Here is a 94905-nt window from a genome sequence, read left to right as displayed (position 1 = left end):
GTGCTCGCCGATACAACCCAGCGATCGCAGCCTTCTCCAAGAGACTGACCGAACAAGGCAAGCCTCCAAAGGTCGTTATTGCCGCATGCATGCGCAAAATCCTCATCACACTCAACACAACGGTCAAAACAAATACAACATGGGAAAATCCACAAAACGCTTGACATCTAACACAGCCGCTCCCGCTTGCGGGAGAGTCGGCCGGTTTGCGGTGGTATCGCGCTTGTGAATGTGCCGATTTGCAAGGCGGCGGCATTGGTTGTCTCAAGGCCGGCCGGGGAGGGTTTCGCTGTGGCTGGTTGGCAGTTGGCGTTGCCAACCACTTCAGTCACGGTAGGAACGGCCGTTTCCGGCCGCCCCCCGCACAGATCCGTACTTGAGTGTTGTCTCATACGGCTCCTGCCTTGATTCGGGCGCGAAATCGTTGATCTGGATACGGGTGGCGTACCTTGGCGTGAGGGAGGTAGGTCAGCAGCAACCGTTTCATGCGAGGCCAAGGCCAGCGATGCCGTTGGCTGCGACGACAAAGCGTACGCAACCATAGACGGCTAACCTCGTCTCGAAATCGACGTAGGCGGCTCACATTACCTGGGACGGCATAGTAGGCCAGCCAGCCGCGGACCACACTACCCAGCCACCGACCTTGTTGGCCGACTGACTGGTGTCGCCGACGACGAAGCTCCGCCTTGATTGCCGAGAGGGTACGAGCCATCCGGCTCGCGATCGTCTCGCGGCGAATCATGAACCACCCCGTCTTTGGGCTGGTATCACAGCGGTGCGTGAAACCGAGAAAATCGAACGTCTCCGGTCGACCGTCTCCTCGCTCAGATCGGCGCTCGATCGCATAACGACCAAACTCGAGCAAGCGAGTCTTTTCGGGATGAAGCTCAAGGCCGAACTTACCGAAACGTTCCCGGAGTGCTTCCAGGCACATTTCAGCATCAGCTTTGCTCTCAAACCCAATCACAAAATCGTCGACGTACCGAACCACAACGACGTCCTTGCGGCCGCGCTGTCTTCGCCAGTGGTCGATCCACAAGTCCAACACATAGTGAAGATAGATGTTCGCAAGCAGCGGCGAGATCACCGCTCCTTGCGGAGTCCCCACCGTCGTCTTGGACCACTCACCGTCTTCGCTGACACCGGCTCGAAGCCATTTTCCGATCAGACGGAGAATCCGTTTGTCGCTAATGCGATGCTCGATGAACTTCATGAGCCATTGGTGGTCCACGTTGTCAAAGAAGCCTTTCACATCGGCGTCCAGAATCCAGTTCACCTTTTTGCTGCTCACGCCGACACACAACGCATCGAGTGCATCGTGAGCGCCGCGACCAGGACGGCCACCATAACTGAATCCGAGAAAATCCTGTTCGTAGATGCACTGCATGACCCACCCGGTTGCCTTTTGGACAATCTTGTCCTCCAGGGCCGTGATGCCGATCGGACGTTGCCGGCCATCGGCTTTGGGAATGTAGATTCTCTTGGAGGGCTTCGCTCGGTAGGCACCCCGGTGAATACGACCGTGTAGAGCCTCAATCGAGGCTTCTCGGTCTTGCTCGTACTGCTGCCAAGTCACCTCGTCGATGCCCGCTGCGGCAGATTTCTTCAAATCATCGAAGGCCTCGTGCAGCAGGGGAACGTTGATGTGATGCAACAGGTTCTCGAACTTCAACGCAGGACAGTCCCGCGCTGTTTCGCGCACACCCAGCAGCCCGCGAGAACGACGCTTGGTCCGACTCGAAGTTCGGGGTCGATCGTGCTGCGAGGTGCTCATCTTGGCTGAGTCCCTTTCCTCGACAGACTCCGCGGCCGGTTCAGTTCCGGCGTTGTTCGCCTGTGTCGGCAGTACTATGGACTCATCCGACTTCCGATCAGCGTTCATGGCAGCCTTTCCCGCTGGACGGTTCGCTGCCCGCACTGGATACTTGCCAGTGGCCGATCGGATCTCCCGGTTCTCGCGATTGAGATTTCCACGCATGCGCAGGTTCTCGTGACTCCGCCGTGTCCGATGGGTTCTCGCCTAATGACGAACCCATCGGTGTTGCCTTCCCCATAGAGGGACCGGGTCGGCACACGGAAGTTCAGATTTCGGAGCTCAATAGCTGGCCTGCGTTTCCCCCCTTGTCGGACGCTCAGCACAGATCGGTTACCCTCTCTGCACCTCCGATGGAGGCCATAGCAGTTGGCTAGACTTTCTACGTAGGACACTTTCATTCCCTATCTCAATCCGGTTTTATCCCGGCACTCCCCTCACCTCGCTGACGCTCGACTCTCCCGCAAGCGGGAGTGTTCAGTCAACGGCGCTATCAACAACATCCTCCCGCTTGCGGGAGCACGGCACCCTACTGTTTTGCCATCAGCGGTTTTGGCTTTCGAACCGTGGCTGGCTTTCCGAATCAAACGTGAACTTCAACGCTGAGCGATTCACTGTTGCTGTAACGCTGGCGAATCGGTTTGACTTGATCTTCGATGAAGTCATCGACCTGCTCGGGAGCTCGGCCGACGAAATCGAGCGGATTGATCTCCGTCTCAAACTCGACCGCTGAGAAGGCCGAATCATTCTTCAATCGCTCAATCATGTCATTGGGTTTGCCTTCTGCATTGACACGTTGAGCAACCTCGCGGCTGTGAACTCGAATCCGTTCGTGCAGGTCTTGGCGGTCGCCGCCAGCCTCCACCGCTCGCATCATGATGTTTTCCGTTTCCATGTACGGCAGTTCTTTTGCCAAGTTATGTTCAACGGTTTTTGGATAAACAACAAAACCACTTGCGATGTTTTGCATCAAGACCAGTGAAGCATCAATCGCCAGGAACGCCTGGGGAATCACCAAGCGTCGGTTGGCGCTATCATCCAATGTCCGCTCCATCCACTGCGTCGCCGCGGTCATTGCGGGACTGGACTGCAAACTGATCACGAACCGTGTCAGGGCGCAGATCCGCTCACTACGCATTGGATTGCGTTTGTAAGGCATGGCACTGGACCCGATTTGATTCTTTTCAATGGGCTCTTCGATTTCTTTGCGATTGGCCAGCAAACGGACGTCTGTGGCAATCTTGTGCAACGACTGCCCCACACCACTTAACGCATCCAGCAGCATTGCGTCGACTTTCCGAGGATACGTTTGCCCGGTGACGGCATAGGTTTTGTCAAAGCCCATCTTTTCGGCGATGCGACGTTCCAGTTGACGCACCTTGTCATGGTCGCCCGCGAAGAGCTGAAGAAAACTCGCCTGCGTCCCCGTTGTTCCTTTAGCACTGCGTGCCGACAACGTGGCCAAGCGATGCTCGACCTCTTGCAGATCTAAAATCAGATCATAGGCCCACAGACAACAACGCTTGCCGACGGTGGTCGGTTGAGCCGGTTGCAGGTGAGTGAAGCCAAGGCAAGGCAGGTCACGATACTGCTGAGCGAAGGTGGCCATCGCATCAATGGTGGCTGCCAATCGCTGGGCGACTAACTGCAAGGCGTCACGGATCAAAATGACATCAGCGTTATCGGTAATGAAGCAACTGGTGGCCCCCAGGTGAATAATCTTTTTCGCTTCGGGGCACTGGTCGCCATAGGCCTCGACATGGGCCATGACGTCGTGGCGACGAATGCGTTCGTATTCCTTGGCCACATCAAGATTCAAATTGTTCTGGAACGCTCGCAATTGCTCCAGCTGCTGATCGGTGATCTCGATTCCCAATTCCTGCTCGGTCTCAGCCAGTGCAACCCACAACTGCCGCCACGTTTGAAAACGTCTTGTGGTGCCCCACAGTGTTGCCATCTCATTGGAGGCGTAACGCTGGATCAAAGGGTTCTGGTACTTAGATTCCGCACTGTTGGAGTTGTTTTCGGTCATGGCTGGTTTTTAGAGAGGTCATTGACGCTGGTGCTAAAGCCGTAGATTCTGGCAGGGATGCGTGTGAGTGACAGGCCATTGCGGCCAAATTTAACGGTCATTTTTGCTGTCGCTGATCGCTGGCCAGAGACCCGGCAGGGCGGCAGAGACCCGGCAGGGCGGCAGAGGCCCGGCAGGCCGCCCGAGGCCGTTCAACGACCGCTGGGACTGCCAACGGGGCAGCAAGGGACCTAACTGGTCGATGCTGAGCCCGACGCGGACCTCTCGCCAAAGGATGGCAGGCGAATGAGAGATTGCCGAAAGCAGCGATTGGGAATGCAAGCTAACCCAGCTACTATAGGGTGATTCGAGGAATCGTTACATTCCCTGGGACCGCCTGTCGGTTTACGCTTGTCATGGCCCTGCGATGGCTGCTGATGACTGGCAAGCTGGTATGTTTGCATAAGATTTTACGACCGCCGCTTTTCCTAGCGATGCCCCCAAACTTGACGGAGCTTTCCTGCTAAATATGCTGGTAAGCGCTGACTAAGTGGTCACTGTTGGGCGGTCGATACTGCAGGTAATGGGGTGCCTTAAATAGGCTTAATCGATGAATCTGAGGGTTTTTCAGAAGATACCGACGGTCAGCGGACTCTGGCTGCCGAAAACAACCGCTATGAGAATCAGGCAACTTTTCCATCGTGCCACCGATCTGACGTTTGGCAACCGGCAACGAGCTGGACATCGCCTCGTCCGGTTGGCGTTGGCCACGATGCTTTTCGTACTGACCGCCGGCCTTGGCGTTGCCGGGCCACTGTCAAGCACTGCGGATGCACAGCAGGAACAACCTGCCGTGCTCTCAATAGACGCTGCGCAGGAATCAGACGAAACCAAAGCCCAAGAGCCCCTCTCGGCCTCTAAGGAGCAAGTTCCGGCAGTCGAACCCGAGCCCGCAGAGGCCGGTTACCTGTCTGGACTCGATCTGCTGCCGACATCGGTTGTGTGCATGGCTCAGATCAGCGATCTGCCACAGTTCTGTCAGCAATGGCGACAAACCGATCTTGGCCAACTGCTGAAAAGCGACAAGATGCAGCCCTTCATCGACGCACAGCGTCAACGGGCCTCCGATTTCCTGGCCTCGGTTGGCAAGAAAATTGGCGTCAAGCCGATGGACCTGTACGAGCTTGGCAGCGGCGAAATCGTCGTCGCGTGGATGTCGTTCAATCAAGATCATCGGCCCTATGCAATCAGCCTGATCGCTGACATTCGCGGCAACAAAGTCAAAGCGGATCAGCAGTACAAGGAAATCGACGCCAACCTGGTTGAAGGCGGCGCGAAAAAGAAAGAAGTCACTTATGGCGATGAGACCATCATCGTTTACGAGTACGAGCGCAAACCGGGGCAATTGACCATCGATGAACTGGCCATTTGCTACAACGACGAGCGACTGATTGTGTCAGATCGCGAGACCGTCATCCAGGACTTGCTGGATGTGATCGCAGGTAAGACCGAATCGGGCCGCTTCGCTGGCACCGCAAGCTACCAAGAGCTGTTCGCCAAGCTCAAGACCGTCAACCAAGCCGAGCCTCTGGACGGTGCTGATGAAGCCATGCGTTGGTACGCCAACCCGTTTGAAGTTGGCAAGATCATTCGCCAGATGGTCAAAGTCGAACGAGTGGATGAGTTAGACATCATCGCTTTGCTACAACGCAACGGTTTTGACTTCATCAAGGCCATCGGCGGAGTCGGCTCGTTGGCCGGCGATCGATACGACGTGCTGCACCAGGGCGTCATCCTTGCGCCTGGCAAACTGGAAAAGGGTGCCAAAATCCTGCAATCCTTCAACGGCCCCGACACCGGTGTCCCAGGCTGGATTAGCAACCAAGCCGGTTCATTCGCTCACCTGTACTGGCGCATCGAAACCGCCTTCTGGGCTGCTGAACCGGTGATCAATGACGCCTTGGCCGAAGACATCTTCCGCCCCGTCTTGGAAGGAATCCGTGACGACCCACAGGGCCCAATGATCGACTTGGCAAAAGACTTCCTGCCACACTTGGGCGACGAAATCGTCTTACTAAGCGAAAGCGATCAAACCGACCAGGGACCGTCCGGCGGCTTTGCCATCGCCATTGAAGTCACCGATGCCGAAAAGATCAACACCGTGGTTGGCAAGGCAATGAAGGCCGAACCGTCAGCCAAACCGCTGGAGGTTGACACCTTCGAAGCGTGGCAAATCCAAAACACCGAAGAGCTTGAAGAGGATCTGGACGACGACCTGAAGGACCTGTTTGGAGACGGCGGTGAATTCGGAGACGAATCAGAAGAAGCCAACGAAGAACCACTGTTCGATCACATCGCCCTCGGTGTGATCACCAGTCAAGACGAAGAGCAGAAAGACTACCTGGTCTTCGCGAACAGCGCTGAACTGCTGCTTCAAGTTGGCAACAACATCCATCAAGGAGCCGGTGAAAACGCGTTGTCCAAAACGACGGATACAAAAACCGTGATGACGGAACTTCAACGACTCTGCGGACCCGATCAAAGCTACGCAGCCTTCGGTGTTGTCCGGCCGTCTGTTTCACTTCGGGCACGCTATGAACTGTTCCGTCAAGGAAAGCTCAAACAGGGCGACTCGTTCTGGGCTCGACTGCTACGCCGCGTCGTGCAGCCCCAGGGCGACAAAGAACGCCAACCCATTGATGGATCGACCCTACCACCGTTTTCAGAGATTCAAGATTCTCTCAACAGTGGCGGTGGCTTTTGGGTTCGCACGGACTTCGGCTGGGCCTTTGCTGGATTCATCTTGAATCAGCCAGCCGACGAGTAACCAATCTGCGTCCTTGCTGGACTGACACCAAGGCCGATCAGCGCCAATGTAGCCGACGGAAAAGTACGCTGAAGACAGGCGTGCTCGCGGGACCGCCAACCTGTTACGCTGGCGTAGGAAACTGCAACACTGCCAGCGAAACAATCGCCAGGGCCATCGTGAACAAAGTGCCCGTGATGAACAGGCACCAACGCGGCCAGCGCTGATGGTATCCCAACCAGCGGACATAGGTTTCGACCAGAGGACCGGCGAAGTAACACAGATTGGCAAACACACCTCCGCCAATCACCAGCCAAAACACTTCGACTTGGAAAAGGGCCTCCCCTGTTAGCAACAAGGTAAACGGCACCAACACGGCCAGATAAACAAGCCGCAGTTTCTCCCATGCTAAGAACGTTTGCTTAGCAATCAACAACAGCGATGCCTGCTGGGACTCCAGAGGTAAAGACGTTTCAACGGTCGGCGCGTACGGATTATCACTCATGGCAAGATCGCGTTTCAGCTAGAGCCACTGACAGGGCGAAAGGTTTGCCGACGACTGGACTGAGCGATCGACGAGAGCTCGACTTCCTGTCGATACAGCTCGTACTGCACTCGATAGGCGGCGTCCTTGGGAGTGGGCACTTTCTCATAACGGCCATCTGCCTGCATCCGCCAGGCATTGACGTTGTCTTTGAAGTAAGCGTTCAAGACATCTCGCAACCGGCTACTGCAAGTCGGATCACTGACGGGGACCATTAACTCAACCCGACGATCTAAGTTGCGAGGCATCCAGTCAGCACTGCTAATGTAGACCTTCTCATTGCCGTTTTGATGAAAACAAAAGATCCTCGCATGCTCTAGGAATCGATCGACAATGGACACCACTTCAATCGACTCGCTCAGACCTTTGACACCTGGTCGCAAACAACATTGGCCACGAATGTTCAATTTAATTTTGACGCCAGCCTGACTGGCTCGATACAGCGCATCGATCACTTCGGTATCGACCAGCGCGTTTAGCTTGGCGATGATCCTGCCATGCCCTGACTGCATGCAACGCTGGGTTTCCCCTTCGATCAAGTTCAAGACACGCTGCCGGAGTTGCAGTGGTGCCGCGGCCAGCTCTTCCATTTCCACCGGCTGGCTGGCCCCCGTGACGGCATTGAAGAAATTCGTTGCATCGCGACCGAGCACTTCATCACAGGTCAGCAGCGAAACATCGCTATAGATGCGTGCGGTGACTTCGTTATAGTTGCCGGTGCCAAAATGCATGTAGCGGCGAATGCCATTGGACTGACGGCGGACAATGATGCAGATCTTGGCATGTGTCTTCAGCCCATGAATGCCGTAAATCACCTGCACGCCGCTGCGTTCCATCTCACGCGCCCATTCAATGTTACGCGCTTCGTCGAAACGCGCTTTCAGTTCGACAATCGCGGTCACATACTTGCCGCGTTCTGCCGCACGTTCCAGGGCTGCGATGACAGGACTGTTTTTACTGGTTCGATACAGCACCTGCTTGATCGCCAACACGTCAGGATCCACTGCCGCCTCTTCGATCAAACGCACCACCGAGTCAAACTGCTGATAGGGATGCACCAGCAATAAGTCACCACCTTCGATGGTACTGAACATGCTTTGATCAGGATCAATCTTGGGGTGAGGAGTCGCTGGCCAAACCTCATCTCGCAGTTTTTCAAAGCCATCAACGGAATGCAAGCTAAACAAGAACGAAAGATCCAAAGGTCCCTGAATGGGATAAAGATCCTGGGGATCCAAGTCGTGCACCTGACGCAGGAATTCAACAGCATGTTCGCTGGCGGTCGCGCAGTACTCCAATCGCACCGCTCGCGCAAAGCGTCGGCTTTCAAGCACTTCCTCCATGCCGCCCAGCAAATCAGACGCTTCGTCCTCTCGTAACTCGATATCAGCATTGCGTGTGATTCGGAACGGAGTGCACTCAAGCACTTTCCGACCGGGGAAAAACTCAGCAACAAAATGCCGCACCAGCTGTTCCAAAAGCACATAGCCCATGCGATGGTTGCTGGCACTCGGCATCAACCGCGGCAAGGTGCGGCCCATCGGTAGCAACGCCCACTCAAAACGCTGCTGACCGTCCTCGTCAGCAGAATCAGCGAGCACCCCCAAACGTGTCTCGGCGTCGATTTCCAAACGCACCAGCAAATGCATGCCCAAACCGCGGACCATCGGAAACGCATCCGCAGTCACAGCCTGTGGTGAAAGGACAGGGAAGATGTCTTGCTGAAAACGTTCGGTTGCTAAACGCAGTTCGGTGCCTTCGGATTCACTCAGATTGATCTCAACGATCCCCGAGGTTGCCAACTGGGGCCCGACCTGCTGACGCCAGAGCTCGTATTGACGTTCAACAAATCGATGCGTTCGTTCGGCGACAGCTTGCAACTGCTCGCTAGCCAGCATGCCGGCGGGATCTTGTTTGGATGGATTGCGTTGGCGGAGAATTTTCAATCCGCCCACTCGCACCATCATGAACTCATCCAAATTGGATCCAGTGATGGCCAGAAACTTAGCCCGTTCCAGAATGGGCAGCGTGGGCTCGGCCGCTTGAGCAAGAACGCGCTCGTTGAACCCTAACCAGCTGAGCTCACGATTGAGAAAGCGATCTGGAAAATCCTGCTTCAGCTTTTTTCGAGAGCTCTTGACCAAACCATGAGCCGCTGCACTTGCCGCCACGCCATTGCTGGCCTGAGACTGCTCTGATGGATTTTTTTTTGCTCGCTTGGCCACGGCAACTCCCCCCCTGGAACGTCTGATTCCTGATACACCACCAATGAGTTGGTCATTGTAACGTGCAATCGACGACGATGAAGAGGCCAAGACTGGCCAGGTGACGGGTTCCGGGCAGCGAAACGAGAAAGTGACCCTGCCAACCAATGGGCATGATCACTTCAGAGGAGCGGGCGGAGGATTCAGAGAATCACTCGGTCTCGTCAGTCGCTGGCTCGTCAGTCGCTGGCTCGTCAGTCGCTGGCTCGTCACTGTCAGCAGCCTCACTGCTCGTGTCCGTGGTTGCCTCAGCAGTTTCTTCCGCTGCAGGTTCTTCCGTAGCAGGTTCTTCCGTAGCAGGTTCTTCCGTAGCAGGTTCTTCCGTAGCAGGTTCTTCCGCTGCAGGTTCTTCCGCTGCAGGTTCTTCCGCTGCAGGTTCTTCCGCTGCAGGTTCTTCCGCTGCCGCAGTTTCCTCGGCTGGCTCTTCAGCAGGTCCCAAGATCAATTCAAAGGCCTTGGTGTACATTGCCTTGCCATAGACGAGTTCGCCACCCTGGTGACCGACCAAGCCAACCAGGCCAGCCAACACCAACAAGCCCAGTTTCCAAACTTTGTGCAGTGACGGCTTTTTGCCGGTGACTGCTTTGAAGGCCACTAGTGAAAAGATCACCGACAGCACACTGACAATGATTCCACTCCAGCGGTGCCAGAAAATCTCACTATCCATGTCAACCTTCGACCACGAACCATAGCCATGCTCGGCTGCAAAGGCCCAGCCCATCGCGGCGGCGACCACCGATGTCAACGCACCAAACCAGAGGCATGCCAAAGGGATCTGCATTCCGAGTGAAGGCCTGACCACGCCGACGACGACAAAGAACGCGCCGAACAGGAACAGAGCAATGGGAAAGTGCACCGTCGCCGGGTGAAAATAGCCCTGAAAGGCCCAGACGCGTGACAGGAAGGATCGCGCCTCTTCTTCTGCAGCAGGCTCGGCGGCAGGCTGATCACCGGCGTCTTCTTCGCCAGCCGCTTTGATGATCAAGCCTTCGGGCCAATTCGCGCCTTCCAAGATCCAAACCTTGATCAGAGACAACTCCTGCGCCGTCAGCGGGCCACCTTCGGAGACCGGTGGCATCATCGTGTCCTCGTCGTCGGTGACCAGGAAGTCGGCCCACAACGTACATGCATCAACGTCGTCAGTATCGTCGATGTAACTCAGCGCATACTCGGGGTCATCAATTTGAAAGTCCCCTTTGGCGTTGTCGACGTTGTGACACTGGAGGCATCGCTTCTGGAAAATCGGCAAAATGTCACGTTCAAAATTCACCACACGACCTTCGTCATCAACGGCCGGACCTTGGCTATGTGCAGTGGACGTGAAGCTTGGCGACAAGCACAACAACACGCACAACAGCGCGAAGCAGGTTGGCATCAGGTTGAGACGGTGAAATGGCAACTTCATGAGGTGTTTTCTCCCAGACATCCTCGAAAACGGAGCAAGCAATGCAGATCAAACTCAATCATGATCGGCATCGACCTGAATCCGTAGACCAGTGATGTGAAGTAATGCAAAGTATTTTGCGAATCGACAATAATGTGGCGTCTTGGCAACCATCCGCCTGCCCGGGCGAACTCCTGCGCGTTTCGTCGAGCCGATCTTGCAACCGGCTCCCAAACACGCCCACAGTCGCTAGCGTTTCGTTCAAACATAGCAGCTGTCCACGAGCTCCAGGCGACAGCCATTTTAACGGGAACTCAAACAGGGGATTTCATGCACACAGCGTTCGTTGTTTTCCGACGCGCTGGGACAAACAAGTGCTCAGCAGATCAACAAACAACCAAAGCAGCCAGAACCACTGATAACAAATCAGCGCCGATAGGAATTGTCAGCAAAATGGAGGTGGGATAGGGGGTGGGGACAACGGGCTGGCATCGAATGAACGCATCTTCAACCCATTGCGTCCCTCTATTATGTCACAAGCCGCGTGAATTTCCAAATCAATCTGCAGCGATAGCGGTCAGAGGCCCGGTTGCTGTGGCATTGCGAACAGGCAGTGCCCAATGGCTCCGCTTTTTCCAGTGAGTGGGAAGCCTGTCCTCGACAAGCCAGTGACTTTCTGTGTCATCACGTCACAGTGGGACACCGTCATAGTAAGTTTCGAGCTGCAGGAAGGCGATTTCAGCGTGCACTGCACCGACATCGGGATTCTGCAACGTTTCGGCGACCTCATCGGCCAAGAATTGTGCAAACAGCATGCGTGCCTCAGCCAGCAATGGCACAACTCGGCCGACCGGCACCTCAATCTGGGTCTTTTCAGCCACACGGCGAATCAAATCGGCAGTGGGCAGATCACCCTCGTGTTCAGTGATCCAGAGCAGCTCGAACAGAGGCCGGGAAAGATCCTGGTGTTCCAGTCGCTCCAGTGCTCGCCACGCACGTTGCAGCAAGCAGTCTCGCCACAAGCCTCTCCATCGGTCCGAATCATTTCCGACACTGGCCAGCTGATGTTGCACGGCTTCTGGCAGTGGCGTTTTCGATTCGGCAAAGTGTGATTTGACACAGGAGCGAATCGCCATGGCAACAAACTGCCGCAGGTTTCCATTGTGTTTTTGACCAAAGCCCGCGGAGACCAAGTGCGTCAGCAACCGCTTGAGCGCTCGGTCAGTGTCCGCTTCCGCCGGCAGGATTTCCATCAACAGCGACTTCATTGGCGACAGATATCGCAAAATGAACCCTGCAGCGCTTTCCGCCTGCGTCCAACTGCGCGAAGAACGCGCCAGGTTGACGCTGGTCGGCGAGGTATCCGTCGAAAAGGGAGACGAGTCAGACATGGCCCCCAGTATAGCGACAGTTGCCCCAAACCAAAGCTTTTCTGTCGCAAAGCAGCCCTGCGGGGGAGCATTTCTGTGCCAACGTGCCCTTTTCACTCGGAGGAGTTTTCCCAGAATTAGCTTCCTGCGGGGTCGCCAATCCTTTAGCAATACGGTTCAATTGACTGACCGATAGAACCATCGTCGGCAGGATTGAGGGTAACTGGACCGGTCTTGGAACAGCCTTCGGTTCCCGTGCATGGGTCTGCCTACATTTTTGACTCGGAAAACCGTCCAACAGCCGCACGAGATGCCATTTCTCCCGGCGCGGTTTTCCATCGCCATGGCTTGAACGATCAACCGCATGACTAGCACTTCCCCCAATCCCACTTCGGCTATGGATCAATCAAACAACGGCGCCGGTGCAAGTCAGCTCTCCAAGCCTCGCAAACCGATCAACCAGCTGGCCGATGCGATGAGCATTGACCAGGTCTTTGTCCTCGGCGACAAACAACAGCGTACCAACCGCCAAGGCAGCCAGTACCTGCTGCTGAAATTGACCGATCGCACTGGCACAATTGTGGCCATGCTGTGGAATGCGGACAACGACACCTATGATCAGCTAGAACGTGGTGGCTATGTTCAGTGCGCCGGACGAACGCAGATCCACCAAGGGGCACTGCAAATCATTCTTTCCAGCATCGCTGTGGCAGACCCGCCAACGGTCAATCCCGCCGACTTCGATCGCTTTGATGCCGACGCGGCCGACGAGGCTGAAACCACGCTGATCGAAATCCTGACGGGACTGACCAACCCACCGTTAAAGCAACTGGCAAGCTGTTATTTGAATGACGAATCGTTCATGAAACGCTTTCGGCGAGCGACAGCAGCCGTCTCCAATCATCATGCCTATCCCGGTGGCCTGCTCCGACACACGGTGGACTTGATGGAAATCTGTCAATTCATGGGGCCGCGCTACCAACGGGTGAACACCGACCTGCTGACCTTTGGTGCCTTCTTGCATGACCTGGGAAAGATCGAAGAGATTCTCTGTGAGGGCGAACTGACCTATAGCGATCGCGGCCAATTCGTGGGGCATATTGTGATTGGCATCCAAATGCTTGGCGAAAAAATTGCCCAGTACGAAACCGAAACCGAGCAAGCTTTTCCAGCAGAGTTGCGTTTGCACCTGGAGCACCTGATCGTTTCACACCATGGACAAAGGGAATACGGCAGTCCTTGCCTCCCAGCAACCATGGAAGCGATTGCGTTGCACCATATCGACAACCTGGACGCCAAAGTGACCTCGTTTGACAGCCTGATTGAATCCAGCATGGGAAACCAAGATCACTGGACGCCCTACCTGCCATCAATCTCTCGCAAGCTCTGGAAGAAACCTGACGTCCCCAACGCGTAGGAAAAGTTGATGAATTCCCAGCCCACTGCATCCAGTCCCGCAGCCAACGACGCGGCGAATCCCGCAGCGATCGTGCTCTTGTCCGGTGGCCTGGACAGCACGACCTGTCTTGCGATCGCACAACAGCAAGGCTATCGGGTGCACTGTTTGAGTTTTCGTTATGGGCAGCGACACCAATACGAACTTCAACGCGCCGAAAACATTGCTCGCCAATTCCAAGTGGCAAGCCATCAAGTGGTTGACATTGACCTCGCTCAATTTGGCGGTTCCGCTTTGACCGATCAAAACCTGATCGTTCCCAAGCATGACACCGCAGATGAAATCGGCGCTGAGATCCCAATCACTTACGTCCCGGCACGGAACACGGTATTTCTTTCGTTAGCGCTGGCGATGGCGGAAACACATGCCGCAAACGATGTCTTCATTGGAGTCAACGCACTGGATTACAGTGGCTATCCAGACTGTCGCAGCGAATACATTCAAGCCTTTCAAACGATGGCCAATCTGGCGACTAAGCAAGGCGTCCAAGGTGAGAAACTGACCATCCACACTCCCTTGATTGATCTAACCAAAGCAGAAATCATCGCCAAAGGCCTCTCGCTGGGCGTGGACTATGCCATGACGCTGTCCTGTTACGACCCCTTGCCACCCGGCGTCCCCTGCGGTCACTGTGACGCTTGTTTACTGCGAAATCGAGGCTTTGCTGAAAACTCGATCCACGACCCATCCGTGCAGTGACTCACTGGACCCTGCGCTGAAGAGCTTCGGGTTAGCCAGGCAAGGTGCCGTGCTTGCACGCATCAATGAAATGGCAGCGCACCGTTGGGCCGCAATCATGTCGATTTTCCGCATCCGCACCACCGGTGCTTGAAGATGTTCAAACCAGTGCGTGCAAGCACACAACCGACGAATGAAGCATTGGTGCGTGCAAGCACACAACCGACGAACGGTTCAGACCAACTGAAAACGGCCATTGCAAATCGCAATGGCCGTGTCCAGTGAATCAGTTCAATCGTGAGCAGGCTTTATAGACGGAAGTACCAAACCACAAAGTTGTTCCACCCAGTTAAGCTGGAATCCTCTTCAACCAAGCCTTCACGGATGCTACCAGCAATGTCGTAAGCCTCCTGAATGTCAGCTTGGGTGTATCGGCCTCGGTAGACTTCAATATTCAATCGGCGTTGGAAGGCTGCCAGACTCACGACAGCATAAGTCGTTTGGCCAGCTTCCAAACGTCGTTCAATCACGTTCACCCAGCGATTCAACAGATACTTACTTGATGCATCAGGCATCGTCTCAACAGCGGCAATCAAGTCGCTCATTTCAGCAGTTGCTGTTTCCACCATCAAGTTAATCGTTGCCGTACTGCGAGCACCTCGTTCGTCAGCAATGGTGTACTCAAAGCTATCACTGCCCAGGTACCCAGCGGTGGGAACATACATGATCGTCCCGTCTTCATTGACGGTGACGGTTCCGTTGAGAGGCTGGGTGGCAGAGAGCACCTCCAGCAGGTCATTGTCTGGATCGGTGTCATTGGCCAGCACGTCCAACAAGTCTCCATATTGCTCGGCCACGCTGAACACATCATCAACCGCCTGCGGCTTCGCGTTGTCTGCATAGATCGCTGGATGATTAAAGGTCACCGCTGGCGGACCTACAGGCCGAACACCAACTCGAGAGAACGGAACCGAAAAATCAGTCGTTCCCCGATACAGCATGTTGGGATTGCGAGTACTGTAAACCAAGTCACCATCTGCATTCAGGTTGATTTTGGTGACACCTTCGACGTCGTTTAATGGAAAATATTGCGCCGGATCGCTAAAGTCACTTCCGTCGGAGAAGTCATTTGCATCAAACCTGAGCAACCCACTGCCATCGAATCCCATCACGATTGTTCCATCATGGTCGACAGTAAAACTGGTGACTCGAGACTGAACCCAATACGGAATCTGATAGAATTCATTGTACAAACGCGGCGTGCGTGTCTCGATCAGCTCCAGAGTTTCGGGATCATAAACATCGACTTCGAACGTTACATCTAAGTAACCAACATTGTCGATCAGCACTCCCTCGACCACTTGCTCTTTGCCAGCAGCATACAACAGACCATCCAAGCCAACGCACAGCGACGTATAGTCTTTACCTTGGGAAAAGTGCTGAGTCGTTCCTGTTTCAATGTCGTACTGTACGATCCCTGCCGTTCCAGGATCAGCGGTGTGAGCCCCTGGGGCATACTCCAGGGGATCCAAGTTATCAAGGATAAACAAACTGCGCCCATAGATCGCTAAGTCAGTCGGGACCGTCGTGAATGCATTCATCGTGAATCCACTGAAGACATGCCGCTGCACGAATTCTGCGGATTCTAATCCATCACTCCGTGTGACTTGAAACAGCCTCGGGGATGCCGAACGAGTCAAGATCCATAAGTCACCATTCGCATCAACGACGCTGTCTGACCAAGACTCAGGACCGGTGTCGTCGAAGCGATGAACACCGTTGATCACAAGCGTCTCGACTATCTCGCCAGTGGGCGACGTCAAATCAACCACGGGTCCATCGTAAATGTCACCGTGAGTGACTAGCAGCTCAGTGTCCGCCGCCAACATCTGCCGATCTTCCAATCGCTGCCAGCCAAATAACTTTCTGTGACCTCGCCTCCTAGGGGCCTGCTTGTTTTGGCGACGCTTACCTTTCAACATGATCAACTCCAATGGGTGGTAAATGGCGAATCCAAACGCCAAAAAATCAAAACAATGAATGCAACCAAAATAACTAGATTGACCATCCCATGCCAGACATCCGGACCATCCAGAACCACCCTAAGGAACTATCCCTACGCAGCCCCACAGAAACACAGCTGCGCAAATCAACGCAAATTGCAGCCTATCGGCTGCCAAAACCACCAAAATGAAAGCTCGATGAATCCTAAATTGTGGTAACTCACAACAAAATGAGTGCCTTTACCAGCGCTACTTACCACGTGGCGCCGCCGGAGCGGGCGGAACTGCCGGAGCGGGTTCCGCTTGCACAGGATCCTGCGTTTCAAAATCACGCGGTTGCTTCATCGGTTGCCAGAACAAACTCGCCTCACCACCCTGAACCAACTCTGCCGACTGTTGCAACTCCTGCAACTCTCTGGGCAAGCCTGGATTGCCAAAGCAGATGCATCGAATGTCTTTCAGAGGCAAACTGCCTTGGCCAAAGAGTCGATGCGTTAGCTGCAATCGTTGCTGGTGCACGGTCGCAGCTTGTACCTGAACCAGATCGTCGTCTGCGGTCCAAACCGTGATTCCCTTGAAAGCCTTCGGCTTGGGATCATCGAACTCATTGCGAGTCAAATCGGCGGCGGGAATCTGAACGAAGATCAACCGAGACAGAAACTTCCGCGACAAGGACCTTCTCTGTCCCCGAATCCCAACAATCACCTCGGTTTGGTCAAGCCAAGAGACGCTGCCACGCAAGAGATCTCCGTTCGCCGACGCCAACAGATGGGCTGGTGGATCCTGCCGCTGATTACGAGGCAAACTGATGGCCAGATTCCAGGCTGCAGGATCAAGCGGATCAGCGGGCAGGAAATCAATCCAGCCCACGGCAGCTGGAGGGAGGCTGCGTGTACCAAATAAAGAATCATCAAGTTGCAATCCCGACGGCTGCAAATGGGCCACTTTGCCTTTGATTCGCTGTCCATCCCGCAGATGAATCGTTTCCGCAGCGTTGGAAGCCGACTCTGGCTGAGGAGACAGAAAATCGATCCGCCACTCGCTATCATTGGACAAACGCACCGGTTCGGCGGCGATCGCTGGCTGGAATTGAAAACCAACTTGGCCTGGTAGGTCATCATGCAAGCGTCCCAGCAACGCCAGGTCGCTGGCGATCAATCGTGCGGTTGTTTTTTCCTGAACGCCAGGATTATCACTGCCCTGTGGGCTGGTGATCTGTTGAGGACGCCCCGACCACTGGATCACATCACCGACGGTGAACTTGCGCGGCGTTGTCATGTTGGTTTGAACCACAAACCGCTCTTGATCAACACCAATCAGAGTCCCCGTCACCCGACAGCCATCCTTGAGCGTCCAGGTTGCCCCTGAGGGGATGCGGCCAAATGGTTCCACTTGGTCAGCTGGAAAGTTAACCTGCCAAATCTGATTCCATTGGATGGTTTGTTCTTGGATTTGCAAACTGCCCTGACCGGTTAGCCTGATCGAGCCATAAAGCCGGTGTCCATCACGGGTCAGGACACATGGCTGGGTGAGCGATTGCTTGTCACCCGGAGACTGCTTCCAAAGGGGGGCAGTTGGCAATCGTTCACCATCCCAGTGACTTAGCAAGCAGCCTTTGACGACTAATGTGTCGCCGTGATTGAGCAGTGTCAGTTCTTGGCGGCGCACAGGTTCTTGATCTTGCAACTCCGCTGCAGCGACCTGTTTGCCGTTCACAGCAGCGATCAGTGTTCCTTTGACTTGATCGACATAGAGGTCGACGTCCAGGTTCTGGCCTGAGGCGTCCTGCAGTGCCTGCACCGGAATTGCCGCTGCATCCGAGACGCTGGCATTGGATCGCACCAAGGACACACTGCCCTGGCAGACCTGAACACTGGTCATCTGCTGTTGCTGGGGCGACCGAGGCACCGAGCCCACCTGCACCGTTCCAGACAGGTTTTCGACCGGCAGAGACCAGTCACCGAGCAGCAATTCCCAATCCGAATCGGCACTTGCACTGACTTGCAAACGCAAGCGAAATCGATCAGGCAAATCAAATCGCATCCGAGCCCAGGTCTGCGGCTGATGAAGCACCAATCCCTGCTGCGTGAATCCGCATTGCGGCGAACGATCAACACGATGCTTAGCCGAGCGCAATTGGTAAATGTCCTTGACCAGTCGACTCACGGGGTAGATCTGCGCCACCTCTTGCTGCGGCAGTTCGACAACGCCTACGGACTGAGTGCGAATCGTCAACCGTCCCTCTTTCCCGGACTGAATGGTGCCCACATAGCGATTGCCGGCCTGCGTGACAACAACCCCGATCTGATTGCCCTGTGCCGCAGGGACTTCGTAGTTGGAGGCATGCTGCTGTAGAACGGCTTCCAATAACGCGTTGCGATCAACCTTCAAGGATTCAGCGAACTGTTGCTGATGAAGCTTCAACAGGCCTTGCTTGACGTCGGCTGCATCTTGGGAAACCAGCCGGCCGAGAAAGTGGCTTTGATCGTCAAACACAAACTTCAGCTCAGGAGCTTGCCCGCGGGCTGCCCCCAGCGTCCCACCGAGCAGCCAAATGATTGACAGCCAAACACGAGAAATCCTTGGTCGCAACATCGTCCTATCGCTCATAGATGGGTAAGAAACGAAAGTTCAATGCCAAGGCCAATAAAGACATGGAGGTGCTATTGGTGACACCCACCTCTCCAGGAAAACTGCCATCGGGTCGTTGCAGTTTCAAGGACTTTGCAATCAGTGTGCGGTTCCATTGGCTCCATTGCTTGGGAGCACTTTGAAACAACGCCTGTGCTTGATAGTAACGAGCATACTCGGGCCAACTCGGCTCGGTTTCCAAGTTCGCCAACAGATAATCAAGAGTCGCCTGATAGGCGGCAAGATCACTCCGTTTTGCCAGTGCCAAGACCAGGTGAGTGAGACTGCTACGAGCGATCGACTCTCCACCACTGGCGCCGGATTCAACGTACCCTACAGTGCCATCTTCGGCGGTCATCGATACAAAGTATTGCAGCGCTTGATCAATGTTTTGATCGGGCACTTCGACGCCGGCATTCCTGGCCGCCAACAGTCCCATCATCACGGCGCCAGAGACCGAGGTATCGGCGTCATTGGCTCCTGGTGAATAACGCCAAGCCCGATGTCGATTGCGTTTCTGAGCCGTCAGCGCTGCCCGCACCGCGAGCTCAACCGTTTGCGCCAACGAACGTTTTTCTTGCGGATCGTCAGCATCAAACACCAGCGTGTCATCGACGCTGCCCATCGCTTCACACAATGCCAGCAGTGCAAAGCCGTGATGGTACATGCTTGGACCGATGTACCCGGTCACCAGTGACTGCACGTCAATCAGGTGCCGCAGCCCTTTGCGAATCACTTGTCGAAAGGGACCAAAATTAGGGTCCACTCCGGATGCTAGACAAGCCAACAGGGCCAGACCGGTCGTGCCCGCCCCCGCACCTTCACCAGCTGGCCAAGTGCCACGCGCATCTTGTGTCGCTTGCAGGAAAGCCAAGCCCTTTTTGTACATTTGCTGAACGTCGCGCGACACCGCACTGCCAATGTAACCTCGATCCGTCAAGGGCGCATCACCGGTAGGCGGCTGAGCCTGAACGGATGACAGCCCTGCCAGCGGTGTGCCAGCGAGCAGCGCCAACGCATTTCGACGTGAGATCATTGCGACGCCTCCTGATTGGACGGCGACGAAGGCTCCGGACGCCGGCGCTGATCAAGCCGCTGATAGTACTCTTGCAGCCCGAACTGAATCACTTGCGGCACGCGATGATTCTGCCCGCCCGTTGACAGCAGTGTCTCCGAATCACGTTGCATGGCTTTCTCGTTCAAGCCTTCAGCTAACAAGGTCAATGCAGCCTGATCGGTCGTTCCACCTTGACTGCCCTGGCGACTGTTGCCACTGGTGTCCGGATTGACTTTATTGCTTCGCAACAAGAGTTCAATGGCCTCGGTTTGCGCGGCGATAGCGGGCGGCCCAGTTTCTGGCTGTACCAACGTCTTTGTCGCGTCAACCATCGCGTCCGAAGCAAACCCCAGCAGATCGATTTCGCCGCGAAAATGTACTTGACCTTCAGGGACGGCGATCAAGGTATCGATGACGACGTCCATTCGATCTCGCAACAAGTCTTGCGTTTCGCTTAACCGTATCGCCTCAGCCATGTAATCGTTGGGCTCCATGGCTTGCTTGCCTTGCTGGGCGATGCGAGTCTGAGTCCGCAAGTTGACTTCGGATTCTAAGATTCGCATCAGTTCCAAGAGGATCTTTGGCGAGAGCGACTTGGGATTCTTGAGGGTGCTGTTGGACGGCTCTTGTTGCTCGCCAGGCAGCACCAGATCATCGGCCCAGCGATCGAGGGTATCCGCCCAGTATTCGGCTGCACTGAATGCCAGTCCAGGACGATCAACCACGTCCTTTTCTAACTGAGATAACTTTTGCGTCACCAATGATGCTTTCATTTCAGCCAACACATGGGCGAAATGAGGCACGTCGCGACGTTCACAAAAAGCATCCAGATCATCCATCACCAAACCGACTTTCCTAGACGCTTCAGCAACCTGCTGAACCAACGGCTCCACCTCTGCATCGCTCTGGTCAGCTGGCTGGGCGAAGCGCCGTTCCATCTGATGACTTAGCTGAACCGACAAGCGATTCTGCATTCGACTGACGGACTTTAAACGTTTAACCAGCGTGCTGTCTTCCAGATTGCCCAACAAGGCCTTCAACTGATCAGCGACCTCGTCGAACTGTGCGACCAGTTCCGTGTGCCGCTCGATCGCTTCGGCCAAGGCCTGGTCCACTTGCTGCTGCCCCTCCGCCTTGCTTGGGGCGGTCGGTTTGACTTTGCGTCCGGAGGTGTCAACGACGTTGGTGCTTAGCAGCCCTAAACGAGGCTTGGAACCGTCGCTAGACGAAGCGGTTGCATTGGTCTCTGCATTTGCATTTGTCTCTGCACTGCCCTGCCCCGGCTTGAGATCACCTTGGGTGGTTTCCGTGTCCGCAGCAGCTTGAAACGGCGACTCGTTATCCGTGTCTCCCGGTTTCGTGCGGTCTTTGGCAATGTCAGCGTCCGCAGACGGGTCGGCTGCGGGCAACATCGCCGCTGCCAGACTCGCATCGGCAAGGTCCGCAGCCTGTTTCAACAGTTTGCTCACCTCGGGCATTTGCTGATTGGCCATCTTGCTCAATGCACTCACGCTGGTCGCCAACGTCTCAAGTTCCTGAACCTCAACACGTTGATTGCGAGCCGCCATCTGCAGCAAACGTTTTCCTTCGGCAGCGACCTGTCGCAATTGGCGCGCATTGATGGTTTCTTCGCGAGCCTGGCGAAAAACCTGTTCTGCCCAATCTGCATCACGCCGATCGGCTGGCTGACTGTATAAGGTTTGATTCCGTTGAAACAACTGTAGCTCTTGATCACGCAAATCTAACGCCGACTGCTGCCAACGTTCAAGCTGGTTGGAAAGCCAGATCGCATGATCGTTTGCCGACAACACCTGCAACTCAATCGGTTGACTGAAGACCGGGTGATGTTCCGGATGGTCATCAGCGATCGAAAACTGCAATTCCACCAGCCCGTTGGGTGCATGCATTGCTGAAGCTTGAAAGACCGCCTGAAGAGGCAATCGGACAGGCTGGTCATTGGATAAAGAAGTCACCGTCAAACGCTGCGCGGGACCAAGCACGCGCTGTCCTTTCTGGTCGGCACTGCGCCAGTGCAAGGTGACTTCACGCACACGAAAATCGTCTTCCGCCAGCAACCGAAACTCCAAGGGCTGAGAATCCAGCACGCGCTGGTCGATAGGATCGTGTGTGACCTGTAATGCAGGCAAGCGATCATCGAACCGGTCCACCGTGATCAACAACGGCTCAGCAACAGCGATTCCCAGCTCATCGACCCAATCCACCAAGATCTCATCCTGCCCGTCGACGGGGATCTCCAGCCGATCCCCCGTCACTGCAATGGTTTTTCCATTGACAGTGGCATGCGAGAGAGGCTTCGAAAAGGTCGCCAGCACACTGGCACTGGCCCCTTTAACCAACGCAAACACCCCATCATCGATCGTGGTTTTCAGGCAAGGATCTTGATCGGCCAACTGCAGATAGTTTGGCAAGCAGACCTCCGCGTCCAGCGACTTCAAAACAGGCCGAGACGCAGGGGAAAAACGCTGCGTGATCTGCAGGTCACCGACCCGAACGGTTAACTCACTGGGCTGCTGAAGACCGGGGATTTCAAATGGATAACGCCCTGCAAGCTGTTCATCGCCACCAGTTACAAGCTCCGCTGATTGGCTCCAATCTTCCCCGGCCAGGGTTGCCGTGGCGGGAATCCAGCGTCCGCCGCTGGGCAATTGCAATGACCAAGAACTTGTTTCACCGACTGGCACATGCACAATCGCAGGCAAAGATGGCTTGGCGACAAACGTGTATCGTTCAATGGAGTGCCACGGCAGCAACACTCGCTGCGTCGTGTTCCAACAAGCCGCTGGCATCGCAGCAATGCAGAGCAAGCTGCCCAGCAAAAACGCCACCAGACCTCGGCGCCAGATCGACGGGCTGGAATCATCAAACAGCCGGTCATCGAGTGGCCCCGCTTGTTGATCTAACCGATGCAGCGAAGCCTGGCAGAGGTCTTTCGATCGTGCGAGTTCACGTGGATTCTGCGAAAGTTCAATCGCGCCGAAAAGTCGATCAGCAAAATCGGCGTGCTGGCTGTCGTGTTGGTCCTGAGCGAACCGACTGGCCAACGCCATCAAACCACGATGCCGTAGTGGCCAGATCAAAATCTGCAGCAACTGAAACAGGGCCACACACACGATGCCGATCAGGATCACTGCGCGAACCAGCGCAGGGATCGCCTGCAAACGCTCCACCACACAGCACGCCATAAAGACAGCCCAGATGAGAAGGACTCCCATCGCCAAGCGTCGCTTGATCAGACCGCGCCATTGCGCACGACCGAATCGGCTCAGCAATTCCGCTAAGCGTTCCGGGATCTCAATCGATTCGATGCGTTGTGGATTCATCAGGTCAAATGGCTCCCGCCCATTTCCGGCCAACCCAAAACAAGGAGAGGCCGGCGATCAAGGTTAACATCACAGCCGGGTGATTCCACCACTGGATGCGTTTGATCTGCTGATCACTGGCCAGAGCTTGATTTGCCGTGGCAACCAGACCGGCAGCGTCCGTGATTTCAAAACTCTGCCCGCCACCGACCCGTGCGATCTCGTTCATGATATCGCGCCGGGCGGGTTCACCGATTCCGTCAGCGGCCAGTTCATTGACCACAATCTCTGTTTCCAGCGGTTTGGCTGCTGGAGGCTGCCCGGGGGGCGTTTGTAATCGGACCGTCCAGCGTCCGGCTTTCGGAAAGGCAAAGTCTCCATTGTAAACGCCCCAACCTTGGTCGGCTGATTGCAACTGAAACCGCAGCTCGCCGCCGTCGCTTGACTGAGCAATCAGCTCGACGGTCGGTTCTTGCAGCGGTTGCCCGTCGACCGTCATGATGCTGGCTCGAAAAGCGACGGGGACTCCCGCATCTGGCTCCTCCGGTTGATACGATAACCTCATCCGTTGTCCAACGACCATGTTTCGCTGATAGGCCATCCAGCGAATTACCTGTCCCCAAAATCGATAATGGTACTTGTCTTCCACCCCCATCCGCCATCGCCAGGCCGAATCGGTTCCCATGTAGAGCACCTTACCCGCGCCTGCCGACCGAGTCGCCAGCAAAGGCACCCTGCCGAACGAATTCACCTTATCTGCATGCACCGCCAGCACCTGACTGCCGGGCTTGGCTCTCAGTGCAGCGGCATGCCAGTAGAACCCTGGCAAGGACTCCCAAACGGACCAATTGTCTTTTGGATCAGCGGACAACTGAGTCAACAGACTCTCCCGACCGGCTCGCGACAAGACGAATGCCCCTGGTTGTTCAGCACCGCTGCCTTTGGGACGCGCGACATCCATTTCAACAGGAAAGAGCGCTGCCAACGCCGATCCCTGCAACGACTGCTGCAACCCGCGCGGTCCCGGCATCAAAACCAGACCACAAGCTTGTTGTCGAACCAAATCAGCGAGCTGTTCGGCCTGTTTGACGCTCAGGCCTTTCTGTCCATCGGCAGACGTCTGCAGTGGCACGTCTCCCACGAAGATCACATCAAAGCCAGCCAGCTGCTCGGCGACCTGTGGAAACTGTTCGATATAGTCTTTGCCGCCACCACCCTGCCCTTTTAGATCCGGCTGATACAACAGACACTGAACATCGATGCCTGGATCACGAATCAAAGCATTGCGAAGATACCGAAACTCCCAGCGTGGGCGACTCTCGATCACCAATACCTTTAACGCCTCCGGCCGCACAACAACCTGTCGGCTGAACTGGTTGTTATTGGGATCACTTTCACCGGGCAACTCTGGAACATCAACCGTCAATTGATAGGTCCCCGCTTGGGAAGATTGCCACTGCAGGCGACCATCGTAGCGACCATTGGCAGACACTTGAACCGCTTGCGTCGCCACTTCCGTCACACCGCCTTGTTCGTCTTCAGCCAATAACCGCACGCTGATTGACTGCGTTGTTGAGAAGCGATTGCGCAGGGAGATCGGGATCCCAATCGAACGATCGACGACTGCAAAGGCTGGGATCTGAGTTTGCATCAACTGAATGTCTGGCAAGCGCTGCTCACTTCCAACGCTGACGGTGTGCATCTGCCACGCATCAGCGAACTGCAGCGAGTCCTGCAGCACTTGATCAATGGGTGACCGTCCCCGATTCCACTGCCCATCGGAAACCATGACCATGGCCAGCGAATCTGGATGATCAGCGCATGCCTGCCGCATTGCCAACGCTAAATCAGAGCGTCCGCCGTCCTGGTCTCCAAACGGAATGACCCTTCGCCTGATGCGCGAATCCAGATCATCCCAGGCTGCAGATTCCATCAGCGCATTCGCTGCGGACAAGCGGGACAGTCGTTCGCGTTGTTGGTTGCCTAGGGCATCGGATGTTTGCATGCTGTCCGTTTGATCGACCAAAATGACCAGGTCGCGCTGCTGGTTTTGCCTCACGGGAACCAGCGACTCTGGCTGCCACGCAAAAAACAACACCACCGCGACAATCAAGACGCGTGCGGCCTCGACAATCGCCACCCGTCGACGGCGGCCACTGCGCTGCCAAATGGTGACAGACAATAGGATGACCGCTCCCATCGCCACGATGCTCAACAAAGCCATCATGAACGGCCTCCTTGATCCACTGGAGTCGTCCGGGAACTCAATGCCATCGCTTTGGGCTTTGCCATGCCACCCTGCAATGACAAACAGGCCTCGACGATGAGTCCCACGATCACCAACATCCAAATGGCTGACCAGACCTCCTGCAGAAGCCCCGATCCTGGACCGACACTGGATTGAATCGTGTTTCGATTCCAATCCCAATCTGGAAAGGCTTTTGTAAAATCACTGTCCCCGTAGTCCTTTGCCAGTGCATCAGCAGCGGGCCGATTGACGGCAACCCACTCATCTGAGTCGGCTGATTCAAGCTCCACTTGATACACCCCTGCATGATCGCCAAAGGCGCGACTGGCAAACTGAGAATCACCGCACAACTGGGTCACGAAAGACGCATCCATGTCTCCAGAGAGTCCACGAACCTTTCCAGCGGTTTGCTGTCGCGTTTGATTGGGCATCTCTGTCGCGGCGCGAGTGACTTGATGCAACAGATAAAACAACGCGGCTCCTTGATTGACCCACTGGCTATTGCGATCGGTCACGTCGGCGCCGCAGAACCAGGCCTTGCCACGTCCCACCTGCCGACTGCCGATCAGGGCTTCTCCGGTCGCTTCATCGACGGCTTCGGCAACCAATTCCCCCGCGATGGAGCAGTTTGAGCGATAGGCAAACTCCAGCGGCCCCCACTGCCCTGACCGCTCTTGGTCTCGCTGCCAAGCGTTCCATCGCACCGATTGAAACTCGTTCGTTTGTGTTGCCGTTTGCAACGTCGCAGGCGGGAAGAAAACAACCTGACCGCCACGTTGTAAAAACGCGTCGATCTGCCGCTGATCATCCACACCTGGCAAGTCTCCCTGCCACAACAGAACTCCCAAGTCTGCCAACGCTTCATCATCCAGTTCATCACTTTCAAATGCCACCGTGCCTAAAACATCGGCGGCACCCCAAAGCGCATCACTGCTGGCCTGCATCACCAAGCCCAACCTGATCGCATCGGCAGGTGTGCTGACAAAATACCACCGATTGTCTGCTGGGTTGGAATCAGGCGGCAAAGCCACCCAACCGAACCGCTGCTGATCATCGTCGCCCAAGGGAACTCGCACATTCGTTTGTTGGTTGACAACACCTTGAATCGGCACTTGAACCAAATGCGTGACTTCGCCGACGTTGACCTGAACCTCAACGGACTCTGACTGACTTTGATCTGGAGGCTGATCCTGAATGACTCGCAGCGACATGACGAGCTGATTTTTTGAGGTCGCTTGTTCATGCGCGGCAGGCAGACTGACTTGGCGCAATGACTGGACTTCAATGGAACGATTCACACCGGGATCAAGTGCGGAATCATCAACGACAAACTGTTCGACTTTCAGGTCAGCGGTCGATGCTTGAACGCTTTCCTTGATCGCTTGCCAGGCAGGCGAATCAAGCTGCCACGCCGCTTGGCTGTTATCGCTGCAAATCCATAACTCGGCCTGTGAAAGCTCGTTGGTTGAAATGTATTGAAGCGCCCGCGAGACCAGATCCGGCAGTGTTGCCGCGGAGTCGCTGGGATCGTTCAGCGGCGACCGCAACAGTGTTGCGTCGACGGACATTTCAAGGGGTTCGGCCAAACCGCTGCCAATCACCACACGACGCGCTGGCTGGACGATCTGCAGTGTTTCATCAACTTGCTGTAACAGCAGCGTTTGCAGTGAAACGCCGGACGCCGTTTTGCGCTGCATGGACGCCGATCGATCGAGCAATAGAATCACGGTGCGCTGATTGCCAAATTGCCCGGCCAGGTTCCCCAGCCTGCCGCCCAGCATCGGCCGTAACAGTGACAGGACAATCGCCGCAACAACCACCACTCGGGCAGCCAAGATCAGCCAGCGTTTCAATCGAGCACGCCCGCGGCGATTCTCGCCCGGTTGCTGAAGAAACATGGTTGCCGCCCAAGGCAGCTCGCGATGCCGCCGACGATGGATCAAATGAATCACGATTGGCAACAACACCAATGGCATCAACCACCAGTATTGCGGATGCAAGAAGTTCATCAAAACTCCTTGCCGCGATCGGCGGGACCACTGGCGGGACCACTGGCGGGACCAGCGGGCCCGACGCTGGCGCCGCCTGCCGAGGCTCGCTTGGCCAACAAGGTCGACAGCAATTCTTCCAACGACTGATCTTGGACCATCAACTGGTAATCTATCCCGGTGTCTGCAGCGATGTCGCGGAGCTGTTGCAGATGATGATCGTAAGCTTGCCGGTAATCGTGAGCGACTTGATCTGGATCGACAGAATAGGTCTGATCATTCTCCATATCCAGCAGGCGGACCGGTCGATTCCAACGGGGCTGCAGCTCTTCAGGATCCGCTAACTGCAAGAGCACCACATCATGCTTGGAATGCCCAAGATGCTCCAGCGCTGGACGCATTGCCTGTGGGGGGAACAACAAGTCGCTAATGATCACCACCATTGCTCGCTGGCGGACGGTCTGAGCCAAATGATGCAGCGCGGCGGGAACATTCGATTCACCACTGGGCTTCAATTGAGCCAGACGGTCAAACAGAATCGAAACTTGATCAGCAGCCCGGCGCGGCGGCAGGAAATTAAAGCCCTGCATGCTGTCCGCAGCCGGCGACTCGGTTCGCGTTTGCTGACGGGGCTGGTTGGTCGTCAAAAGCCCCGCCGCGTCACCTTGAGCGACGGCCATGAACGCCAGCGTCGACGCGATCTGCTGGGTTAACAACAATCGATTGGAATAGCCCATCGAACCGCTGCTATCGACCACCAACACTAAACGCAAGTTTGTATCCGCATCAAACTCCTTGACGTAATATCGCTCGCTGCGACCGTAGGCACGCCAATCCAAACGCCTCAGGTCGTCGCCAGGTTGGTAACGTCGATACTGCGCAAACTCGACACTTGAGCCACGATGGGGGCTTTGATGGCGTCCCGAGACGGTTCCCAATTTACTGCCACGAGCGACCAACGGGGTTACCGCCAATCGCTGTGCGACTTCGGGATCAAAGAAAGGATGTTCGGCCACAGGGAATTCCGATTGCTTAACTGGCCAAACGCTGAACGACGATCGCAAACATCAGTCCGATCCTTGCACCAAGCGATCAATGATCCGCCGCGCTGTCATGCGTTCTGCCTGGGCAGCGAAGGTCAAGACGATCCGGTGTGAAAGCACAGACGGCGCCATCGCCTGGATGTCACACTTGCGAACTTGATAACTGCCATGCAACGCAGCTCGGCTCTTGGCTCCCAGAACCAGACTTTGCACCGCTCGTGGCCCTGCTCCCCAGCTGACCAGCGGCAGTAACCAATCCGGCGCGGTGCCTTCACCTGGACGTGTCTTGCGGACCAACTGAGCCGCGTAACGATACAGATGCTCGGGCACCGGTATGCGACGGACCAAGTCTTGGAAACCAACAATCTGCTCGAGGCTCAACAGCGCCTCCAGATTTGGCTGTTCCGCTCCGGTGGTAAGCCGAGCGATCTCAACTTCCTCGTCTTCGCTGGGGTAACCCAATTCAATGATCGACATGAAGCGATCCAACTGCGCCTCTGGCAGCGGATAGGTGCCCTCTTGTTCCACGGGGTTTTGCGTTGCCAAGACCATGAACGGCGCTGGCAAACGATACTCTTTGCCTAAAACAGTGACATTACCTTCTTGCATCGCCTCCAGCAAAGCCGCCTGAGTCTTGGGCGGAGCGCGGTTGATCTCGTCAGCCAAAACGATGTTTGCAAAGATCGGTCCAGCCATGAAATGAAATTCCCGGCGACCCTCCGCATTTTCTTGCAAGATATCCGTTCCCGTGATGTCCATGGGCATCAAGTCCGGAGTGAACTGAACGCGACTGAACGACAACGAGAGCGTTTCGGCAAACTTGCCCACCAGCAACGTCTTGGCCAGACCAGGCACACCCACCAGCAATGCGTTTCGCTTGGCAAAGAAACAGATCGCGAGCTCTTCAATTGCGGACGCCTGACCCACGATCACTCGCGATAGCTCTTCACGCAATTGCGCATACGTCGCATGCAAACGATCCACTGCGGCGGCATCATCGGCGTCGCCTTTCGGAATCGGTTCGGAAGAATGTATCGTTGGTGACTCAGTCATCAGAATATCGGGCAAGCAGTCAAAACTATCAATCAGAAACGGGCGCCGTCGCGTTTACAGTGGCTGGACACTCAGGTTCAGCTTGACATCTCCGGTTCCCAGCGCGGTCACGGTCACCGGGTGCACTCCCTGCTGGAGGTTGATTTCAGTGCTATACGTCTGACCAGGCTTGAACTGATAATCTGCATCGATCAGCTGTGCATCATGAATCCTGGCAAAGGCGGGGCTTGGAGTGGTCAACGTCACCTTGTATCGTCCGGTCTTAGGCGCCTTCAAGTGTCCCCGAAACGTCACTGCCCCGGGCACATCCCGAGCCACCAAGCCTTTGCTAGCGCCACTGTCTTTGACGGCCACCGAACCGGGCTGTGGAACATAGGGAAATTTGCCTGCATAGGTTTCATAGTTCCATCCCGCTGAAGCAACCCCTTCGAGTGCAGGAATCGGCTGATCATCATAAGGACGCTTGGCCGTTTCGTTGGGTCGACGCATTTGCAGAACACGATCCTTCATGCGTTCATTGAGCCGCTTCATCGCTGGCGACGCACTGGCCAGGTTGTGAAGCTCTTTGGGATCTTTGTTCACATCGTAAATTTCGAAGTCCTGATCGGCGCTGGTGATGTTGGTGCGAACACCTTTGTAGCCATCGAGCATGATGACTTGCATCTGCTTACGTTTCTTGTTGCGTTTGACAGGCTGAAAGTCTTCGTAGCGTGGTGTGCTACCACCGTTGAAGTATTCGACGTAAACCTGACCAGCACGTTGCTTGCCTTGGCCGGTCAGCGATGGAATCAACGAGACACCGTCGGCCCGCGCCGGTGCGGGCGAACCAGCAGCGTCGGCAAACGTTACCATCCAGTCATGGAATTGCGAAGGCGACTCGTTGATCGATCCCGTTTTGATTTTCCCCGGCCACCAAGCCAAGGTGCCAACACGAATACCACCTTCCCAGACATCTCGCTTGGTGCCATCGAAGGGACCATACGACTGGAAGGACTGTGGCGAGTACTGGTGGACGAACCCTTTTCGCGGCATCAAGTAAGATTCATGGTGTGGTCCATTATCACAACTGATCACAACCAACGTGTTGTCATCAATCTTCAGGTCACGCAGTGTCTGCAACAAGTCGCCAACGGTCAAATCAATCCGGCGAACCATGCTGGCAAAACGTTCTTCGACATCGTTCCAGCCTTTGCCAACCGTCTCGGGATGACGATAGCCATCGACGGTGCCCTTGGCAGTGTTGATCATTTCACCCGGCTTGCCATTCCACTGCAGACCGCCTTTGACTCCTTGTCCTTCAGGATAGGGACAGGGCGCAACTTGTAGCGCGGCGTGCGGGGTATCATAGGCGAGATACAAAAAGAACGGCTGCTCGCTGCCTGCTTCAACATGCTTGATGATCCAATCTTTACTGCGGGCAGCAAACAGGTCGGTGGTGTAACACTTGGCCAAGTCTTTGCTGACTTCTTTGTCGTTGTACCACACTTGCTTGGGTTCGCGATGCGATGCTGAACCACCGATGTCCCAAGGTTCCGCTGGATAGTGCAAGTGACCATCGCGGTGACGAACGTATCCATAAAAGCGATCGAAGCCACGCTTGGTTGGATAAGCCGGCCACATCGCAGGCGTGTAGTCATCGTCTTGTCCGTTGACCGCGCCTTGCAGGCCATACTTGCCAACCAACCAAGTTTGATAGCCAGCTGCCTTCATCACGGTGGCAAGTGTGTGGTTGTCTTCCAGAGCTTTGTCGAACTGGTTGTCGCGGACCACGGCATGACCTTGATGAACACCGGTCAGCAGTGAGGAACGACTGGGAGCACAGACCGGCGCCGGGCAATAATGCTGTCGCAACTGCATGCCCTCGGCAGCCATCTGATCCAACATGGGCGTGCGATTCTTGCGCACGTGCTTGGATTGGTTTTGATGCAGCACACCAAAATCGCCCCAGCCCATGTCATCCAACAAAATGAAAATCACATTGGGTCGTGAACCGGCAGCGGGTTCAGCGGCATTGGCGACGGAGCCAAACAGGAGCAGCAAGACAACCAAACAAGAGGGGGCTTTCATGGAGAACACTAAAGTGCGTGGAAAACAAGGTGGGCGGGGCCCCGTATTATAGCTGGAATCATCGATTCTGCGAACCAATTCAGGCGTCGGGATCGCAAGTCGATCAGGCAGATTGCCTTGTGCAGCACTCTGCAGGACGCCGCTTCGACGGGCTTAGGACCACATCTGAAAATCGCCGGTTGCCTCGAAAGCATTTTCGATGTGCTGAACGTGCGCTGGACCGGCCGAGTCATCAGGCCACCAAACGGCGACCACATCAAAACGACAAGCGTGCCCCAACAAACCGCGCCGCTTCAGGAATCGTAGCGCAGCCTGAGTGATTCGGCGCTGCTTGTGCCCATCGACTCGATCCGCCGGATGATCCTGATTGGAGCCCGTCGACGATGGATCACCGACCACAGAAGCCGGTGGCTGGCGACGCAGCGTTTTGACTTCGATAAAGATGATGGTGCGCGTTTTGCGATCGATGGCAATCAAATCGATTTCGCCTGCGTGATCCGATTCATTGACCACGATGATCCGCAGGCCTTTGCGACGCAGATAGATCGCGGCTGCTTGTTCGCCCCGTTGTCCGATCGGGGCAGAGAGATCAATGGAACCGAAACGCATTTGGTCGAGCCAATGGACCACACGCCGAATCGGAACAAGCTTTTCAAATCGGCCCACCACCCAGACCTCTTCGCCGGTTGCTGCCTACGGATCGATGCGTGCAAAGGCTCCCATGCCCGGCAATTCGCAGGGCACTTCAGTGCATACTTGGCGACACTCTGGCAGTTTGTTTCTGCTGCACAGAATCGCTGGTGGTGAGAGAGCAAAGGCGATGGCTGCGAGGCAGCCAGGCTTTAGCTGCGGCGACGTTCTTTCAAGCGAACGGCTTTACCAACGCGTTGACGCAGGAAGTAAAGCTTGGCGCGACGCACAACAGCGCTGCGTTTGACTTCGACTTTCTCGATGCGTGGGCTGTGCACGGGGAACTTGCGTTCAACACCTTCACCGGCAACGATACGGCGAACGATGAACATTTCCTTCGATCCGCTTCCGCTACGACCGATCACGGTTCCGCTGAACACCTGGATCCGCTCTTTGTTGCCTTCCAGAATTCTCAGGTGCACATCGACGGTGTCACCGATATCGAATTGAGGTGGGTTCTCTTTGAGGGCAGTCTTTTCGACCTTTTCAAGAATTGCTTGGCTCATAACTTCTCTCTTGGTATATCCAACCGTGTATTTCCAACCGTCGACTCATCGGCCGGACGACTGATCAACAATTTGTGTTTTTCAAACCATCAGCGGTCACGACAACCGCTGGCGACCTCGTTGGTCATTGACCGAGATCGTCTGTTTGTGATGCTGGCAAGTCAGTTTGCTTTTCCAGCAGGTCACTTCGACGCTGCTGGGTTCGCAACTGACTTTGCTCACTTCGCCACTTGGCGATTGCCTGGTGATTACCGCCCAACAGGACTTCGGGGACCTGATGACCGCGATACTCTCTAGGCCGAGTGTATTGTGGAAACTCCAGCAATCGATTGCCGCTACTGAAGGAATCGTCAATGTTACTGTTTTCGTCGCCCAGCACTCCCGGCAAGAGCCGGACGACGCTGTCGACGATGGTCATTGCAGCGACTTCGCCTCCATTGAGGATAAAGTCACCGATACTGACTTCGGTTGGTTGCAAGATATCAGTGACGCGTTGATCGAAGCCTTCGTACCGGCCGCACATCAGCACCAGACGGTCGCACAAGGCGAACTCTTCTGCCATCTGCTGATCAAAGCGTTTCCCTTGCGGGGTCAACATGATCACTTTGCCTGGTGAGGGGCCCATTTTCTGGACGTCTTCCACACACGGCACGGTGACATCAACTTGCAACAACATTCCAGGACCACCGCCGAAGGGTCGATCATCGACTTTTCGGTGTGGCGCTTTACCTGCCCAATCACGCATGTCGTGACGCTGGATATCGACCAAACCTTTCTTGATCGCTTTTTCCAGCAGGCTTTGCGTCAGGTAACCATCGAAGATCGCCGGAAAGAGCGTGATAACATCGAATCGCACTCCATCAATCCTCGCAATTGAAACCCGCATGCAACGCCAGGCAGCGACCGGGATGTCGCCAACCATCGCTCACCAAGGGCTGCTTACTCGGCAGCAGCTTCGGTGGTTTCTTCAGCAGCAGCTTCTTCAGCGGGTGCCTCTTCAGCAGGCGCTTCTTCAGCGACTGGAGCAGGAGCAGGCTTGGGAGGTGCTGGGGTGTACTCTTTGCGTTTACCCAATCGCTCGAGCGCTTCTTTTTGAGCGTCCAGGTGAGTGCCATCGGTGCCGTACTTTTTGATCAGAACCGCGACCTTTTCGGTGGGCTGAGCACCGACGCTTAGCCAGTGATCAATGCGCTCGCCTTTCAGCTGGGCACGTGCGTCGGTTTCAGGGACCATGGGGTCGTAAAAGCCCAACTCTTCAATCACCCGGCCGTCGCGCGGAGAACGTTGGTCCATAGCGCAGACGCGGAAGAAAGGTCGGTGGGTGCGACCCATCTTTTTCAGACGGATTCGAACAGCCATTTCAAACTCACAAAAGGGAAAACGTTTAATCTGTAAACTGGCGCGGTTGTCGCAGCCAAAAAAATCTAGTCTTGTCTCAGCGTCCCGGCCAGGGAAACTGAATCACTTGCCTTGTCGCTTTTTACGACGCTTTAGCTTTTCGCGTTCTTTACGCATCTTTGCCCGCTCGGCATTGCTCAGTCGCTTGCCAGTGGACCCTTTGGTTCGCAAGCCATCGAGGCTTCCATTACCTTGACTCATGGCGCCCTGCAGTTGCGACATCATCTTGGCTCGGTCCATCACCGAGCCACCAGCCATCGCTTGCATCATGGGCTTCATGAATTCAAACTGCTTGATCAGCTGACTGATCACAGGCGTTTGGACTCCAGCACCTTTCGCGATCCGAGATCGACGTGCAGAGTCAATGACCTTTGGATTGCGACGTTCTTCGGCGGTCATACTATTGATGGCACCGATGGTCTGACGAATCCCGCCAGCCGCTTCATCGCTCTCCAACGCATCCTTGAACTGGCCCATGCCTGGCATTAGGCCCATCATTCGGCCCATCAAGCCTGGCTTGCTGACCTTTTCCATCATGTTTTTGAAATCATCGAGCGTGAAATCGCCCGAAGCCATCTTGGCTTCTAGCTCTTCGCGTTCACGATCATCGACGATTCGGTGAGCTTCGTGCGCCGCAGCGACGATGTCACCCATTTGCAAGATTCGACTTGCCATGCCTTCGGGCCGAAACGGCTCCAAGGCATCAAAATGTTCTCCAGTACCGATGAACTTAATCGGCACCCCGGTGACGTGCTTGACGGACAACAACGCTCCACCACGAGCGTCACCATCAAGCTTGGTCATCACCACGCCATCAAGTTCCAAGGCCTTATTGAAGGCATCAGCACTGTTGACGGCATCCTGGCCGGTCATGCCGTCAACGACCAAGTAAACCTGATCGGGGCTGACCTTCTTGTCAATCTTTGCCAATTCAGCCATCAACTCTTCGTCGATGGCCAATCGTCCGGCGGTGTCGAGAATCACGACCCGCGAACCGAGCTCTTTCGCTCGAGCGACCCCATTGTTGCAAACTTCAACGGGGTTTTTATTGTCTGGTTCGGCGTAGACCGGCACGTCCAACTGCTGGCCGATCACTTTTAGCTGCTCGATCGCCGCCGGACGCTGCAAGTCAGCAGCGACCAACAAAGGCGTGACCTTTTGTTCTTTGAGCAACTGAGAAAGCTTACCGCAGGTCGTGGTTTTACCACTCCCCTGCAAACCACACATCATGATGATGGTGGGGCCTTCCGTCTTGAGGTGCAGCGATGAATCAACGGGGCCCAAAATGGCCGTCAATTCACTTTGAACAATCCCGACCAGCTCTTCCTCGGGTCGCAGACTCAGCAGGACCTTTTTGCCCAATGCACGTTCACTGACATGCTGCATGAAGTCCTGGACGACCGGGTAGCTGACGTCGGCCTCAAGCAACGAACGCTGAACAATGTCCAAACCCTCGCGCATATTGCCCTCGGTAAGCTTGCCTTTGCCGCGCAAGCTCTTAAACGCCGATTGCAATCCTTCTGAGAGGGAATCAAACACTGCCAGTATCTTTCGTTAAACGAGCACCAAGAATAAAGCCCGGTAGTTTAGAAAGCATTCGGGCCGGTTGTAAATGGACAATGGGCGTAGTTTGGCAGGTCTTTTTTGCTCCGGCACAGCCCAAACGTCGATTTACCGCCTGAAAACCCCTCTCCAAGACAAAAACAGCCCACATTAGGGGGCGAAGTCCCGCCAATTGCCAAACTTCGCCTCCCTCTCACTGACGAACTAGACCGCGCCGCTTGCCAACTCGATCGCTCATTTCAAGCTCCAGAACAGCGACCCAGCCGCTAGGCCATCAGAACCCCACAACCTGGCCAGCGCCCCAACCCCTCTAGCGGACTCGCACATCCACCCAGTCCATGCTGGCCGCATCGGCCGCCTGAAAGCCCAGCGGAGAATCCTCGAACACGACGCAGCGGTCAGGCTGCACTCCCAAACGCTCAGCCGCCAACAGGAACACATCCGGGTGAGGCTTGTGGCGCTCGGTGTGCTCGGCGGTGACCAGAGCGTCAAACCAGTCGATAATGCCCAGGTGAGTCAACTGACGGTTGACCGCCTGCAAGTCGCTGCCACTGGCGACCGCCATCGGCTTTTGCCCTCGAAAGCTTTCCGCCACCGCAACCACGCTGTCGAGCGGTTGAACCGTTTCAATCAGCGAGTGAAAGTGATCTTCTTTCTGCTTGGCCACCGCATCCGAATCGGCCTGCACCCCCTGTTGCTCGCTAAGCACCTGCACGATCCGAGCACTGGGCATGCCACCCATGGCGTAGAACGTGTCCTCAGGAAATTCGATCCCATGCTTCAGTAAGGTCTCGCGCCAGGCGACGTAGTGCACCGGCATCGAATCGGCAAGCGTGCCATCGCAATCAAAGATCAAGCCGTCGTAGGATTCGAAATCAGTTGGATTCATGAAACAGCCGCGTGGTGAAGACGAACAAAATAACGCGGGCAATATCCGCCAACCTGCCGCCAGCAGCAAGACTGAACTGTCGTGAATTCAAACAAGGGCCACTGAAAGGCCGAATGCCTGTCTGCACGCCAGATTCGAACCCCGAACCTGTCAGCGAAGTGCGCGCAAGCAAGACGCTGCCAAAAGGGGACACCAACTACTTGCCGGCGTAGATGGCAGCTTGTTCAAGCGACACGATTCCATGAAAGGCCTTGCTGAGCGCACTGACGCGTAGCGTTTTCATGCCGTCCTTGATCGCTTGCTTGCGCAGATCATTGACGGATGCATTTTCGAAGATCAGATCACGAATCGCTTCGGTGATCTCCAACATCTCATAGATTGCCACTCGACCACGCATGCCCGAACCGTTGCATTTCTGGCAACCTCGCCCGGTGTGAAAACTCGCCTTGGCAGCCTGCTCTTCGCTGATCCCCAGAGCTTTTAACTGGGACGGAGTCGCTTGAGTGGGCGTGCGACAACTCTGACACAGCCGTCGCAACAATCGCTGAGCCACAATGATGTTCAGCGCCGAGGTGATCAAGAATGGCTCAATTTCCATGTCACGCAAGCGCGAGATCGCCGAAACCGTGTCATTGGTGTGCAAGGTTGACAACACCATGTGACCGGTCAAGGCAGCCTGAAACGAAGTTCGCGCTGTTTCGGTATCGCGAATCTCACCGACCAGAACAACATCCGGGTCTTGCCGCAATGTCAGCCGCAAAATCTGAGCAAAGTCCATGTCCAGTTCACGCTGCACACTGATCTGCGTGATGCCAAAGACGTTGTACTCCACCGGATCTTCAATCGTGGTGATATTCCGCTGCATCTCATTGAGCCGATTGAGCGCCGAGTACAGCGTGGTGGTTTTGCCGCTCCCGGTCGGCCCGGTGACCAAGCACATTCCGTACGGCTGGCCGGTTGCCTGGGCCATCAACTGAGCCTCACGCGCCGTCATCCCCAATTGGGTCATATCTGATTTCAAACCGGTCGCGTCGACGACTCGCAAAACAATCTTTTCACCAAACCGAGTGGGCACACAACTGACACGATAGTCCACGCTGCGGCCATCGATGACCAAGTTCAATCGGCCTTCCTGTGGTCGACGACGTTCGGCGATGTCCAGGTCCGATAAAATCTTCACGCGTGAAGAGACTTGTGCATAGTCCGCCGCCGGACCGGCTGCAATCTGACTCAACACACCATCGACTCGCATCCGCACACGAAACGCCTGCTGATACGGCTCGAAGTGCAAGTCGGACGCGCTGGCATGAAAGGCCTTGGCAAAAATCGAATCGCAAAATGCAACGTTTTCCTGGCCCGTCTTGGAACCCTGTTGGTCTCGCGAGGATACGGGGCCCGCGTTGGATTGCCCTGCTTTGATTTCCGGAGGTTGATTCATCGTGGTCGACCAGGCGAACGGAACAGAAGAAACTTGCTGCACCAGTTTAACAGAAGCCTGCTCGCCGGTCGCGGGCCACAGACAAGGCCCCGCCAGTGAACGCCGTGGCAGCTAAACCACTGACTCAATTCGTTTCAAACTGAATTCGCGTCTGACTCGGCCTCAGGACGCCGCTTCCTGTTGCGCCAGCGTTCGACGATCAGTGTGTCGGCGAAGAGCTGCAGAACATGATAGATCAGCATGGGCAAGACGCTGACGCCGCAATCGATGGCAATCTGCAACCCAACCATCAGTGTCTTCTGACTACCCGAGATACCGACGGCGATCTGCTGGTCGCGCGGCAAACCCATTAACTTGGCGGACCCAACACCGAAACCTAACGCAATCAAATGAACGGCCAATGCAGCGATCGCCACCAGCGGCAATGAACCCAATAAGGCTTCCTCAGATTGCTCGCTGAAGATGCGGCCCTTGATGGCCCCAAAAAACACCATCACCAAAATGCCCAACTGAGCCGCCGTCGAGATTCGCTTTTTGTTGCGGTCGGCCCATTCGCCTAAGCCTCTACCGGTCAGACCGCTGCCGGTCAAACCGCCGCGCCGCATCACCTGAGCAAGCACCATCGGCAACACGACAAACAACGCCAGCTTTTTCATCTGTGCCAGCAACGGCACCTCAGCGTCAACCGCCAACGCAATCCAAACTCCCACCGGAACCACCACCACACAAGCCAGATTCGTGACCGTGGTGGCCACCATCGACACCGAATCATCACCCTCTGCTTTTCGAGTCCAGACCGAGGCCGAAGCCAGCGTACAGGGCACCAACGAGGCGACCATCAACCCGCCAAACATCGGATCCGACAAAAACAGCTGCGTCGGAAAACAAAGCATCGGAACCAAGAACATGTTGGTCATCACGGCCAAAACACTGGCCGTCGGCTGCTTTAAGCTCCGGCGAATCGCATCCGGCTTTAAGGTCACCCCCATCGCCCACATCACCGCAAACACCAACGCACTGCGCAGCCACACCTGATCGGCGACAGCCTGCATCGCAAAGGCCCCAAAGTGCCCAATTGCATAGCTCACAGCTAATGCTAGCAAAAACCAATTGCTGCGAATCCAAGCTGGCATGGGAAACGGTCTACCGTTAAACAGGGTGAACGACATAGAATCGGCAACGATCTTTGCTGACTGCGACGGATCGCAGCCAGATCGGTGAGCTTAATCGTAGCTCATAAGCGCGTCAGGTTTAACGCCAGACCGGATGAACCTCTGCCCAGGGGTCACCCAATGAGCGTCGTTTCACCCACTTCGATAGGTGCATGGATGCATGAACGAACAGAGCGAGCCGTGGCTCGGATTTTGTTCGTTTTCTGCTGCGCCCTGCCGACGTTTTTGATTCTGTCGGCAATTTTGTACCGCAGCACGCCGTGGCATCAAAATGCGGTGCTGGCCAAGTTTTCGCAGCAACTCGGTCGCGAACTGGGGCTGATTGTGAAAATGCAGCAATGCCAGCAAGTGGCCCCGGGCAAGTACATCCTGCACTCGGTCAAGCTGATCGACCCGGAAACCGAATCGCACTTGGGCAGCATTCGTCGCATCGATTATTTGCAACAAGACGACCATCTGGGAATCGTGTTGCATCAACCAGAACTGCAGTCCGCAGGCCTCCAGCGGACCTGGCACCTGATCCACGATCGGCTGATTAGCTCAGCCCAGCACACCGTGGTGCCGATCTACGTCACGGCTCAAGACCTGACGATTCGCAGCAAGCTAGGCGCGTTGCCGCTGGCTGAAGTGACTGCCAAGATCACGCCCGAGGAAAACGGCATTCGCTTGGTTGCCAGTGCCGGTCACCCAGACAAATCCGGCGAACCACTGATCCAAGCTGAATTGTTCCGCGACCGCAGCGACGACCAACCACGAACTGAGCTGACCTTGTCCACCGTTGGCACCGCCCTGCCCTGTGCCGCCATCGCCGACCACGCCAACTGGGTTCACAAGCTGGGACCGGACGCCGAGTTCTTGGGCACCCTTCGCTGCAAGCAAACCGACGATGCCTGGAAGATTGATCTCAGCGGTGCCAGAATCCAGAACATGCACCTCAGCTACCTGACCGACGAACTAGCACATCGTGTCACAGGCACTGCCACGCTTGAACTGCATCAGTTCACGCTCTTGCCGGGCCAATCGATCGACGCCAGCGGCATCATCCATGCTTCGGGAGTTCGTTTCGAGGCTCCCCTAGCACACTCCCTGGATCAATTACTGGGGCTGCAGATCGATGCCAGTCGCTGGGAACAGAATCCGGGCGGGATCGAATGCCGCTTGGCCGCAATGCATTTTGAAATCGCCGATGAACGCTTGCAACTGACAGGCATCTGCGACCGCTTTCGCGAAGGCCTGCAACCGAATGTGATCCTATTCGGGGCCGGAACAGCGTTGGCCATGACCCCAGAGAGTTCCATTCGCAGCGATCGCGTCACCGCGGTGCTGTCACCACCAAGCCGCATGCTGAACCGGTGGAACCAAGTGCTGCTACCGACCGCGCCACGAGTGCAGCTTTCGACGGCGCCAAGTGCAAGCATTCGCGGCGTACGTCCCCGTTAATCACCAGCCAGCGACAGCGTGAAACCGTCGACATCGTTACCAACGCTGCAAGCAGGCTGGCAGCGAGACTGTTGATCGATCAGGCAAGCGGTTCGACTGGCTTGGTGCTTTGGTTGGGTTTCTGCTTGGTTGCAAGCGCGTAAACCACGCCGATTCCCATCACCAGCAATTGGCTGGCCCAGAAGATACACAACCAGCGCAACATGCCTTCGCGGAATCCATACGCGTGGAATCCTAGGCCCAGTTCGTTGGTCCCAAAGAAACTCCACGCCGTGATCACGTTGCCAAAGATTGCCAGGACGGAATAGCCCAGCCCTTTGACCAGCGCTCCCCAACGAGCGTGCAGCAGCAAGGCGTTCCAAATCACGATCAGCAGTGCTCCGTTCTCTTTCGGGTCCCAGCCCCAGAAGCGTCCCCAACTATCGTCGGCCCACAGGCCACCGAGGATCGTTCCGATCGTGCTGAACAAGATGCCAAAACAAGTCGCCGCATACATGATCCGATAGATCGTTCGCGTGACTTTCTCGGGTCGGTTGAACAGCGTTGCAAAGATGTAAAAGATCCCCAGGAATCCGGCAACAAAGGTGGCAAAGTAACCGGCCGTCACAGTCACCACGTGAGTGGCCAGCCAAAACTGAGTGTCAAGCACAGCCTGCAGGACCGGCATCGTATCCCCGTCGGCCAGGCCGTAAGCCACTTGCAAGGACAGCAAGCCAGAGACCGATGCCAAGGTAATGCCGATCCCAAGTTTAAAGATCCGGTCAGCCGCCAAGCCGAAGATCACCGACAACCAACCAATGAACAACGCTGCGGAATACAGGTTGATGACCGGGGCGCGTCCGGTGATGTAAATTCGGCAGCCCAGTTCCAAGGTCTGGACCGCACAGGCGACAACCAGTATCCCAAAGACGACGTTGCGACTCGCTCGGGAACCAGTTGCCAAAAAGCCCAACGCACCGGCCAGAGCCATCGCGAACAAAGCAATCGCACAGCGGCTGGGATGTTTGTATTCCTGCCAACGTTCCAAGCTGATCTTAGAGAGATTCACGCCGGGGATGTCATACGATTGCGTCAGGGCCAACTGCTGATCAACAGCCGCATTGAAGTCAGCGTACGACGGTTCCTCTGCAAAGTAGGCTTCAACCATTTTGGTGTAGGGATTACTCCGCGACTCTTCTGGCTTCTGGCCTCCCTGCATTTCCTGGAACAGGTCCATCAAGTGCATATTGGCGTACACCTCCCAATCCAATTCCGATCCACTCTCGGCGGCGACTTTGGCATCCTTCTCGCTGGGCGGAACAATCCGAGCGACGTCGGCCACATTGTTCCGGCCCATCCTTTGTTGCAGCAAACGCAATCCGGTTGGTCCTTGCATCGCTTCGATCGGCAGCACCTGAAAGGCATTGGTCAGAGTTTCGAACTGACCGACTCGGGAGGCCAGCTCAAGTAACTTGGCTTCTTTGAAGGAGCGTTCGCCTTTGTCTTTTTGCACTGCGGCGTTGATGAGTTCCTGAACCTTTTCGCCGTTCCTGGTAATTTCGTTCAGCGAATACAACTTGCTTTTGCGCCGCTCAACGCCGATCTCCGCCTTGACTTCGTCAGCATCGATGCGGAACATTCGCAGGTCACGGATCTCCTTGGTATTTCGGCTTGATTCCAACAGCCACTGGATGGCCGACATTCTGGTTGCCCCGTTCAATCGTTCCTTCATCTCAAGCGGCGGTTCATCAAGTTTCAGCGAAGACTTATTGCTGATGGTGGTCAGAGCCATTTTGGCAAACGCATCCAACGGCATGATGCGGCCCTTGTACTGTGCTGGAACCTTGCCCGCACTGTAATAATCGAAGGACTGATCGCGTTTAGACGGCACCATCGCCTGCCAGGGCACCAGCATGTACAGCGCAATCAGCGCGGCAACACCTGCTCCGGCAACGACAGATCGAATCGGATAAACCTGCGGCTCTTCCTCACGACGCGTCTCTCTTTCGCGGCGAGAAATGAATCGCTGCAAGGTGCCAAGAAAATGGAACAGCATGCCGACAGCAATCACGCTGCAGGCGACATAGGGAATCAACCAGCCCTTGTTTTGAACCACTTGCAAGCTGGTCCACTCTTTGCCGCTAGGGAGCTTTTGGTAACTGCTTTGATAAAAGGTTTCACCACGATAACGCAAAGGATTGTTCATCCAGATTTCATCACGTCGCTCGATCTCGTTTTCCAAATCGACAATTTTGATCGTTGATCGATAGTCGCGTGGCGTTTCGGTCCCGGCATAGTTTTCCCGCTTCACGTCGTAGAGGTGAATCCAAAACGGTTTGACCTCACGACCGAATCGCAAGCCGACATCGTAAGTTTGCTGGCCCACAGTGATCGATTCAAAGAGCTCCTCTTCGACTTCACGAAGCGTCAATTCGCTCCGTTCAGTGAACTCAACGCTAAACAAGAACGTTCCTAGCGAGGACTCATCTTCCTTGTTCAACAGTTCAACGTAGGCGGCTGGAAAATTCATCTCGCTGTTCGCCCCACCACTGGTCGGACGATCCACGGCCTGACGGAACATGCCATTGCCAACGGTTGCCAGGTTTTCCTCTGGATCCGCCTTGGAGGTCACCGAGTTAGGAAAGAACTTCAGCACGCGCAGGTTGACGGGCAAGGAATCATCAACGATCGTTGTCTCGTTTTTCAGGCTATCGATCAGCCGGCTCGCTGGGACAAAGATGACATCCTCTTCGGTGTCCGAAGATTGAATGAAGGCCAAGCCGACTCGGCCTGTATCAACGGTCACGTTGGTGGATTCGCCCTCCACCAGCGAAACGCGTCGCTCTGCTTGCTGGTCTCCAAAAGCAAATTGTCCGACCATCAAGACAGCGACACCGATGTGCAACAACAAGTTGCCGCCCTGTTGTCCAAACAGAAGATGACATCCGACCATCAGAATCAAGCCGACTCCGACCCCTTTGCTGAGCTGCCAAACAATCCGCAACCCTGAATCACCGATGGCCCAATCGCCAACTAACGTCATCAGCAGCGTCGCCCCTAGAATCGCCGCGCAGGCATAGCCGATGTAGCGCATCGCACGGTGCTTGGAGGGATGCGAGACCGCCGCGATTCCAACGGCACTGATCCCCAGCGCAACCTGGCACAGCACCCAAAACTTCCCATAACTAATGGGCGGTGCACCTTGCAGGCCGGCTGCATCGTTGCCGCTTTTAACAACCAGGAATCCAACCACGAAGCCGACAATCAAAAACAAAATGCCAGCGGCCAGTTTGCCACCTTGCGCTTTGACCTTAAAACTGGTGACCTTCGCTGCAGCCAAGTTGATCAATAGCATCAGCCCAATCAAAGAACCGCCCGGAAACGGAATCCAGGTCCAGGCGCGATCACCGATCTCAAGACCGATCTTGCCGGAGTGCGGGAAGAACGATTGTGGAGCCCAATCATCAAAGTGCAACTGGGCAATCCAGGACACAAAGTAACGCTGCTTGACCTCCTCCATGTTCATTTCATCTTGGGCCAGTGTCCCGACCAAGACCAGCACCAAGGAACAGGCGAACAATGCCACCGTCCATTTCAGTGACGCCAACGCGGGAAGCCATCCCTTGACAAACCAAGCTTGCGAATCAACCGTTGCTGGTTGGGTCTCGCCAAATTCTTTTGTTGCGGTAGCCATATCGTTTACTGTCTGATGAACCAGTGAAATGTATTGTTAGCAAGCACCTGATCGCTGCGGAATCGGCTAGCGATGAGTGCCTAGAGCGGCGAGGTTGACGCGTTAGAACTTGAGCGACTTCAAGAACGCAGCAGTATTCTCTTGCTGCTCTTTGATGGTTTCCGGTGGCCCGGTCGCCTTGATGAATTTGCTTTGGCCTGTTCCCAATGGGACGATCGTTCCATCGATGGCGATTTCGGCAGACTCAGGTCCGAAAATGATAAACCGAAACGCCTCGCGACCTGAAACGGTCAATGTTTCCTTGGCGTCCAGGATGGCCTTCAATTCTTCCTCACTAGGCGCTTTCCCGAAGACTTGGCCGACCCAGCGGGAGACATTGGCCTCGAAACCGCCGCCGAGTGTCATGACCGTCAGCTCCGCCTTTCGTTCAGCAGGCCCAAACTCGAAGGCCGCTTCTCGCATACTGCGCATTTCCCCCGGCCGCCAAGAGTCGGGCTGCTCAAAGCCCAAGCTGGGATCAGGTGCACCTGAGGACGCAGGCCCAGGGGACATCGCACCTTGGCCGGAACCGGAACCCATCATCCCCTGCATAAACGGAGGCATGCTGGACGGGCCGGAACCCTCCGGAGGCGTGCCGGTAAAGTCAGCCCACACAGACTTCTGATCCTCTGCTGCTGGCGCCGCCGCAACAGCGGTCATCTCAACACCGCCAGCCCAGGGCTCTTCACCGTTTTCTAAACCGACCTGCTTGCGCCAACGATCGACGTTCAATTTAACGTACGCATCCCAATCCTCTTCGGGAGCTCCCAGAGTCGAGATCGAGAAGTCGAGTTGCTTGTCTTCAGTGTTAATATTGATGGTGGCGAATCGCATCATGCCCGGCGCGGTGCGTTTCCAGCCCTCGGGCAGCTGCTCCAACACTGGCTCTCCCGCGTCCGTAAACTTCACTTCACTGACAAAATCCTTGACCTGATCAGCAACCGTCTGCACGGCATCCTCTGGCCCCACGATTTTAAAGAACCACACTTTGTCGCCATGTGGCACCATCGCGGCAATCAGACGCTGATCACCCGGCAACAGAGCGTCGGGGAGCTGCTTGGGAATCTTCATCACGTCAATCGGCTCTGGTCCTTGATCGCATCCGCTGACCATGATCAGCAGTGGGAAGACCGCGAGAATCCCAGCAATGGCACGGAGTCGAATCGTCCACCGTGAGGGCAGACGGCGGCGCATAGAATCACTCATTGAAGAGTATCCAGAGTTATTCGAGGTGGGAGGGGAGGCGGGTTGGCCGAATCTTGTCGGCAATAGTATAGACGCGCGATAAGGTTTCCTCGTACCCACCCAGCAGGACGTAATTGTCGCACTCGTTCCCTTAAGTGGCTGTCTTCGGGCATTTGACACCGCCCAAGAAACCGTTGGGCAAGTCCTCCAGACGGGACTTCTAAGCTGGCATCTCACCGGAGCGTGCCGACAACTTGGCCAGAACTTGCCAAATCACCGGGGCTCGCCAACTCTGCGGTCACTTTGAACGCAGGCCAAGAACGCAGGCACAGAACGCCAGCACGAACAGGCTGGCATCCAACCACCCACAGACTGCCCACAGGAATCGCGAGGCAAATAAAAAACGCGGCAGATTGCCGCGTTTGAGGGTGCTTGATCGCGGCAGGGTGCCGCATGCATTGATGAAACTACTGATTCCAGTTCATCAAATCGATCAACGCCTGTGTCAGCTGATTGACTGGCTGACTGCTGCCTTCGTACATCCACATGTTTCGCAGCAAGTCGGTCATCAGCATGCCGCAGATGCACAGTGGGATCAGAGTCAACAAGAGACCGCAAACTTCCCAGGTTGAAAACGGAACTTCAAAACTTGCCGGAGCACCAACGGCCGCCGGTTCACCGACCGGGCCTGCACCATCACCGAACGAGTCCGTCGCAAAGGCTTCCTGTGGTTGCTCCTGAACAGGCTCAGCAGCGAAAGCGTCCGCTGTCACTTCTTGCGGCTGACCGAAATCCGCCATGGCAGCACCTGCAGCGGCGACACCCGCCCCGCCAAAGTCGCCACCGAAGTCAGCGTCGCCAAAAGCGTCTTCGACATCGACGATCTCGGAGTCTTCCACTTCGATGATCTGTGAACTGTCGTCATCCATATCGAAGTTCATCTCAGATGGCGAAAGCTGGAACTCTTCGTCCGCTGCGCTCCCACCATCATCCATTCCTTTGATGCTGGAACCTTTGGCGACGTTGCTGCCGTCAGAGAGTTCCGCTCCCAGGTCAAGCGCCGAGAGGCTGCTACCGGCCAAGTCCAAAGGCTCACTTTCAAGAGACAAACCGCTGTCGCTGGGGCTCATCAGGTTGATGCCACTATCACCGGCAACGGAGATATCTCCGACGCTATCAAGCATGATTTCAGCGTCATCATCGGCGATGACCAAATCATCATCGTCGGCCAGGGCGTCGTCGTTCACGTTGGGGCTCACGCCGCCTAGGCTGTCGAGTCCCGATGAGTTGAGCAAACTCTTGCTATCGCCACTGATCAAACCGCTTCCAGCTGCCTGCTCTTCGCCCAGCAAATCCAGCTCGCTCAGCACGTCTTCGCCCGAAGAGCCTTTGATAGGAGCGTCGGTTTGCCCGCTATCAAGTTGTTTCATTAATTCCAGGCTGCTGGCACCTGGAGCCGTACCGACTTCTTCACCAGAGAAGGATGCCAAGTCGAGGCTTTCCGAGTCATCGCCGATCATCAGTTCATCGCTGTCGGCGTCGGCCAGTCCCAAGTCATCATCGTTGGCTAAATTCAACGAATCCATTTCGCTGGCGACTTCCGCTTTGGCAACCGGTCCCGTGCTGCCTTCTTTGGGATCAATGGCAAGGTCAACCGAATCGTCGCTGCCAAACAAGGCAGGATCGTCTAGCGAGAGCTCTGCGGAGTCAATTTCCTTCAGCGGTTCGCTATCCAGACCGGTCAGTTGCAAATCTAAATCGTCGTTTCCACCGGCACCGCTATCGGCGATTTCATCGGCAAGGCGATCCAGATCGGCCGGGGCGAATTTCCAGCTTGATCCATCACGGAATCCACGAACAAGTCCTTGACTTCGATACTCTACCAGCTGTTCGGAGCTAATCCCTAGCTTTGCTGCGGCTTCTTCAAGAGACAGATAAGACATTGGCGCGACGCTTTGAAAAGTACAAAAGAAGGTAGCGATTGGGTCAATCGGACAATGTTGACACAGATTTGTGAGGGAAACCCCACTCTCTACCCTTTAGCTCGGCCATAGCGAACCGTTACTTAACCTCTGTCGCCATTTGGCGAATTTCCTGGGGAAGTGGCGCGGTTGCGTTGAACGTGAGGGCAAAATCTGCATCAATAGGCCGGCTCGATTTCAACTGAATCTTGCCTGACCCGTCGATATGATACACAGCGATTTGCATTTTTCTGGTGTGAATTACCGTAATTGTGTGACTTCCTGATGAACTGACTCCACTAAAAACGATCAGATCACCCGCGGAGCCCACATGAGGCGTCGAATCCTCAGTGCTTTGGGGGGTATTTGGCGGTGTTTGGCCAAAAAACGCTGGGTTCTGGGCGACCGGAACCGAATCCGCCGACTGCTGAGGCGTGTTGAAAGAGCCCGCCTGCGCAACCGGAAAACCAGCATCACCGGGCGACTGCGGCGGCGGTTCAACGCTGGGAATCACCGGCCCCATCCTGGGCTGTGCCCGCTGAGCCACCGGCATGATGACGCGAAAATCCTGATGCGGCGGCTGCCCCGGATCAGCACCGCTTTCGTCATAGGTCGCTGTATGTTGGGTCGCTGTAGGTGGGGTCGCTTTATAGGGCAATTCCACATGGTGATTGCCTCTGATCCCAGAGAGTGCCGCCGCACGCACTCTCTGAGCACGAAAGTCTGCATCGGCACCGGAATCGGCAACCGGAGTCGCAGCGGGACTGGAGTCTGCGAATTCAGGAGCCTTGGTCACGATTCGGTCCATTGACCAACTGTCATCACCGGCGTTCCCGGCGACCATCGGCCACAACATCGCGCCCACGCAGGCTGCCAAGAACACCCCGATCGCGGGACGCTTCGAGACCTTTCCCGGCAAAGATGGTAGGGAGTCACTGCGATCACAGATTTGCGGTAAACGATTCATTCGCTGCAGGTTTCCAACGAGTCACGACATGCGAGAAAAGCACTGGCTCACGAGAGCAAGCCACGCTCGGTGTGCTACCAATTTTCCAGCGCTGATCGCAAGGCAAGAAAAGCCGTCGCCAGCCTGCGAGGTCGTCGGGCGCCGTGCTTGCACGCGCCAGTAAACTGCACTCTCCCGCTGGCGGGAGAGTCGAGCCTAAGCGAGGTGAGGGTGAAGTGGTTGGCAACGCCAACCGCCAGCCACAACAACCAAATGCTCAGCAGCCGAGCAGGTCCAGCGCGCTCTGGTGCAGCAAACCATTACTGCCCACACCATCCCCGCCGCGAACGGTGGCGTTACCTTTCCAGTCTGTGAACCGACCGCCAGCCTCCTGGACGATCGGCAGCATGGCCGCGACATCCCAGGCGTTGCAAATGGGATCCACCATGATGTCGGCGCGACCGGTGGCAACCAACAGATAACCATAACCGTCACCCCAACTGCGCGAGAGACGGCAGGCCGACTGCAAGGCTTGGTAAGCCCCTGCATCACCGCGTTCATCAAAGGAATCCACTTGGCTGGTCAAGAACACGGCTTGGTCAAGTGAATCGCGCGTGGAGACCCGAGCAGCGTTCCAATCCGCTCCGGCACTGGGTTGATACCAACATCCCTGACCAAGCGCAGCGAGCAGCATTTCGCCGAGCGCTGGGATATAAATCGCCCCCGCAACGGGTTCCCCATCACATTCCAACGCCAGCAATGTCGAGTACAACGGCACGCCACAGATGAACGATTTGGTTCCATCGATGGGATCAATCACCCAGCGATACGAAGACTCTCCAGAGTGCTCGGCAAACTCTTCCCCTTGAACCGTGTCTTTGGGAAACGCCGCCGTGATCAATTCACGCGCCAGTTTTTCAGCGCCACGATCAGCGACCGTGACCGGCGAATCATCGCTCTTGGCGTCGACATGCAAACTGGGGTCACCAAACAGTGACAAAGTCGACTGACCAGCCTGCGTCACGATTTCATGGAGCGCTGTCAGTCGCCCCTCATGCTCGCTTCCCCAGGTAGCCGGTAATTGACCATTGTTTGCTTGACCATTCATGTCTTGTCTGCTTGTAAGTGACTTAAAACGGGACAAAGCCGTGGCGATTCAGCGATCACGCCCCGGATCGATCGGCAACTGATCTTGGTGTGGTTTGCCTCTGGCAATCAATCACTCGCATCAGCCGCGACATTCTCAGCGGCGACGTCTTCAGCGGGCGTTTCGCTCGAGGACGGGTCTTCGTCAACAAGGCTTTCAAATTGTCCTGGGAAGAGACTTTGGTACAGCAACATGCCCGCGCCGACAACCAACAACGAATCAGCGATATTAAAGTTCGGCCAGGTCCATTGCTCATTGATTCGCCACAGGACCCAATCCCGGACACCGCTTTTCCATTCGGGATTCATCGTCGCATCCCACCACAATCCCAAGCGATCGTAAAGGTTGCCAATGATGCCACCGCCCACCAACCCCATGGCCCAGGTCAGCCACAGTGATCGGGCGCCGCGAAACACGAACAGCCACACGATCACGCCGATGGCGGCCAGGATCGAGATCGCTGCAAACAGAGTGCCCTTGCCTGCCCCAACTCCGAACAGTGCTCCGATGTTGACGGCCGTTTCGATTCCAAAGTAGGGCTCCCAAACCCACCAGATATCTTTTTCCCCTGGCAGGCCTCGCCAGGCGAAAATGGCCTGCTTGGTGTACAGATCCAGTCCTCCACCCAGCACCGCCAAGGACAGAAAAAGCACTCCGCGCTTGAGCAACGACGGCTCAGTCCGAGAGGAGGCGTCTTGCCTCTCCGATTTGGGGGTCATCCTGTGGTTTCTTCCTTTTTCCAGTACTGCAATGAGTCCGATCTCTGGCGCTGTGGCTCCAGCAACGACGGTGCTGCGATCCCAGGCAGTCATGATCAGCGGGCCGCAAAAGAGCTGCAAGCGGCGGAAACGACATAGACTGGGGGACCAAAGACGACGCAAATGAACCGTCTAAAGTTGTCAAGCAGCGGGAAGCAAATCAAGGTGAATCGGCTTGGTTTTTACTGTGAACGGACAATTCGCCGCCCATTTGAATCCCGCCCAGGCCCCAGTTCGCAGGGCGACAGGCCCCAGTTCGCAGGGCGACAGGCCCCAGTTCGCAGGGCGACAGACCCCAGTTCGCAGGGCGACAGCGAGTCAGCGGATGTTTTTCGGGGGAAATCACGCCCCAGCGGCTCCGCAGAACGTACTTTCTTGACTGCTGGATGGACCTGCTGAGCAAGATCCGCCAATCAGATGGCGACAAAGACCACTTAACGGCCTATCCTTATGGCAGTCTGCGCGGGCTTTGCAACCGTCAAATTCGGTGATCCCATCGGGCTTCGATGAACCTACAGGGACCGATCGCCGACTTATTGAGTACAACCCGCACAGCATTCATCGCCCCGATCATCTTTCAACGGCTTGTCTAATCATGGCGTCCATAACTCAAACCGACTCTTCGATTCGCACTGATGTCGCCTTCCAGCGTTGTATCAACCCGGTGTGTGCGGCGACCTATGACACCGACGTCATGCACGCTTCATGCCCGAGGTGTGGTTCGTTGCTGGATGTGACCTACGACTGGGACCGCGCCCACGTGCCCAGTAAGCTCAGTGACTTTGAGGCCATGTGGAGCCAGCGCACCAACCCCGTGCGTTTCTCTGGTGTCTGGCGATTCCATGAGCTGTTGCCTTTCGTTCCCCAGGACCAAATCGTCACCGTTGGCGAAGGTCAAACGCTGTTGCAACAAGCCGATGGTGTAAGCAAGTTTGTTGGCCTCAATGCTGGCAACCTGCACTTGCAATACGAAGGCATGAACCCATCGGGCAGTTTCAAAGACAACGGCATGTGTGCTGCCGTCACTCATGCCAATATGCTTGGTGCCAAGCGAGCCGCGTGTGCCAGCACAGGAAACACCTCCGCTTCGCTGGCACTGTACTGTAGTGCCACACGTTTGATGAAGGCAGTGATCTTCATTGGCAGCGGGAAAATCAGCTACGGCAAACTCAGCCAAGCGTTGGACTATGGCGCCCTGACCGTGCAGATTGCCGGCGATTTCGATGATGCCATGCTTCGCGTTCGCGAAGTGGCAGAGCAGCTGGGCATCTATCTGGTCAACAGTGTCAATCCGTTTCGCTTGGAAGGCCAAAAGACCATCATGTTGCGAGTGCTGGAAGCCTTGCGTTGGGAGGTTCCGGACTGGATTGTCGTTCCCGGTGGCAACCTTGGCAACAGCAGCTCGTTCGGCAAAGCCTTCATGGAACTCAAAGAACTGGGGCTGATTGATCGTGTGCCTCGGTTGGCGATCATCAACGCCAGCGGTGCTGACACACTTTATGAATTGCATGAACGCCGTGGACTGCGATGGAACGGCGGCAACGTCAACATGGATCCGATTCGCGAATACATGGATCACATGGATCGCCATGGCATTAAAGCAGACACGTTGGCCAGCGCGATTGAAATCAATCGCCCCGTGAACCTGAAGAAGTGCTTGCGAGCGTTGGAGTTCTGCGATGGCGTGGTTCGACAAGTCAGCGACCAGGAAATCTTGGATGCCAAAGCACAGGTCGGTGCCGGCGGCTTCGGCTGCGAACCCGCTTCGGCAGCCAGTGTCGCGGGCGCAAAGATTTTACGTCGCGAAGGCGTCATCGCACCAAGTGATCGCGTCGTCTGCGTGCTAACCGGCCATGAGCTAAAAGACCCAACCGCGACAGTGGCTTATCACAGCACGGATCAAGAACTGTTCAACAAAACCTTGGGTAGCCGAGGTGTGACCAAGGCCTCTTACGCCAACAAAGCGATCTCGGTTCCTAACGAACTGGATGACATCATCAAAGCGATTCAGTTGTACGCCTAGCGATCAACGCACCAGCCTAGCTGCCAACCCCAACTGAGACCGGTTCCTGATCTTGCCTGGGCGAATCTGCGATTGGATGCTGCTTCTGTTCAAGCTGCATCTCCCTGCAGCGGTCAACGCTTGGTACATTACCAGACCTGATTCGTGCATTCTCTCGTTTGCGTTCCACCTTCCCAAGATAGTGCTGATGTCTGAATCTCTAAAAATCGCCGTTCATGGTGCTGCTGGCAGAATGGGCCGTCGCGTCGTCGCCCTGGCTTCAGCAGATCCATCCATCGACGTGATGGGCGCAATTGAGAACGATCAGAGCGCCCTGCTGGGGCAAGACGCCGGTGATCTGGCGGCGGTCGAAACGCTTGGCGTTCCCGTGTCCAGTAAATGGCCCAATGAAGCCGACGTGGTGATCGATTTCTCGCTGCCCGAAGCAATCGATCGCTGCGTTGAAAAATGCGTGGCTTACAAAACCGCGCTGGTGGTTGCCACCACTGGCATGACCGATTTACAAGTCGAACGCTTGCAGAACGCGGCCAACACGATTCCCGTGGTCTGGGCGCCAAGCATGTCCTTGGCGGTCAACCTGTCCATGAAGCTGGCACAGCAAATCACGGAAAAACTGGTCAACGTCCCGGGTGGACTGGACGTTGAAATCATCGAACGGCACCACCGCTATAAAGCCGACGCACCAAGCGGAACAGCGCTTAAGTTTGGCGACATGATCGCAGACAAACTGGGCGACGACACCATTCATGTTCACGGACGTGAAGGCCACACCGGCCAACGCAAACGCAATGAGATCGGCTACCACGCCGTTCGAGTCGGCGATAACCCCGGCGAGCACACCATCGTTTTTGGCATGCTGGGCGAACGCATTGAACTGAACGTCGCAGCCAGCAATCGTGATTGCTATGCCGCCGGTGCCATCGCGGCAGCCAAATGGCTGATCGGTCGTCCCGCCGGCATGTATGACATGTTCGACGTTCTGGAAATGTAACTCAGCGTGCGTTGACGATCATGAAATGTGACGAAGGTTACTTCTGTGAAGTCTGTGGCAAGGATGTCAGTGCGATCATTGACAGCGACTTGTACCTTCGTTTTGTCATCGGCGAACTGGATCCGGAACAGCTCCATCTCACGCCCGAGCGACATCTGCGCTGCAATCCTGTCCTGGCACAGTTCATAGAAGACCAACGTTTTGAACCGTTGATCGTCGATGGCCCCTTGGATCGCCGCACGCTGGACGCCGCCTTCGCCAGCCAACGAACAGAATTGGTCTCGCGCGGCTATCGCCGTCTGCATGAAATCCTGCAACAGGAAACAGACCTCGACATGCGTGATTACCCGCTGGCCGACGTCAGGGCAAACTATCTCCACTGACTAGCCGCCGATCTGTCATCACCGAAAATAAACCAAGCAACCGTGGCGAACGCCAAAACAGCTGATGGAAAATTCGTTGACTGCACTCTCCGCTGGCGGGAGAGTCAAGCCTAATCGAAGTGAGGGTGAAGTGGTTGGCAACGCCAACCGCAAGCCGCCACAGCGAAACCGTCGACCATTCGTTGACTGAACTCTCCCGCTGGCGGGAGAGTCGAGCCTAGGCGAGGTGAGGGGAGTGCCGGGATAAAACCGGATTGAGATAGGGAATGAAAGTGTCCTACGTAGAAAGTCTAGCCAACTGCTATGGCCTCCATCGGAGGTGCAGAGAGGGTAACCGATCTGTGCTGAGCGTCCGACAAGGGGGGAAACGCAGGCCAGCTATTGAGCTCCGAAATCTGAACTTCCGTGTGCCGACCCGGTCCCTCTATGGGGAAGGCAACACCGATGGGTTCGTCATTAGGCGAGAACCCATCGGACACGGCGGAGTCACGAGAACCTGCGCATGCGTGGAAATCTCAATCGCGAGAACCGGGAGATCCGATCGGCCACTGGCAAGTATCCAGTGCGGGCAGCGAACCGTCCAGCGGGAAAGGCTGCCATGAACGCTGATCGGAAGTCGGATGAGTCCATAGTACTGCCGACACAGGCGAACAACGCCGGAACTGAACCGGCCGCGGAGTCTGTCGAGGAAAGGGACTCAGCCAAGATGAGCACCTCGCAGCACGATCGACCCCGAACTTCGAGTCGGACCAAGCGTCGTTCTCGCGGGCTGCTGGGTGTGCGCGAAACAGCGCGGGACTGTCCTGCGTTGAAGTTCGAGAACCTGTTGCATCACATCAACGTTCCCCTGCTGCACGAGGCCTTCGATGATTTGAAGAAATCTGCCGCAGCGGGCATCGACGAGGTGACTTGGCAGCAGTACGAGCAAGACCGAGAAGCCTCGATTGAGGCTCTACACGGTCGTATTCACCGGGGTGCCTACCGAGCGAAGCCCTCCAAGAGAATCTACATTCCCAAAGCCGATGGCCGGCAACGTCCGATCGGCATCACGGCCCTGGAGGACAAGATTGTCCAAAAGGCAACCGGGTGGGTCATGCAGTGCATCTACGAACAGGATTTTCTCGGATTCAGTTATGGTGGCCGTCCTGGTCGCGGCGCTCATGATGCACTCGATGCGTTGTGTGTCGGCGTGAGCAGCAAAAAGGTGAACTGGATTCTGGACGCCGATGTGAAAGGCTTCTTTGACAACGTGGACCACCAATGGCTCATGAAGTTCATCGAGCATCGCATTAGCGACAAACGGATTCTCCGTCTGATCGGAAAATGGCTTCGAGCCGGTGTCAGCGAAGACGGTGAGTGGTCCAAGACGACGGTGGGGACTCCGCAAGGAGCGGTGATCTCGCCGCTGCTTGCGAACATCTATCTTCACTATGTGTTGGACTTGTGGATTGACCACTGGCGAAGACAGCGCGGCCGCAAGGACGTCGTTGTGGTTCGGTACGTCGACGATTTTGTGATTGGGTTTGAGAGCAAAGCTGATGCTGAAATGTGCCTGGAAGCACTCCGGGAACGTTTCGGGAAGTTCGGCCTTGAGCTTCATCCCGAAAAGACTCGCTTGCTCGAGTTTGGTCGTTATGCGATCGAGCGTCGATCTGAGCGAGGAGACGGTCGACCGGAGACGTTCGATTTTCTCGGTTTCACGCACCGCTGTGATACCAGCCCAAAGACGGGATGGTTCATGATTCGCCGCGAGACGATCGCGAGCCGGATGGCTCGTACCCTCTCGGCAATCAAGGCGGAGCTTCGTCGTCGGCGACACCAGTCAGTCGGCCAACAAGGTCGGTGGCTGGGTAGTGTGGTCCGCGGCTGGCTGGCCTACTATGCCGTCCCAGGCAATGTGAGCCGCCTACGTCGATTTCGAGACGAGGTTAGCCGACTATGGTTGCGTACGCTTTGTCGTCGCAGCCAACGGCATCGCTGGCCTTGGCCTCGCATGAAACGGTTGCTGCTGACCTACCTCCCTCACGCCAAGGTACGCCACCCGTATCCAGATCAACGATTTCGCGCCCGAATCAAGGCAGGAGCCGTATGAGACAACACTCAAGTACGGATCTGTGCGGGGGGCGGCCGGAAACGGCCGTTCCTACCGTGACTGAAGGGGTTGGCCACGCCAACCAGCCACAGCGAAACCGTCGACCATTCGTTGACTGAACTCTCCCGCTGGCGGGACAGTCGAGCCTAGGCGAGGTGAGGGTGAAGTGGTTGGCAACGCCAACCAGCCACAGCAACACCGGACAAGCGTCTCGCGCACTAAAAACAGATCGGCAACAGGCATTCCAGCTTTCTCTTGACGCCCGAAAAAAGCAGAAAGAGTCCGCATCATGGCGCTGGCATTGGGCTCTTGTCAAAAGACCACTGCTGCTAGAATCGCCTCACGGAATCGTGCTTTGTACTCGATCTCCCGCTCGTCACAACCTCTCGGGACTGCCATGCCATCGGACAGCGACACTCAACTCGAACAAGACTCGCATCCCAATGAGGCGTCCGCCGCGGATCAATCGAGCAGCGATTTGCCAGCCAATGATGACCAGGATCACGACGGACGCTCGATTTGGCACCGTGGCTTTCAGGGACTGCTGATTGCGCAGTTCTTTGGCGCGATGAACGACAATCTTCTGAAGGTGATTCTGGTCTTCAGTCTCGTCAGCGGCCACTGGACCGGCCAGCTAGGCGTCGGCTGGGTGCAAGTCTGCTTTTCGTTGCCGTTCCTGTTGATCTCCGGCGTCGGCGGGCAAATCGCTGACCGCTTCAGCAAACGCCGAGTGACGGTCTGGGTGAAAATCGCTGAAGTCCCCATTGCGATGCTCGCCGGCCTAGGGTTCTATTTGCATAGCCTGCCACTGACAGTGATTTCTCTGGTCATGCTGACCTGCCAAAGCTCCTTCTTCGGCCCAGCCAAATACGGCATGATTCCTGAACTGGTGTCGTCGCCGAACCTGAGCCGCGCCAACGGCACGATCAACATGACCACCAACATCGCGGTGATCTTGGGAACCGTGATCGCAGGATTTGCCAGTCGACATTACAACGGAACCGATGGAACTGAGGCACTGGCCTGGCTACCGGGTGTGTTGATGGTCGGGACGGCGCTGATGGGCCTGGCCGCTAGCGCGTTGATCACCCAAACCAGAAAAGGTGACGCAGACCTTGTCATCAATCCCAATCCCTTTGGGACCTACCGGCAAACGATTAAAGAAATGGCCAGCACACGTTTGCTGATGGTGATGCTCGCGTGGTCGTACTTTTATCTGTTGGCGGCGTTGGCGTTGGTGGTCCTGCCACTGTACAAAGAGATCTTGGACGCGACCGTTGGCCAAGGGATCCAAGCCGTTGGCGACGACGAAGCCAGTTTGTTGATGGCGATTCTCGGCATCGCCGTCGGCTTGGGATGTGCCTTTGCCGGCTTTGTCTCAGGGAAACGCATTGAGCCAAGACTGATCACGATCGGTGCCCTCGGGCTAACGGTGTTCTTCTTTTTACTAGGCTTTGTTGACCCCGCTCTGAACGGGGAGCAACCTTATCTGCGTGTGGCGCTTTCCAATGTGGCCGCATTCATTTTCTGTGCAGGGTTCTTTGCAGGTTTTTACATTGTCCCGCTGCAAGCGATGCTGCAAAAGTATTCGCCTGATGGCGAGCGAGGACGTTTCCTGGGGACCGCCAACGCAGCCTCGTTTGCCTTCATGGTGGCCTCAGGGTTCCTTTACGAACTGATCTACCCACTCTTTGAAGAGGCACCGCACAAGATCTTCTACGTCTGTAGTGGCTTGATGTTGGTGGGGATGATTTACTTCCTGTACCGTCTACGAGGCACCGGCATCCTACTAGGAACTCGCCTGCTAAGCGAAGACGACATGGAGCTTCAACAGCCACAGAAATCACGCCCTCAATAAGTGGAAACCATCCAGCACTGCGGTGCCGCCCAAGCAAACGCGGCGGACAGTACACTCTAGAGCGTTTTCAGATACTCCAAGACAGCGGCCTTCTCATCTTCATTTAGCTGATTGGGGAAATCGTGACCTTGCCGGCTTTTGCCTGACTTTCGTGTGTCGAAGTAACTGCGGCGCAGCAGCGGGTCTTGGATCGCAGCTGGCACCTGGACCAGCGTTTCTACGTTCAATCCGACCTTCTGCTGATCCATGGTCTGATCGAGCGGTCGCCACACCACGGGCCGCTGTTCAGGATGCATCACGTGCCACAGAGTGGGCACGCTGCCGTTGTGAAAGTATGGCGCACTGGCCCAAACACCATCCAGTGGCGGAGCGACATAACCGCCGGGAACGATCACCGTCTCGAGCTTCGTTTCGCGTGCGGTTTCGTTGCCAGCTGGACCATCTTTGGCGGCATCGTCTTTAGCCGAGGAACGAGCAAACCAGCTGTCAGCATAACGCTGGCGTCCCTCCGGAGTCAGGGCTTTCAATCGGACTGGATCGGTACCAACTTGATCGATCGGCACACGAAGATTTGGGTAGTCAGCATTCTGGCCATACGTTCCATGGCAATCCGCACAGGATTGATTGAACACCTTTCGACCTCGGTCAGCCAAGGGTTGGTCGATCGGCCCGTCATACTTCGGTGGCTCAATCGAACTGATGTAAGCAAACACGTCGCGAAAGTCATCTTCATGACGGTGAAAGAAGTCTGGCCCATTTTCAGGCACCAGCGAGAACTGCATCAACGCTCGATGCCCCTTTGCCGCAAAGCCATCGATGTAGATCTGGGGCTTCTTGGAAAAGTGCCACCACGGCGGGGCATCCATGTCATGATGAATGAACTTGCCTGGCAACTTGGGAATGACGTTCAAGTCTGCATCACGTCCATTGAGCAGTGCCATCCCGAACACGACCGCATTGGTCGTGCCATTATTGGTTCCCAGCGGGATGAAGATCGCTCCGAGTTCCATTGTCCCCGGCAGAATCCCCAGTCTCAACTTGACCTTGCCAATGTCTTCGGTCAACGATTGCAACGCGTAGCGATTGTTGGGAGCCCCAGGCATGACTTTGCCATACACGCTGCCGCCATGACAGGCGAAACAGTTCATCGTGAACGCCCCTCGCTGATCAACAACATACTGCAGGGGATTGAGCGAATCGTCGTTCGGTCGAACGGTCAAACCATAACGATCTAAAATCATCAAACGGCGCTGCTTGGCGCCTGCTTGCTCGGCTTTCCTTCGCAACGGTTCGGGCCAGACCGTCCACAACTGATCGAAGACCTGGGCGGTAAAATCGCCTGGCAAAACGGGTTGCTCGATTAAGAACCGATAACCACGCTCTGCGGCCTGGTTCCGTCCCGCTTCCTGCTGTTTCGGTCCTTCAGGCACAGACGTTTGATCGGCGACGACATCACCCTGCCCTGCTGGCCGAATCGGTTCCCCAATCGTCTGAGCCGCCAACGGCTGAACCTGAGCCAACAGCACCACGATGCAGATCATCGCGATCCAGGTTCTCAAGGCACCGATCGACGCACTGGTGAACTGAACACAACGAACACGGCCATTCGAGGTGGAATCACGATGGATCAGATTCATAGTGTTCACCGAATGATTAAGGAAAAAAAACTGTGAATGCCTGATCGGCCGCCAGCGAAGCGGGAGTGCATGCGAGTCACTGAAAGGTCAGCTCCACCAGAATCACTCGCTTGTCTTGATGCCAAGTGCTAAGCATTTCTCGCGGCGTCTGGGAAAGAGCCAGCCGTTTTAGTTTGTCTACGTATTGTTGTACTCCGTCAACCGAGCAACGGGCTAACAACCAAATGCGTTTTGGCGGACTTTCCTGGCGATTCCAGCGACTTTTCAACCAGGATTCATGTTCATAGACATTGAACACCTCGATCGGTTCTTGCACTCTGTAAATCCCCGTCACCGGCAGCTTCAAATACTGCTCCAAAGCCTGCGGCATTGAGCTGTTTTGAGACTGCGGTTCGCGCATGAACTGCGACTCAATCAATCCACCATCGATCCAGATCACCGACCCCGAACCGGGCTGAGCAGGTGGGGCATGTTCATCGATGATGCTGACTGCTTGACGCCACGGTTCACCGCGTCGCTGTTGAGGCCAGTAGCCCTGCCGAATCTGAGCCATCAACCCCTGATCAACCAGCGTCTTACCACACAATCCGCCCACCAGCACCGCACTCAACAAGCCGAGTCGCCAGGCAGAGCGTTTGGCTTGATGGGGATCAAACACAGCGACGGTTGCGATCAATTTGATGGCCCATCCAAAGAGCGCGGCGGTGGTCCAGATGATCAACGGAAAGGCGGCGACAAAATAGCGTTTCTGCCACAACGGCACACCGTAGTCCTTGGCCGCAATCAAGATCGCTGTGATCCCAATCGCTGCCGAAACCAATGGCAAGAGGCTCACCAAGAGCGTCTGCCAGCTGACGCGATGCGCGCTCGACCGTGCCCCCAATCGCCATCCGATCGCGCCGACCAGCAAGCTGATCACCGCAGGCGTGACCACCATCGACTGCCAATGCCAAGCCTGCAACCACTGACTCCAGGAATCCGCCGACGCAAACCCACTCCAGCGTTGCCGATGGCTCCATGCCTGCTGCATCGTCGCGCCCCCAAAACAAACCACCGATGCCACCAGCACGGCGAGGGCACAAATCAGCGGTAGACGACTGGCCGCAGTCGCCTGAGCCTCGGATGCTGGATGTGTCGCCGCGAGCCGTCCGGAAATCAGTGACAGGATAAAGAACGGTCCCATGACAGGCAGGCTGGTCGGATGCAATAAAACCGCTGCGCAAACGCTGCTGACCAACCCGAACCACCACCACTGCCGCGCTGCTCGGCAGCGACATTGCAATCCACTTGACCAACACAGCAGTGCCACAGCAGCGCACAGCATCACCCACGCATAAGGTCTTAATTCGCAACCAAAAAAGATCGCGTCTTTGTCAATCGCCAGGAAACTGCCAGCCAGCAGGCCAGTTGCAAACGAGCGTGTCGTGCGGGCAACGCTGATGGCTAGCAAGACACTGGTCAAGACGCTGGCAAGAACACTGCTCAACCGCAAAGCGATTTCAGATTCGCCGAACACGTGCAACCAGGCCCACAAACCTAGAAAGTAGCTCGGTTGTTGGTTGCCGATTGCTGCTCGAGCCGTCACTTCGCTCAGCGGCCCGACAGCGACCCAGGCGGAGTGCAATTCGTCGACCCACAGACTTTCGCCGCAGGATGCCCAGCGAAAACAGAGCGTCATTACGGCGGCTAGCCCCGCCAATGACCACAGCTGCCAAGCGGTTGGCTGAGGGCCGTCAGTCGATCCCTCTTGCCCGTGAACATGACGGGCCGAGGGGACGCGGTCGGCGGAAGAATCAGTTTGATGGCTCAAGTTGCTCGGTCAGCTAGGCTGCAAATTGGGAATGTGGGGGCCGCTGTCATCGGTGGCTTGGGTCAACAGAGCCCCAAGCATCAGCAAACGTGGCATCCTGTCGCGTCGATGGATTTGACGACGCGGCAGGATGTCGCGTCGTCGGTGACCGAACCCGCTAGGTGAATTCCTGCTCTACGCAGGCAGCGGCAGTGTACCAATTTCGCTGGCCAGCCTATCATGTCTGATTCATTGACCTGGGAATTCGCTGGCGAAATTCCCCAGCCCCTTACCTCTGCCTGACGAAATGACTCAGTCCGATTGTAATCTGATCGCGTTCTTTGACGCTCGCGATGGTTCGACCGCCGCACTCGACCAACTGCGCGAGAAACTCAGTCCGCAAGGAGACGTGGTTTCCCCCCAGGGGCGAGCACTGACCGAAGCCGTCTTTGGAGCTCCGCTCAGTCCCGTTGAGGTGGTCGAGCGGATTTGCGGTGAAGTCAAATCCCAGGGCGATCAGGCGCTGCTGCACTACAGCAAGCAGCTTGACAAGGCCGACCTGACTACCGAGCAACTGCGAGTTCCAGCGGAGGATTTAGCAGCGGCCCACGCGGCGGCTGACCCGGCACTGATCGCCACCATCGGTCGGATTCGCGACAATGTGGCAACCTTTCAAAAGGCAATCCTCCATCAAGACGTCAGCATTAGCCCGAAACCGGGCGTCACACTGACCCAGCGTTATGTACCGTTGAAACGAGTGGGCGTCTGCGTTCCCGGCGGCGCGGCGGCGTATCCTTCGACAGTTCTGATGACAGTGGTGCCAGCTCAAGTGGCTGGAGTGGATGAGATTGCCGTTGTTGCACCTCCGACCCCGTTTGGAGCCTACAACCAGGACATGCTGGCGACCTGTCACGAACTGGGCGTCACCGAGGTCTACCGCATGGGAGGCGCTCATGCGGTGGCTGCGATGGCCTATGGAACCGACTCGGTTCCCGCCGTGCAAAAAATCGTCGGCCCCGGCAATCTGTTTGTTGCCTTGGCCAAGAAGCATGTTTACGGAGTGGTTGACATCGACTCCTTTGCCGGCCCCAGTGAAGTCATCGTGATTGCTGACCACAGCGCGCGAGCGGACTTCATCGCCGCGGACCTATTGGCTCAGGCCGAACACTCCCCCGGCAGTGCCATCCTGATCACCTGGGAAGCAGACGTCATCGAAGCTGTCAAAGCAGAGCTTGGCAAGCAACTGAAGTTGCTTGATCGCAGCGATTTGACGCGCGATGCCTTAGCTGCTTTTGGAGCCCTGATCTTGGTGCGTGACAGCGAACATGCCTGCCAACTGACCGACACCTTTGCCCCCGAACACCTGCATATCCAAACCGAAAACCCTGAGCAGCAAATGGACAAGCTGCGAAACAGTGGCGCTGCATTCCTGGGCCACTACACGCCTGTGGCACTGGGAGACTACGCTGCCGGACCGAGTCACGTGTTGCCAACCGGCGGAACGTGCACCTGGGCGGCTGGACTGTGTAGCAATAGTTTCTTACGTAGCGGCAGCGTCACATCATTCCAGCAAGACGCGATGATTGAAATTGCCGAAGATGTTGAACGACTGGCGGAGAAAGAAGGCTTAACCGCTCACGCTCGCAGTGTTTCCATTCGCCGATAGCCCCGTCCCATTAAATCATCATGACTAAGATCGACCTGCGTCCAGCGCTTGCCAAGATGCTGCCTTACGCTCCCGGTGAACAACCGCCACCGGGCAAGTTCATCAAGTTAAACACCAACGAAAACCCTTACCCGCCAGCGCCGGCAGTGGTCAGTGCGTTACAAGAAGCTGCGACCGGACCACTGAATCGCTATCCCGACCCGATGGCCAACGCGTTTCGCCGGGCGGCCGCTGATGCACTCGGTCTGCCCGGACCGGAGTGGGTTTTGGCAGGCAATGGCAGCGACGACATTTTAACGATTCTGGTTCGCGGCTTTGTGGGCGAACAGGAAAAGCTGCGACTGCCGTACCCTAGCTACATTCTCTATCGGACCTTGGCGGACATCCAAGCAGCCAACTGGGAACAGATTCACTTTCTTGACGGCTGGCATCTGCCCACTCACTTCACCAACGCGGATGATGATTTGCGATTGGTGTTTTTACCGAATCCCAACAGCCCCAGTGGAACGGTCGTCGCCCCGGAACAGATCAGCGAGATCGCATCCGCCCTGCCCTGCCCTTTGGTGGTCGACGAAGCCTACGCGGACTTTGCTGACAGCAACTGTTTGGACTTGGTTCAAAAGCACGACAACCTCTTGGTCACACGAACGTTCAGCAAAGCGTACGGACTGGCTGGGATTCGCTTCGGTTTCTTGGTCGCTCAGCCCGCGCTGATCAATCGTCTGGCCAGCATAAAGGACAGTTACAACTGTGACTATCTTTCGATCGTTGCCGCTACCGCAGCGATTAGCCAACAAGATTGGCTGACAGAAGTTGTCGCCAAGCTCAAGCAGACGCGGCAGCGGATGGAACAGCGTTTGACGGAAATGGACTTTCACGTCACCCCTTCGCAAGCGAACTTTGTCTGGGCGCAGCACCCCCAGGGTCAGCACCAAGAGTTGTACGATTTTCTGAAGAAGAATCAGATCCTGGTCCGCTACATGGACTTTCCCGATTGGGGAGATGGGATCCGTATTTCCGTCGGCACCGACCAACAGATTGACGCCTGCATGATGATGATAGAACGATTCTTCCAATAGTTCGGGCAGCGTGTTGCTGGCAACCGGCTGGATCACCTGGATCGGCTAGCCGCTCCGGCAATCAGGATTCAAACTTCACTGCGTTTCTCTTACATGGCTTTCCCCGCGTCTCACTTCCCAACTCGATAGGTGATCTCATGTCACGCACTGCATCCATCCATCGCGTCACCGGTGAAACCGATATTCAGCTGTCTGTAAACGTAGACGGCAGTGGCCAGGGCCAGCGAAACTCTGGGGTTGGCTTTCTGGATCACATGCTGGATCTGCTAGCCAAGCATGCGTTGATCGATTTAGAGGTTCAGGCCAAAGGCGACCTGCACGTCGATGATCACCACACCACCGAAGACATCGGCATCGCGCTTGGTCAAGCCATTCACCAAGCGCTGGGCGACCGAGCTGGCATGCGACGCTACGGTCACTTCACCTTGCCAATGGATGAGTGCCTAGTCACATCCGCGGTGGATCTTGGTGGCCGTTATGCGTTTGAATACCATGCCCCAATCAAAGCGGATAAGATCGGCAACTTTGACAGCGAACTGATTGAACACTTTTGGCAATCCTTTGCAGCCAACAGTCACAGCAATGTGCATGTGGTGCTGCACCATGGTCGCAATAGCCATCACATCGCGGAATGCGTGTTCAAGTCACTCGCACGCTCGATTCGCATGGCCGCCGAAAGCGATCCTCGCAGTGACGCGATTCCCAGCACCAAGGGTGTGCTGTAACGGCCAGCGTTTGCCGCGTCGCTGCCACAGAGACTTAGGCGGCAAGTGGCCGGCTTTGTGACCGTTGCCAGAAACAACGTCGACTAGCGCGATGTGATCGCGTCAAGCGCGAAATCGTCATTGCGATCGTAAGGATAAAACTGGCGTGAGACCCGCTTGGCGAGGATGCCAAGATACAGTTTGCGGAATCGAGTCTCAGTGGTTTCGTTCGTGTAGACGCCCGAGTTCTGTGGATAACGAAACTCTTCAATTTCGCTCTGGAACACTTCGTTGCCGGTCTCGGTGTTGTACACGGTGGTCACGACGTTAGCGTTGCCTCGATACAGCGTGGCTCCATCTCGCAGCGATAGATCACCGACCTGGACGATCAGCACTTTATCGGCTTCCAGTTCGCGGCCCATGGCAACAAAGTCCATCGTGTCCCAGCCATTGCGGTCACGCCAATCGGCAATTTTGTCTTCACGCACGAGTTCAATGTCTTTGACTTCGGTGCCCAGCCATTGCCTGACGTTGCGGCCCAAGATTCGAGCTGAAACATCGTCGCGATAAATGCTCTCTTCCGTCAAAGCGACAACAACAACACGGGACTTTTCCAGTTCCGAACAGACGGGTTTGATTCTCGATGCACCAGTGGCATTCACGAGGTTTGCAAACAATCCCAAACAGCCTGGCTGAGTGATCAACAGCAAACCACAGAGACCGAGCGAAACGATCGAGCGAACAACAATCTGTTTTCGGCGCTGAAGGTCCATTTCAGATTGGTGATTTCGAAGGCTTACCATCAGTCCAGATTCCTGTAGCGAACAATTGCGTAATGAAATGAAAAGGAAGTCTTTGCGTGTCGGTATCACAGTTGCACTGCGGAGAGCAATAGAAATGCCCCAGAAAATCGGTTTCACGAACGATGTTTCACAAATCGGTCTCTGTGGGCTGACCGAACGGCAATCACACCTGCTGCCAAGCGACTAAAGTGCTGAAAAACCAGCACCACCGTTTGATCACCGCGTTCCGACCGGGCACTGAATCATCGATTGCAATCCCCCGTTGTGGCGTCTCAAATCAGGGGGTCAGCGGACACTGCAATTGCTCATCTTCTTTGGCAATTCCTCCCCTGTCGCCGCTTGGCTGAGAGGCCGTTAGCTACAATGAGCCTGTTAATTCCCTGCCCCAATCAACCCATGAATCCAATGAACAGCTCTTTGCGACGACGACAGTTTCTAACGGCCTGTGGCGCGGCTGGACTAGCTGGACTGGCGACGGAGAAATCAGCCAGCGCCCTTCAATCGAGCTCGCTAAAAAACTGCCCCGTCTGCGTGTTCACCAAACCCTTTAATTCACTTTCGTTCGATCAGCTCGCCAAGGCGATCGCCGAACTGGGCTTTGATGGAATCGAAGCTCCGATTCGCAAGGGTGGCCATATCGAACCCGAGCAAGCACACGAAAAGCTTCATGAATTGGTCGAAGCGTTGGACAAGCATGGCCTGAAGATCACCTTGATGACTACCAATGTGAATGACCCAGATGATCCGATGACCGAGCGGATGCTGCGCACTGCCGCAACACTGGGAATCCAACGTTACCGCATGCAATACGTTCACTACGATCAAGCCACTCCGATCAAACAGCAACTGCAACGATGGCGCAATCAATTCAAAGCCTTGGCGGCAATGAATCACGACTTTGGGATCACGGGTCTGTACCAGAACCATGCTGGCGGCAAATACATGGGCGCTGCGATTTGGGATTTGGCTGAAGTACTTGATGGTCTGCCCAAATCAGATTTAGGCATGGCGTATGACATTCGCCACGCCACTGTCGAAGGCGGAACCAGCTGGCCCATCAGCTTCCGCATGATTCGCGACCACATTGACACCATTTACGTCAAAGACTTTCAGTGGAACGGTAGCCGAGTGACCAACGTTCCCCTGGGTCAGGGACTGGTGAAACCACAGTTCTACAAACTGCTGGCGGACAGCGGCTTTGATGGCCCAATCTCATTGCATGAAGAATACTTGGACCATCGCGACCCCAAACTGGTCCCCCAGCACCTGGCGGCAATGAAACAGGATCTGGCAACGCTAAAGAGCCAGTTGAAGTGATCACCGTGCCGTCGCATCAGCCGTTTTGGCGTGCGCTACGGCTTGGTTAGCCAAACCCTCACGTTTTTTTGGGGGGGCGGCCGGTTTGCGGTGGTAGCGCGCTTGTGAATGTGCTGAGTTGCAAGGCGGCGGCACCGGTTGTCTCAATGCCGGCCGGGGAGGGTTTTGTTGTAGCGGCCTGCGGTTGGCGTTGCCAACCACTTCAGTCACGGTAGGAACGGCCGTTTCCGGCCGCCCCCCGCACAGATCCGTACTTGAGTGTTGTCTCATACGGCTCCTGCCTTGATTCGGGCGCGAAATCGTTGATCTGGATACGGGTGGCGTACCTTGGCGTGAGGGAGGTAGGTCAGCAGCAACCGTTTCATGCGAGGCCAAGGCCAGCGATGCCGTTGGCTGCGACGACAAAGCGTACGCAACCATAGTCGGCTAACCTCGTCTCGAAATCGACGTAGGCGGCTCACATTGCCTGGGACGGCATAGTAGGCCAGCCAGCCGCGGACCACACTACCCAGCCACCGACCTTGTTGGCCGACTGACTGGTGTCGCCGACGACGAAGCTCCGCCTTGATTGCCGAGAGGGTACGAGCCATCCGGCTCGCGATCGTCTCGCGGCGAATCATGAACCATCCCGTCTTTGGGCTGGTATCACAGCGGTGCGTGAAACCGAGAAAATCGAACGTCTCCGGTCGACCGTCTCCTCGCTCAGATCGACGCTCGATCGCATAACGACCAAACTCGAGCAAGCGAGTCTTTTCGGGATGAAGCTCAAGGCCGAACTTCCCGAAACGTTCCCGGAGTGCTTCCAGGCACATTTCAGCATCAGCTTTGCTCTCAAACCCAATCACAAAATCGTCGACGTACCGAACCACAACGACGTCCTTGCGGCCGCGCTGTCTTCGCCAGTGGTCAATCCACAAGTCCAACACATAGTGAAGATAGATGTTCGCAAGCAGCGGCGAGATCACCGCTCCTTGCGGAGTCCCCACCGTCGTCTTGGACCACTCACCGTCTTCGCTGACACCGGCTCGAAGCCATTTTCCGATCAGACGGAGAATCCGTTTGTCGCTAATGCGATGCTCGATGAACTTCATGAGCCATTGGTGGTCCACGTTGTCAAAGAAGCCTTTCACATCGGCGTCCAGAATCCAGTTCACCTTTTTGCTGCTCACGCCGACACACAACGCATCGAGTGCATCATGAGCGCCGCGACCAGGACGGCCACCATAACTGAATCCGAGAAAATCCTGTTCGTAGATGCACTGCATGACCCACCCGGTTGCCTTTTGGACAATCTTGTCCTCCAGGGCCGTGATGCCGATCGGACGTTGCCGGCCATCGGCTTTGGGAATGTAGATTCTCTTGGAGGGCTTCGCTCGGTAGGCACCCCGGTGAATACGACCGTGTAGAGCCTCAATCGAGGCTTCTCGGTCTTGCTCGTACTGCTGCCAAGTCACCTCGTCGATGCCCGCTGCGGCAGATTTCTTCAAATCATCGAAGGCCTCGTGCAGCAGGGGAACGTTGATGTGATGCAACAGGTTCTCGAACTTCAACGCAGGACAGTCCCGCGCTGTTTCGCGCACACCCAGCAGCCCGCGAGAACGACGCTTGGTCCGACTCGAAGTTCGGGGTCGATCGTGCTGCGAGGTGCTCATCTTGGCTGAGTCCCTTTCCTCGACAGACTCCGCGGCCGGTTCAGTTCCGGCGTTGTTCGCCTGTGTCGGCAGTACTATGGACTCATCCGACTTCCGATCAGCGTTCATGGCAGCCTTTCCCGCTGGACGGTTCGCTGCCCGCACTGGATACTTGCCAGTGGCCGATCGGATCTCCCGGTTCTCGCGATTGAGATTTCCACGCATGCGCAGGTTCTCGTGACTCCGCCGTGTCCGATGGGTTCTCGCCTAATGACGAACCCATCGGTGTTGCCTTCCCCATAGAGGGACCGGGTCGGCACACGGAAGTTCAGATTTCGGAGCTCAATAGCTGGCCTGCGTTTCCCCCCTTGTCGGACGCTCAGCACAGATCGGTTACCCTCTCTGCACCTCCGATGGAGGCCATAGCAGTTGGCTAGACTTTCTACGTAGGACACTTTCATTCCCTATCTCAATCCGGTTTTATCCCGGCACTCCCCTCACCTCGCTAACGCTCGACTCTCCCGCAAGCGGGAGAGTTCAGTCAACGGTTCTTCCTCGGACACCGCGGCAAAAAACAACCGAGTCTAACGGCCTGCGGCGGGTTCTGGCCTGCCGGAACGGTGGGTTTGTTTTGGCACGAGCCAACCCACTGCGGACAACAGAATCAAGCACCAAAGCACAGAGAACAAATAGACATTCGAAAAGAATGCAATGCTAAAGAACACCGCCACGCCCAAGAATGCTGCCGGCCTTGCTGGCAACAACCACATCCCAAACCCACAGCAGGTTTCCAAGACCACCACCGACCGGCTGTACCAAGTCGCGATCCCACGCAGTGCCTGAGCATCAAACTGATCTCGCAATCGATGAAAGACCCAGAAGTCACGATCGACAAAATAGATATCGTATAGCACGCGTCCGTCCCAGTATTCAGCAGTCCATTTGCCGACTGCGCCTCCAAGCAGCATCAACGAGCCAATCACTCGTGCCAGCAAAGCCGCTTTGCGCAGCAATAACGCAGACTGATCACGCTGAATCCGACTGGCGAACCAAAACGACCAGAGCGAACACCAAAAACTGGTCGTAAACGTCATGTCGTTGTAAGCCCCCTGATGCAACAAGATGACCAACAAGCCAGTGCTGGCAACCGCGCAGGCCAGTCTTCGAACCCTGTCGTGCGCAATCAAAATTGAAACGACAATCGCGCAGACCACCGACAGGTAAGCCCAGCGCAACACTGCTGCATCGCGCAGCCAATCGGGAAAAAACGTGTCTTCTAACAGAATCTGGCGATAGACCAAATCCATGTCGCGGAAAAACCCAACCTTCCACAACAGCGATAACAGCACGCCGACTTGCACCAGGATGAAGGCCAGCGTCACGCGCCAACGCAACGGGTCAGCCGCAGAGTTGCTGTTTTCTGATCTTGCGTCTTCAGCCACAGATCACCACTCCTGATCTGCGGGCTGGATGGTCGACGAGAGACGCTTCACTTGGTAGCGAACCCGTGGCGGGTCTTGACTGATCTCGATTGGCTCGAAGTGATAATCGGTGACAACGGCCTGCCCACGATAGGCTGTGTGCAAACGCATCCACCTGGCTTCACTCTCATGAAACAAGTTGAAACGCGCTGGAGCAAAGGTAAAACGACGAGCCGGGTAGTGATTCAAGAACCTTCGTGGCCCCCGCACGAACTCCGGCTCGGGCTTGGGATCCAGATCGACTTGGAACTCGGCCGCCAGATCGAACACTTCGATCGCCGGTTCAGGCGGCGTGGGCCGTAACCAGCGTGACTCATACTGATTGGCAAACTGATACATCTGCGGCACAACACACTGCACCGACCAGGTGGCAAACGAATCATTGGCCAAATGAAAGCGACGCATCGCGGTCTGCGCGGCGAACGCCGTCAACGGAATCGCCAGCAACCAGACGGTGACCACAACGACCAGCATCAAGAGGGACGCTAAGAGCGGATCTTGTTTGATGGAATCGATCAGAAACCGCCGGATGCGTTGCATGGATTGTGACGCTGGTATCAATTTTAGAATCAATCAAGCGGTGCGAACCGACGCGTCGACTCCCAACGCTTGGCCAGCGAATCGGCAAATCACATTTGCTCGATCATTTTCAACGCTAGCTCACGAACTTGCTGAGGGTTGGCGTTGGGATTGGCTTTTCTGGCTTGGCCAATCAGTGCGCCAACCGCTTTTGCGTTGCCGCCTTTGACATCATCGACGACTCGGGGATTCTTGCTTAACAGATCTGCGACCAGGGACTCGATTTCAGAGTCGTCAACTTGTTCAATGCCCAGATCCTTCATCGCTTGATCCATGGCAACCCCCTTGTCCAGCATGTGTTCAAACACATCCCGAGCACGGTTGTTGGCCAGTTCGCCAGCGATGATGCACTGAATCAGGGCTGCCAACTGGTCCGCAGAGATGGCAAACTGATCAACGGAGATGCCTTGCTCTTTGATGCTGCGCATGACGTCTTGCTGAACCCAACTGCTAGCCCGTTTCCCGTCTCCGCAAGCCGTCGCAACGCTGTCATAGTAAGCCAGCATTTCAGGTCCGGCGGACACGATCACATCGGCGTCATAAGCGGTGACATCGTATTGGCTTTGCAGACGCTCGCGTGCCTGTTGCGGCAATTCAGTGAACATGCTGCGTACCTTTTCCCGTTGTGCTTCGGTCAATCGCACCGGCAACAGGTCAGGGCACGGGAAGTAGCGATAGTCAGCCGATTCCTCTTTTTCACGCTGCGGATAGGTGACTTGTTTACCGTCATCCCAGCCAAAGGTTCGCTTGCCGTGCGTCTTGATGGTATGACCTTTCGTCTCCCATTCCTCGTACTGCCGATCGACTTCGTAAGCCAACGCAGCAGCGACGTTGCGGAAACTGTTCATGTTCTTAATTTCCACGATCGGTGTGGCGATGACTTCGCCATTGCGATCGATGTGCAAGTTGACGTTTGCATCGACGCGCAAGCTGCCTTCCTGCATCTCACAATCGCTGACGCCCAAATGCACCATCATCTCACGGAGCTTGGTTAGAAAGGCAACACATTGCTCGGCAGTCCGCAAATCAGGTTCACTGACGATTTCCAACAGCGGAGTCCCACAGCGATTCAAATCAATGCGACTGTCAGCGCGGCCGGCCACTTCATCATGCATGCTCTTGCCAGCATCTTCCTCAAGGTGAGCGCGAATGATGCCGATCCGGACCGTTTGATTGGCGTCAGCGGGATCTTCAATTTCCAGGAACCCGTCCGCACAAATCGGCATATCAAACTGGCTGGTCTGATAGCCCTTTGGCAAATCGGGATAGAAGTATTGCTTGCGGTCCCACTTGGTCACGGGGGGAAGGTCACAGTGCAGCGCGAGTCCGGCGAGCGCAGAGAGTTCCAGCGCCTTTTCGTTGATCACCGGCAACGCACCTGGCAGCCCCAAGCAAAGGGGACAGACATGCGTATTAGGCGGCGCACCAAACTCCGTGCTACAACCGCAAAACAGTTTACTCGCGGTCTTTAGCTGAACGTGGACTTCCAGACCGATGACCGTGGTGAAAGGATACTGGCTCATGACTTGCTGCTTGGTTCGCTTGGTCGCTGGCGATGGAAATCAGTAACAGTTTGGAAGGCCGCTGCCGCTTGGCAAAGGCGTGCTTCTTGCAATGCCGGAGCATGCAGATGAATGCCCAATGGCAGATTCAATTGATCGAATCCAGCGGGCAACGACATCGCGGGAACGCCAGCCAAGTTGGCTCCCACGGTGAATAAGTCACACAAGTACATCTGCACAGGATCATCGACTTTTTCGCCAAACTTGAAGGCGCTCGTTGGCGTCGTTGGCCCTAACAACAGATCCACGTCATTGAATGCTGCGTCATAATCGCCGCGAATCAATCGGCGTACTTTGAGCGCTTTGTTGTAGTACTCGTCGGCGTACCCTTCACTAAGAGCGTAGGTGCCAAGCATGATCCGACGCTTGACTTCATCACCAAAACCTTCCCCACGGCTTTTGCAATACATCGAAACCAAGTCATTGATTTCGTTGCCGTTGTCATCTTTAGCCCGATGCCCGTAATGTGCCCCATCAAAACGTGACAGGTTACTACTGGCTTCGCTAGGTGCGATCACGTAGTAGGTCGGCACCCAATACTTTCGGTGCGGTAAATCGATATCGATGATCTCCGCTCCCAGGTCCGTGAAGACCTTGGCGGCATCCAAGACAGCTTGTACCGCTGCGGCATCCACACCTTCGCTGTCGAGTGACTGGCGCAACAAACCGACTCGCATGCCTCGCAGATCAGCGGATTGCGTTGCGGCAAAGCAGGCTTCGGTTGGCACGTCCAGAGAGGTTGAATCACGCGGCTCGAAACCAGCAATCACATCTTGCAGCAAAGCGCAATCCTTGGCTGACCAAGCCAACGGACCGACTTGATCCAAGCTGCTGGCAAAAGCGACCAGCCCGTAACGGCTGACGCGACCGTACGTCGGCTTCAGACCCGTGATCCCGCAGAAGGCTGCGGGCTGTCGAATCGATCCACCGGTGTCGGTTCCCAAGCTCAGTGGTACCGTTCCAGCGGCGACGCAAGCGGCCGCTCCACCACTGCTGCCGCCGGGAGTCCGTTCGATGTCCCAAGGATTCTTGGTCAGCCCGAAGTAGCTGGTTTCGGTGCTGGCCCCCATGGCAAATTCGTCCATGTTGGTCTTGCCCACGATCAAGGCGTCGGCCTGACGCAGTTTTTCAACCACAGTTGCATCGTAGGGCGGACGAAAATTCTCCAGCATTCGACTGCTGCAGGTGGTGGGCATGTCCTTGGTGCAAAGAACATCTTTGACCGCCACCGGAACGCCTGCCAATGCACCCAGTGCCTCACCGGCGGCTCGCCGCTGGTCGATCTGCTGCGCCTGGGCCAAAACCGCCTCGGCGTCGACGTGCGTGTAGGCGTTATGGATCGGCTGAGAAGCCTCAATGGCAGCGATTGCCTGTTGAGCAATTTCGGTCGCGGTGAGCTGCCCCTGTTCTTGCAGGGACAGTAACTCATGTGCTGAATCCAGCATGAATCGTATTATCTCGTGGGTTGGATTCGAAAAAGAACAATCCGACCCCCAGATTATCGACCAAAGGAGCGCAATCGACTAGGCGGGAAAGGAAAGAGATTCAGGAGAGTGTCAAACGAAAAAACCTCCCTGGACGGGAGGTTCATCGCGTAGAGATTGGACACACCAGTGAATCGGTCGCAGGCGTCAAGCGGTCGGCAGGGGGCGATCCCAGTGACGAGGCATCCAAATGCAGCCGAATGCCGCTGCTACTTGTCCTTGTTACGCTTTTTTTCCAGCTTCAAAACCGGTGGCAGCGGCTCGTCGGCGGGGACCAACACCATTGAAATGGTGTTGACGCAGTGACGGGTGTTTTTCTCGGTCAACTGCTCGCCCTCGAAAACGTGCCCCAGGTGGCCGTCACAGTTGGCGCAAACGATTTCAACTCGGTAGCCATCGGCGTCCAGATGTCGCTTGACGGCACCGTCGATTTCGTCATCAAAGCTCGGCCAACCGCAGTGACTCTTGAATTTGTCGGTACTGTAATACAGCTTGGCATTGCACTGGCGACAGACGTAAGTGCCTTTATCCGTTGTATTGGTGTACCCGCCATTGCTACGTGGTTGCGTGCCTTTGCGTTTCAAGACATAGGCTGCGGCTTGGCTGAGCGGGTTGTACTTGTCGACCCACTTCACTTCCTGCTTTTTGGTGTGGTCGATTTTTTCCGTTTTCTTATCGCTCACTGATTTTGCATCCTGATTGGTGGATTCACTGGATTCGTCATCGGGCTGCTCGCTGGGTGCTGCAACAAGCGTCAGACCGTCTAGCTCTAACGGCGTTGCAGAAAGCTTTTCATCAACTCCAATGAACCAACCCAACGCGGCGATGGCCGCAATGCCGCAGCCCCAACGTGCCCCATGACCGAAGATTGACCGCGGGCGTTTGATCGTTGCAAAGAAACGACTCATCGTACAGAACCTCTTTTCGATTTGTATTTGATTCGTTGAAACGGACAGTTCTCGTGGCAAAGGCTTGGCAATTCGGTCAGACAGACATCCGCCAAAACCTGGCCATTTATTCGTGTTCGGATTGTTGGGTGTGCCGGGCGTAAAGGGCATCACCAATCAATCGATAAAAGAACAGCATCACTCCCATCATACCAAGCAAGGCAAGGAATAGCCAAATCAACAGACTCGCCATCACCCCTAAGGTGGGAATAAACCATTCGCCAACCATTATCGGCCAAGCCAAAATGGTCAGCAATGTGGCAACGCATAGGTAAGGCCCAAACGGCAAGGGCTTATTGCCAACCAAAACCAAATGCACCAACACCACTAACAAGGCAGCAAACGGCGAGAGAAAAAAGGCCATCGTGGCGCCCTGCCAACCAATAAACGCCCCAATCATCGCCATCAGTGTCACATCGCCAAACCCCATCGCTTCCTTTCGCAAGGAAAGACTGCCGACGATGCGAATCAACCAAACGATCCCCCCTCCGACCGCTAATCCGATCAAGGAATTTAGTAATCCAAGCCAATGTCGATTGCCGGGACCGAGGGAATACACATAACTGATCCCGATCAAACCGGCCACCCAAATGCCCAGCAATCGCTTCCACGCGCTGCGACGCACCAACGAGGCCATGAAGTAAGCCACCGCTTTCAACCAGCCATGCCGCAAAATCACACGACGATTGCTGAGTGCAAAGCACCACATTGTCCAAATGCCCATCGCCACTCGCAGTCCGCGTGCTGACCACCAACTTGGATCCGGAGCGTAAGGCAAAGTAAACCAAGTCAGGTCAACGGTTTTCGACGTTCCGTCTGGGAACGAAACATAAACCACTGGAATGAACAGTTCCCACCAAATCGCCGCACAGACCAAGGCAATGATCGTGCCGGGCACCGTCAAGATGTCGGGGATCGTATATTCGTCAAAATCGATAAACGTCGCCGCCACCATCAGCAGCAATAAGATCAGATGAAAGGCGTAGATACCGCTCATCAGGGCTTCCAGCCTGGCCAGGCTGGCCGGAGCGCGCAACTCTTCGGGAACCAGCATCCCGCTCACAACATACCAGTCATAGAGCAGCGGCAATGAGACCGCCAAAGCGACTTCGATCAGCAGCGGCCGAATCCAAAATCCCTTGCCGTGCACGGAAACTTGACGCCGCAGTGCCAACCAACCGAGCACGGGCACATAGTCCATCCATCGCTTGGGCCCGGCTTTCTCATCAGCGGGGCCCCAGGGCCCAATTGGCCGCGGAAAGTAACAGCGCCGATAAATCAGGTGGTTCGCCACCGCCCCCATCAGCAAACCAAGCACAGCCAGCAGCCCATAACGAACGGCAATCGGCAAACTGATCCAAGCGTCAATCAAAGCACTGTCCAAGAATGATCTAGCGGTCGGGGAATAGTGCTAGTTTAGCACGCCCAAACTCATTGGCAGAACCATCAGGGCTGCTGGTACCAAACCACACCCAAATTCTGACGTTCTTCACAGGTCATGACGTCTAGCTTGCCATCCCCATTCAAATCCACCAGCTCCATCCGATCAAATTTAACAGCAGCCGTTGGATCAATCACCGACCAACTGGCTGGTTGACCAGCCGTCACAGCGTCACGAATCCAGATCCCTGGAGCCGACTTTTGTTGACCAGCCGCTGTATTGAAGGTCATGACCACACGACCATCAGGAAAGGCCTCGATGGCCTTGCCATTGACAATGCCGCTGGGATGCGTGATCGAGTCAACACGCCAGTCTTCGCCAAGCTCGGTTGCCGTCGCATCGAGCGAAGCCTCACCGCGCAAAGCAATCAGACAACGCTGCCGGTTGGCGGTTAGAAACATCACTTCCCTGCCCTGCCCGGCAATCGGAAATTCGGTCCACACGCTGGTGGTCAGATTCAGCTGGCTGAGTTCCGCTGGCTGTTTCAACCACCCGGCTCTGGACTGGGAGCCTTTGCGATCGCTAAAAACGATGTCCAACCGGCCATCGCGATCCATATCCACCGCTCGCAGCGACATCACCCACCCGGCATCCCGCAGCCGAATCACCTGCCAAGCCGACAAGTCGCGTGCGGTTGCTGCCTGAGCATCACTCGGCGACAACAGCAACGTGATCGAAGCCTTTGCATCCTTGGACGCAACAACGATCGCCGTGCGGCCATCGATCTTGCCCAACGGCATGGCAAACATCCAACGCTGGCCATCAAGCGCATCAAAGGCCGCTGTGGACCATCGATTGCGGTCAAGCAACTCGGTCTCGTGACGCGTGTCCTTGGTGTTGTTCCAGTGAACCAAGACTTGCCGCCTGCCGCCTTCATGACAACTGACCACGTCCAGCCTGCCATCACCGTCAACATCGATCGGCACCGCGTCTTCTGGAGAGGCCGCTTTCGCAATCGTCACTGCAGGCCAAGGCCTGTCAGCTTGATCGGGTCCTGGATTGACGTACAAACGCACCAACCCAGACTCTTCCCAACCAGTGGTCACGTCAGGCAAACCGTCACCATTAAAGTCCCCTAAGCGAACCCCATCGGCACCGCGAAAGGAATCGTCGAGACAGTGTCGCTGCCAAGGCTCAGCCGCCATCACCGGCAAGACAAACAAGAGGGACAGAGACGCGAGCGGAGTCCAGAAGAGCAACAAGCGAGCCATGACAAGGTTCCCTATTTCGGATCAGCCGCATGGGCGCTAGCCGCGGTTTCTTTCTCAGCAACACCCTTCCGCCTCGCGGAAGGTTCGGCCGTTTTGTGGTCGTGGCGTGATGATCACTCTGCAGATTTGCAAGCCGCGATCATCGATTGTTTCAATGGCCGGCCGGGAAGGGGTTTATTTGCAATCGGTTTGCTGTTGGCATTGCCAACAGCTCCCACTCTCACCTGGCTGAGGCTCGACTCTCCCGCCAGCGGGAGAGTTCGGTCAACAAATCATCTGCCACGGTGGCGTTAGCGGTTTCTACTTACCGGTTAGATGGCGAACGGCCAAGATGCCTTCGATGGATGACAAGGGCTCCAGGGCCGCCGGATCGACGCTGCCGTCGAGATCAATGATCGTGTAGGCATAGTCGCCACGAGACTTGTTCACCAGCTCGGCAATGTTCAAGCCGGCGTTGGCCAGGGCGGTACTGATCTGACCGACCATGTTGGGAACATTCTTGTGCGCCAGCGTGACTCGGTCACCCGAACCTCGCGGTGCCACGACTTCGGGGAAGTTGACTGAGTTTCGCACGATGCCATCTTCCAAGAATTCCTTGATCTGATCGGCAACCATGATGGCACAGTTCTCTTCGGCTTCGCCAGTCGAAGCGCCCAAGTGTGGGAACGAAATCACTTTGGGGTGGTTCAGCAGTGCACCGTTGGGAAAGTCGATGACATACCCCGACAGTTTGCCGGAATCCAGCGCCGCCAGGACGGCTTCGTCATCACAGATCCCACCGCGTGCCAAGTTCACGATCACTGCGCCATCGTTCATCGATTCGATGCGCTCTTTGCTGACCAATCCCTTGGTTGGCTCGATCAAGGGAACGTGAACGGTCACGGCGTCACATTGGCTGAACAAGTGATCCAGGCTGACGGCCTGTTCGATGTTCCGCGACAGACGCCAAGCATTTTCGACACTGATCAATGGATCATAACCGACGACTTTCATGCCCAATGCGCTGGCGGCGTTGGCAACTCGCAAACCAATCGCCCCCAGACCGATCACGCCCAAGGTCTTGGAATGAATTTCACGCCCCACGTAGTTCTTCTTGCCAGATTCAACGGCGGTTGAAATCGTGGCGTCATCGCCTTCCAGGGTCTGAGCGAATTGCATCGCAGGAAAGATGTTCCGCGACGCCATCAACAGCCCAGCCAACACCAATTCCTTGACCGCGTTGGCGTTGGCACCAGGTGCGTTAAAAACGGGGACACCCCTCTCGCTCATCTTGTCAACTGGAATGTTATTGACACCTGCACCGGCGCGACCAATGGCTTTGACGGTTTCAGGAATCTCCATCTCATGCATTTTGAACGAACGCAACAGAACGGCATCCGGCTGACTGGATTCGGAGCTAATTTCGTAGCTTTCGCGAGGAAGCCGTGAGAGTCCTTTGACGGAGATATTGTTGAGCGTCAGGATTCTGTACATCGCCAAAAAAATTGGGTTGAAAAGGAAGGGAAGGATCAAACAGGCAAAGAGATGCGTGGCAAGGACTAGGCGTTTTTGCTGGCAAAATCGTTCATCAGTTGGGCCAGCGCCTTGGCACCTTCAAGTGGCATCGCGTTGTAAACGCTTGCACGAATGCCGCCGACACTGCGGTGACCTTTCAGGGCGACCAAGTCATTGGCGGCAGCTTCGGCGATGAAGGCCGCTTGCAAGTCATCATTTGGCAACGTAAAGGTCACATTCATCAGCGAGCGACAATCTGGCTTGGCGTGCCCGGTGTAGAAACCGCCTGATTGATCGATCGCATCGTAGAGCAAGCTGGACTTCTGACGGTTCAGCTTTTCGATGGCTTCTAATCCACCGATGTCATCCTGCAACCAGCGAGCGACTTTCCCCAGCACCCAGATCGCAAAGGTGGGTGGCGTGTTCCATTCTGAATCAGCATCAGCGTGATTCTTGTACTGCAGGTACCCTGGCAAGGTTTTGCTGCCTCGATCCAGCAGGTCGCGGCGAATGACGACAACGGTCACGCCAGCCGGGCCGGCATTCTTTTGAGCACAGGCATACATCAAACCATACTTGTTGATGTCAACCGGCTTGTGCATGAAGTCGCTCGAAGCATCACAAACCAGTGGCACTCCGGCCGGGCAAGCGGGCTCATCTTGAAACTGCACACCTTGAATGGTTTCGTTGTTGCAGAAGTACAAGTACGCTGAATCATCGCTGACGCTGTAGTCACCACTGCCTGGGACATGGTTGAAATTGCTTTCCGCAGCGTCATAAACGACGTTCACGTCGCCTTCTTTTTTGGCCTCAGCGATCGCTTTCTTGCCCCAAACGCCAGTTTGAATGTAGGCCGCTGACTTGCCGCTGCCAGCAAGCAGGTTGGCAGGAATCATCGAAAACTGAAGCGCCGCACCGCCTTGCAGAAACAAGACGGCATAATCGTCACTGATGCCCATCAGCGAACGAACCGTGTTCTCGGCGTCGTGCAAGATGTCGATGAAGACCTTGTCGCGATGACTCATTTCCAGCAGCGAACAACGCGATCCTGGCAAACACATCATTTCGTCGCGAACCTGTTCCAAGACAGAAACAGGTAACACTGCGGGGCCGGCCGAAAAGTTGTACGCACGTTGCGTGGTCACTGCGCTGCTCATCGCTTTACTGCATCATTAATGAAGGAAAGAAACTCCCATTCCGCAGCGGCGCGTCAGCTCCTGAACCCAGAGGGGCAGAACGACCGCCATGACTGCGGGCCAGGATTCTAAGTCGGAAACGTCAGATTCGGAAGGAGCAGCAGCAATCATCCTACGGATTGTCCGAATCCGGACCAAATCCGAAGGCATCCAACCACTGATCGACCTCCTCGGGACTGTCAATTCGCGGTTTTTGCCCGCGCTGAACTCGGTCACCTGCAGAGGCAGAATCCGAGCCTGATTCCTGCTGCGATCCGTTGCCCGAGCCCCTCGATTGACGCGCCGCCTCGCGGGGAATCGGCACCGCTAACCCAATCTGGCCGTCAAGCAATCGATCCAACCATGGCTGTGAATCATAGAAACGAGCCCCACGAGCCTTGGCAGCACGCTGAATGCGATGGTCCGATGACACCACCGTCAGCCGCTTGGGCGTGTGATGCTCCCGAATGAGCTCGATCAATAAGTCATCCGCCGAGGCATAACCCACCGAAAATCGGACGTCGATGCCGTGGTGAGCATAGCGCTGCGGGCGATCCTTGGGAGGATTGGCGGCGTCGAAAATGACCGCGGTCTGCTGACACAACCAGTCGCCTAAAGGGTCGACCAGATCTCGCAATAAACCCTCACGATTGCGTTGCAACCAACGCGGATCGGGACGCCTGGATGCCGCACCCGAGCGGAGCCCCGGTTGTGAGAGATTGTAGCCATCAATGAGTAACAGTTTTGGCTTCACCGGTGACCTGTGCTTTGGAGTTGACGGGCCAACAAGCTGAGTTCACCCCTGAGCCGCTCGACGGTCGAACCAACCACTAGTCCAATTCACTGCGGACATTCACTTTCACTTCGCCCTGCTGCGACGATTGATAGAAGTGGTAACCCAAAATCAAAACCGATGCCGAGAGCAGCACCACAGCCAGCGGGAGCTTCCAACCGCTCTCGCCAAGCGAAAGATTAGCGATGAAGGATGACCCAGACTTCGCTTTCTTGAACTTGGCCGGCTTCGATTTCTTTGTCCGAGGCTTGGATTTCTTTGCGTCAGGCTTGGTCGCCGAGCCAGTCGCCTGCTTTGAAGGGGCGGGAGCATCGCTGCCGCCAGCGGCGGTCACAAGTGTGTCGCCAAACTCCTGATCTCCCTCGATCTCACCAAACAGATCCTGGCCTCCAGCAGCCTTGCCAGCGTCATTGCCCGCAGCCTCTTCGGACTCAGGCTGGAACTTATCACGAATCGCCGAGTAACGTGCATCCTGCTCCGCTTGGTCTTCGCCATCTAAGAACGAGGCGACGTCGAATTGCTCAAACGACTGAGGAGTCTCGCGATCATCGGCTTGCTCGGTGTTCTCGCTGTTGCTCTGGTCTTGAGCTGGCGGTTGCTCCGCAGGATCAGCGGCAAAGGCCAAGCGAAATTCAACTTTGCCGACTCGCAGCAAATCATCGTTCCGCAACACGACCCAGCGATGCGGTTTGATTTGTTTATCGTTGACGAAGGTCCCGCCAGTGCTTTCCAGATCCATCACTCCGATCCCGTCACTGTTGTGCAACAGCAAGCAATGGCGACGGCTCACCGAGCGACTCTTGGGACGGATCTGGCATTCAGGATGCCTGCCCACCAAGTAGTAACCAACCTGGAGCGGCGCAGCCGTACCAGCCCGGCTTCCCTGGGTCATGATCAATTCGACGGGCATCGAAGAACGTTGAAGCACTGAAGGATTTAACTATTTAAATGGGCGATTGAGTCTGACGGACAGCGTCTTCTAAACCAGGCATCATGATTGATCTGCCAAGCAAGCAAAATGCAGATTCTTGAAAAATCGTTCGCTGATCGCTGCTTTCAGTTTGCGTATCTTAACACGATCAATGAAATCTGACGACACCTGACAACAAACCAGCCCAAAGGAAGGGCCCCAAAGCCACCCCACAAAGTCCTCCTGCGATCTTGCTGCTGACACTCATTCTGCCAACACTTTGTTACCGCAGAGAGGCAAAATTCATGAAGATCACGCCAGATCAGGTCACTCGCCTGGCGGCCAGCCGACCATCGACTGGGAGAGCCTCTAATTTTCAACAACGATGACCTGGCGTCCATTGCCCTCCGTCGACTTCAATTGCGTGCGACTCTTTTCCTCGCGAGTCAGCTGATAGACGGTCACTCCAACAACCACCACAAGCGCCAGAACCGCAACCGCCAACCCGATGCCCAGCAAAATGTTTTGCTGGGCGTCCTGGGAACGCGTTTGTCTGGCTGGGGGAGCCGCAGGTGCATTTGGCATGCCGCCAGCAAACGTCGCTGAGGTCGGCGTCTGAAATTGAGGCTGCGGCATAGCCTGTCCGTTAACCGCAGGCCCCGACCCAGACGCCAACCCCAGTGGAACCGCAGGCGCCGATCCCGGGGCAGCCCCCGGTGATGAACCCGGTGATGAACCCGGTCCAGAAACGGGGACACCCAAGGCTTCCATCGGTGGCAAACGATCGAAATCAATCTCCATGGGCTCGGCATACATCGACGCGCCAGCTTCTCGCAGCGGACCGCTATCGTCGATCGATGCCGTGAAGCTAGAAGAATCATCCGCAAAGGCTGTGTTGGTCGAATCGCCAACCGGGCGATTGGCAAGCTCGCCTCGTGAATCACTGAACCCCGAGAGACGCTTCATTTGCGACAGCAATTCAGCGGCACTGGCCGGTCGATCCTCGGCACGTTTGCTCATCATCCGCTGAATCAAGGCACTGATGGACGGCGGACAATCGGACCGCAACTCTTTGACCAGTGGAACCTTCGCCGTCTGATGCTTCGCCAAACGCTGAGCCACAGAAGTACCGGTATACGGAGTCTTGCCGGTCAACAGAAAATACCAGGTGCATCCAAGTGAATAGATGTCCGACCGTGCATCGGCTGACTGACTGTTCACGGCCTGTTCCGGAGCAATGAAGTCGGCGGTGCCGGTCAACCGATTCGGCGTATCATTGCCATCGGCCGAATAGCCGATCCGAGCCAGTCCCATGTCGCTGACCTTGATCACGCCATCGGAGCGCAACATTAAGTTGCTAGGCTTGATGTCTCGGTGAATGATGCCGCGCTGATGAGCATGAACCAAAGCCTCGGTGGTCTGAATCATCGCATCCAAAGACTCGGCTGCAGACATCACACCGTCTTTTGCGACAGCGCGATGCAGGTCATGCCCCTCGATATATTCCATCACGATGAACAGCTTGCCATCAGACTCGGAAAAGTCGAAGGCCTGCACAATATTCGCATGCTCTAGTTTTGCGCTCGCCCGGGCTTCTTCTTTAAACCGAGCAATCCGACGCGGGTCGCGCGATGCTTCAGCAGGCAGAATCTTCAGCGCCATCTGGCGACTCATCACTTCATGCTTTGCCAAAAACACAACGCCCATGCCGCCCTTGCCTAGCGGCCGCAAGAGACGATAGTTCCCCAAATGAAAACCACGTGACTTGCCAGAAAGCAGTTTGCGGGACTGCCAACGAGTGAGCAAATCAGCGCCCACCAAACCCTCGGCCAAACGTTCCGGAGAAAACAAGTTCCCCCGCACACCATCAGCCATCAGTGAAACGACCACCTTTTTAATTTCATTGATGCTCACCAACTCGGCGTGAATCACCCGGCGCACGAACTCCTTCGTCGCATCGTCTAAGATCGGTTCGGTGGCGTTGGTCGTCATTAACTTGCGGCTTCCTTAATTCACACACACGTTCAGTGGCATCACTTTCGGTGGCGGGCCCTATTATTAAGTACAGACCTGCCCACATCGTTAAGATCCCGTGTAGACAGCGTGTTCATTTGCCGTAGAAGCGATGGCAGCAGGTTTCGCCCAACCGTCTGGCGCGTTGACGCAGTTTGGCGGGGCAAACAACCACCCCCACGACGGTTGGTCACAGACGTTTTGGCGTTCGCAACGCCCCTTCAGCAACAACCTCCCGCTTGCGGGAGCGGTTTGCGGTGGTGGTTTGCGGTGGTGGCGCGCTGATGGATGCGAAGATTTGCAAGTCGGAGGCTTCGCTTGTCTCAAGGCCGGCCGGGGAGGGTTTCGTTGTGGCTGGTTGGCGGTTGGCGTTGCCAACCACTTCACACTCACCTCGCTTAGGCTCGACTCTCCCGCAAGCGGGAGAGTGCAGTCAACGAATTCTCCCATCAGCAACACTGCTTGTCTCAATGCCGGCCGGGGAGGGTTTCGCTGTGGCTGCTTGCGGTTGGCGTTGCCAACCACTTCACACTCACCTCGCTTAGGCTCGACTCTCCCGCAAGCGGGAGAGTTCAGTCAACGAATTCTCCCATCAGCAAAACCGGTTGTCTCAAGGCCGGCCGGGGAGGGTTTCGCTGTGGCTGCTTGCGGTTGGCGTTGCCAACCACTTCACACTCACCTCGCTAACGCTCGACTCTCCCGCAAGCGGGAGAGTTCAGTCAACGAATTCTCCCATCAGCAACACCGATTGCCTCAATGGCTGGCGGCTCACGGGGACGCCGGTCCTATTTGGATTCAATCGTGGCAGCAAAACCGGGTAGGTAATACACTTCCTTGAGAAACAAACCCTGCGGCGGCGCAGTCTGGCCGGCGTAGATTCGGTTTTTCAGAGACAACACCTCTTCGACCCAGCTCGCTGGATGCTTGCCAAAGCCAACTTCCACCAGCGTGCCAGTGATGTTGCGTACCATGTTGTACAGAAATCCGTCGGCTTCCACTTCAATGGCCAGGTGACCATTGCGTTCATAGTCATCCTCCACAATGACTTGGCAGTCGCGCACATCACGAACGCTGGTTTTTCGTTTTGCCCCAGTCGATTCGAAGCTTGAAAAATCACGATGCCCAATCACCATCGCAGCCGCCTGCTTCATCGCCTCGATGTCCACGTGCTGCCGAACGCGCCAGCGATAGCGGTGCTCAAACGGATCGCGTTGGCCACGAACCTGCAATTGGTAACGATAGCGTTTGCCTTGGGCATCACGAATGGCATGAAAGTCATCATCTGCGGCATCAACGCGTTTGACAACAATGGTGTCAGGCAAGCGCGAATTGATCGCTCGCATCAACGCGGTTTCGTCGGCCTTCCAAGCTGGCATTCGCAGGCTTGCGACCTGCCCGAGGGCATGAACGCCAGCATCGGTACGACCGCTACCGGTCACCGTGACCTTTTGCCCGGTCGCTTGCCGAGTTGCCAGTTGCAACGTGCCTTGAATGGTGGGCTGATCTGGCTGAACTTGCCAGCCAGCGTATTCAGTGCCATCGTAAGCGATCGTCAGGGCAAAGGTGCGTTGCAATGATTCAACTCGATCGATCAAGCAGAAGCCACAGAGGACTGTAGAAGTTCAGCGATTTGCACGGCATTGGTCGCGGCCCCTTTTCTTAGGTTATCGCTAACGCACCAGAAGGCAATCCCATGCCCATTACCACTGATGTCTGCGCGAATCCGGCCAACAAACACATCGTCCTTGCCGACGCAGTCCTTGGGCATTGGATACTGTTTGCGATCGAGGTCATCGACAACGGTGATGCCCGGAGCCGCATTGAACAGCTCAATGGCTTTTTCGACGCTGATCGGTTCTTCGGTTTCCACCAAGATTGATTCGCTGTGTCCGGTCATCACAGGCACTCGAACAGCGGTGGGACAAACTTGAATGTCTTCATCACCGAGGATCTTACGAGTTTCGTACACCATTTTCATTTCTTCGCTGGTGTAGCCTTGATGCTTTTCGCCGCCGATCTGTGGGATCAGGTTGAAACCGATCGGATACTGGAAGGTTTCCGGTTGATTGGCGCCGCCATCGAGGTGCGCTCGGACGCTTGATTCCAATTCAACGTTCCCCGCCAAGCCTGCACCGCTAGTGGCTTGATAGGTGCTGACGACCACTCGTTTCACTCGGCAGGCTTGATGCAGGGGAGCCAGTGCAACAACCATCTGCGTGGTGCTACAGTTGGGACTGGCCAGAATGCCTTGGTGTCCGGCGATGGCCTGAGGATTGACTTCGGGAATGATTAGCGGGACGGTAGGGTCCATCCGCCAGAAACCACTTTCATCGACAACGACGGCGCCTTCTTTGACGGCATAGGGGGCGAAATCTGCCGAGACTTCATCGGGCGTGCTGGCGATCACCAAGTCCACGTCCTGAAACGCCCCCGGTGCGAGCAATTCGATCTTCACCGTCTGGTCTTTGACCTGAACCTCGCGTCCCACACTCCGCTGGGATGCTAACAGTTTGATCCGTTTGTAGGGAAAATCTCGGTCAGCCAATTGATCCAAAACGATGCGTCCAACAGCACCGGTAGCACCGACAACAGCAAGAGTCTCAAACACGATTCAGGGGGTGGGTTAGAGGGTGACGATCGAAATGCAGACACAATCTATCGGTCAAAGGTTCTAATCAGAAACCCCTTGATTTCCAATGGCTGATCCCCAAGAACCCCTGGCGTGGGCCCCTCGGCGGATGAAAAATCCTCACTTCTCCTCGATTTGTTTGATCGCGGCGGGCAAGCCGGGGTCGACGGGACCGAGCGCCGAACGTCCATCTTTCAAGCGAGATTCGACATCTCTTTGGACATCCCGGTCCTGTGGTTGCCAGAACTTGGTGATCGTCGATCGGTCGAGCGGGCGGTAGGATCGAAACAAACGAAACCCCACTCCTCGGGCCGGATCACTGGTCAACCACCAAGGGCTCTGAGGAAAGCAAGGGTCGTTGTCTTTCCACTGATCACTGGACGCCAATCGCGAGGCGCTGCGCAAATGCTGGGGAGCCATCTCCCAGCTGCCACCACGGACAACGCAGGGCGACGAAGCGGTGGGCCAAGACACCAATTCCGTGGCGTTGATGCTCGGTTTCGCTGCGACGCCCGCGTAACCCTCGGCGGTGTACGCGTTGACGGTCCACTCCGCGACATTGCCGTGCATGTCATGCAGACCAAACCCATTGGCTAACTTGGTTCCAACTTGACCATAGCCATCTTCGCTATTGTCAAAGTACCAGGCATAGTCGTCGATCTTGTCTATGCCGTCTCCCCAACTGAACGCGGTCTGGGTTCCCGCGCGAGCGGCATATTCCCATTCCGCTTCGGTGGGCAAACGGTATTGCTGGCCCGTCAACAGACTCAGCCACTTGGTGAATTGCTGAGCCGCATACTGAGTCATGGTCACTGCGGGCTGTTGGTCATCGTCGCCAGCCGCGAAGGTAAGATTGACCGAGTACAAGATGGTCGGCGCTGTGACGACGTCAACTTGATTGCGTTCATTTATCTCGCGCTGACGCTTGAATTCAAATTGCTTGAAGGAGTCGTACAGCTGCATGTACTGCTTGTACACACCCCAAGTCACTTCAGTCTTTGCGACCCACATCGGATCAACCTTGACGCGCACCTGCGGCCCTTCGTCCCCTTTCCTGTTGGCCTCTCCATCCGGGCTACCGAACAAAAACGATCCACCAGGAACGGGAACCATTTCAATCGTTCGCTCCGTCCCCGGCACGCGAAACTGATACGGCACCATGAACCGATTCTCAGCAACCTTCACTGCAGGTCCGCTGGCTGGCTTGACGGACGAGAGACCTGGAGGCATTGCTTCGGCATGCAAGCAAGAGCAGTGAACGCCAACGCTGACCAGCACGCACGACGCAAGCAACCGCAAGATGGATTGAACCAACATCGAGACCTCCGAGAGATAGAAGACAACAGAACGGGGAATCCACTCAGTTTCCCCCAAAAAGTGCTTCACGCATTTTAGTGGCTTCTGGCGACAGAAGTGGTCCGAATCAAGGCGTCTAATGTGACGCAGATTCGTCAAACGAGTCGAAGCGGCATCTTACCGCTTTCTCAGTCGCCACGCTCGCCACAGCAGGGAGATCACTTGCTGCGACATGATTGATCACGCTTCTACCGCCTGGCGAGGAGTGGCTGCCGGAAAGCTTCTGTGTTCCACCGTCTGGCGATCACTTGAAGCCTCTGCAGGCTGGCGACAGCAGTGGGGCTGAATTCCTTTCGTCCTTCGCTGTAAAAAACTTTCTAGCCACCAGCCACCAGCCACCAGCCACCAGCCACCAGCCACTCGCCACCAGCCACTCCAATGCACGAAGAACCAAAAACAGAGAGCCTTTGCAAAACATCTTGTTTGCAAAGGCTCTGTGTGAGTTGCAGTGGCACTGCGTGAGTTGCAGTGTCTTGCGGAACAAAACGAGGCTCAAGCGCCTGGTCTATTTGATAGCCGCTGGCAATTCGGGATCAACCAATCCCATTCCGCCACGACCTCCATCAATCCGGGACTTCACATCCAACAAGGTGTCTTCAGCTTGTGGTTCCCAGAACTTGGTGATCGTGTCTTTGGCCAATGGCTTGTACGAACGGAAGATGCGGAAGCCAACCCCACGTGATGGATCACTGGTGAACCACCAGGGGCTTCGGGGATAGTTTGGATCGTCAGCTTTCCACTCTTCGTCATCCGATGCCAAGCGCGAGGCACTTCGCAAGTCTTCCGGATCAAATTCCCAAGTACCACCACGCAGGACGCACGGCGATGGCGAGGAAGGCCAAACCACCATTTCCGTTGCGTTAATGCCTTGCTTGTCAGCAAAGTCTGCGTAGCCATTTTCGGTGTAAGCATTCACAGTCCACTCGGCGACGTTCCCGTGCATGTCGTGCAAACCAAATGCGTTGGGCTTCTTGGTCCCCACCTTTCCCTGGCCTTCATCACTGTTGTCAAAGTGCCACGCGTAGTCGTCGATCGCGCCTGCGTCATCGCCCCAGCTGTAGGCCGTCGTGGTGCCAGCACGAGCGGCGTATTCCCATTCAGCTTCGGTTGGCAGGCGGTACTGTTGACCGCTGACCAGGCTGAGCCACTTGGTGAATTGCTGAGCTGAGTACTGCGTCATGGTCACGGCGGGTTGACTATCTTCTTCGCCGTACTCGTAGGTGAATGTTGGCTCATACAATTCGGTCGGCGCGGTGATTGCATCGACTTTGTTTGCATCGGTGACCGAACGCTTCCCGGACGATTCAAACTCTTTGAAGATTCCGTACAAGGCCATGAATTCCTTGTACAGTGCCCAATTGACTTCCGTCTTGGCAACCCACATTGGATCAACGGTGACACGTACTTGAGGCCCTTCGTCTTCTTGACGATCGGCTTCGGTTTCGGGGCTACCGATCATGAACTCTCCGCCGGGCACGGGGATCATTTCCACGACCTGCTCTGTGCCTGGCACGCGAAAATCGTAGGGCACCATGTAAAGGTTTTCGTCCACTTTGATGGAAGGACCTTCAGCGGGCTTTTCCTTGGCCAGTCCAGGTGCAAGCTCAGCCGCCGAAACGAGGCAGTTTGAACCAGCCAAACAGAATGCACAAACGGCTATTAAGGCGGCCAACAGTGTGATTGGTTTCATTTTCACGGCGTCTATCTCAAGTCATATTCGAAGGCAACAGCCACCTGAAGTGGCAGGCAGGTTGAGAGCTCGCAATCAGCCTCTGGTCGGCGAGAGCACCCTGCTAACAGTGATTCTGAATCACGGAAGTATAGAGCAGTCCCACGGTGATTTCGATTGTCAATCAGTTAGAAACGCTGGCAATTTCGCCACAGCACAGGCAAGACCCCACCCCGCAAGTCATTTGAGTCACGATCAAGACGGCTGAGTGACACAGGCTGCATCAATTGGTGTGCGAGGAACCACCCAAGCCGTCGTCGAAACAGCACGACCGGGGCACGCATCCGCCGCAATGGCAATGGGGCGAGTTGCCAAAGAGGCTATCGAAAGTCCAGCGCCGGAGGACGGGTTCCCAGTAACACCGAAAAATTCATGGACTGGCCGCTGCGGACGATGGACACTTCGATTTTCGTTCCCGCCATGGCATTCCCCACCACTTGGATCAAATGAACCACCGAACGAATTGCCTCGCCATCGACGTGCGTGATGATGTCATCAACTTGCAATCCAGCCAGAGCAGCAGGTGAATCCGTACCGACCACCGAGCCAACCAGAGCGCCTCGCAGCAGATGGCTCTTGCTGGTCAATTGCTGATCGGGAACCTCCAGCAAAGTGACTCCCAAATGCCCGCGCAACACCTTGCCTTTGGCTCGCAGTTGATCGTAAACACGATGCGCGATTTCACTAGGAATCGCAAAGCTAACGCCTTGGTATGTGTCACCGATGATGGCAGTGTTGATGCCAATCAAACTGCCGGCCGCATCGACCAGCGGACCACCGCTGTTGCCAGGATTGACGGCAACGTCGCTTTGCATGAAATCTTGGTATTGATCGTCCGCTCGGACCACCCGATGCTTGCCGCTTAAAACGCCAAAGGTGACCGTGCTGTTCAAGCCAAAGGGACTGCCGATGGCCCAGACTGGCGACCCGATCCCAACGGCCTCGCTATCACCCCAGCGAATGGGAATCAAATGATCGGCATCAACCTTTAAAAGCGCCAAGTCCGTCCCGGGATCGGTCCCGATCACATCAGCGTTACAGCGACGCCCATCACTCAGGGTGACCTCAATGACCTGGCTGCCCATCACCACATGGCGATTGGTCAACAGATAACCATCGGTGTCCACGACCACTCCACTGCCCTGATCTGAAATCAAGATCGAAGGTGCACCGGACGAGTTCCTGGACAACTGGGTCAGCTTGCCAACGTCCTGGCGCTGCACATCAATGTGCACGACACTGGGACCGGCCACATCACTGACCATTTGGTAAGCATGACTCAGAGAATCCAATGAGACATCGCGGAGCGAGGCAGACGCGACTTCGTGCTGGGCTCGCAATTGTCCACGCCGGAACGCGTGCGTCACCGACTCCACAATTCCAGGCAATGCAAATTTTGCCGCGACCAGCAAGACAGCCACGGTCACCACCATGATCATCGCTTGCCGCAAGGATTCGATCAGAGCACCTCGCGAGGCTTGTTGGATTCGCCGAGACTGCTGAGCACTGTGATTTGACTTGGCCTTTGCAGGCGAGTCGCTCAATTCGGGAGCTTGCTGTGGCTGATCCTGCGTGAGCTCCACTTGATCAGACGAAGCGTCAGCGGGCGGATCGTTTTGTGATGCAGACGACTCAGGCAGCTCTGACAAGACAGGCAGCTCTGACAAGACAGGCGGTCTGATCGATTGCGGACCATCGATTCGCAGGTCGGGCGACAAGGCCTCCCGCTGTTGCTGGGGCATCGGCTGAAATCCAGTTTCCACGACCACTTCATCGTTGCCCGTGAGCGACGTTCGCTCGGGCTGAGACGTTGAAGGGTTTTGAAAAGGAAACTGAGGCATCTTTTCGCAATCAAAAAAGGAATGGAAAAGCGAACGCTTTGAGGGCATCAACACGCTTTGGACGATCTATCGGTCCAGTGCAACCACCCGAGTACGGAAATCATTGTACGAGTTATCATTCTAGTAATGGCAACTAAATTTCCACATTTTTCTACCGTTTTGCCGAGCAGAACACGCAAAATCGGAGCCCAAAACGTTGATTGGCGCGGTTTAGGCGGGGATCGGCGATGCCGGTCGCTCAGGGGCTGGCTGCGTGCCAGACCCGATGTGGGGCGGCGACAAAAGCTCAGACCTGCTGCTAAAATCAGTGGCCGTGGAATCAATCATTCGCGATCCGACCGGCGATCGCGGTCATTCCCACCGCCATGGTGCTGCGAATACAATCGCACGTCATCGATTTTGCCTGCCCCTTTCTCAAAGCATTGCTCACATGGTTTCTCATTCTCAGCGTGACCTCACCTCGGCTCGTGAAACGATCTATCAGGCGATTTCCGCGATTCGCATGATCGACCCTCACACGCACATCAATCCGCACGCCCCAGCCTCAACAACGCTGGCTGACATTCTGGGCTACCACTATTACACCGAACTGGTTCATTCCGCTGGCATGCCGCGCCTGGAAATCGAAGAGCCCAATATCGGTCCGCAGGAACTCGTGCGTCGACTGGTGTTTGGTTTAGAGAACATTAGCAACACCGCCAACTATGGCTGGCTGATCGATCTCTGCCAGACCTTCTTTGGCTTTGAAGACGATCAAATCACCAGCAACAACTGGGAAGCACTGTACGACGCGGCCGAGACCAAAATGTCATCGCCAAATTGGTCCCAGCAGATCCTTGACCAAAGCAACGTCGAGGCAGTGTTTTTGACCAACGACTTCGACGATGAATTGGAAGGTTTCGATACCAACACCTATATCCCCTGCTTGCGAACCGACGACTTGGTCTTTCATTTGGCCAAACCCGAAGTCCGTCGGCGGCTGGAATCATGTAGCGGCGTGTCGCTCAACGGTTCGCTCAGCAGCCTGCGAGACGCCTTGCGACAACGCTTTGAGCACTTTGTGGCCCACGGAGCGCGAGCCTGCGCAATTTCGCTGCCGCCCACCTTTGCTCCCACTCACATCAGCGATGCAGAAGCGGCGGCGGCACTGGACCAAGTGCTCAAAAATGGCCTGAACAGCAACGCCTCCAGTGTTGAAACGCTTTCTCAGTTCGTCTTCTGGACACTGGCCCAATTGTGCAGCCAATTCCGACTGCCATTTGACTTGATGATCGGCGTCAATCGCGGCGTGTACCCCGCTGGCGTCTTTCAGGGACAGGACCTTTACGATAGCCGCGTGTCACTGATTCAGTACCGCGAACTGTTCAACGCCTTTCCCAGCGTCAAGTTTCCAGTCTCGGTTCTCGCCAGTGTGACCAACCAAGAACTGGTCAGCTACAGCTGGATCTTTCCCAACGTGATCACCAACGGTCACTGGTGGTACAGCAACACGCCCTCGTTCATCCAACGCGACCTGACAGCCCGCCTGGAAGCCGTTCCACGCAGCAAGCAAATCGGTTATTACAGCGACGCTTATAAATTAGAATTCGTCCTGCCCAAATTCGACATGTATCGCCGCATCCTCTCGGGCGTTTTGGCAGAGCAATTCGTCGGCGAGAATGGCTGGAGCGAAGAACGTGCGATTGAACTGGGGCATCAAGTACTGCGTGGCAACGTCGATCGCCTGTTTCAGCAGCCTCAAGGGGAACCGGGCAACTGGTCCGAAGCCGCAGAAGTCCCTGACGTGAACGCCTATGTTGCCACCGCCAGCACCGAACCACCAGAGGAACTCGACCCGGTGCCAAGCGACAACGAAATCGACACGGCGGGCCTGCCGGACGTTCAACTGACCGGCCGCGCTGTCGATGATGTCCTGGCAATGGAAACCGAGGACGAACCACTGGACGTCGGCAACATTGTCGGCGAAGTCCCCGCAGACCCCAGTGGACCAGACACACCCGGATCGCAGATTCAAATGCTGACCGGTGACGGAGAATTTACTCCTGACCAAGACTCGATGCGTCTCAAGCCTGATCCAATGACTGGCGAACTGCAGTTCCCGATCGACGAATCAAAGCCCAAGAAGCCAAGCGAATGACAGCGTGAATGAGGAGCACCAACAACGGCGCATGCGAGCATGCGCCGTTTGCAGCCTGTGGCGTGCTGAATGAACCAGCGCCGCTGACAACACCTGGCAGAGCAACCTCTGGCGAAGGCCCGTGCTGCAGATGACAGCAGCTCTACGCTCGGCTGGCCCGAAACCGCATGTGGAACACCTACGGCGGGCGGCGTCCGGCGGGCGGCGTTCGGCGGGCGGGCCGGACGTTTCTTCGGGGCACCTGATCGGGGACAGCTTTGAAGGTCTTAGAGCCCGGCAGTGCAGAAGCCGAAAATCCACGTGATTGCGGATTAACGGTGCGATGCCATGTCAATGGTGCGTGCAAGCACGACACCCTACGAACCGAGTTGACTCAGCAGCGTTTACTCGGCAGCGATTCGGTTGATCGCGTTAAGCATGGCCAAGATCGTGCTTTCGACACTGTCGGTGCTGACGCCGACGCCGCGATACAGGCGGCCCTTGTGCTCAACTTCTAGATTGACTTCACCAATGGCATCTCGGCCCAAGGTTGCACTGCGAACCCGATAGTCCTTGCAAATCACCTCAACACCGGTGATTTGCTCGACAGCCCAAAACGCGGCATCAATGGGGCCGTCACCCTGCGCCACAACGGCAGAGGTTTCCTGTCCACCGTTGCCCAGAGTAAGCTTCACGCTGGGTGTCTTGCCCATCGCACTGGTGACTTCGTAATCAACCAAAGTCCACGCTTGAGTGTCACTGGTACTGATCTGTTGTTGGATCAGAGCCATGATGTCACCATCGTAGATCTCTTTCTTTTTATCGGCCAAGATTTTGAACTGTTCGAAGACATTCTTCAGTTCGTCACCGGCCAGTTCAACGCCCAGCGTCTTAGCGCGATCGGCCAACGCGGCGCGTCCACTGTGCTTGCCCAGGACCAAATCGGTCTTCGCCATGCCAACTTCTTCGGGTGACATGATTTCATAGGTGCTGCGTTCCTTCAGCATGCCATCTTGGTGAATGCCTGATTCGTGTGCAAAGGCATTGCGTCCCACAATGGCTTTGTTGCGCTGCACACTGATGCCGGTGACTTTGCTAACCAGGCGACTCGTTGGCACCAATCGTTTGCTATCGATGCTGGTGTGGCAACGATAGAAGTCTCCGCGCGTCTTCATCGCCATCACGACTTCTTCCAACGCCGCGTTGCCAGCTCGTTCGCCGATCCCATTGATCGTGCACTCAATCTGCCCGGCACCTGCCGCGACCGCGGACATGCTGTTGGCAACGGCCAAGCCCAAGTCATCGTGGCAGTGCGTGCTTAAGATGGCCTTGTCCATGTTGGGCACTCGATTGCGCAGCATGTCAAAGATTTGATAAATCTCTTGCGGCGTGACGTATCCAACGGTGTCAGGAACATTGATCGTCGTGGCCCCCGCATCGATCGCCGCTTCAACAACCCGGCAAAGGAAGTCGTGCTCGGTACGACAGGCATCTTCGGGCGAAAACTCGACGTCTTCGCAGCGGCTCACGGCCAGCTTGACGCCTTCGACTGCTCGCTTGACGATTTCATCCGGCGTCATTCGCAGCTTGAACTCGCGGTGAATCGCACTGGTGGCCAAGAAGACGTGGA

General features: G+C 55.8%; 66 protein-coding genes (1 of these 66 running past the window's edge). 14 read left to right on the top strand and 52 right to left on the bottom strand.

Going from position 1 to position 94905, the window contains the following annotated elements:
• Positions 1 to 388 precede the first annotated feature (388 nt).
• The 3 genes from ltrA (SV7mr_RS04380) to SV7mr_RS04365 all read right to left on the bottom strand — a co-directional run bounded on the left by ltrA (SV7mr_RS04380) (position 389) and on the right by SV7mr_RS04365 (position 4569).
• Complete coding sequence (ltrA, locus tag SV7mr_RS04380) at positions 389 to 1672, bottom strand: group II intron reverse transcriptase/maturase (RefSeq protein WP_419187352.1); 1284 nt, start codon at positions 1670 to 1672, stop codon at positions 389 to 391.
• Positions 1673 to 2396: 724 nt separating this feature from the next.
• Positions 2397 to 3845, bottom strand: coding sequence for an adenylosuccinate lyase (purB, locus tag SV7mr_RS04370; RefSeq protein WP_145269571.1), 1449 nt, complete (start codon positions 3843 to 3845; stop codon positions 2397 to 2399).
• 502 nt (positions 3846 to 4347) lie between these two features.
• The gene (locus tag SV7mr_RS04365; protein ID WP_145269569.1) at positions 4348 to 4569 is read right to left on the bottom strand and encodes a hypothetical protein; all 222 of its coding nucleotides are present in this window, start codon (positions 4567 to 4569) and stop codon (positions 4348 to 4350) included.
• Positions 4570 to 4596: 27 nt separating this feature from the next.
• Here SV7mr_RS04365 and SV7mr_RS04360 point away from each other — a divergent pair, with 27 nt between their 5' ends.
• A complete protein-coding gene (locus SV7mr_RS04360; RefSeq protein WP_145269567.1) occupies positions 4597 to 6651 on the top strand; it encodes a hypothetical protein in 2055 nt (684 codons plus the stop codon).
• A gap of 103 nt (positions 6652 to 6754) precedes the next feature.
• Here the strand turns inward: SV7mr_RS04360 and SV7mr_RS04355 are convergent, their stop codons facing one another.
• The 4 genes from SV7mr_RS04355 to SV7mr_RS04340 all read right to left on the bottom strand — a co-directional run bounded on the left by SV7mr_RS04355 (position 6755) and on the right by SV7mr_RS04340 (position 12213).
• The gene (locus SV7mr_RS04355; RefSeq protein ID WP_145269565.1) at positions 6755 to 7135 is read right to left on the bottom strand and encodes a hypothetical protein; all 381 of its coding nucleotides are present in this window, start codon (positions 7133 to 7135) and stop codon (positions 6755 to 6757) included.
• 14 nt (positions 7136 to 7149) lie between these two features.
• The gene (gene ppk1 / locus SV7mr_RS04350; RefSeq protein ID WP_419188077.1) at positions 7150 to 9399 is read right to left on the bottom strand and encodes a polyphosphate kinase 1; all 2250 of its coding nucleotides are present in this window, start codon (positions 9397 to 9399) and stop codon (positions 7150 to 7152) included.
• A 190-nt stretch (positions 9400 to 9589) separates the two neighbouring features.
• The gene (locus SV7mr_RS04345; protein ID WP_419188076.1) at positions 9590 to 10843 is read right to left on the bottom strand and encodes a DUF2231 domain-containing protein; all 1254 of its coding nucleotides are present in this window, start codon (positions 10841 to 10843) and stop codon (positions 9590 to 9592) included.
• 668 nt (positions 10844 to 11511) lie between these two features.
• Positions 11512 to 12213 carry a hypothetical protein gene (locus tag SV7mr_RS04340; RefSeq protein WP_145269561.1) on the bottom strand — a complete coding sequence of 234 codons (702 nt, stop codon included), beginning with the start codon at positions 12211 to 12213 and terminating at the stop codon, positions 11512 to 11514.
• Between the two features lie 343 nt (positions 12214 to 12556).
• Here SV7mr_RS04340 and SV7mr_RS04335 point away from each other — a divergent pair, with 343 nt between their 5' ends.
• Positions 12557 to 13609 (top strand): 3'-5' exoribonuclease YhaM family protein, encoded by a 1053-nt coding sequence (locus tag SV7mr_RS04335; protein ID WP_419188075.1) that lies wholly within the window; start codon positions 12557 to 12559, stop codon positions 13607 to 13609.
• Between the two features lie 9 nt (positions 13610 to 13618).
• Complete coding sequence (queC, locus tag SV7mr_RS04330) at positions 13619 to 14347, top strand: 7-cyano-7-deazaguanine synthase QueC (RefSeq protein ID WP_145269559.1); 729 nt, start codon at positions 13619 to 13621, stop codon at positions 14345 to 14347.
• Positions 14348 to 14634: 287 nt separating this feature from the next.
• Here the strand turns inward: queC and SV7mr_RS04325 are convergent, their stop codons facing one another.
• From SV7mr_RS04325 to SV7mr_RS04245, 17 genes are all read right to left on the bottom strand, one after another.
• Positions 14635 to 16308 carry an Ig-like domain-containing protein gene (locus tag SV7mr_RS04325; protein WP_145269557.1) on the bottom strand — a complete coding sequence of 558 codons (1674 nt, stop codon included), beginning with the start codon at positions 16306 to 16308 and terminating at the stop codon, positions 14635 to 14637.
• A gap of 270 nt (positions 16309 to 16578) precedes the next feature.
• Positions 16579 to 18924, bottom strand: coding sequence for a hypothetical protein (locus SV7mr_RS04320; RefSeq protein ID WP_145269555.1), 2346 nt, complete (start codon positions 18922 to 18924; stop codon positions 16579 to 16581).
• 4 nt (positions 18925 to 18928) lie between these two features.
• Entirely contained in the window at positions 18929 to 19996 is a 1068-nt protein-coding gene (locus tag SV7mr_RS04315; protein ID WP_145269553.1) for a prenyltransferase/squalene oxidase repeat-containing protein, read from the bottom strand.
• Positions 19993 to 23358, bottom strand: coding sequence for a hypothetical protein (locus tag SV7mr_RS04310; protein ID WP_145269551.1), 3366 nt, complete (start codon positions 23356 to 23358; stop codon positions 19993 to 19995). The genes SV7mr_RS04315 and SV7mr_RS04310 overlap by 4 nt, the downstream gene beginning before the upstream one ends.
• A gap of 4 nt (positions 23359 to 23362) precedes the next feature.
• The gene (locus SV7mr_RS04305; protein ID WP_145269549.1) at positions 23363 to 25564 is read right to left on the bottom strand and encodes a hypothetical protein; all 2202 of its coding nucleotides are present in this window, start codon (positions 25562 to 25564) and stop codon (positions 23363 to 23365) included.
• Positions 25561 to 27594: a BatA domain-containing protein gene (locus SV7mr_RS04300; RefSeq protein WP_145269547.1), complete on the bottom strand. Its 2034-nt coding sequence runs from the start codon at positions 27592 to 27594 to the stop codon at positions 25561 to 25563. The genes SV7mr_RS04305 and SV7mr_RS04300 overlap by 4 nt, the downstream gene beginning before the upstream one ends.
• Positions 27594 to 28589 carry a DUF58 domain-containing protein gene (locus SV7mr_RS04295; RefSeq protein WP_145269545.1) on the bottom strand — a complete coding sequence of 332 codons (996 nt, stop codon included), beginning with the start codon at positions 28587 to 28589 and terminating at the stop codon, positions 27594 to 27596. The genes SV7mr_RS04300 and SV7mr_RS04295 overlap by 1 nt, the downstream gene beginning before the upstream one ends.
• A gap of 51 nt (positions 28590 to 28640) precedes the next feature.
• Positions 28641 to 29669 (bottom strand): AAA family ATPase, encoded by a 1029-nt coding sequence (locus SV7mr_RS04290; protein WP_145269543.1) that lies wholly within the window; start codon positions 29667 to 29669, stop codon positions 28641 to 28643.
• Positions 29670 to 29723: 54 nt separating this feature from the next.
• Positions 29724 to 31736, bottom strand: coding sequence for an arylsulfatase (locus SV7mr_RS04285; RefSeq protein WP_145269541.1), 2013 nt, complete (start codon positions 31734 to 31736; stop codon positions 29724 to 29726).
• Positions 31737 to 31889: 153 nt separating this feature from the next.
• Entirely contained in the window at positions 31890 to 32345 is a 456-nt protein-coding gene (locus tag SV7mr_RS04280) for a YraN family protein (RefSeq protein WP_145269538.1), read from the bottom strand.
• A 233-nt stretch (positions 32346 to 32578) separates the two neighbouring features.
• Entirely contained in the window at positions 32579 to 32932 is a 354-nt protein-coding gene (gene rplS / locus SV7mr_RS04275; RefSeq protein ID WP_145269536.1) for a 50S ribosomal protein L19, read from the bottom strand.
• Between the two features lie 124 nt (positions 32933 to 33056).
• Complete coding sequence (trmD, locus tag SV7mr_RS04270) at positions 33057 to 33788, bottom strand: tRNA (guanosine(37)-N1)-methyltransferase TrmD (protein WP_145269534.1); 732 nt, start codon at positions 33786 to 33788, stop codon at positions 33057 to 33059.
• 83 nt (positions 33789 to 33871) lie between these two features.
• On the bottom strand, positions 33872 to 34291 hold the full coding sequence (rpsP, locus tag SV7mr_RS04265) for a 30S ribosomal protein S16 (protein ID WP_145269532.1): 420 nt from the start codon (positions 34289 to 34291) through the stop codon (positions 33872 to 33874).
• 102 nt (positions 34292 to 34393) lie between these two features.
• Positions 34394 to 35869, bottom strand: coding sequence for a signal recognition particle protein (gene ffh, locus SV7mr_RS04260; RefSeq protein ID WP_145269530.1), 1476 nt, complete (start codon positions 35867 to 35869; stop codon positions 34394 to 34396).
• A gap of 334 nt (positions 35870 to 36203) precedes the next feature.
• Positions 36204 to 36782, bottom strand: coding sequence for an HAD family hydrolase (locus SV7mr_RS04255; RefSeq protein WP_145269528.1), 579 nt, complete (start codon positions 36780 to 36782; stop codon positions 36204 to 36206).
• 196 nt (positions 36783 to 36978) lie between these two features.
• Positions 36979 to 38220, bottom strand: coding sequence for a GspE/PulE family protein (locus SV7mr_RS04250; protein WP_145269526.1), 1242 nt, complete (start codon positions 38218 to 38220; stop codon positions 36979 to 36981).
• 134 nt (positions 38221 to 38354) lie between these two features.
• Positions 38355 to 39353 carry a bile acid:sodium symporter family protein gene (locus SV7mr_RS04245; protein WP_419188074.1) on the bottom strand — a complete coding sequence of 333 codons (999 nt, stop codon included), beginning with the start codon at positions 39351 to 39353 and terminating at the stop codon, positions 38355 to 38357.
• 195 nt (positions 39354 to 39548) lie between these two features.
• Here SV7mr_RS04245 and SV7mr_RS04240 point away from each other — a divergent pair, with 195 nt between their 5' ends.
• Positions 39549 to 40832 (top strand): hypothetical protein, encoded by a 1284-nt coding sequence (locus tag SV7mr_RS04240; protein WP_145269521.1) that lies wholly within the window; start codon positions 39549 to 39551, stop codon positions 40830 to 40832.
• Between the two features lie 79 nt (positions 40833 to 40911).
• Here SV7mr_RS04240 and SV7mr_RS04235 read toward each other — a convergent pair whose 3' ends face one another.
• From SV7mr_RS04235 to SV7mr_RS04210, 6 genes are all read right to left on the bottom strand, one after another.
• Positions 40912 to 44505, bottom strand: coding sequence for a cytochrome c biogenesis protein (locus tag SV7mr_RS04235; protein ID WP_145269519.1), 3594 nt, complete (start codon positions 44503 to 44505; stop codon positions 40912 to 40914).
• 102 nt (positions 44506 to 44607) lie between these two features.
• Complete coding sequence (locus SV7mr_RS04230) at positions 44608 to 45750, bottom strand: hypothetical protein (protein WP_145269517.1); 1143 nt, start codon at positions 45748 to 45750, stop codon at positions 44608 to 44610.
• A 446-nt stretch (positions 45751 to 46196) separates the two neighbouring features.
• On the bottom strand, positions 46197 to 47672 hold the full coding sequence (locus SV7mr_RS04225) for a helix-turn-helix domain-containing protein (protein ID WP_145269515.1): 1476 nt from the start codon (positions 47670 to 47672) through the stop codon (positions 46197 to 46199).
• Between the two features lie 118 nt (positions 47673 to 47790).
• Positions 47791 to 48657 (bottom strand): hypothetical protein, encoded by an 867-nt coding sequence (locus SV7mr_RS04220; RefSeq protein ID WP_145269513.1) that lies wholly within the window; start codon positions 48655 to 48657, stop codon positions 47791 to 47793.
• A 256-nt stretch (positions 48658 to 48913) separates the two neighbouring features.
• Entirely contained in the window at positions 48914 to 49744 is an 831-nt protein-coding gene (gene hisN, locus SV7mr_RS04215; RefSeq protein WP_145269511.1) for a histidinol-phosphatase, read from the bottom strand.
• A gap of 107 nt (positions 49745 to 49851) precedes the next feature.
• Positions 49852 to 50502, bottom strand: coding sequence for a signal peptidase II (locus SV7mr_RS04210; RefSeq protein ID WP_145269509.1), 651 nt, complete (start codon positions 50500 to 50502; stop codon positions 49852 to 49854).
• Positions 50503 to 51136: 634 nt separating this feature from the next.
• Between SV7mr_RS04210 and thrC the strand changes: the two genes are divergently transcribed.
• The 5 genes from thrC to SV7mr_RS04180 all read left to right on the top strand — a co-directional run bounded on the left by thrC (position 51137) and on the right by SV7mr_RS04180 (position 57888).
• A complete protein-coding gene (gene thrC / locus SV7mr_RS04205) occupies positions 51137 to 52564 on the top strand; it encodes a threonine synthase (RefSeq protein ID WP_145269507.1) in 1428 nt (475 codons plus the stop codon).
• A gap of 187 nt (positions 52565 to 52751) precedes the next feature.
• Positions 52752 to 53555, top strand: coding sequence for a 4-hydroxy-tetrahydrodipicolinate reductase (dapB, locus tag SV7mr_RS04200; protein ID WP_145269505.1), 804 nt, complete (start codon positions 52752 to 52754; stop codon positions 53553 to 53555).
• Positions 53556 to 53572: 17 nt separating this feature from the next.
• Positions 53573 to 53938, top strand: coding sequence for a hypothetical protein (locus tag SV7mr_RS04195; RefSeq protein ID WP_145278017.1), 366 nt, complete (start codon positions 53573 to 53575; stop codon positions 53936 to 53938).
• Positions 53939 to 54746: 808 nt separating this feature from the next.
• Positions 54747 to 56030: a group II intron reverse transcriptase/maturase gene (gene ltrA, locus SV7mr_RS04185; RefSeq protein ID WP_419187352.1), complete on the top strand. Its 1284-nt coding sequence runs from the start codon at positions 54747 to 54749 to the stop codon at positions 56028 to 56030.
• 397 nt (positions 56031 to 56427) lie between these two features.
• Positions 56428 to 57888 (top strand): MFS transporter, encoded by a 1461-nt coding sequence (locus SV7mr_RS04180; protein WP_419188073.1) that lies wholly within the window; start codon positions 56428 to 56430, stop codon positions 57886 to 57888.
• 56 nt (positions 57889 to 57944) lie between these two features.
• Here the strand turns inward: SV7mr_RS04180 and SV7mr_RS04175 are convergent, their stop codons facing one another.
• Complete coding sequence (locus tag SV7mr_RS04175) at positions 57945 to 59525, bottom strand: c-type cytochrome (protein WP_419188072.1); 1581 nt, start codon at positions 59523 to 59525, stop codon at positions 57945 to 57947.
• Positions 59526 to 59601: 76 nt separating this feature from the next.
• Positions 59602 to 61335 carry a glycosyltransferase family 39 protein gene (locus SV7mr_RS04170; RefSeq protein WP_145269501.1) on the bottom strand — a complete coding sequence of 578 codons (1734 nt, stop codon included), beginning with the start codon at positions 61333 to 61335 and terminating at the stop codon, positions 59602 to 59604.
• Positions 61336 to 61621: 286 nt separating this feature from the next.
• Here SV7mr_RS04170 and hisD point away from each other — a divergent pair, with 286 nt between their 5' ends.
• The 3 genes from hisD (at position 61622) to hisB (ending at position 64784) form a co-directional block, all read left to right on the top strand.
• Positions 61622 to 62980 (top strand): histidinol dehydrogenase, encoded by a 1359-nt coding sequence (hisD, locus tag SV7mr_RS04165; RefSeq protein ID WP_145269499.1) that lies wholly within the window; start codon positions 61622 to 61624, stop codon positions 62978 to 62980.
• A 29-nt stretch (positions 62981 to 63009) separates the two neighbouring features.
• Entirely contained in the window at positions 63010 to 64059 is a 1050-nt protein-coding gene (gene hisC / locus SV7mr_RS04160; RefSeq protein ID WP_419188444.1) for a histidinol-phosphate transaminase, read from the top strand.
• A gap of 137 nt (positions 64060 to 64196) precedes the next feature.
• On the top strand, positions 64197 to 64784 hold the full coding sequence (hisB, locus tag SV7mr_RS04155) for an imidazoleglycerol-phosphate dehydratase HisB (protein WP_145269494.1): 588 nt from the start codon (positions 64197 to 64199) through the stop codon (positions 64782 to 64784).
• 83 nt (positions 64785 to 64867) lie between these two features.
• Here hisB and SV7mr_RS04150 read toward each other — a convergent pair whose 3' ends face one another.
• Positions 64868 to 65566: a hypothetical protein gene (locus SV7mr_RS04150; RefSeq protein WP_145269493.1), complete on the bottom strand. Its 699-nt coding sequence runs from the start codon at positions 65564 to 65566 to the stop codon at positions 64868 to 64870.
• Positions 65567 to 65971: 405 nt separating this feature from the next.
• On the opposite strand from SV7mr_RS04150, the gene SV7mr_RS04145 reads away from it, so the two are divergent.
• Positions 65972 to 66883 carry a sugar phosphate isomerase/epimerase family protein gene (locus SV7mr_RS04145; protein ID WP_145269490.1) on the top strand — a complete coding sequence of 304 codons (912 nt, stop codon included), beginning with the start codon at positions 65972 to 65974 and terminating at the stop codon, positions 66881 to 66883.
• Positions 66884 to 67149: 266 nt separating this feature from the next.
• Here the strand turns inward: SV7mr_RS04145 and ltrA (SV7mr_RS04140) are convergent, their stop codons facing one another.
• The 18 genes from ltrA (SV7mr_RS04140) to SV7mr_RS04050 all read right to left on the bottom strand — a co-directional run bounded on the left by ltrA (SV7mr_RS04140) (position 67150) and on the right by SV7mr_RS04050 (position 91159).
• On the bottom strand, positions 67150 to 68433 hold the full coding sequence (gene ltrA / locus SV7mr_RS04140; protein WP_419187352.1) for a group II intron reverse transcriptase/maturase: 1284 nt from the start codon (positions 68431 to 68433) through the stop codon (positions 67150 to 67152).
• Between the two features lie 665 nt (positions 68434 to 69098).
• Positions 69099 to 69956 (bottom strand): hypothetical protein, encoded by an 858-nt coding sequence (locus tag SV7mr_RS04130; RefSeq protein WP_145269488.1) that lies wholly within the window; start codon positions 69954 to 69956, stop codon positions 69099 to 69101.
• 3 nt (positions 69957 to 69959) lie between these two features.
• A complete protein-coding gene (locus SV7mr_RS04125; protein ID WP_145269486.1) occupies positions 69960 to 70535 on the bottom strand; it encodes a hypothetical protein in 576 nt (191 codons plus the stop codon).
• 89 nt (positions 70536 to 70624) lie between these two features.
• Positions 70625 to 72097 carry an Asp-tRNA(Asn)/Glu-tRNA(Gln) amidotransferase subunit GatB gene (gene gatB / locus SV7mr_RS04120; RefSeq protein ID WP_145269483.1) on the bottom strand — a complete coding sequence of 491 codons (1473 nt, stop codon included), beginning with the start codon at positions 72095 to 72097 and terminating at the stop codon, positions 70625 to 70627.
• Complete coding sequence (gene gatA, locus SV7mr_RS04115) at positions 72094 to 73581, bottom strand: Asp-tRNA(Asn)/Glu-tRNA(Gln) amidotransferase subunit GatA (RefSeq protein ID WP_145269481.1); 1488 nt, start codon at positions 73579 to 73581, stop codon at positions 72094 to 72096. Before gatA ends, gatB begins: the two co-directional genes overlap by 4 nt.
• A 248-nt stretch (positions 73582 to 73829) precedes the next feature.
• On the bottom strand, positions 73830 to 74528 hold the full coding sequence (locus tag SV7mr_RS04110; protein ID WP_145269479.1) for a methionine-R-sulfoxide reductase: 699 nt from the start codon (positions 74526 to 74528) through the stop codon (positions 73830 to 73832).
• 106 nt (positions 74529 to 74634) lie between these two features.
• On the bottom strand, positions 74635 to 75939 hold the full coding sequence (locus SV7mr_RS04105) for a prepilin peptidase (protein ID WP_419188071.1): 1305 nt from the start codon (positions 75937 to 75939) through the stop codon (positions 74635 to 74637).
• A 74-nt stretch (positions 75940 to 76013) separates the two neighbouring features.
• A complete protein-coding gene (locus tag SV7mr_RS04100; protein ID WP_145269477.1) occupies positions 76014 to 77219 on the bottom strand; it encodes an FG-GAP repeat domain-containing protein in 1206 nt (401 codons plus the stop codon).
• A 300-nt stretch (positions 77220 to 77519) separates the two neighbouring features.
• Entirely contained in the window at positions 77520 to 78692 is a 1173-nt protein-coding gene (locus SV7mr_RS04095) for a phosphoglycerate dehydrogenase (protein WP_145269475.1), read from the bottom strand.
• Between the two features lie 65 nt (positions 78693 to 78757).
• Positions 78758 to 79870, bottom strand: coding sequence for a 3-phosphoserine/phosphohydroxythreonine transaminase (gene serC / locus SV7mr_RS04090; protein WP_145269473.1), 1113 nt, complete (start codon positions 79868 to 79870; stop codon positions 78758 to 78760).
• Between the two features lie 151 nt (positions 79871 to 80021).
• Complete coding sequence (locus tag SV7mr_RS04085; RefSeq protein ID WP_145269471.1) at positions 80022 to 80642, bottom strand: NYN domain-containing protein; 621 nt, start codon at positions 80640 to 80642, stop codon at positions 80022 to 80024.
• A gap of 76 nt (positions 80643 to 80718) precedes the next feature.
• Complete coding sequence (locus SV7mr_RS04080; RefSeq protein WP_145269469.1) at positions 80719 to 81609, bottom strand: FHA domain-containing protein; 891 nt, start codon at positions 81607 to 81609, stop codon at positions 80719 to 80721.
• Positions 81610 to 81960: 351 nt separating this feature from the next.
• The gene (locus SV7mr_RS04075) at positions 81961 to 83583 is read right to left on the bottom strand and encodes a serine/threonine protein kinase (RefSeq protein ID WP_145269467.1); all 1623 of its coding nucleotides are present in this window, start codon (positions 83581 to 83583) and stop codon (positions 81961 to 81963) included.
• A gap of 806 nt (positions 83584 to 84389) precedes the next feature.
• Entirely contained in the window at positions 84390 to 85178 is a 789-nt protein-coding gene (gene truA / locus SV7mr_RS04070) for a tRNA pseudouridine(38-40) synthase TruA (RefSeq protein ID WP_145269465.1), read from the bottom strand.
• A 17-nt stretch (positions 85179 to 85195) separates the two neighbouring features.
• A complete protein-coding gene (locus SV7mr_RS04065) occupies positions 85196 to 86215 on the bottom strand; it encodes an aspartate-semialdehyde dehydrogenase (RefSeq protein WP_473163690.1) in 1020 nt (339 codons plus the stop codon).
• A gap of 138 nt (positions 86216 to 86353) precedes the next feature.
• Positions 86354 to 87550, bottom strand: a complete 1197-nt coding sequence (locus tag SV7mr_RS04060) for a formylglycine-generating enzyme family protein (RefSeq protein ID WP_145269461.1) — start codon at positions 87548 to 87550, stop codon at positions 86354 to 86356.
• A 544-nt stretch (positions 87551 to 88094) separates the two neighbouring features.
• Positions 88095 to 89279: a formylglycine-generating enzyme family protein gene (locus SV7mr_RS04055; protein WP_145269459.1), complete on the bottom strand. Its 1185-nt coding sequence runs from the start codon at positions 89277 to 89279 to the stop codon at positions 88095 to 88097.
• Between the two features lie 359 nt (positions 89280 to 89638).
• Positions 89639 to 91159, bottom strand: a complete 1521-nt coding sequence (locus SV7mr_RS04050) for a S1C family serine protease (protein WP_419188070.1) — start codon at positions 91157 to 91159, stop codon at positions 89639 to 89641.
• A gap of 430 nt (positions 91160 to 91589) precedes the next feature.
• Here SV7mr_RS04050 and SV7mr_RS04045 point away from each other — a divergent pair, with 430 nt between their 5' ends.
• Positions 91590 to 93296, top strand: a complete 1707-nt coding sequence (locus SV7mr_RS04045; RefSeq protein ID WP_145269455.1) for a glucuronate isomerase — start codon at positions 91590 to 91592, stop codon at positions 93294 to 93296.
• Positions 93297 to 93679: 383 nt separating this feature from the next.
• Here the strand turns inward: SV7mr_RS04045 and SV7mr_RS04040 are convergent, their stop codons facing one another.
• Positions 93680 to 94905, bottom strand: the 3' portion of a protein-coding gene (locus SV7mr_RS04040; RefSeq protein WP_145269453.1) for a 2-isopropylmalate synthase. Its footprint extends 346 nt past the window's final position; only the last 1226 of its 1572 coding nucleotides appear in the window; its start codon lies beyond the right edge, outside the window; its stop codon occupies positions 93680 to 93682.

It is taken from the genome of Stieleria bergensis (genome assembly GCA_007745635.1).
Taxonomy (GTDB): Bacteria; Planctomycetota; Planctomycetia; order Pirellulales; family Pirellulaceae; genus Stieleria; species Stieleria bergensis.
The sequence above is the reverse complement of the archived record's forward strand: the minus strand, read 5'-3'. Positions and strand labels throughout refer to the sequence as shown.

What these genes read in the sequence shown, in the direction of transcription:
- purB (WP_145269571.1), bottom strand. Translation starts at nt 3,845, where the DNA reads ATGACCGAAAACAACTCCAACAGTGCGGAATCTAAGTACCAGAACCCT.
- SV7mr_RS04365 (WP_145269569.1), bottom strand. Translation starts at nt 4,569, where the DNA reads ATGTCCAGCTCGTTGCCGGTTGCCAAACGTCAGATCGGTGGCACGATG.
- SV7mr_RS04360 (WP_145269567.1), top strand. Translation starts at nt 4,597, where the DNA reads ATGCTTTTCGTACTGACCGCCGGCCTTGGCGTTGCCGGGCCACTGTCA.
- SV7mr_RS04355 (WP_145269565.1), bottom strand. Translation starts at nt 7,135, where the DNA reads ATGAGTGATAATCCGTACGCGCCGACCGTTGAAACGTCTTTACCTCTG.
- SV7mr_RS04345 (WP_419188076.1), bottom strand. Translation starts at nt 10,843, where the DNA reads ATGAAGTTGCCATTTCACCGTCTCAACCTGATGCCAACCTGCTTCGCG.
- SV7mr_RS04340 (WP_145269561.1), bottom strand. Translation starts at nt 12,213, where the DNA reads ATGTCTGACTCGTCTCCCTTTTCGACGGATACCTCGCCGACCAGCGTC.
- SV7mr_RS04335 (WP_419188075.1), top strand. Translation starts at nt 12,557, where the DNA reads ATGACTAGCACTTCCCCCAATCCCACTTCGGCTATGGATCAATCAAAC.
- queC (WP_145269559.1), top strand. Translation starts at nt 13,619, where the DNA reads ATGAATTCCCAGCCCACTGCATCCAGTCCCGCAGCCAACGACGCGGCG.
- SV7mr_RS04325 (WP_145269557.1), bottom strand. Translation starts at nt 16,308, where the DNA reads ATGTTGAAAGGTAAGCGTCGCCAAAACAAGCAGGCCCCTAGGAGGCGA.
- SV7mr_RS04320 (WP_145269555.1), bottom strand. Translation starts at nt 18,924, where the DNA reads ATGTTGCGACCAAGGATTTCTCGTGTTTGGCTGTCAATCATTTGGCTG.
- SV7mr_RS04315 (WP_145269553.1), bottom strand. Translation starts at nt 19,996, where the DNA reads ATGATCTCACGTCGAAATGCGTTGGCGCTGCTCGCTGGCACACCGCTG.
- SV7mr_RS04310 (WP_145269551.1), bottom strand. Translation starts at nt 23,358, where the DNA reads ATGAATCCACAACGCATCGAATCGATTGAGATCCCGGAACGCTTAGCG.
- SV7mr_RS04305 (WP_145269549.1), bottom strand. Translation starts at nt 25,564, where the DNA reads ATGATGGCTTTGTTGAGCATCGTGGCGATGGGAGCGGTCATCCTATTG.
- SV7mr_RS04300 (WP_145269547.1), bottom strand. Translation starts at nt 27,594, where the DNA reads ATGAACTTCTTGCATCCGCAATACTGGTGGTTGATGCCATTGGTGTTG.
- SV7mr_RS04290 (WP_145269543.1), bottom strand. Translation starts at nt 29,669, where the DNA reads ATGACTGAGTCACCAACGATACATTCTTCCGAACCGATTCCGAAAGGC.
- SV7mr_RS04285 (WP_145269541.1), bottom strand. Translation starts at nt 31,736, where the DNA reads ATGAAAGCCCCCTCTTGTTTGGTTGTCTTGCTGCTCCTGTTTGGCTCC.
- SV7mr_RS04280 (WP_145269538.1), bottom strand. Translation starts at nt 32,345, where the DNA reads ATGCGTTTCGGTTCCATTGATCTCTCTGCCCCGATCGGACAACGGGGC.
- rplS (WP_145269536.1), bottom strand. Translation starts at nt 32,932, where the DNA reads ATGAGCCAAGCAATTCTTGAAAAGGTCGAAAAGACTGCCCTCAAAGAG.
- rpsP (WP_145269532.1), bottom strand. Translation starts at nt 34,291, where the DNA reads ATGGCTGTTCGAATCCGTCTGAAAAAGATGGGTCGCACCCACCGACCT.
- SV7mr_RS04255 (WP_145269528.1), bottom strand. Translation starts at nt 36,782, where the DNA reads ATGAATCCAACTGATTTCGAATCCTACGACGGCTTGATCTTTGATTGC.
- SV7mr_RS04250 (WP_145269526.1), bottom strand. Translation starts at nt 38,220, where the DNA reads ATGAATCAACCTCCGGAAATCAAAGCAGGGCAATCCAACGCGGGCCCC.
- SV7mr_RS04245 (WP_419188074.1), bottom strand. Translation starts at nt 39,353, where the DNA reads ATGCCAGCTTGGATTCGCAGCAATTGGTTTTTGCTAGCATTAGCTGTG.
- SV7mr_RS04240 (WP_145269521.1), top strand. Translation starts at nt 39,549, where the DNA reads ATGCATGAACGAACAGAGCGAGCCGTGGCTCGGATTTTGTTCGTTTTC.
- SV7mr_RS04235 (WP_145269519.1), bottom strand. Translation starts at nt 44,505, where the DNA reads ATGGCTACCGCAACAAAAGAATTTGGCGAGACCCAACCAGCAACGGTT.
- SV7mr_RS04230 (WP_145269517.1), bottom strand. Translation starts at nt 45,750, where the DNA reads ATGAGTGATTCTATGCGCCGCCGTCTGCCCTCACGGTGGACGATTCGA.
- SV7mr_RS04225 (WP_145269515.1), bottom strand. Translation starts at nt 47,672, where the DNA reads ATGTCTTATCTGTCTCTTGAAGAAGCCGCAGCAAAGCTAGGGATTAGC.
- SV7mr_RS04220 (WP_145269513.1), bottom strand. Translation starts at nt 48,657, where the DNA reads ATGAATCGTTTACCGCAAATCTGTGATCGCAGTGACTCCCTACCATCT.
- hisN (WP_145269511.1), bottom strand. Translation starts at nt 49,744, where the DNA reads ATGAATGGTCAAGCAAACAATGGTCAATTACCGGCTACCTGGGGAAGC.
- SV7mr_RS04210 (WP_145269509.1), bottom strand. Translation starts at nt 50,502, where the DNA reads ATGACCCCCAAATCGGAGAGGCAAGACGCCTCCTCTCGGACTGAGCCG.
- thrC (WP_145269507.1), top strand. Translation starts at nt 51,137, where the DNA reads ATGGCGTCCATAACTCAAACCGACTCTTCGATTCGCACTGATGTCGCC.
- dapB (WP_145269505.1), top strand. Translation starts at nt 52,752, where the DNA reads ATGTCTGAATCTCTAAAAATCGCCGTTCATGGTGCTGCTGGCAGAATG.
- SV7mr_RS04180 (WP_419188073.1), top strand. Translation starts at nt 56,428, where the DNA reads ATGCCATCGGACAGCGACACTCAACTCGAACAAGACTCGCATCCCAAT.
- SV7mr_RS04175 (WP_419188072.1), bottom strand. Translation starts at nt 59,525, where the DNA reads ATGAATCTGATCCATCGTGATTCCACCTCGAATGGCCGTGTTCGTTGT.
- hisD (WP_145269499.1), top strand. Translation starts at nt 61,622, where the DNA reads ATGACTCAGTCCGATTGTAATCTGATCGCGTTCTTTGACGCTCGCGAT.
- hisB (WP_145269494.1), top strand. Translation starts at nt 64,197, where the DNA reads ATGTCACGCACTGCATCCATCCATCGCGTCACCGGTGAAACCGATATT.
- SV7mr_RS04150 (WP_145269493.1), bottom strand. Translation starts at nt 65,566, where the DNA reads ATGGTAAGCCTTCGAAATCACCAATCTGAAATGGACCTTCAGCGCCGA.
- SV7mr_RS04145 (WP_145269490.1), top strand. Translation starts at nt 65,972, where the DNA reads ATGAACAGCTCTTTGCGACGACGACAGTTTCTAACGGCCTGTGGCGCG.
- SV7mr_RS04125 (WP_145269486.1), bottom strand. Translation starts at nt 70,535, where the DNA reads ATGCAACGCATCCGGCGGTTTCTGATCGATTCCATCAAACAAGATCCG.
- gatB (WP_145269483.1), bottom strand. Translation starts at nt 72,097, where the DNA reads ATGAGCCAGTATCCTTTCACCACGGTCATCGGTCTGGAAGTCCACGTT.
- gatA (WP_145269481.1), bottom strand. Translation starts at nt 73,581, where the DNA reads ATGCTGGATTCAGCACATGAGTTACTGTCCCTGCAAGAACAGGGGCAG.
- SV7mr_RS04110 (WP_145269479.1), bottom strand. Translation starts at nt 74,528, where the DNA reads ATGAGTCGTTTCTTTGCAACGATCAAACGCCCGCGGTCAATCTTCGGT.
- SV7mr_RS04100 (WP_145269477.1), bottom strand. Translation starts at nt 77,219, where the DNA reads ATGGCTCGCTTGTTGCTCTTCTGGACTCCGCTCGCGTCTCTGTCCCTC.
- SV7mr_RS04095 (WP_145269475.1), bottom strand. Translation starts at nt 78,692, where the DNA reads ATGTACAGAATCCTGACGCTCAACAATATCTCCGTCAAAGGACTCTCA.
- serC (WP_145269473.1), bottom strand. Translation starts at nt 79,870, where the DNA reads ATGAGCAGCGCAGTGACCACGCAACGTGCGTACAACTTTTCGGCCGGC.
- SV7mr_RS04075 (WP_145269467.1), bottom strand. Translation starts at nt 83,583, where the DNA reads ATGACGACCAACGCCACCGAACCGATCTTAGACGATGCGACGAAGGAG.
- SV7mr_RS04060 (WP_145269461.1), bottom strand. Translation starts at nt 87,550, where the DNA reads ATGTTGGTTCAATCCATCTTGCGGTTGCTTGCGTCGTGCGTGCTGGTC.
- SV7mr_RS04055 (WP_145269459.1), bottom strand. Translation starts at nt 89,279, where the DNA reads ATGAAACCAATCACACTGTTGGCCGCCTTAATAGCCGTTTGTGCATTC.
- SV7mr_RS04050 (WP_419188070.1), bottom strand. Translation starts at nt 91,159, where the DNA reads ATGCCTCAGTTTCCTTTTCAAAACCCTTCAACGTCTCAGCCCGAGCGA.
- SV7mr_RS04045 (WP_145269455.1), top strand. Translation starts at nt 91,590, where the DNA reads ATGGTTTCTCATTCTCAGCGTGACCTCACCTCGGCTCGTGAAACGATC.